Raw genomic sequence first — 115343 nt, 5'->3', positions numbered from 1 at the left:
GTGATCGACGACCCGTCGACCGGCCACCGATTCGACGGTCATGCCGGCGTCCGCGATTACATCGAGCGGTATTTCGTAGGCTATCACACGGTCACCCGCTTCCTCTCGATCGACGGCATCGGCGCCGGCCAAGCGCGCGTGCGGGTCAATTTCACCGGAGACTTTGGTCACGAGACCGGCCTTCTTGACATCTCGGTTAATGCCGCCGGGCTGATCGTTCGCATTGACGCCGATCTCGAATAACTAGACTAGCTTTACGAACCTGCCGTTCTCGTCTCTCTACAGTTCCAGCAGTCTGTCCAGCGCACGCAGCAGCTTTTGGGCGAAGCGCAACGCGTCGCGTACAACGTCCAGAACATCGACCAGGCGTAGCACATCACCCTACGGCAATGCCTCGATGTCCACCCGGACCAGCAGCTCGTCGCCGACGCACGCGAACCCTGGCAGAACAACGTCGGCGGGCATCGAGGGGAACGTCTCGGCATTTCAATTGGGCTGCGAAAGCGCGACGCAATTCAATCGTGAGTTCCGGCGTCTGTTTGGCGCTCCCCCTCTGCGCGACGTGAAGCGCCTGCGCCGGTTCGAACAGGCCGCGCAAGAACGTCGCTTCGACGCGACGACATCGACGTGCACTGAATGGAATCGACGAGAGATCAATTTGCGAGCCGCTCTATGACTAGGTCGAGCAAGGCTCGTAACCGTGCGAGCCGCCGTAAGTCCCGGTGGTAGCCCACATGGGTATCCCGGCCGGGTGGCGTTTCGCCGATGTCTATCGCTGCGAGCCCAGGCGTGCGGTCGCCCAGTGGCCTCGGCAAAACCGCAAGCCCGGCGCCCTGCGCACAAAGCTGCGCCTGGACCTCGCGATTGTTGCTGCGCAGGCAGACTTCAGCGTTAGGCAGCTTCTGCTTAAGCCACACTGCGTCGGGCATTTCTGCGTATGCCATATCCATGGTGATCAAACGCGCGCCCGCACCGTCTCCCAGCAACGGGGAGGCCATGCCTGCTGGTGCGTAGAGCGCATAGGGAATGTGCATCAGTCGACGCGAGATCACTTCCACATCGCTGAATGGGGTAATCCGAAACACCAGATCGGCCTCTCGCCGGGGAAGGCTGTAGAGGCGCGCGTCGGTGAGCAACTCCACGCATAGCTTCGGATGCCGGCGGCCAAACTCGGCTAGAACGGGAGCCAGCATGATGTGACCAAACCAATCCGACGACGAAACGCGCAAGTTGCCCTCGAGATGCGCCTCGGCGCCGGCAAGCCGCCGCTCGAAGGCGAGCGCCTCTTCCTCGATCTTTTCGGCATGGCCGAGCACCGCTTGACCTTCGTCGGTCAGAACAAAACCGTCGGAGTTGCGTTGGAAAAGCGTATGGCCGACAGCCTCTTCCAGCGCGCGCAATCGCCGACCCATTGTCGGCTGCGTCTGCCCAAGTCGGCGCGCTGCTGCGCCCAAAGTGCCCTCGCGGGAAATAGCCAGAAATATCTTTAGATCGCTCCATTCCATCCTTGATACTCAAACGTGCTCGCATGGATTCTCACGAAGATCGCCCATCTTCATGCGATTTCATATGCAGCAGATCGAGGCGGGGCGCCATGGGAGGCGCGATATATTCGAGCCGGGAATGCAAGCGCCGGCTCGAATCGTGGGATTCTTGAGCATCCACGCCGCCCGTCACGCAGATATGGGTGGGGCCAACCGAGCAAATTCCTCCCGCGTCGCGGGATTTCCGTCAATCGACTCGTAAACCGTCTTGCTTCGTTCGAGCATGCCCATCAGAGACTTCGGACCTTCGAACGGGCGTCCGCCAATGTGCCAGCCATCGGTGTGGAGTTCCTCGATCAAGACCCACACTACTTCGCGAAACGCCTCGGAACCTTCGAAGCGAACCATGACGTCTGTGAGGGCCTTAGCCATTTCATGCTTCTCCTCGGCGGAGAAGACGTTGTCGACCAACGTAACGCGAATATAAGGCATGATGTTTTCCTTTTAGGTTCTTGGGATCCGTGAACGGAGACGTCGTCTGGGAGGCTGTCACGGTCCCGGAACAGCCCGCTTCGACGTTCCGCATCAGACGTCTATGTCGACGACCAGCTTGCCCTGGGCATTGCCATCTTCGATGGCAGCGTAGGCGTCGCTCGCTGTTTCGAGTGTGAAGAGACGCGGATCGACGATTGGGACAAGCTTGCCAGCCTCGGCCAGCCGCGCGGCCTCCCGCATGATCTCGCCGTGGTGTTCACGGCCAATGCCTGTCAGCAGCGGAAGAAGCGTGAACACGCCCGAATAGGTCGCCGCCTTGAACGACAGTGGCGCCAGTGCGTGACTACCCCAACCGAGGGAACTGACGACATGGCCAAACCGCTTGACGGAGGCGAATGACGCGTCCAGCACCGTCCCGCCGCCGGTGTCGTAGACGACATCGAAGCCGCGACCGTCCGTGTATTCGGCGACATATTGCTCCACCGTCTTCTCGCGATAATCGATCGCGACCGCTCCCAGGCGCTCGATCAACGGCTTCTTCGCGGCTGCGTCAGTGGCGTACACCTCGGCGCCGAACGCCTTCGCGATCTGGATCGCAACATGACCGACGCCGCCCGCACCGCCCTGGACCAGGACCTTCTGACCTGCCGAAACCTTGGCACGATCGACAAGGCCCTCCCATGCGGTGATGAAGACCAGCGGCAGCGCTGCCGCCTCGCGCATGGACAGGTTCGTGGGCTTCGGTGCAAGCAGCCGCGCATCGACTGCTGCGAACTGGGCCAGCGAACCTTGGTTCCCGCCCACGCCTCCGGTCATGCCAAAGACCTCGTCCCCGCGTTTGAACGCGGTGACACTCGGACCAACCTGCTCGACGACGCCGGCAAGGTCGATGCCGAGAATCGCCGGAAGCGGATGTTTCGCATGTGCCGCAGCGCCTGCGCGGATCTTAGTGTCGAGAGGATTGACGCCGCTCGCTCTGACCCTGACGAGAACCTCGCCGTCGCCAGGAACGGGCCGCGAGACTTCCGAGAGCCTGAAGGGCTGTTTGAACTGACCCAAGATCAGCGCATGCATGGTGTGAGTGGATTGGGACATTGACGTACTCCGTTGTTTGTTGACGGACTTACGTTGCCCCATTTAAAGCCGCTTGGAGATTAACGATACTGCACGACATCCAAACATAAATGTTTGGCCCGAGCGTTGGAGCAACCGGCCTTGCGCACCAGCGTCAGCGCCACGACCTGGTCGACCAGCCTGGCCTCAAGCGGCGCGATGCCCGCAGGCCGGGTCTTGACGCGCAGCAGTCCTTCGACACCCTCGGCCATGAAGCGTTCCTTCCATCGCCACACGCAGGTTTTCGACTTGCCGGTCGCCGCCATAATCGCGAGCGTTCCAAGCCCCTGATCGGTCAGCAGAATGATCCGCGCCAGACATGCTTCTGCGGCGAACTCCGCCCCGCCACGATCGCTTCAAGCCGAGCCCTGTCCGAGGCCGTTACAGAAATGCTGATGCCAGTACGCATCCCCTAACGTCGCACGCTGCGGCGACAACAGAAATCCCAACAGGACTCTTTCGTCCCAATCAATCCACTAGAAGTGGCCGCAGATCGGAGTTGCCGGGCAAAGATGGAGAAAGCCAGCTTAGCGGAGTGAAAAACTCGACTAGAACGGTAATTGCGCGGCGATGAAACTGGCCGCCCAAACTACGATATTGCCGCCGTTTGTACCCCTCACTCCCACTCGATGGTGCCTGGCGGTTTGCTCGTCACGTCGTAGACGACGCGGTTGATGCCGCGTACCTCGTTGATGATGCGGGTGGCGGCTGCTCCCAGGAATGCCATGTCGTAATGGTAGAAGTCGGCCGTCATGCCGTCGACCGAGGTGACGGCTCGCAGCGCGCAGACGAATTCGTAGGTGCGGCCGTCGCCCATCACGCCGACGGTCTGCACCGGCAGCAGCACGGCGAAGGCCTGCCAGATGGCGTCGTAGAGGCCGGCCTTGCGGATCTCGTCGAGATAGATGGCGTCGGCCTCGCGCAGGATCTCCAGCTTTTCGCGGGTGATGCCGCCCGGACAGCGGATGGCGAGACCGGGACCGGGGAACGGATGCCGGCCAATGAAGCTGTCGGGCAGGCCGAGCTCCTTGCCGAGCGCCCTCACCTCGTCCTTGAACAATTCGCGCAGCGGCTCGACCAGCTGCATGTTCATGCGTTCGGGCAAGCCGCCGACATTGTGATGCGACTTGATGGTCACCGACGGGCCGCCGCTGAAAGAGACGCTTTCGATGACGTCGGGATAGAGGGTGCCTTGTGCCAGGAAATCGGCGCCGCCGAGCTTCTCGGCCTCCTCCTCGAACACTTCGATGAACAGCCGCCCGATGGTCTTGCGCTTCTTCTCGGGGTCCGACTCGCCCTCGAGCGCGCCGATGAAACGGTCCGAAGCGTCGACCAGGATCAACGGCAGATTGTAATGCTGGCGAAACATCTCCACCACGCCTGATGCCTCGTCCTTGCGCATCAGACCGTGGTCGACAAGGATGCAGGTGAGCTGGTCGCCGACCGCCTCATGGATCAGCAAGGCCGCGACCGAGGAATCGACGCCGCCCGACAGCGCGCAGATCACCTTGCCCTTGCCGACCTGTTTGCGGATCGTCTCGACCGCGTGCTCGCGGTAGGCGCGCATCGTCCAGTCGCCTTCGATGCCGGCGATGTTGTGGACGAAGTTGCGGAGCAGCCTGGCGCCGTCCGGCGTATGCACCACTTCGGGGTGGAACATGAGGCCGTACATTTTGCGCTCGACATTGCCGAAGATGGCGAAGGGCGAGCCCTCCGATTTTCCGAGCACCTCGAACCCCTTGGGCAGGGAGATGACGCGATCGCCATGGCTCATCCACACCTGGTGGCGCTGGCCGGGCGCCCACAGGCCCTCGAACAACGGGCTGTCCTTGGCGATCTCGACGAAGGCGCGGCCGAATTCGCGGTGGTCGGAGCTTTCGGCGACGCCGCCCATCTGCACGCACATCGCCATCTGGCCATAGCAGATGCCGAGCACCGGCACGCCGGCATCGAAGACGATCTGCGGCGCGCGCGGGCTGCCGATGTCGCCGGTCGAGGCCGGACCGCCGGACAGGATCACCGCCTTCGGATCGATGCGCTTGAACGCCGCCTCGGCCGACTGGAAGGGCACGATCTCGGAAAAGACGCCGGCCTCGCGGATGCGGCGGGCAATCAGCTGGGTGAACTGGCTGCCGAAATCGACAATCAGGACGGTGTCGGGATGATTGGCTGTTTTCATGGCGAGCGTTTAGAGAAAGAAACGAGTCGGCGCAATGGGTTGTGAGGTGGCGCTTTCACTTCGATTCCGGTGTGTTGTCCTGAACGCCAGAGGCTTTGTCCAATGCATCAGTTTGCGTTGTATCGAGTGACCGCAAGGCGCCCATCAGCGCCGCGAAACGCTCGTGACCAAGGCGGGCAACATAGCTCCGTTCGATCTGCAGCTTGATGCGGTCGCCATCGCGCAGGGCGTCCAGGCCCTTGCGGGTGTAGCGCACAAGCTTGCCGCGACCGTCTTGCGGATCGGGCAGACGGTGCAACACACCTTCCGTCTCCAGGCCATCGAGCAATTGCTGAATCGCCTGCTTTGAGATCGCCGAGCGCTCGATCAGCGCCGACTGGCGCATGCCGCCGCGCGGGATATGTCCAAGCAGGCCGGCACGCGCTTCGGTGAACCAGTGATGGCCGGCAGCGCGCATCGCAGCGGCGAACTCGGTCTGCCAGGCGCGGCTCGCCTGCCACAGCCGCCAACCTATGTGATCCGGCAGCGCTTCAGGTTTTTCGTCAAGGCCCTTGACCAAATTCTTCTCGCCCGATACATAGTCAAGCATCTTGACTACTAGTTCACTCTAAGTGGCGATGCCGGTCAAGGCAATCGGCGACTTCAATTCAGGAGGAAATCATGGCAGCACTTCAGAAGGAAGCCCTTGCAATGCTCATTCCGGGCATGACCCATGTGTTGGAACGAAACGGCAAGGAGGCTTACGTCTATTTTGAAAGCGAGGGTGCCGCGCACATGCTGCTCGACGATGGCGAGGCGCGAAGCGGGCGCTGGCGGATGCTCGATGACGGTTATGTCGCCGACTGGGACACCGGCGCGACCGGACGCTGGACCCTCGATCACGAGCCCGGGTCAGTCACTTACATCAATCGCGACAACGCCGTTCGCTTCAGGATGATCGGCGTGCTGTTCGGCAACGCTAAGAACCTGCCGCCCCAACAAGCTTGAAGTCGATCGCGCCTGAGGCGATCGCCTGTTCCAGCAGTTGCACCGCCGCGGCCAGCTTCTCGTCGATGACGTGCAGATATTCGGTCCAGTCGCCAACGTGTCTCAGATCGGCCGCGCCGTCGGAAATGCCGCGCAGGCCGATAAGCGGAACGTCGAACAGCTGGCAGGCGCGCAGGCAGGCGAAGGTCTCCATATCGACCATGTCGGCGGCAATCGCGTCGTAGGCGGCGCCGGAGACGATTGCCGCCCCGGTCGACAGCGTCGCCTGTCTGACGCCTGGTATCCTGAACGGCAGCGGCACGCTTACAGGCAGGTCGAGGAACGGGGTGGCGCCCTTCTCGAACCCCAGGGGCGAGGCGTCCATGTCGCGGTAGCCAACCGAAACGGCCTGGTAGATTTCCGTCTGCTCCAGCGTCCGGCTGCCCGCCGACCCGAGCGACACGACGAGATCGGGCAGCGCCATCCCGGCATGCAGCCGGGATAGTTCGGCGCCGAGCCCGATACCGGCCTCGACCGGTCCGACGCCGGTCATCAGCGGTGTGAACAGCCGCTGCAGGTGTGGACCGTATTCGGCCTCCGCCGCCATGACGAAGAGAACGGACTTGCCGGAGATCGGGGTGAGCTCACCAGGTGTCTTGCCGGCCATGATCGTCCATCCTCCCTACCCGCTCCTCAGCCCTCGATACCGTCGCGGCCGAGCACCGTCATCATCGTTCCGGTCATCGTGGCGATCAGCTTGGCCTCGCCGTCGACGGCGAATGCATAGGCCTGGCCATCGGCGACGATGATGGTGCGGCCAGGCTTGGTCACCGAGCCGCGAAACAGGAAACGCTCGCCCCTGCCGGGCGCCAGCAGATTGACCTTGAACTCGATGGTCAGCACGCCGGAATTTTCCGGCATCAGCGAGAATGCCGCATAGCCGCAGGCCGAGTCGAGAGCCGTCGAAATGACGCCGGCATGGAGAAAGCCGTGCTGCTGCGTCAGCGCCACAGAATAGGGCATTTCGATCTCGATGATGCCGGGCGTCACCAGCGTCAGCTCGGCGCCAATCGTCATCATCGCGTTCTGGCGCGCGAAGGACGTCCTGACGCGGTCCTCATAATCGGGAGCAGGAACGATCTTTGCTGCCATGGCCGTCGCCCTTTGTTTCTCGGCAAATCTTATTGCAAAGGCATTTATCGCAGAGGGGTGGGCGGCAGGCAATCGCAAATGCTGCACTGCAGCATTCGGCTTAGCCCTGTATCGATGGCAACGATTCAGCCGGCCCGCCGCAGCGCGCAGAAGTAAAAGCCGTCGGTGCCGCTCAGCAATGGCGACAGCGAAATGCCGCCCGCAGCGCCAATGCGCATTGCCGCTTCGTGGCCCGCAAAACGGCTGTCCCAAAGCTGGCGGTGATCGACCGGGACAAAATCGGGATGGCGGTCCCGGAACGCCGAAACCTGGTCGCCATTCTCCTCGTCGAACACCGAACAGGTGATGTAAACCAGCAGGCCGCCGGGTTTGACGAAGTCCCTGGCGGCATCGAGGATCGTCTCCTGCTCGCCCTTGCGGGCGTCGAGCTGTCTTTGCGTCAACCGCCATTTGGCGTCCGGCCGGCGCCGCCAGGTGCCGCTGCCGGTGCAGGGCGCATCGATCACGGCGATATCCATGTGCTTGCCGAGCGGCGCCAGTTCGGCCGGCTTGGTGACGATCTGCACATTGCGGTTTTCCGAACGGCGGATGCGGTCGAAGATCGGCGCCAGCCGTGCCTTCTCGGCATCGTGGGCGAATATCTGGCCGCGATTGTCCATCGCCGCGGACAGCGCCAGCGTCTTGCCGCCGGCGCCGGCGCAAAAATCGAGCACCTGCATTCCAGGTTCGGCGCCGGCCAGTTCGGCCGCAATCTGCGAACCCTCGTCCTGAACCTCGAACCAGCCTTTCTGGAAGGCCGGCTCGGCCTGCACGTTCGGGTGCCTGCCGTCGCCTTCGATCGGCGGGATGCGGATGCCGTGCGGCGCGATCCGCGCAGGCTTGGCGCCGGTCTCCGCCAGTTCCGCCAGCACCTTGCCGCGATCGGCCTTCAGCGTGTTGACCCTGAGGTCGAGCGGCGGGCGCGTCGCCAGCGCGGCACCCTCTTCCACCCAGGCCGTGCCGAACGCCCGTTCGAACAGCGGCATGCACCAGTCGGGGATGTCTGCCCTGACGGCCGGCCGCGCATCGGCAAGCCGGCGACCGCCGAGCGTTTTCAATTCGTCGGCGGTAAGCAGCGGCGGCGCGAACTTGTCGCCCTCGAGCGCCTCGTTCAGCGACTGCGCCGTCTGGCCCCATTCGAGCAGCAGCGCGCCGAAGCCGATGGCGCGCGGTGTGTCTTCGCCCAACAGCCAGCCGGCCGAGCGCTTGCGGCGCAGCGCGTCGTAGACGATGTTGCCGATCGCGGCGCGGTCGCCGCCGCCGGCGAAGCGGTGCGACAGGCCCCAGTCCTTCAGCGCATCGGCCACCGGCCGGTGGCGACGGCCAATTTCGTCAAGCACTTCAATGGCTGCCGCCAGCCGCCCGCCCAGTCTCATTGTCGTCTTCCATTACTCAGTAAATTAATTCCGGCCCTGCTCTTAGAGCTTTTCGTGCCCTGATTGAAACAGTTCTGTTTCGCCGACGGCGAGACGATCCATGCCGAGGGTGACGAATGTGGATTGATGCATCGCGAGCCGCGGCCACCAGGCGGGCGCCGGCATGCGGAACGAAACAATTCGATCAATATATTATAAGTCTCTAATGTGCTTGTCCGGCGCTCACAAGCATAGCGGCTTGCGAAACTGCTCTGCTTTGCAAGTTTTCCGGTTGCGAATACTCTTTGCGCGGTGATTCGCGTCGCAGAAAAAGCGGAGCCGCGGGTCGATACGAGGAGAGGGCAATGAAAACTTATCTGGCGGAAGTTCTAGGCACGTTTCTATTGGTGTTCATCGGCACGGCTTCGGTGGTGACGGGCGGCTTCGGCGGCGCGCTGCCGCTCGGCCAGGAAGGTATCGGTCTGGCGTTCGGCATCGGCCTGATAGCGGCCGCTTACGCGATCGGCCCGATTTCGGGCGCGCACCTCAATCCGGCGGTGACGCTCGGTGTGTTCCTCGCCGGGCGGATGCCGGCCAGGGACGTCATTCCCTATTGGATCGCGCAGGTCATCGGCGCCATCATCGCGTCGCTGGCGCTGTGGATCATCGTCTCCGGACAGGTCGGCGGCCACACCGGCGGCTTCGGCGCCAATGGCTGGGACGTGACGAAATGGGGCGTCAGCTCGGCCTTCCTGTGGGAGCTGATCGGCACCTTCACCTTCGTCACGGTGATCCTCGGCGTCACCAACGCCAAGCACACGACGGCCTTCGCCGGTCTGGTCATCGGCCTGACGCTGGCCGGACTGCACTTCGCCATCATTCCGGTGACCGGCACATCGCTCAACCCGGCCCGTTCGATCGGACCGGCGCTGTTTTCGGGAACTGCGGCGATCAGCCAGCTCTGGCTGTTCATCGTCGCGCCGCTGATCGGCGGCGCCATCGCCGGCGTGGTCGCCAAGGCCGGTATCTTCGAGAAGGACTGATTTTTCGAAGGCTTCATGGAAAGGCGCGGGTCAAGGCCCGCGCCTTTTTGTTGCGTCGAGAATTCGTATGCCCGGATCAGGCCGCGAGGTCGAAACGGTCGGCGTTCATCACCTTGGTCCAGGCGGCGACGAAATCCCTGACGAACTTCCGCCCGGCGTCGGCCGAGCCGTAGACCTCGGCCAGCGCCCGCAATTGCGCGTGCGAGCCGAAGATCAGGTCGGCGCGGGTGCCGGTCCACTTGACTGCCCTGGTCTTGCGGTCGCGCGCTTCGTAGACTTCATCGGAACCGGCGGCCGGATCCCAGACCGTGTTCATGGAGAGCAGGTTGACGAAGAAATCGTTGGTCAACGTGCCCGGCCTGTCGGTGAACACCCCGTGCTTCGACTGACCGGTGTTGGCGCCGAGCACCCGCAACCCGCCGACGAGCACCGTCATCTCCGGCGCCGTCAAGGTCAGCAGCTGCGCCCGGTCGACCAGCATCGCTTCGACCGACATCGGCGGCTTGCCCCTGACATAATTGCGGAAGCCATCGACTTTCGGCTCGAGCGCGGCGAATGACTGGACATCGGTCTGTTCCTGCGAGGCGTCCATGCGGCCTGGCGTGAACGGCACCCCCACGTCATGGCCGCCGTCTTTCGCCGCCTTCTCGATCGCCGCGACGCCGCCAAGAACGATCAGGTCGGCAAGCGAGACCTTCTTGCCGCCGGACTGCGAGTTATTGAAACCCTTCTGGATGCTTTCGAGTGTCTCGAGCACCTTGGCCAGCTGCGCCGGCTGGTTGACCTCCCAATCCTTCTGCGGCGCCAGGCGGATGCGGGCGCCGTTAGCGCCGCCGCGCTTGTCGGAGCCGCGGAAAGTCGAGGCCGAGGCCCAGGCGGTCGAGACCAGTTCTGAGACGGACAGGCCGGAGGCCAGGATCTTCGCCTTCAGCGAGGCGATGTCCTGCTCGCTGACCAGCTCGTGCTCGATTGCCGGTATCGGGTCCTGCCAGATCAGCTCTTCCTTCGGCACGAGCGGGCCGAGATAGCGGACGGCCGGACCCATGTCGCGATGCGTCAGCTTGAACCAGGCGCGGGCGAAGGCATCGGCGAACTGATCAGGATTCTGATGGAAGCGCCGCGAGATCTTCTCGTAGGCCGGGTCGACGCGCAGCGCGAGGTCGGTGGTCAGCATCGCCGGCGCGCGGCGCTTGGAGGGATCGTGCGCGTCCGGCACGGTGCCTGCACCGGCGCCGCCCTTCGGCGTCCACTGATGGGCGCCGGCCGGGCTCTTGGTCAGCTCCCATTCGTAGTTGAACAGATTGTCGAAGAAGTTGTTGCTCCATTTGGTCGGCGTCGTGGTCCAGGTCACCTCGAGGCCCGAGGTGATGGCGTCGCCGGCAATGCCGGTGGCATGCTTGCTCGACCAGCCGAGGCCCTGCGCCTCGATGCCGGCGCCTTCCGGCTCCGGGCCGACCAGCGATGCATCACCGGCGCCGTGGGTCTTGCCGAAGGTGTGGCCGCCGGCGATGAGCGCCACGGTTTCCTCGTCGTTCATGGCCATGCGGGCGAAGGTCTCGCGAATGTCGCGCGCCGCGGCCAATGGATCGGGCGTGCCGTTCGGCCCTTCCGGGTTGACGTAGATCAGCCCCATCTGCACGGCGCCGAGATGGCCGTGAAGTTCACGGTCGCCGGAATAGCGCTCGTCGGCGAGCCACTTGGTTTCCGATCCCCAGTCGACGTCCTGCTCGGGCTCCCAGACATCGGCGCGGCCGCCGGCGAAGCCGAAGGTCTTGAAGCCCATCGATTCCAGCGCGACGTTGCCGGTGAGGATCAACAGGTCGGCCCAGGAGATCTTCCTGCCGTATTTCTGCTTGACCGGCCACAGCAGCCGGCGCGCCTTGTCGAGATTGGCATTGTCCGGCCAGCTGTTGAGCGGCGCGAAACGCTGCTGGCCGGCGCCGGCGCCGCCACGGCCGTCGCCGATGCGATAGGTACCGGCGCTGTGCCAGGCCATGCGGATGAAGAGCGGGCCGTAATGGCCGAAATCGGCCGGCCACCAATCCTGCGAATCGGTCATCACCTGGTGCAGATCCCTGATCACCGCATCGAGATCGAGGCTCTTGAATTCCTTGGCGTAGTCGAAGTCCTCGTCCATCGGGTCCGAGAGGCTGGACTGCTGATGGAGGACGCCAAGGTCAAGCTGGTTCGGCCACCAGTCACGGTTGCTCCTCCTGGCCGATCCATGTGGGACCGGGCATTTGCCGGCGCTGTTGTCGTCGGTTTTCGCGTCCATCTTTGCCTCCGATTTGTTGATTTTTCGGGATTTTGTTGATTTTCCGGGCAGGGCCAGCGGCCGCGCCATCCTGGAATGGTTCCAGACTAGCCCGCCCAGCCGATAAAGACAAATTGCCTTTGCTGTTTATTCTGATAGGTTTTCCTTATGATCGGTTTGACCGTCCGGCAGATGCATTATTTCGAGGCGCTGGCGCAGACGCTGCATTTCGGCCGTGCCGCAAAACTCGCCGGCGTCAGCCAGCCGGCGCTGTCTTCGCAGATCGCCGAGATGGAGCTGCGGCTGAATTGCCGTCTGTTCGAGCGCGGCGGCAAGGTGGTGCGGATGACCGACGAGGCCGTGGCCCTGCTGCCGCGCATCGAGCGCATCCTTGCCGACGTCCGCGACGTCGAGGCGACGGCCCGGCGCGGCCGCCCGGCGCTGGAAGGCCGCTTCCGGCTCGGCATCATCCCGACGGTGGCGCCCTATCTCTTGCCGCATGCGCTGCCGGAGCTGAAACGGCATTTCCCGGCCTTGCAGCTGGAACTGCGCGAAGCGGTGACCGCCTCGCTGGTCGAGGACACCAGTTCGGGAAAGCTCGACGCCTTCGTCGCGGCGCTGCCTCTCGATTACCCAGGCCTGGTTACCGAGGAACTTTTCTCCGACCGGTTCTTCCTGGCCGTGCCGGCCGGCGATCCCGCCTTCGCCTCGCCGCCGGTGCCACCGGAGAGCCCGGCACTGGAGCGGCTGATGCTGCTGGAGGAAGGCCATTGCCTGCGCGAACAGGCGCTCGCCGTGTGCGGCAACGTGCGGCCGGTGGCGATGGCAAGCTACGGCGCGACCAGCCTGACGACGCTCTTACAGATGGTGGCGCACGGGCTCGGCGTCACGCTCATCCCGGAAATGGCGGCAGGGCCGGCCAGCACTATCCCCGATTTGAAGATCGTGCCGTTCCAGGAACCGATGCCGCAACGCACGATCTGCCTCGCCTGGCGGCGCAACAAGGTCCGGCACGACGAGTGCGTCGAACTGGCGAAGATCATTCGCGGGCTGGATGCGGCGGTGCTGGCGGCTTGAGCGGCGGGTCAAGGATCCGGTTTTAGCCCCGAAGCCAACCTGCAAGAAAACGGCTTCAATCCTTTTTCCAGGCTGCGAGCAACGGGCCGTTGCTTCCATAGACAGGGTCCTTGTGCGGACGGCCGACCCTGGGGATCGTGACGACTGCCTTGGCATGGTCGGCGGCGGTCGTACACAGGTCATAGGTGCCGGATGGAGGATAGGCGCCGACAACCAGAAAATCGTCGGATGCGGAAAGACGCTGGTGCCCGGTGCCGGCCGGAAGCACCGCGACGTCGCCGGCCTTCAGCGACAGCGTTCGCCCCTTGCTGCCGCCAAAGCGGACCTTGGCCGTGCCGCGCGCAACGCCCAGCACCTCGTGTATCCGCGAATGGTAGTGGACGTAACCGTAGATGCCATTGCGCCAGCTATCGCCCCAGCCATTTGCCTCGAAAAGCGCCTCGATGACAGCCGCCGGATCGAAGTCTTCGGGCAGCGTCACGGCACCGCGATAGACGACCAGCGGCCAGAACGGATGGTTGGGCACCAGGCCATCATCGCTGAAACGAAACTCGTTCGGTTTGCGCGGCCTCAGGAGGTCGGCGACCTCTCGCCGGCCCGGCCTGGCGATACCGGTGACCTGCTCGACGGCTTTCTTCGTGGTTTGCAGAATGCTCATGGTGCGGCCTTGGATTGGTGGTGGCTTCATGCCGATTAACCGGCTGCATGGCGGGTCGGTTCCGCTGAGGGCAGAGTTCCGCGATCTGTGCGGTCGGCATTTGACGTCCGGGCACATCGAAGCCGCCCAAGTTTCAAGACTTGAACACCGCAAGATCCAATCGGTCCCGCCGCTGTGTCGTCCCATGGCACGGATGAGACGATACACTGTTTTGCCACAGCGCTCGCGACAGCTCGCGAAACGGGCGACCCGCAGAGGCTTTTTTCGTGTTATGATGCACTTGCAACGCGCGTAATCTCGACCTCGGCAATATGGCAAAGGTCGAACGCAATTTTTGCCCTGGCGTCGCCCAGCATGGACTCAACTCCGGATGGCTGGGTGTGCTTATCCGGGGCGAGGAGGTTGTCCATGTCCACGAGTAATGTCGAACGCCCGCTGCAGCCGGGCGACCGGGCGCCGAATGTTATTCTCGATGCGATCTCCCGCGAAGGCAAGATCGCGCTCGATGATTTTCGAGGCCGTAGCCCGTTATTGATCGGTTTGTTCCGAGGCCTGCACTGTCCGTTCTGCCGGCGCCATGTCGCGGCGATGGCGCAACTTAAGCCGGCCCTGCGTGAGAAAGGCGTCGAATGCCTGGCGGTGGTCAATACGCCAGTCGAGCGGGCGCGGCTCTATTTCCGTTACCACCCGGCACCCGATCTTCTCGCCGCGTCCGACCCGGAGCGGGCCTCGCACCGTGCTTTCGGCTTGCGCGAGGTCGGGATGGACACGGTCATGGCGATCCGCATCGATCTCCCTGGCGAGTTACCCGAGCCTATGGACGTCATGGCAATGTACGAGTTTCTCAACAAGAAGGAAGGATATGAGATTACGGGAGCCGATCAGCAGGCGATGGCTTCCGGCCAGGGGCAGCTTGTCGGTCAATTCCTAATCGACCGGGCGGGCATCGTACGCTGGAACTTCACTGAAGTTCTGGAGGATGGCCTCAACACCTTCAAGGCGCCGAATCCGGAGGAATTGATGTCAGCGGCTTCCCAAGTTGCACATTGATGGGCTGCGGAAATAGGCGGCTGACAACTCGCTCGACGACCGCGCCCTTCCCGCTCACCACCGGGGAAAGGCCGTCCTGGGTCAAAACCTGAAGATACGTGGATGACCGCTTCGCGCCGCATTTCAGTCATTTCACCGATAACGTCCTTATCCCGAAAGAGGACATCCCTGATGTTGAGGCACTAGGTGAGTTTGCGCCCTAGCGGAATTTCGTGCCAGCGGGGAGTGGGCGTTAACCGAGCCACCTCAAGCCTTCATCTTGATGCCGGTAAGAGGTTGGGAACGTATGGTTTGGATCAAGCATGCGCTGGTGGATAATGGTTATCCCGCGCTTCCCGAACTTACTGGGGTAAGCGCACGGTATGAGATAGAACGGTTTCCCTTCAGACAGCACCACGTGATCGAGCGTCTCGCCGATCTCGGTCCAACTGCTATGAAGGAATGGCGCTCCTCCTAAAGACGAGACGGATGGCGCGAGTTGGCGCCGGACTGCTCGTCAGCCGTGCAACCACGTCCCGCGCGGCCGCGGAAACGGACAGGGCAATACCGCCTGTATTCGACAAACTCCCGAGCTCAATGCCCCACGCTCTCCGGCCGTCGTTCCCTTGCGAGCCCTTGTACCGGCAAGACGATGATGCTCTGCTGTCCGCTCGTGCCAAGGAGGGTGAAATGACCGACGGTGAAAAAGAGCAAATCAAAACGAGGGCGACTTTCGCCAACGGCATAGGACTCGCTATTGTGGCGGCCGGGGGACTTGCTCCGATGATTGCCGTCATGACCAAGCAACTTGACCAGTCCAGCGTCCTCAAAGGATTGTTGTTATTCGCGGGGGCTCTGATAGCAGGGACGCTGTTTCATGGTAGGGCTATTGCAATACTCGGTTCTCTTGACCACCCCAAGTCCACTCAGACTGAGCTGAATCAATCAATCGCTGTCCTTCTTGGCTTACTGGCGCTAGGCAGCGTGGTGCTTTATGCCATGATCAGATGACTCTTGAGAGACCCGAGATTGCCCTCACCTGAAGGCGGCGCTCTTTCTCGCTCTCGACGCTGAGCAGCGTGTATTCATCGACGGGCCTTCGTCTTCAGCCGTGCTGTTCACTGGCCGCTGCAGTATTTGCTGTCTCGGGGCGCGATACCATGCCCTCGAGATCGGCTTGTTCGATCAAATGGAAATGGCCTTGGCGTCTCTGGGCAGCGCCTCGCTGAACTGGATCTTGCTGTCCGGCGCGATCATGCTCGCCAGTCGCGACGGTCCTCCAGCGCCATGTCGCGGAGATGGTGGCCATTCAAGTGCAGCTACGAGATACTGTCATGCCGTCGCCAGCGCGAGAAATTGTGTACGCGTTCAATCAATAATACTCAGCAATTTCGCCGCCATGGTAGGATGTCCACTTCTTCCCTGCACCCCCCCTGTAGAGGCGCTGCTCTGCGTCACCTCCCCCAATTGGCACGCGGATTTCAACCATACCCTTTTTGTCATCATCCATGTTCACATAGGTTCCATCAGTTCCCCGGTCGACGTATGAGTTGGTTACACCGCTTCCATCGGCCTTCTGATCCCACATAGAATTATTTCTTATGAGACAGTAATCTTTCCCGCTTTCGTTACTTCTGAACTGCTTGATTAATGGTACGATCAAAGCATCCACCTCGTTGGCCTCGCGTTCAAAGGTAGCTTTTACAGCTGCAGGGTCCGGGTCAGTCACTTTCCAATGAGCGAACCAGTACGCGGCGTGGTCCGCATTGGTCGATCCTATTGAAGCGGCAATGTGCATAAAGTCGATGCGGACGAGGTAAGTGGCAAATGTGTCGTTTACTTCAAGAAGATCACCGATCTTGTTTCCGGAGGGAAAGTAAGGTTTTGTCACGTCGGCCGGTATTTGGGCTTCGGCGGCCTTAAGGTCGCTCTCACTTATCTGTCCGGCTTTGGCCAGTTTGTCGGCCACACCCTTCTGTCTGGCATAGACGACAGCCTCCTTAGCTCGATAAGCCTCAAACTGATAGAAACTTCTTGCTGGGCCCGGAGTTCCGCCGGGTTTCTTTGGATCCTGGATTCGAGTTAGAAGTCTTCTGCTTTCATGCCAAGCCAAGTGGATCAGAAAGCGTTTGACATTGTTGTTTGGTGATCCGTCAAGATCATTCACAGTTGCGCTAATAATCGGAAACAGCGCTCGTGCTCGTTTCCCTGGATCCGGCTCGTTAGGTATATCGACGAAACGTCGAACAGCTCGCGAGGCGGATGTCCGGGTGACGGCGGCAAGTGTCATGTACCAAGCACGAATTGCCGGCAGCGCATCGTCATTAGCAGCGATGAGCTGCTGACAAAGTACCATTTGCTGAAGTACTTGCTGCTGGAGTTCTATGACGTTAGGAGCCAGAAAAGTCGCTAACCCATCAGACGCCACATCCCCGACAGCCTTGGAACCCTTCCTCACATTCTTCTCGGAATGAGATTTTTTCGCCATCTGCCCTCTTCCAAAAATTGATCTGCCGTAGTCTGCAACTATAAGCCCCTAGATGGGTGACGTACCAGATTAATTTTAGGTTACGCTTAAATACAATCCGAGCCTTCCGACATGTCTCACCGTGGCGAAGCGAACTGGTGCAGAGTGGTTTCGCGTTCCGGGCCTTGGGCGAGCATGCCTCTACGGTCTTCGTCACGCTGATCGCACGGGCGGCCCAAACCGCGTTTCGGCACAGTGACGATAGCTTGGATATCAACCTGTCATGCTGGCTTGGCGCGCAAAAAAGAGCCGACGGCGGCATCACCGATGGAAGGCAATGATGTGCCAATTGGCCCAGGACGTATTTATCCGGATGGTGCGGCTCAAGTTTATGAGGTCTCCAGTACAATCGTTGAGACTCCAGAAACATCATGAGGCTTTCGCAGAACTTTTCGCGATGGAGTTGGGCGCCAAACTTGACGGTTTCATCCGAATCGCCAAGGCCAGAGCGGATTTTATTTAGCCGCAGCCGGCGTTTCTCGCGCTGCTGAAGGGCGCTGGGCTTACGGGCAGGGCCAGGCCCATGTCGGCGAGAAAAAGCTGAACGGAGCAGGCGAAAAGATCACGGACTTCTTGTTCGCCAATCAGCTGACAGACAATATGGCAGTGCTGGAAATCAAAACGCCCGGCACCGCGCTGCTCAGTCGGCAGGAATACCGGGGCGGCGTCTTCGGGCCGTCCTCTGAGTTGGTCTCTGCGATCACGCAGGTCCTCGATCAGGTCAACAAGCTGCAGAGACATTTACCGCCTCAAGGCAGACAATCCTCAGCATGGGTTGGAGTCTCGCGGAATAAGAGTCGTTCTGGTCGCAGGAATGATCCCCGATGCCGAGCGCAAGCGTTCCTTTGAGGTCTTTCGTAATGCCCTCGCTGGGGTGTCCGTCATAATGTTCGATGAGCTTATAGCTAAGCTGAAATCACTCCGTACCCTGCTTGGCGCAAAGCAGGCCTGATCCGAGCTGCTATCCGTCATGCTGCTTCAGGGTGGGTCGTGCGTACGGCACGACGCCCTGCCTCGCCACAATCATGCTACCGCCAGTCGGCGTCGGGATCTTCGAGACGGTGGAATCCGCCCGGAAATCGCGGTTCCTGCGCACGAACGGCAACAGCCATTCGGCATCCCGATTGTAAAAGACCATCGTCTCGGCGGCTTGGACCAAGCCTCGGTTTATCTCTCGTATTTCCTTTCCCTTGAGGCGCCGAAACTTCGCGCGGAACCCGGGGAAGGAAAAGTCGGGTTCTTTGCCCCGCTCGCGTAGCAGCGGATGGATACGCACTGCGACATCCGGGGCGAGCGGCACCGTCTTGCTCACGACGCTCGGGTCATAGGATGGGCCTAGCCCGATAGGAAAATCGCTGGTGAAGAACGCACCATCGGCGGGGTCGGCGAACATCACGTCCCAGAGCGCGTTCCCGAACACATGCACCCGTCCTTCGATCTGCGAGATACCGATCGCTTGAGGGTATTTCTCGTCGATCGTGATCTGCACCGAGCCGTCTCCGAGCAGGTCGCTCAGCCTCTTATTGCCCAGTTCGTCAGGAGCGGGCGGGATCAAGCCTTGCGCGTCGAGGATCTCTACCGCAGATTGTAAGGTCGCGGCGAGGTGCGGCTTGCCCATGCGCATCGCGGTTGGTGATGCCGACATGACATACGCGACGAAGCCGGCTATGACGTAGACTTGGTCGGTGTCGATCTCACGGCGGCGCACCGCGTCAATCGCAGCGTTGTAGTTGGGCTCGACGCGCGTGAGGAAGTCTTCAATCGCGCGAGGCTCTTGCAGGTAGTCGTTCGTGCTGCCGTCGGGCCTGCGGCAGATATTTTCCGACCACGGGTAAAACTTCTTGAGGTCGTCCTTTTTGACACCTACGAGGCATCCCCGCTCATCGTCGGAGTAGAAGTTGCGAAGGTGGACCTGCGATACAAAATGATCGAGTGGCATGTCGCCTCACAGAGGATTGACCGGCCCGATGCAATTTCCTTCCGTATTGTAGGTGTCCACCTCACGGCCGACGCGGTAGAATTTGCACGCCGTGGTCGAGGTTCTCGTGTAGCAGCTGCTTGGCACGACGGCCAGCAGCGTCTGTTGTTCCAACGCAGCGCTGAAAGCTGACAGTCAGAAGGCGGCCTTGACGCTAAGCGTCCGCCCACGGCGCAAAGGACACAAATCGGAGCGCCCGCCCTCAAGCCGTCTTTGTCGTCACCACCTCTCGACCATCGCACCATCGGGAACTTCTGCGGCTTGCCTACTTCGCAGCTCGATAGGGAAACGGATGACCGCTCGTTCGAGGACCGGTCGATAGTGGGTTTGCTACCTCGCCCCCCACCCCCTCACGGCACAAATATCAAAAACACATAAGTGCAAAACACCACCAGGTGCACCAAGCCGGTCAAGAACGTCGTCCTCTCCGTGCTGAAGCTCACATTGCAGATGAAAAGCGCCAGGACCAACAGCACCATGTCGGTTGCCGGCAGGCCTAGGGTCAGTCCTCTTCCGGTCAGCAGGCTGGCGGCGGCTATGCCGGGTATTGTCAAACCGATCGTCGCGCAGGCCGAACCCATGGCGACGTTCAGACCGCGCTGCAGCTCGTTGTTGAGCGCGGCGCGAACCGCCGAGATCGCCTCCGGCATCAGAACCAACCCGGCGATCATTGCGCCGACAATGGCGTCGGCCTGCGGCACCTGATAGGCGACGAGCGCGTCCTCGACGCTTGCAGCGACCTGCTCGGCCAGCATGACGATGCCGATCAGCCCGATCAGCAGGAGAACAGCGCCGGCGGCGACGCCTTCGTGAGCGTCGGCTCGCACCGTGGCGCCATGTGCCTGCCCGTCGATGAAATCGTCGCGGTGGCGGACAGTCTGCGCGAACAGAAAACCGGCATAAAGCAGCACCGAAAGCACGCTGACGAAGCCAAGTTGCGCCGCCGAGAACGTGCCGGGATCGGTGGTTCGCGTGTAGGTCGGCAGAATGAGCGTCATGACGCTCAGCGCGACCAGCACCGCCAGATAGGCGCTGGTCCCTTGGCGGACGATTGCCTGCTTGCGATGGCGCCAGCCGCCAAACGTCAGGCACATGCCGACGACGCCGGTGGAGGTGATCATCACCGTCGAGAACACGGATTCGCGCGCAAGCGTCGGGTTGTTGGCGCCGTGCAGCATGATGGAAACGATGATCGACACTTCGATTGCCGTCACGGCGATGGTCAGCACCAACGTGCCGTACGGCTCGCCCACCCGCCGGGCCACCGCCTCGGCGTGGTCGAGCACCACGAAAATGGTGGTGAACATGATCGCGCTCGACAGCGCGCCGATAAATATCCTGGTGCCCAGCGACCCTTCGTCGACCGACACCCCGCTGGCCCTGACCGCGACAGCCATCGCCAGCGCGGCCAACGGCATGCCGTAGGAAACCGCCGATCTTGCGAGACCACTCATTGTCACCTTCTTGCCTTCCCGCAAATCCCATGGAAGGGCGATTTGCAACCACTGTTGCGCACCGCGACCATCCAGAGAAATCGCATATGACAGGTCATGACGCCATCGCAGCGTACCCCAGCCCTAGCCCCTCCCCACAAGGGCAGCGCAATCGCGTACGCATTCTTGCGAAGAGGACCCGCACCCTAACACTCCCCACAAGGGGGAGGGAAAGCTGCCGCGCGCCCTTGCTTTCCCTTCGGCGCCGAAAGGCAGGCAATTTGCCGAGGTCGGCGCCACCGAAAGTCCCCCTCCCCCTTGTGGGGAGGGGTTAGGGGTGGGGGTCCTCTTCGCAAGAATCCGCCGCGATTGCGCTGCCTCCTGCCCCCGCACACCTCGAAACATCATGTCACCCGCAGGAAGCTCGCGCGCTAGCCGGGCGTGTTGGCCTTGACGACCTTCTTGCATTCGGGCGTCAGCTCGCTCATGTGACCGGCCAGGCATTTTACGACGCGGCCACCGCCCGGCAACACGCCCTTGCACAATCTCTGGTAATCTGCTTGGCAGGCCTCACGCTCGGCCGCCGTCTGCGCCAGCACCGCGGTGGCTGCCAGCTGAGTTGCCAGGAAAAGCACGCCTAACCCAATCCGCATGGAACACCCCTCAAATATGTTGCCCAAACAACGCCTCCGTCACGCGTAGGCACAAACGGAAGCCTTTTCACGCCGTCTTCTGCGTCACCAATCCCAGCTCGTCGACCATCGCCTGGCGCATCAGGAATTTCTGCGGCTTGCCGGTCACCGTCATCGGCAATTCGGTGCGGAAGCGGATGTAGCGCGGGATCTTGAAATGGGCGATCTGGCCGGCGCAGAAGGCCTTGATCTCCTGCTCCGTGGTGATCTGGCCGGGCTTCAGCACGATCCAGGCGCACAGCTCCTCGCCATATTTCGGGTCGGGAATGCCGAACACCTGCACCTCCTTGACCTTGGGGTGGCGATAGAGAAACTCCTCGACCTCGCGCGGATAGACGTTCTCGCCGCCGCGGATGACCATGTCCTTGACCCGGCCGACGATGTTGCAATAGCCCTCGGCATCGATGGTGGCGAGGTCGCCGGTGTGCATCCAGCCGTCGGCGTCGATGGCCTCGCGGGTCTTCTGCTCGTCGTCCCAATAGCCCTTCATCACGGAATAGCCGCGCGTGCAGAGCTCGCCCGGCGCGCCGACCGCGACGGTGGCACCTTCGGCGTCGATGGCCTTGACCTCGACATGCGGATGGACGCGGCCGACGGTCGAGACGCGCTTTTCCAGGGGATCGTCGACGCTGCTCTGGAACGACACCGGGCTGGTCTCGGTCATGCCGTAGGCGATGGTCACCTCAGCCATATGCATCAGCGACACCACCTTCTTCATCACCTCGATCGGGCATGGCGAGCCGGCCATGATGCCGGTGCGCAGGCTGGTGAGATCGAAGGAGGCGAAATCCGGATGGTCGAGCAGGCCGACGAACATGGTCGGCACGCCGTAGAGCGCGGTGCAGCGTTCCGTCGCCACCGCCTTCAGCGTGGCGCCGGCATCGAACCCCTCGCTGGGGAAAACCATGGTCGTGCCCTTGGTGACGCAGCCCATCGTGCCCATCGACATGCCGAAGCAATGGTAGAGCGGCACCGGGATGCACAGCAGGTCGTCGACGGTGAGCCGGATCGCCGACGTGACGAAATTGCCGTTGTTGACGATGTTGTTGTGGGTCAGCGTGGCGCCCTTGGGCGCACCTGTCGTGCCGCTGGTGAACTGGATGTTGATGGCGTCGTCCGGTTTCAGCCCCGCTGAAATCCGGTCGAGCTTGTCATGCTCGTCGCGGCCGGCCATCGCCAGCACGTCGGCGAAATTGAACATGCCCGCAGAATTCTCCTCGTCCATGCGGATGACGGTCTTCAGCGCCGGCAGTCTGTTGGCGTCGAGCTTGCCCGGCGCAGCGTTGGCGATCTCCGGCGCCAGCGTCTCGATCATGCCGAGATAGTCGGAACTCTTGAATGTGGCGGCGGTGACCAGCGCCTTGCAGCCGACCTTGTTCAAGGCATATTCCAGCTCGACCAGCCGATAGGCCGGGTTGATGTTGACCAGGACCAGGCCGATGCGGGCGGTGGCGAATTGCGTCACCAGCCATTCCCAGCGGTTCGGCGACCAGATGCCGACGCGGTCGCCTTTCTCGAGGCCGAGCGCCAGGAAACCGGCGGCGAGCGCATCGACCGTCTCCGACAGTTCGTCCCAGGTAAAGCGCTTGTCCTGCTCGACGAAGACGGCGGCATCGAGCGTGCCGTATTTGCCGACCGTATCGGCAAACAACGCCGGGATGGTCAGGTTGAGCAACGGCACGCTGCGCTCGCCCGCCACATGCGCCGTGCCGTCGACCGGCGCAATGAACGAGCCGCCATCGCGCTTGGAGCGCAGGCTGGTGGCATTCTTCAACTCGTCGAGATTGATCGGCATCGCCGTGTCCTCCGCAGACAGGCCGAGCCTATCAGCCCGGCGGGGTGGTGGAAATCCCGTCCATGGTGGGGCTGGGTGGGAACTCGCCTGTAAGGGCCGAAAATAAAAAACCCGCCTCGGCGGGCGGGTCTTCGGGGCCAATTGGCACCATAGCGAGTTTAGTAGCATAGCTGCCGGCACAAAGCAAGAACAAAATTGCTGTACGTCAAGAAAATCGCGTCAGGTCGGTGCCAGCGGCCAAGCTGTCAATCTCCCTCCTTGAGGGGGAGATGGCCGGCAGGCCTGAGGGGGTCGTCTCGCGTGGAGCACCAGCCTGTTCTGTCCGTTAGGAGAGTCGCGTCAAGACGTACCGACCCCCTCTGTCGCCTTCGGCGACATCTCCCCCTCAAGGGGGGAGATCGGCAGCGTCAGCCTGCGTTCACCGACGCCATCCTGCCCGCAATATCGCGCAACACGGCCTCGTCCGTCGCCGAACGCATCTTCCTCGACGCCACGAGACAGGCCTGCGAGCGCAGGATGAGGCCGTCGGCCAGCACCTTGAGATGGTTGGCGCGCAGCGTCGCGCCTGACGTGGTGATGTCGACGACGATATCGGCCAATCCGGCCGCCGGCGCGCCTTCGGTGGCGCCAAGGCTTTCGACGATGCGGTAGACCTGGATGCCGTGCTTTTGCGAAAAGAACTGCTGGGTCAGGCGCCAGTATTTGGTGGCGATCCTGAGCCGGCGGCCGTGGCGCTGGCGGAAGTCGGCGGCGACGTCGTCGAGGTCGGCCATGGTGTCGACATCGAGCCAGATGTCGGGCACGGCGACGACGACATCGGCATTGCCGAAACCGAGGCGGGCGATGATTTCGGCGCGCATCTCGCAATCGGCGAGGTTTTCGCGCAAAAGGTCCTCGCCGGTGATGCCGAGATCGACCGACCCCTGGCCGATTTCGCCTGATATCTCCGAGGCAGACAGGAACGCTATCTCGACGCCGTCAAGGCCGTCGATGCGGGCGCGATATTTGCGCTCGTCGCCGGGCAGGCTGACGGCAAGCCCGGCCTTGGCCAGCACCTCCAGCGCCTGCTCCTTGAGCCGGCCTTTCGACGGGATCGCCAGCGTGATCATGGCGCCGTCTCCCGCAGCGCCTCGATGCGGTCGAGCCAGACGGAAAAACCGACGCCGGGGATCGGCGTTTTGGCGCCGAGCAGCGTCAGCAGCCGGTCGTAGCGGCCACCACCGGCGAGCGGCCGGTCGCCATCCTGCGCCGCGATCTCGAAGACCAGGCCGGTGTAGTAATCGAGCGGCCGGCCGAAGGCGGCGTCGTAGCTGATTTCAGACGTCGGCAGGCCGAGGCTTGCGATGGCCGCGGCGCGGGCTGCGAAATTCTCCAGCGCAGCCCCCAGTGAAAGCCCGGCATCGGCTGCAAAACGTTCGAGCGCTCCGGCGGCGCTGTCGAGCGGCACGTCGATTGCCAGGAAGCTCTTCAGCGCCGCAAACGCCTCGTTCGACAGCCGCACGCTGCGCAGTTCGGCTTTCTCGATCAGGCGCCGCGCAATCTCGGACGGCGAACGCCCGGCCGTTGCCGACAGCCCGGCCCCTTCCATGCCGCCGGCGACATGCGCCGAAAGACCGTCGAGATCGCCGTCGAGGACAAGGGCGGCGACCGGGCCGGCAAGCTGGCTGTTGCGCGGTGGATTGGCCAGGTCGGCAAGTGCTGCCTCCAGCATCGGCGCCGAGCCGAAGGCACGGGCCAGCCGCATGCGCCAGCCGCGCGGCAGGCCAAGTGCTGCCAGCACCGCCTCGAAGATGGTCTGGTCGCCGAGCGTCACCGCCAGCTCCCGGCCGGGCAGCACCAGCGACAGCAGCGCATGCGCATCGGCCAGCGAACGGGCGTCGGCGGCCGCCGTGTCGCGGTCGCCGAGATCCTCGATGCCGGCCTGGAAGAACTCGTTGCCGCCCTCGCGGCGCTGGCGAAACACCTCGCCGAGATAGGAATAGCGGCGCGGCGTGCCGGCCTGGCTGGCGATGTGGTCGAGGCAGACCGGAATGGTGAATTCCGGCCGCAGGCAAAGCGTCTGCCCGGTCTCGCTTTCGGTGAGAAAGATGCGGCGCCGCAAATCCTCGCCGGCCATGTCGAGGAACGGATCGGCCGGCTGCAGCACAGCGACTTCGACCGCATGCGTATTTCGCGCGGCGAAGAGGCTGGTGATGTCGGATGCGATGGCGGGGCGCGAGGTCATGGGAATGTGGAGCGCGAGGCACCCCCCTCTGGCCTACCGGCCATCTCCCCCTCAAGGGGGGAGATCGGCAGCTTCGGCCTCGGTGTCTCTTCTCCAACGCTTGAGATTGGCGAAAGCAGGCGCGATATCCAATCTCCCCCCCTGAGGGGGAGATGGCCGGCAGGCCAGAGGGGGGTGCTCACGCGCCACCCTTCGCTCGGTCGGCCGCCTGCGCCGCCAGTATCTTCTTCACCTCGGCGACCAGATCGCCTTGCGACACGGTCACCTGCGCCGGTCGCGCGGCGCGCCATTCGGCGTTGTCGGCGATCTCGGCCGACATTTTCGCGCCTTCGATCAGGTCCTTGATCTGCACCTCGCCCTTGGCGCGCTCGTCGCCGCCCTGGATGACGGCGACCGGGCTGCCGCGGCGGTCGGCATATTTCAGCTGCGCCTTCATGCCGGCGCCGCCGAGATACATTTCCGAGCGGATGCCGGCGGCGCGCAGCTCGGCCACCATCTTCTGGTAGCGGCCGAGGCTTTCCGTATCCTTGTCCATGGTCAGCACGACGACCGGCGCGATGACATCGGAAGTATCGAGCTTGCCGAGGTTCTTCAGCGCCGTCATCAGGCGCGAGACGCCGATGGAAAAACCGGTCGCCGGCACCGGCTCGCCACGAAAGCGCGAGACGAGGCCGTCATAACGTCCGCCGCCGCCAACCGAGCCGAAGCGCACGATCTGGCCGTCCTCGTTGGGGATTTCGGCCAGCAGCTCGGCCTCGTAGACCGGGCCGGTGTAATATTCGAGGCCACGCACAACGGAGGGATCGATGCGAATGCGATCCTCACCGTAGCCGCTTTGCGCGACCATGGTTCTTATCTGCTCCAACTCTGCAAGACCCTCGACAAACGAGGCGTTCGTGATGCCGAGATGTTCGAGTTTTCTTTCCTCGACAAGATTGCTGAGCCCTGGGGTGATAGATCCCAGTGTCTGGACAATTTGTTCGGGATCATGCTGCGCCATGACCGTGAAATAGCTGATCACAACATCGCTTTGCGCGTTACCCAGTCCGGCACCTTTGGTAAAATCACCGCTCTCGTCCTTGCGCCCGGCGCCCAAAAGCAGACGAACCCCCTCGACGCCCAGCTTGTCCAGCTTGTCGATCGCCCGCAGCACTTGCAGCCGGCGGCCAGCGTTCTCGTCGCCGCCGAGGCCGATCGCCTCGAGCACGCCGTCGAGCACCTTGCGGTTGTTGACGCGGACGACGTAGTCGCCGCGCTTGATGCCGAGCGCCTCCATCACGTCGGCCATCATCATTGCCATCTCGGCATCGGCCGCGACACCCTGCGTGCCTACCGTGTCGGCGTCGAACTGCATGAACTGGCGGAAGCGGCCGGGGCCGGGCTTCTCGTTGCGGAACACCCAGCCGGAGCGATAGCTGCGATAGGGTTTCGGCAGGCGCTCGAAATTCTCGGCGACGAAGCGCGCCATCGGCGCGGTCAGGTCGTAGCGCAGCGACAGCCATTGATCGTCGTCGTCCTGGAACGAGAACACGCCCTCGTTCGGCCGGTCCTGGTCGGGCAAGAATTTGCCGAGCGCATCGGTGTATTCGATCAGCGGCTGGTCGACCGGCTCGAAACCGTAGAGTTCAAAGACCGAGCGGATCGTCGCCATCATCTTCTCGACGGTGCGCAGATCGTCGGCGCCGCGGTCGACAAAGCCGCGCGGAAGCCGCGCTTTCATCTTTTCGGATTTGTCGGCCATGGGATGGGTACTTTGCTAAGTAATCGGTGACTTATTTCGGGTCGGCGTGTCCTACCGATGCAGCCCGGAGAAGGCAAGGGTTTGCGGCTCTCCTTCTCCCCTTGTGGGAGAAGGTGGCCGAGCGAAGCTCGGTCGGATGAGGGGTGTTCCAGGGAACGCCGACGCCTCATTTCTTCCAACACCCCTCAACCGGCTCGGCGCTGCGCGCCGATCCACCTTCTCCCACAAGGGGAGAAGGAAAGGCGAAAAAGAAGCTGAAACAATTGCGCCATGCGCGCGGCATCGTGCCGACACAATCCGGGCCGATAAGCGCGCCGAAACAAGGGGTTCGGGGCCATGGCCACGCTACAGAAGTTCGACATCATCGATAGCGGCGCACGCGACGCCTCGGTCCGGCTGCGGCCGGCCGATGGTTATGCGCCGAATACCAAGCAAATCGCCGGACCGTTCGAGATCGCGGCGCAACAGCGCAGCGGACCGACCATGCGCGACGTGCTGATGACCGGACTGCTGGTGATCTATCCGGTGTTCGCCGCGCTGGCGGCCATCCTTGCCGGGTTTTTCCTCGCCGGCGCCGGCGGCGCCTGAGCCGCTATTTCGGCCGCTTGAACGCTTTCCGTTCCGCCTCGACCGGTTCGCGGCAGACGCAGCCCTCGAGATGGTCGTTGACCAGCCCCATCGCCTGCATGAAGGCGTAGACGGTGGTCGGGCCGACAAAGCTCCAGCCGCGCTTCTTCAGCTCTTTCGAAATGCGGACCGAGACGGCCGTCGTCGGATTGGCGCGCAAATGCGCGAGGTCGACGATCTCGGGCCGCTCGTGCGGGCCGGGCTCGAACTTCCAGAACCAGGCGGCCAGCGAGCCGGCCTCGTCGATGAGTTCGCGGGCGCGCTTGGCGTTGTTGATGGTCGAGACGATCTTGCCGCGATGGCGGATGATGCCGGCATTGCCGAGCAGGCGATCGACATCGGCGTCGGTGAAGGCGGCGATCTTGTCGACATCGAAGCCGGCAAACGCCTCGCGGAAATTGTCGCGCTTGCGCAATATGGTCAGCCAGGACAGGCCCGACTGAAAACCTTCGAGGCAGATCTTCTCAAACAGGCGGCGGTCGTCGGCGACCGGCCGGCCCCATTCGTGGTCGTGGTAGTGCAGATAATCCGGCAGGTTGCCGTGCCAGAAGCAGCGGGCGATGCCGTCGGGACCGGCAAGCAGACCTGTCTTTTCATCCATGGCGGAATTCCGTTCGTGTCTTGGCGTTAACGCGTTTTGACGCGGCCTTTACCGCGGCTTTACCAGATTCCTGAACCGGGCGGTAACCACACCAAAAGCTTTACTGACAGATCGGCATTTTACACATTCCGATTCATGTTTCGGTTGCCGCTTCGCGCCCAATGTCGGCGAAATCGGGGAGGCTTTGCACCCCGGCATGTTCGACGATCAAGGTGCGTTGCGATGAAGACATTCTTGTTCCCACTGTTCGGCGCCGCGGCCGTACTTGCTGCCGGCGCCGCCAATGCCAACGACCGCTATGCGGAGAGGCCGCCGGTGGTGGTCAGCCCGGATCTTTCGGCACCCTGGGTGCTGCAGCTCGGCCATGCCCCGGGCATCGTGCGGCAGAGCCGGCAAGAGGCGCAGCCGCAACGGCGCTACCGGCGGCTGGCCGAACCCGATCAGCTGCGCACCGCAGCGGTGCAGGCGCCGGCCAAGCGCATGGTGATGCGGCCGCAGATCGACCCGATCTATCTGCCGCAGGAAGTCGCCTATGACGGCCCGCAGAAGCCGGGCACGATCGTCATCGATACGCGAGAGAATTTCCTCTATCTGGTCGGGAAGAACGGTAAGGCGCGGCGTTATGGCGTCGGCACCGGCAAGCCGGGCTTCGAATGGTCCGGCACCCACAAGATCACCAACAAGCGCGTCTGGCCGGATTGGCGGCCGCCGGCGGTGATGATCGCCCGCGAAGCCGCCAAGGGCCGTTATCTGCCGACCTATCTCGCTGGCGGCATGGAAAACCCGCTCGGCGCACGCGCGCTCTATCTCGGCTCGACCGAGTACCGTATCCACGGCACCAATCAGCCCTGGACGATCGGCGGCGCGGTGTCGTCGGGCTGCATCCGCATGCGCAACGAGGACGTGGTCGACCTTTACGAGCGGGTCAATGTTGGCACGACGGTTGTAGTCATGTAATCTGCGGTTGACCTCACCGATGATTCTGCTCAGAAGCCTCGGGAACATTGAATAACGGGGGACGGGCCGTGTGGGGATGCGGCCAGTCACGAAAGGGCAGCGCGGCAAGCCGTGCTGCCCTTTTTGTTTCCGCCAGCAGGAATTGGCGGGAAGATTTTGCCGGCACGTCGCGCGACCGGCATGGCGGTTCGCTTTTCGCGCTGCCCTTTCGCGGTTGCTTTGCTATGTGGCGGCTAAAATCCAGATAAAGGCCCCATCCCGATGTCCCTTTCCGATGACAGCCGCTATCTCAGAGGCGGCCCGGTTGCCCAACGCATCATCGCCGGCGTGCGCGAGGAGGCGGCGATCGCCACCGCCGAAGGCTTTCCGCCGAAGCTGGTGTCGGTCACCGTCGGCGATACCGCCGCGGTCGACGTCTATGTCCGCAACCAGCGCGCCAAGGCCGGGTTGGCCGGCATCGGCTTCGAGGAAAGGCGCTTTCGCGCCGACATCACCGCCGGCGAGCTGGAAGCGGCAATCCACGGGCTTAACGCCGACCCGCGCGTCACCGGCATCATCATCCAGCGGCCGGTGGCGGTGCACATTCCGATCAAGACGCTGCAGGCGGCGGTGCATCCGCTCAAGGATGTCGAGGGCATGCATCCGGCCTCGATCGGCAACATCGTCTACAACCAGCTCGACCTGGCGCCCTGCACCGCCGCCGCTTCGGTCGAACTGCTCAGGGAAACCGGCCTCGACCTCAAGGGGCTCGAGGTGGTGGTCGTCGGCCATTCCGAGATCGTCGGCAAGCCGATCGCGTTCCTCTTGATGAGCGAAGGCGCGACGGTGACCGTCTGTCACCACATGACGCGTTCGGTGGCGGCACACGCACGCCGCGCCGACGCACTGTTCGTCGCGGTCGGCAAACCGCGGCTGATCAAGGCCGACATGGTCAAGCCGGGCGCCGCCGTCATCGATATCGGCATCAATTCGGAAATCGGGCCGGACGGCGAGAGCCGCATCGTCGGCGACGTCGATGCCGAGAGCGTCAGGCATGTCGCGTCGTGGATCACGCCGGTGCCGGGCGGCGTCGGCCCGATCACGGTGGCGATCCTGCTGCGCAACACGATGGTGGCCCTCAGCCGGCAGCGTGCCCGCTATCAGGCAACCTACGGCACGGCAGACCGGCTGGCGGCGGAGTAGGCGCCTTCGTCACGTGTATTGCGGCACATGGCAGGTGATCCGGGACTCGTCATCCCAGAAGACGTAGAGCACGCCGCCGCTGCCCCAGAAGAAACCGGCGAGTGAATCGAACTGAAGAAGAAATTTCATTTCCCGGTCCGTTCCGGGAACGACTGGAAACTGCGGTCCCTGAATCCATGACGGCAGCCCACCAAGCCGAAACAGGTTTTGCCTTGAATTGCTTATCCCGTACGACTGCCTGAGCCACCGTTCAGGGGTCGGTGCCAACCGAACAGTTCTTTTCTCGGCGGCTTTTGCAGGCCTCTCAATGTAGGGCGAATGCAGAGGCGCGATCGGCGTCGGCACACCGGCAGCGTCGTGGGAATAATAGGTCGGTTCGAGAGAATTCGCACAGGTCTCGATACGGAGTCTGGGAAGAGGCATCGTCAGCTCACTCCCAAGATCGTCCAGCATAATCAGATGTATCAGTCGCTCTCGACAGGTCGGGCACACTGCCGATCCTTCGCCGCCGACCGTAAGTGGCCGGCCAGTCGCCGGCAGATGCCAGGTAGGATGATTGCGATGCGTCGGAAAAGACATGTCGCTCGGAGCGCCTTCCTCAAAGCTGAAATGATGACATGCCGGCGGCGAACGAGGATCATCATGCGTCAGCCAGTCTGCGAAATCGGGAACGTCGCCCAAGGTACTGTCTGGAAACAATTCCGGCGCCTGCAAGGCGACGTGAGCCAGCAGATCCTCCACGTCTATTCCGCGTTTCACTTCCTCTTGCAGGAAAAATGCCAGACGAGCCAAATGCGCGTCGTCGAGAAACGAAACGGCGTCGATAATCAGATTGTCTTGCTGGACGTCGGCTTCTACCGCTGCCTTTATGAGCGTAAACAGGAATTCGGACCCATCCTTGAGATGACGAGCGATGATTGTCTGGCATTCGCCATAGCTGGCCTGGAGCGTCGCCGGCGATTTGTCCGACAGCAGCCGAACGACGGTTCCAATCTCTTCTGACTTTGGGTTGGGCATCTCGGCAGTCTCATCGGCGGGTGCGCAGCAATCAAACCAATTTTGGCGGCTCGCCGCCATAGGCCCAGTCCAGCAGCTTTATCGTATGCACCACCGGCAGCTTGGCGGCGGAAGCGATCTGGGTGATGCAGCCGATATTGCCGGTGGCGACGATTTCAGCACCGGTCGCCTCGATATTCCTGACTTTGCGGTCGCGCAGCGTTGCCGAAATCCCGGGCTGCAGGATGTTGTAGGTGCCGGCCGAACCGCAGCACAAATGCCCTTCGCGCGGCTCGCGCACGACGAAACCGGCACGGACCAGAAGCTCCTTCGGCTGGCGGGTGATCTTCTGGCCGTGCTGCATTGAGCAGGCTGAGTGATAGGCGACGATGGTGCCCGGCTTGCGGACCGGCTCGGGCAGGTCGAGGCTTGCCAGATATTCGGTGATGTCCCTGGCCAACGCCGAGACCCGCGCAGCCTTGTCGGCATAGGCCGGATCGAGGCGCAGCATGAAGCCGTAATCCTTGATGGTGGTGCCGCACCCGGATGCGGTGATGACGATGGCGTCGAGTCCACCCTGCTCGATGGCGCGCGTCCAGGCGTCGACGTTCCGTCGGGCCGACGCCAAGGCAGCGTCCTCGCGCCCCATATGATGCACCAGCGCGCCGCAGCAGCCCTCGCCCTCGGGCACCACGACCTCGACGCCAAGCCGGGTCAGCAGCGAAATCGTCGTGTCGTTGATGCCGGGATCGAGCACGGATTGCGCGCAGCCGGTGAGGATGGCGACGCGGCCATTTTTCTTCGCGCCCTGCCCGGCATGGACGCCCGGCGAGGCCATCGGCGAGACTTCCGGGACCGACGCCGGGGCCAGCTTCAACATCGCGCCCAAAGGCTTCAATACCTGGATTTTCTCAAACAGGCCGGCGAATGGGTGGCCGAGCTTCGCCAGCTTGAGCGCCGCGCGGAAACGCGAGGGATAGGGCAGCACGAAGGCCAGCATGGCGCGTGTCAGGCGATCGGCCAGCGGACGCTTGTAGGTCTCCTCGATATGGACGCGGGCGTGGTCGACCAGATGCATGTAGTTGACGCCCGACGGGCAGGTGGTCATGCAGGCGAGGCAGGACAGGCAGCGGTCGATATGGGTGACGATCTGCTTGTCGGCCGGCCGGCCGTTTTCCAGCATGTCCTTGATCAGATAAATCCGGCCGCGCGGCGAATCCAGTTCGTTGCCGAGCGTCACATAGGTCGGGCAGGTGGCGGTGCAGAAGCCGCAATGCACGCATTTGCGCAGGATCTTCTCCGATTCCGCGACATGCGGATCGGCGAGCTGGGCAGCTGAGAAATTGGTCTGCACGTAAACGAATCCTTACCGTTTGAGCATGATCTTTTCCCAAAACCGGTACCCACTTTTGGGGATCATGCTCATAATCCCAGAAACCAGCTTTCCGGGTTCTTGACCGCCTCGCCGCGCTGCAGCGCCTGCAGGCCAAGAACGCAGCGGGCGATGAACCAGACGGCGACCGCGACCATCAGCACGACACCGATGACCACGATCATCAACAGCGCCGAGATCAGTGCATAGAGCAGGCCGATCCAGAAGGTGCGGATCAGGAATGTGTAGTGGCTTTCGACGAAGCCGCCGGCCTTGCCGCGATTGATATAGGCCAGGACGATGCCGACAATACCGCTGACGCCGATGGCTAGGCCGGCGAGATAGAGGATGTAGATGACCAGCGCGTTGGTCGGGCCGGGCTCCAGCCAGCGGTCGGTCTGGCGTGACGTACCGTTTTGGCCTGGATCGCTCATTGTGCTCCTCCCTCGGTTGCCGGCGCGAGAGTAGCAGAGCTTGCGCCCGGCGCCATACGGCCGGGATTGAGGATATTCTTCGGGTCGAATTCGGTCTTCAGCCGCGCCGACAGTGCTGCCAGTTGCGGCGCTTGCGGTTCGAACACCGGCACGGCGGCGCGGTGCGAAGGGGTTGCGCGCACCAGCGTCGCATGGCCGCCGCCATGTCTTCTGATCAGGCCGCGCAACAGGCCAGCCTCGGGATCGTCCTGCTGCATGCGCAGCCAGATCAGCCCGCCCTGCCAATCGTAGAAGGCATCGACCGGGGCCTGCATGCGCAGCGCCAGCACCATCTGGTGGCCCCGCGACGGCGCCATCGAGACGCGCCACACCGGCCTTTCGCTGCCATCGGCGAACGGCGCGCAGTCGCGGACACCGCGCCAGACCGAGTACGAGACCGAACCGGAAATCTCCTGCAGCGGCCCGGCGTTTTTCAGCAGGTCTTTCAGAGCGGCAATGCGGTAAGCGACCGACGGGCCGAAGCCCTCGATGCGCAGCAGCGTCGCGGCATCGCTGCCGAGACTGCCGCCGGCGACCCTGGCTGCGACCCGTTCGGGAAGATGGGCAGCACTCGACACTTCGGCGCTGGAACCCAGCGCCAGCGCCATGGCGGCGGCGGCGTGATCGTCGAGCAGGCCGCGGATGGCGAGCGTGACTTCGGTCTCGGCAGCAGGCAGCACCTTGAAGGTGACGTCGGTGAGCACCGCCAGCGTGCCCCAGCTGTTGGCCATCAGCTTGGACAGATCATAGCCGGTGACGTTCTTGACGACGCGGCCGCCCGACTTGAAGGCCTCGCCGCGCCCGGAAACGGCCGCTATGCCAAGGATATGGTCGCGCGCAGCACCCACCTTCAGCCGGCGCGGGCCGGAAAGGTTCGCGGCGAGTGCGCCGCCGATCGTGCCTCGCGCTGGCTCACCGCCGAGCAGCGGGCCGTAATCCATCGGTTCGAAGGCAAGTTGCTGGCCGTTTTCGGCAAGCAGGCTTTCGATTTCGGCCAGCGGCGTGCCGGCTTTTGCCGACAGCACCAGTTCGGCCGGCTCGTAAAGCATGACGCCGGAGAGTTTGGAAAGGTCGAGCGTATGCTCGCTCTGCTGCGGCCGGCCGATACCGCGCTTGGAGCCGTGGCCGAGGATTTCGAGCGGCGAGTCTTCGGCGGCTGCCCAAGCGACGGTGGATAGGGTTTCCGCGGCTGTTGACGGGGTGAAGGTGGTCATGGGACGGACGCGGCATTTGCAAATGCGGGAACGTCGTGTTCCTTCGCGCCCCCCTCTGTCTTGCCGGACATCTCCCCCTCAAGGGGGGAGATCGGATGCTGCGTCGGGCTTCGCCAATCTCCAGTGTTAACGGGAGGGCGAGGCGCCGAAGCTGCCAATCTCCCCCCTTGAGGGGGAGAAGTCCGGCAGGACAGAGGGGGGTGTTCAAGCGCTAACATACGCGCTCAAAACCTCGGAATGTCCGGAAACGCCACTTTCCCGCGATGCACGTGCATCCGCCCGAGCTCGGCGCATCGCCTCAATTGCGGGAAGACCTTGCCGGGATTCAAAAGATGGTTGGGGTCGAAGGCGCATTTGACGCGCATCTGCTGGTCGAGGTCGATCTGGTTGAACATTTCCGGCATCAGGTCGCGCTTCTCGATGCCGACCCCGTGCTCTCCGGTCAGCACGCCACCGACCTTGACGCAGAGCCGCAATATGTCAGCGCCGAAACTCTCCGCCTTGTCGAGTTCGCCCGGCACGTTGGCGTCATAGAGGATGAGCGGGTGCAGATTGCCGTCGCCGGCGTGGAAGACATTGGCGACGCCGAGCCCGTATTTCTGCGACAGTTCGCGCATGCCGGCGAGCACGCGCGGCAGTTCCTTGCGCGGGATGGTGCCGTCCATGCAGTAGTAGTCGGGCGAGATGCGGCCGACCGCCGGGAACGCCGCCTTGCGGCCGGCCCAGAAGCTCAGCCGCTCCTGTTCCGACTGCGACGTGCGGCATGTGGTCGAGCCGTTCCTAAAAGCAATGGCTTCGACCAGGCCGATCAGATGGTCGACCTCGACACCCGGCCCGTCCAGCTCGACGATCAGCAGCGCCTCGACATCGAGCGGATAGCCGGCCTGGACGAAATCCTCGGCGGCGTGGATGGCCGGACGGTCCATCATCTCCATGCCGCCCGGAATGATGCCGGCGCCGATGATGTCGGCAACGCATTGGCCGGCCTGCTCGCTGGTCGGGAAACCGATCAGCAGGGCGCGCGCCGTCTCCGGCCTCTTCAGGATGCGTACGGTGACCTCGGTTACGACGCCGAGCAGTCCTTCGGAGCCGGTCATGACGCCGAGCAGGTCGTAGCCTTCCGCGTCGAGATGGCTGCCGCCGAGGCGCACCACCTCGCCATTCATCAGCACCATCTCGATGCCGAGCACATTGTTGGCGGTGAGACCGTATTTCAGGCAGTGCACGCCGCCGGAATTTTCCGCGACATTACCGCCGATCGAGCAGGCGATCTGGGAGGATGGATCGGGGGCGTAATAGAAGCCCTCCTGCTCGACGGCGGTGGTGATGCCGAGATTGGTGACGCCGGGCTGGGCGACGACGACGCGGTTCTGAAAATCGATCTCGAGGATGCGGTTGAAGCGGCTCATGACCAGCAGCACCGCGTCTTCGAGCGGCAGCGCACCGCCGGAGAGCGAGGTGCCGGAGCCGCGCGGCACGACGCGGATGTTGCGGTCGCTGCAATATTTCAGCACCCGCGACACCTGCGCCACGGTCTGCGGCAGCACCACGACCAGCGGCAATTGCCGGTAGGCGGTGAGCCCGTCGCTCTCGAAGGCGCGCATGGCATTGGCGGCGTCGACGACGCCCTCGCCCGGCACGATGATGCGCATATCGGCGACGATCTCGTCGCGCCGGCGCATCGTGGCGTCGTCTGGTTTCGGCATGGCAAGGCCGGACATCGACAGCCTCCTTCGATCGACTGGTAAAAATCTTTTACCAGCGACAGTGGTCGCTTGCAAATGCCGCGTTGGCCGGGATGAGAGGCCTATGGCCGAGACAGCCTTCTGCAGCGGCAATCTGCCGCTGCGCCCCACATTACTCGCCCGGCTGCTTGCCTGGTTCGGAGTGCATGCGGCGGACGCGGCGCACGCCCCACCAGACGAGCACGACCGCGAGCGGCACCGAGGCGGCGGTGACCATTTCCGGCGCGAAGGCATGGCCGAAGATCGAGGCGCCCTTGGCGACGTAGCCGATGAGGCCGACGACATAGTAGGAAACCGCGGCGACCGAGAGCCCCTCCACCGTCTGCTGCAGCCGCAATTGCAGGCGGGCGCGATTGTTCATCGATGCCAAAAGATCGCGGTTCTGCTTCTCGACCTCGACGTCGACCCAGGTGCGCAGCAGTGTGGTGGCACGGGTGAGCTTCGTCGACAGGTTGGCCTGACGCTCCTCGACCGAACGGCAGGTACGCATCGCCGGCGCCACGCGGCGCTGCAGAAAACCGCCCCAGGTGTCGTAGCCGGGCACCGCTTCTTCGTCGAGCGCCTCCAGCCGTTCGCGCACGATGCCGTCATAGGCGCGGCTGGCGCCGAAGCGGTAGAGGCTGGAGGCGGCATCGGCCTCCAGCTCGGCGGCCAGTTCGGTCAAGTCGGCAAGCAGCGTCTGGCTGTCGCGGGTCTCGGCGACCTTCATTTCCAACGTGGTCTGGGCCAGCCTGTCTTCGATGCGGCGGGCGCGACCGGACAGCGTCAGGGCCAGCGGCAGCCCAAGCATGGCCAGCGTGCGGTAGGTCTCGATGTCGATCAGCCGCTGCGACAGTGCCCCGGTGCGCGCCGGGGTCAGGCCGCGGTCGAGCACCAGCATGCGGGTCAAGCCGTCGCCATCCTGACGGAAATCGGTGACGATGGCCGCGTTGCCGCGCTCGACCAGCGAATAGCACAGGCTGGTCGGGTCGAAGCCGGCGATCAGTTTTTCGTTCGCCGGCGTCCATTTGCGGATCTCCAGCCTGATGCCGGAAATCACCGTGCCCGGCGGCGAAAACCCGTTGCCGAAGGGTGTGTCTTCTTGCCCCCTGCCGTTTTCGGCGAGCGGGCCTTCCCAGAGATAGGTCGAGAATTCCGTGTGGCGTTCCCAGCGCAGCGAGCCCTTGCCCCATTTCATCGCGTGGTGGCGGGCGTGAGGGTCGGGCGCGGCGATGCCGAGGCGTCGCGACAATTCGGAAAGCACGGCCTGATCGATCCCGGATCCAGCTTCGGTCATGAAGGAAAGCTGCACCAGCACGCGCGGCTTTTCGACCAGCGGCTGCGGCCGGGCGTGGACCTCGCCGAGCGCGCCCGGCCGACCTTCATGCGCCGGAAAGCCCATGACGGTGCCGCCCACGGCTTTGGCGCGCAGCTGGAATTCGAGGTTGGAAGGGTCGGCGTCTGGCACGGCTGGTCCCCCGGGCTTCTGTGAGCCCTTTGGCAATGATGTCCCTCTAGAGGCAATCGTCAGGGGACGCAAACGCCCAATTTAGCTGAAGATGATATGGCGCCGCGGCTGTGAAACGGACCCGGCCCCCGGCGAATTGGATAAATAATTTGACCAGTTGGCGACGCCGGCTTTATCTTGCGCGACATCGGTTCAACCCCCAGGCATCCCGTTTGAGCGACATTTTCTCCCGGATCGAGCATTCGCGCACCGCCGACGAGGTGGTGCAGCAGATCGAGAGCCTGATCCTCGAAGGCGTCCTGCGCACCGGCGACCGGCTGCCGGGCGAGCGCGAACTGGCGCGCCAGTTCGAGGTGTCGCGGCCGATCCTGCGCGATGCCTTGAAAGCCTTGGAAGGGCGCGGGCTGTTGACGACACGGCCAGGCGGCGGCACCCATGTCGCCGATGTCATCGGCCAGCTGTTCACCAAGCCGGTGACCGACCTGATCTCGATGCATCGCAAGGCGGTGACCGACTATCTGGAGTACCGCCGGGAGATCGAGGCGGTGGCGGCCGAATATGCGGCGCGGCGTGCCACATCGGACGATCTGGCGCTGCTCGACCGCATCATGGCACGTATGGACGAGGCGCACCGGACCGGCAATTTCGACGACGAGGCGGAAATCGACGTCGAGTTCCATCACGCGATCTGCGAATGCGCGCACAACATCATCCTGCTGCACACGCTGCGCTCCTGTTATCGGCTGCTGTCGGAAGGCGTGTTCCAGAACCGGCGGCTGGTGTTCAACGTGCCGGGCGCGCGCGAGGCGCTGCTTTCGCAGCACCGGGCGATCTACACCGCGGTCAAGGGCGGCGATCCGGCTGCGGCGCGGCAGGCGGCGATGGACCACATCTCCTACGTCGAACGATCGATGGCCGAGGCCGAGCGCAGCGGCGACTGGCAGCGCGTGTCGCGGCTGAGGCTCAGGCAGCGCTCCGAGCCCGGTGGCGGCGAGCCGGCAAGAAAACAGCCGTAGGCACCGCCCAGAAAATTCAACGACGAACCAGCGAAGAACCAGCGGAAAAAAGATCCATGAGCAGCATTCTCACCATCGCCGACCTCAAGGACCTGGCGCGCCGCCGCGTGCCGAAGATGTTCTTCGACTATGCCGATTCCGGCGCCTGGACCGAAAGCACCTACCGCGCCAACGAAGAGGATTTCCAGAAGATCAAGTTCCGCCAGCGCGTGCTTGTCGACATGGACAACCGCTCGCTGGAATCGACCATGATCGGCGAGAAGGTGACGATGCCCGTGGCGCTGGCGCCGACCGGCATGACCGGCATGCAGCATCCGGACGGCGAGATGCTGGCGGCCCAGGCGGCGGAAGAATTCGGTGTGCCGTTCACGCTGTCGACAATGAGCATCTGCTCGATCGAGGATGTCGCGTCGGTGACCAGGAAGCCGTTCTGGTTCCAGCTCTATGTGCTACGCGACAAGGACTTCGTCTTCGATTTGATCGATCGCGCAAAAGCGGCGAAATGTTCGGCGCTGGTGCTGACGCTCGACCTGCAGATCCTCGGTCAGCGCCACAAGGATATCCGCAACGGGCTTTCGGCACCGCCGCGGATGACGCCGAAGCACATCTGGCAGATGGCGACCAGGCCACGCTGGTGCGTCGGCATGGCCGGGACCAAGCGCCGGAGCTTCCGCAACATCGTCGGCCATGCCAAGGGCGTCGGCGACCTCGCCTCGCTGTCGTCGTGGACGAAGGAGCAGTTCGATCCACATCTGTCGTGGAAGGACGTCGCCTGGATCAAGGAGCGCTGGGGCGGCAAGCTGATCCTGAAAGGCATACTCGACAAGGAGGATGCGCTGATGGCGGCCAGGACAGGCGCCGACGCGATCATCGTTTCCAACCATGGCGGCCGCCAGCTCGACGGCGCCTCGTCGTCGATCATGGCGCTCGAAGAGATCGCCGACGCCGTCGGCGACGCGATCGAGGTGCATATGGACGGCGGCATCCGTTCCGGCCAGGACGTGCTCAAGGCACTGTGCCTCGGCGCCAAGGGCACCTATATCGGCCGGCCTTTCCTGTACGGCCTCGGCGCACTCGGCAAGGAAGGGGTTACCAAGGCGCTGGAAATCATCCGCAAGGAGATGGACATAACGCTGGCTCTGTGCGGAAAGCGCCTGGTCACCGACATGGGCAAGGATCAGCTTCGGCGCTAAAGTCCCGTGACGGCATGACCACGGAGGCGACGCAGGCATTGACGGAGCCCGGCATCAGTTTCTACGAGGCGCGCGGACCGCAAGGCATGCGCCTTTACGCGATCGGCGATGTGCACGGCCGGCTCGATTTGCTGACCGCCATGCACCGGCGGATCGAGGCGGAGCTCGGTCAAAGGCCGTCGGCCGATTGGCGCGTGATCCATCTCGGCGACTATGTCGATCGCGGCCCGGACTCCAGGGGCGTCATCGATTTCCTGATCGACGCGCAAAGACGCGATCCGCGTCACCTGATGCTCGCCGGAAATCATGATCTCGGCTTTCTCGATTTTCTCGATGTCCCCGATCCGGACGGGCTGTTCATGCGCTATGGCGGCATCCAGACGGCGCTATCCTATGGCGTGTCGCTCGGTGGGAGCAGCGCCTGGTTTGGCCGCGCCGATGCGGCACTGCGGCAAGGGCACGCCGCACTGGTCGAGGCGGTGCCGCAGAACCATGTCGAGTTCCTGCGCTCGCTGCCCTTCTCAGTGACGTTCGGCGACTTCTTCTTCTGCCATGCCGGCATCCGGCCCGGCGTTGCGCTGGAAAGCCAGAGCCGGCAGGACCTGATCTGGATCCGCGAGGTCTTCCACGGCCACACCGGCCTTCATCCGAAGATCGTGGTGCACGGTCATACGCCGGTGCCCAAGGCCGAAATCACCGGCAACCGCGTCAATGTCGACACCCTCGCCTGGCAGTCGGGAAACCTCACCGCGCTCGTGGTGGACGGCGCGGACAAGCATATCCTGACAGTGACGGGTGAGCGAGCGTAGGAAACGCGTGGGATTATGAGCAGAGAGGCTAGCGAAGCGCGGCGGTGACGCCGTAGCCGTCAACGGCATTGTGGTCGTTGGCCGCGTCGGCGGAATAAATGCCGAGGCCGCACAAGACGATAGCCGACAACATGACAAAGGACAAAAAGGCTGCTTTCACGGACGTCATCTCTTGTTGAGCTTCCTGCATCTATGCACGAGCGGGTTACCAATGCGTTGAAACGCAAAATACGTCGCAAATGTCGGACGGTTTCGCGCTTCTAGGCATGTTCTGTATCGGTGGTGTGTCGCGCGGGTCACAGGAAAAGTTCATCGCGGTTGCACACAAGATGCAGAGCGCGCGCCTTTTAGGCTGGCGGACAGACACAGGCCAAGGATGAAACGCGTTATCCCCGGCGGATTTGCCGCCGCGTGCCAAATATGCAACGTCGCCAAATACGTTGACTATATGGGCCGTCAGATCGTCGCCACCCAGGCGCGGGCGATGGCCAGGCCGGCGGCATCGGCTTGCGGTCCGTTGCGGGCCATTTCGTCGTCGAGCCGGACGGCCCAATCCGGATGGCGTTCGGCGATCAGCGGTGCGAAGGACGTGCTCCAGTCGCGAACCATCGGCCGGTCGGCCTCGAAATGGAACTGAAAGCCATAGACGGCGCGGCCGATGCGGAACGCCTGGTTCTCGGCGACGGCGTTGCCGGCCAGCCGCACGGCAGTCTCGGGCAAGACAAAGGTGTCGTCGTGCCATTCGAAGATCGGGAATTTTTCAGGCAAGGCGGCGAGCACCGGATCGGCCTGCGCCGCCGCGGTGAGCGCGACCTCGTGCCAGCCGAACTCCGACGCGCCGCCGATCTGGTTCTCGCCGCCAAAGGCGCGCGCGACCAACTGGCTGCCGAGGCAGATACCAAGCACCGCGCGATCCCTCTCGGCAAAGTCGCGCGTCAGGTCGAGCAGGCCCGGAAAATAAGGACAGAGCTCGTCGTCCAGCGCATTCTGGGCGCCGCCGAGCACCACCATGGCGTCATGCCCGCCGCTATCTTGCGGCAGCGCGTCGCCGCGGTAGGGACGGCGCAGGTCGATAGCGGCACCCGCCTCGACAAGGGCCGCGCCGATCTGGCCAAGGCCCTCATTGTCGAAGTTCTGGACAACCAAGACCCGCATCGAAACCTGCTGACATGAAATTGATGCAACGAGCGATATCATGGCGCCAGCATTGCAGCCAACAGGGAACGCCTATGCCACTGCAAAACCGGGTCGACCCGTTCGGCGCCATCCATGCCGTGCCGGAGCGCGGCCTGTTCATGGGCAATCGCGGCATCATTCACGACCCCGAGACGAGAACGCTGTTGAAGAAGCGCTGGGCGCTGCAAGCCTGGATCATCTGCGTCTGCGAATTCGGCAACGTGCGGCGCGAGCCGATGGGGCGCAACCGGGCTGGCGGCAAGGCCGGCTGGACCGAGCTGTTTTTCCTCGACGAGGTGACGGCACTTGCCGCCGGCCACCGTCCCTGCTTCTTCTGCCGGCGCGAGCGGGCCAGGGATTTTGTCCGGCGTTTCGGCGACGCCTGCGGCATGGCCGAGCCACGTGCGCCGCAGCTCGACAAGCGCCTGCACAAGGAGCGCCTGGCATCGGGCGGGCGGGCGACGAGACTGGAACCGGAAGCGCTTGCGGACTTGCCGGACGGCACGATGATCTCGTCAGGAAACAGGGCGTACGCCCTGTTTGACGGCGCCGCGCTGCCCTGGAGTTTCGGCGGTTATGGCGAACCGGTGGGATTCGGCGATTTTACCGACGGTCCAATCGGCCTGCTCACGCCGGCGACAACTGTTTCCGTGCTGAAGCGTGGCTACAGACCTGTCTGGCACGCCAGCGCGGAGGCTTGACGCCGGCGATGGCCTCGCCCATTCCTCGGCGATGCGCGCCAATTACAAGATGCAGCGGCTGTTCGTGCCGGACGGGCTTGGACCGGACATCGAGTTCGACGTCGGCCCGCAGCAGAGCCATTATCTCTCGCACGTGCTGCGGCTCGGCGAAGGCGCCGAAATTCTGGTCTTCAACGGCCGCGACGGCGAATGGTCGGCTGCGATCGCGGCAAAATCGAAGAAGGCGTTGCGCCTGAAGTTGCTGGCATTGCAGCGGCCGCAGCCGCCGTTGCCCGATCTCGTCTACTGTTTCGCGCCGCTGAAGCAAGGGCGGCTCGACTACCTCGTGCAAAAGGCGGTGGAGATGGGCGCCGGCATCCTGCAGCCGGTCATCACCCAGCATACGCAAGTGGCAAAACCCGGCATCGAGCGCCTGCGCGCCAATGTCGTCGAGGCGGCCGAGCAATGCGGCATATTGGCGGTGCCAGAGCTGCGCGAAGCGGAAAAATTCGAGCGCCTGCTGGCGGGCTGGGACCCCGAGCGGCGGCTGATCTTCTGCGACGAGGATGCATCGACCAACAGTCCCCTGCCGGCACTGCAGGTGGTGCGGGAGAACAAGCTCGGTCTGCTGGTCGGACCGGAGGGCGGCTTTTCCGACGAGGAACGCAAGATGCTGAGAGCGCTGCCTTTCGTTACCGCGATTCCGCTCGGGCCGCGCATCCTGCGAGCGGATACGGCGGCGGTGGCGGCACTGGCGCTGATCCAGGCGACAATCGGCGATTGGTGATCAATTCCAATTACCCGCTGGCTCAGGATTTTTCGCTTGATCGGCTACTGACATTTCGTCCATCTAGCGCCGGCAGCGGCCGCGTGTCCTTTCGGGCGCGTAAAGGACGCTGTAGCATTTGATTGGGCACCTGATCCCTTCTGAAAATCGAAGCCGATTTTCAGGGTCATGTGCGGAGGGCTCCTATGGCGCGCGATACAACCGACTTCCGGCCGATAGAAAGCGTCGACGAACTCGTCGAGCATCTGGCCGAAGGCAACAAGCCGCGCGACAAATGGCGGATCGGCACCGAGCACGAGAAATTCCCGTTCTATGTCGACGGCAATGCGCCGGTGCCGTATGGCGGCGAGCGCGGCATCCGCGCCATCCTCGAAGGCATGCAGGACAAACTCGGCTGGGACCCGATCATGGATGCCGGCCGCATCATCGGCCTGGTCGAGCCGACCGGCCAGGGCGCGATCTCGCTGGAGCCCGGCGGCCAGTTCGAGCTGTCCGGCGCGCCGCTGGAGACGATCCACCAGACCTGCCGCGAAGGCAATGCGCATCTGGCGCAGGTGCGCGAGATCGCCGAACCGATGGGCATTCGTTTTCTCGGCCTTGGCGGCAGCCCGAAATGGTCACTGGCCGAGACGCCGAAGATGCCGAAATCGCGCTACGAGATCATGACCCGCTACATGCCCAAGGTCGGCACCAAGGGCCTCGACATGATGTACCGGACCTGCACTATCCAGGTGAATCTCGACTTCGAAAGCGAAGCCGACATGCGCCGCAAGATGCAGGTGTCGCTGAAGCTGCAGCCGCTGTCGACGGCGCTGTTTGCCAACTCGCCCTTCACCGAAAGCCGGCCGAACGGCTTACAGAGCTGGCGCGGCGAGATCTGGCGCGACACCGACAATCAGCGCTCCGGCCTGCTCGAATTCTGCTTCTCGCCCGATTTCGGCTTTGCCGATTATGTCGAATGGGCGCTCGACGTACCGATGTATTTCGTCATCCGCGACGGCCAGTATCACGACATGACGCACATCACCTTCCGCCAGTTCATGGCGGGTGCTGCCCGTAACGACCTGCCGGACGGGCTGCCGACGATGGGCGACTGGGCGAACCATCTGTCAACGCTGTTCCCCGACGTGCGGCTGAAGCGCTTTCTCGAAATGCGCGGCGCCGATGGCGGGCCGTGGCGGCGCATCTGCGCGCTGCCGGCCTTCTGGGTCGGGCTGCTCTACGATGCGGCTGCGCTCGACGCGGCCGAGGCGCTGACCTCGAGCTGGAGCTACGACGAAGTGCTGGCAATGCGCAACGCGGTGCCGGAACAGGGCATTTCGGCGCCGTTCCGCAACACGACATTGCGCGAGATCGCCCGCGACGTGCTCGTCATCTCGCGCATGGGACTGAAGAACCGCGGCCGCAAGAACCGCGACGGCTATGACGAGACCTCGTTCCTCAACACGCTGGACGAGGTCGTCGCGCGCGGCACCACCAGCGCCGAAGAAATGCTCTCGGCCTACCACACGCGCTGGGGCGGCTCGATCGAGCCGGTGTTCATGGAATACGCGTATTAACGCTTCGCTATCCGCTTGGCCGATGGTCCGGCAAATTCGCTTCAATCAGTGATGGAAACGAATTAGGCTTCTCCAACGAGGATTTTCCCGGAGGAGAAAACAATGCCTTCCTTGTTCGATATTCTGGCACAGGCCCAGAACGGCAACGGCATGCAGGCGCTGGCCCAGCAGTTCGGGCTTTCGCAGCAGCAGACGCAGGCCGCGGTCGCGGCGCTGCTGCCGGCCTTTTCGCAGGGGCTGAAGCGCAACACGGCGGACCCTTATGGGCTCGGCTCCTTCATGACGGCGATGGCAAGCGGCCAGCACGCCAAATATTTCGAGGATGCAAGCCGGGCCTTCTCGCCGCAGGGCCTCGATGAAGGCAACGGCATTCTCGGCCATTTGTTTGGCTCGAAGGACCTGTCGCGGGCCGTCGCCAGCCAGGCCGCGCAGGCGAGCGGCGTCAGCCAGCAGGTGTTGCAGCAGATGCTGCCGGCAATCGCCTCGATGATGATGGGCGGGCTATTCAAGCAGACCACCAACCAGCTAGGCGGGCAGATGCATGCGGCAGGCGGTGGCGGCAATCCGCTTGGCGAGCTCATCGAGCAGATGATGCGGCAGGCTGGCGGCGGCAGCCAGGCACCGACCCCTCAGCCTGCAGGCCCCACGGATAACCCGCTCGGCAAGGTGCTGCAGGATATGTTCGGCGGGCAGCAGCCGCAACAGACGCAGAGCCCTTACGGCGACAATCCGCTGGGCAAGGTGTTGCAGGACATGTTCGGCGGCGGGCAGCAGCCACAAAGCCAGCCGCAGCAGACACAGAACCCTTATGGTGACAATCCGCTCGGCAAGGTGCTGCAGGATATGTTCGGCGGCGGTGCACCACAGCCACAGCAGCCGCAGAACCAACCCCAGCAGACACAGAACCCTTATGGTGACAATCCGCTCGGCAAGGTGCTGCAGGACATGTTCGGCGGTGGCGCACAACAGTCTCAGCCGCGTCAGGCGCCGCAGCAACCCCAGGCGCCGCAGCCGCAGGCCAATCCGAGCGGCAGGCCGAGAAATCCGTTTGACGACCTGTTCGGCAAGATGTTCGAGACAGGCGCCCAGCAGCGCGACGACTACCAGAAAGGCATGGAGTCGATCTTCGACCAGTTCAAGCAGGGCATGGGCCGGCGCTAGACCAGACACCGGCAACCAATCATCAGTGCCGCCCAAAAAAGAAAGCCCGGTCCTGGGAGGACCGGGCAGCGCGCAGGCTGGCCGGGGGGATCCGGCAGGGAGTGGGGAGCCTGCGTAACTTAGTGGCGTCGTGCCTCAAAAAGGTTCAACGCGCCCGAACGGCGAAACCACGCGATCACGCCACCTTGCGGGCAATATCCTCGATCGTTTCGGCGCGCTCGATCGCGATGACGCGAAGCCTTTCGGTCGGATCGCGGCCAAATGGTACACCGACAGCGACGTGCAGGTCGGCGCGGGTCAGGCCGATGTCGGCGAGCTCGGCATCCGACATCTCGCCGAGGCGATAAAAGGCGCGGCGGTTTTTCCAGGCGCGGTAAATATTGGCAGCCGCATTGGCCACGCGCGTCGCAACGGCCGGACGCGAGGTGATGCGCGAGGTCTCGGTGGCGAAATCAAACGTAGCCATGTCGGTCTCCTTCACATTCGAACGGGCGAAAACCGGTCGATCGGGCGCTGGCGACAGCGGCCGTTCCGGCTTCGATTCATCTAAGATGATGCATGTCGTTGGCCCGAAACCGGTGCCCACTTTTGGGCGACATGCATTCGCTTCATGTGGACAATGCGAATTTGCCATGGCCCGATTGATTAATCCAACGAATGTTTCTAATCTTTAGCATCAGCATCAATGATGGATTAGGCCAATGAAAGCGCCGCTCGATCTCGATCAGTTGCAGACCTTCATCTCGATTGTCGACACCGGCAGCTTTACCCGCGCGGCGGAAGCGGTTCATCGGACCCAGTCTGCGGTGTCGATGCAGATGCGGCGGCTGGAGGAACGGATCGGCAAGCCGCTGTTCGAAAAAGACGGCCGCACCAACAGGCTGACCGAGGAAGGCGACAGACTGCTCTCCTACGCAAGGCGGCTGCTCTATCTCAACAAGGAAACACTGGCCGCCTTCGACGACCGCCGGCTCGAAGGCACCATCCGCATCGGCACGCCGGACGATTATGCCGATCGCTTCTTGCCAGAGATCATGGCGCGGTTTGCCCGTTCCAACCCGCATGTCGAACTGACCGTTATCTGCGAACCGACGCCGGGACTGGTCGAACACATCAAGCGAGGCAATCTCGACCTGGCGCTGGTGACGCACAACGACGCGCGCGGCCAGTCGGAAGTGGTGCGGCGCGAACCGCTGCTGTGGGTTACCTCGGCCAACCATGCGACGCATGAGCAGCCGATCCTGCCGATGGCCTTCGGCCGGCCGAACTGCATCTGGCGGCGGGCCGCCGCCGACGTGCTCGATCAGCAGAGCCGCGACTATCGCATCCTGTTCACCAGCTTCTCTGCCACCGTCATCGCCGCCGCGGTGCTTTCCGGCCTGGCGATCTCGGTGCTGCCGGAATGCGCCCTGCGGCCCGGCATGCGGGTGCTGGGCGAGGCCGATGGTTTCGGCGCCCTGCCCGATTGCCGCATCGGCATCATGCGCGGTCAGACCTCGCGGCCGGAGATCGTCGACGCGCTTGCGCGCCACATTTCGGAGAGCCTCGACAATATTTCCGTGCCACTCGGCGAGGAGACCGGCACGTTCGACTTCGCCGCCCTCGCCTTCGCCAAGATGAAGCGGACCAAGCCGAACCAGATCCTGCCGGGCTGGTGATCGCGCGATTGGGGCGGACATCGAACACGGCCGCCTTGACGCCGGCCAGCAATCGTCCCCCAATCGGCCGATGAGCGACGCAGCATCCGAATCACGCACCAACGCTACCGAATATACGGTGAGCGAGATTTCCGGCGCGCTGAAGCGTACGGTCGAGGACCTCTTCGGCAATGTACGGGTGCGCGGCGAGATTTCCGGCTATCGCGGACCGCATTCCTCCGGCCATGCCTATTTCTGCCTGAAGGACGATCGCGCGCGGCTCGACGCCGTGGTGTGGAAGACCACAATGAGCCGGCTGAAATTCCGTCCGGAGGAAGGCATGGAGGTGATCGCCACCGGCCGGCTCACCACCTATCCCGGAAAGTCGAACTACCAGATCGTTATCGACAATCTCGAGCCGGCCGGTGCCGGTGCGCTGATGGCGCTGCTGGACGAGCGCAAGCGCCGGCTGCAGGCCGAAGGCCTGTTCGATGCGGCGCGCAAGCGCAGGCTGCCGTTCATGCCCTGCGTCATCGGCGTCGTCACCTCGCCGACAGGCGCCGTCATCCGCGACATCATCCACCGCATCAAGGATCGGTTTCCACTGCACGTGCTGGTCTGGCCGGTGCGGGTGCAGGGCGAGACGGCGGGTGCGGAAGTGACCGCTGCCGTCAACGGCTTCAACGCACTGCCATGGGACGGCGCCATCGCGCGGCCCGATCTGTTGATCGTGGCACGCGGCGGCGGCAGCCTGGAGGATCTGTGGGGCTTCAACGACGAAGCGCTCGCCCGGGCCGTCGCCGCTTCGGGTATTCCGGTGATTTCCGCGGTCGGCCACGAGACCGACTGGACATTGATCGATCTGGCTGCGGATGTGCGGGCGCCGACGCCGACAGGCGCCGCCGAGATCGCCGTGCCGGTCAAGGTCGACCTCGAAGCGACGCTTGCCGGCCTTGGCGCGCGGTTGAAGACCGCACTGTCGCGCAATTTCGAACGCAAGCGGCAGGCGGCACGCGCGGCCGCCCGGGCGCTGCCCTCGCCCGACCAGTTGCTGGCGCTGCCGCGGCGGCGCTTCGACGAGGCGACGAGCCGGCTCGGCCGGGCGCTGTCGGTCAGCGTCGAGCGCAAGCGAGCCAGGCTTCTGGGGCAGCGGCTGACGCCGGCGACCTTGTCGCGGCGCATGAACGAAGCCCGCACGCTGACCCGCCGCGACCTCGCCCGTGCGCAAGCGGCTTTCTTCGCCATCGTGCGCGAGCGTCGGGCGCGGCTTTCACGCACGGCGACCAGACTGTCACCGGCGCCCATCGCCAGACGGCAGAAACTGCAAGGCGATGCACTGCTGGCACTGACACGGCGGCAGGACCAGGCGATTTCAAGACGGCTGGACCGCCTGCGTGGAAAACTGACGCAGGCCGACCGGCTGCTGGCGACGCTCTCGCACAAGGCCGTGCTGGCGCGAGGCTTCGCGCTGGTCAAGGATGTGGACGGCGCCGTGGTCAAGCACGCGGCAGAAGTTGTGTCGGGGATGGCGCTTTCACTGGAGTTCGCCGACGGCACCGCCGATGCAGTCGCCATCAGTGGCACGATGCGGCCGAAGACGGTTGCGAAGCCCGCGGCCAAGCTCAAGGCGCCGGGCGGCCAAGGTTCGCTCTTCTGAGGGTGACCAAGACTTCTTTGAGGGTGAAATGACCGACCCGCACCTTGCGACGCCCTCGGGCAAACTGCGCGCCCGCGCCTTCGCGATCCCATTCGATGGAACGCCGGGCCGCTTCAACGCCATCACCGATGTGCCTGGCGTGACGGTGGGCTATACGACACTGATCTCAGGGGATGGGCCGCTCCTCGTCGGCAAGGGTCCGGTACGCACCGGCGTGACCGCGATCCTGCCACGGCCCAGAGGCGAGTTGGCCGTCCCGGCGTTCGCCGGGATGTTCAGCGCCAATGGCAATGGCGAACTGACCGGCTCGCATCTGATAGAGGAACTTGGAGCGTTCAATCTTCCCATCACCATCACCAACACGCATTCCTGCGGCGTCAGCCGCGACGCAACGTTGCGCTGGATGCAGGCGGTGCTGCCGCAATCGCTCGACAGCGCCTGGGCGCTGCCGGTGGCGGGCGAGACTTACGACGGCTTCCTGAACGATATCAACGGCCACCATGTGAGCTTCGAGCACGTGTTTTCCGCGCTCGAAACGGCTGAAAGCGGGCCGATCGAAGAGGGCAGCGTCGGCGGCGGCGCAGGCATGATCACCTTCGGCTTCAAGGCAGGGTCCGGCACATCCTCGCGCAGCGTCGACTGGAATGGAGAGCGTTTCACGATCGGCTGCTTCGTCCAGTCGAATTTCGGTGCACGGCGGAACCTCGTGATCCGTGGCATCAGAGCCGGAGCGGAACTCGCCGAACCGGCGACCCGGGACAACACGCCGCGAGCGGAAAAGAGCTCGATCATCGCGATCGTCGCCACCGACGCGCCATTCATGCCGCACCAGTTGAAACGGCTGGCGAAACGCCTGCCGCTCGGCGTCGCGCTGACCGGCGGCTATGGATACAATTCATCCGGCGATATTTTTCTGGCCTTCAGCACGGCCAATGCCGATGCGGCGCGCGGCGCGGCCGGCAAGCTGGTCAGCGCCGGCTATATACCGGATGCCGACATCAACCCGTTCTTCGACGCCGTCGTTCAGAGCGTGGAAGAGGCAATCCTCAATGCTCTGGTCGCCAATGAAGACATGACCGGGCGCGACGACAATTTCGTGCCAGCGTTGCCGGAAGCATGGCTCGAGGAGAGATTTGGCAAAGCTGCGCGGCGATAAGACCGCGCAACTGCATCAGACAGGCAATGTTCGCCCGGCAGGTTTTGCCGGGGGCGGTCCGTCAGCCGGCAGGCTTGTTGGAATTCCGCTCGTCCTGGTCGGCCTCGGCCGCCTCTTCGAGCCTCGAAGCAATGAGCTCCTGAATGTCGCCGACCTCTTCCTGGATATCCTCCAGGGGTATGCCGGCTTCGGCGGCCTTGGCCGCACATTCCCTGGCGAGGGTCTCGGCCTGCTTCTCGATCCTGGCTGGCGAGGGCTGGCAGTGGACTTTTTCGCCAATCCACCCGCGCAAGAACTCGATTGCGTGTTCACTCATACTGCTGTTTCCCTAGCGGCTATGCCGGTTGGTAATCATAAACGTCGGCATCTTCGAAAAGATGCGTGCTGCCATTCGAGCCGAGTCGGCTTCGCCCGGCAAGCCGAACTTGTCCGAGGTCCACAGAGCCGAAGGGAATGGAGGGTTCAAGGAGCACGTTCTAGTTCTTGAGGACTGATTCTCTCGAGGAAACTCGTTCGACCCGCGCTATTGTTTCTATTTGCTTTTTGTCGGTTTTCAAGCCGTTTTAGATCACAATAGATGTCGCAATGACTAGCACATTTACCGCGCTCTCGCCGGCACCATGTAAGAGGCGAGCCGTCAAAGCCGCCGCTATATAGTGATAACCATTTGCAATGTCGACTCTGCTTGCGGTCCTGCTTCTTTCCGCCGCGCTTGCTGGGAGATATGTGGTGTGACGGGCCTTGCCGTGCAAGCTGCCGAGCGCCTCATGCAAGGCATGCAATAGCGTCTTGTGGAAACCCTGAAGTGCTTGTCTCAGGGTGGCTCTCTACCGCTGGCGGTAAAGGATCATGCCGGCATGATAGAGGACGCCTTCGACGAACTCACCATCCGCGGTGAAGCCCGTATCGTCCCAGTATTCTATGTGGTTGCCGTGCACTTCATAGCGTCCCCGGTAGGCGCTTTCGCGGTCACCGCGCGCTTCGTCATAACGGCCGTTCGGCAGGAGTTCGTGCCTGATATGGCGATCCTCGGTGACCCACATTCCGACATAGGGATGATCTTGGTGCGTCATTGGTTCCTCCGCAAGGATTGGAGTTGCAGGAAGGGTCAGGCCGGTTGGAGCTAGAGCAACGGCAATACCCGTAAGCACTGCGGCCAAAGTGGATCGCATCAATGCGCCGCCTTCGTCGGACGCACGACTATCTCGTTGACGTCGACATCGTCGGGCTGTTCGATTGCATAGCGCACTGCCCTGGCGATGGCATCGGGTTGCAGGGCAATAGCACGCCAGGTTTTCATGGCGGCGGCAGCGGCTTCGTCGGAGATCGTGTTCGCCAGCTCGCTTTCCACCACGCCAGGATGAATGCAGGTTACGCGGATATCGTCACTCTCCTGGCGGAGCCCATCGGAAATCGCGCGGACAGCGTATTTCGTTGCGCAATAGACGGCAGCCGTGGGCGAGACGGCCAGTGCGCCAATGGAACCGATATTGATGATGTGACCGGAGCCGCGTGCCGTCATCTCGGGCAGAACCGCCGCGACGCCGTACAGAACACCCTTGATGTTGACGTCCACCATCAGCTCCCACTCGTCGACCTTCATGGCTGCCATGGCCGACAGCGGCATGACGCCCGCATTGTTGACGATGACATCGACCTGGCCCCATTCGGCCCGGGCTGCGTCGGCGAATGCTGCGACATCCGCCCTCCTGGTGACGTCGAGCGCTCGCACGCGAACCGTTCCACCAGCTGCCTCGATTTCGGCCGCAAGCGCTTCAAGGCGGTCGGTGCGGCGTGCGCCGAGCATCAGCTTCGCACCTGCCGCGCCAAGCTCGCGGGCAATGCCAGCGCCGATGCCGCTGGAGGCACCGGTGATCAGAACAACTCTGTTCATGGTCATCGAGATGATCCTTTTGGTCTGTGATTATTTTCACGATGTGAAGGGATTTGGTGCGGGTGAGCTCCCGCTGCGCGCCGGCCCTATTGGGGGGCTCACTGGGCGGTGTAGCCGCCATCGACCAGAAGCAAGGCCCCGGTGATGAAACTGGATGCCGGCGAGGCAAGAAAGGCGATGGCCTCGGCAACTTCTTGCGGCTGGCCGATCCGGCCGATTGGATGCGCGCCGCCGAAGCTGCGCAGCATCTCCCGGCCATTCTCCACCACGCCTTCCATGATGTCGGTTTCGATCACGCCAGGGGCAACGGCGTTGCAGCGAATGCCCATGCGCCCGTATTCGATCGCGATCACCTTGGTCAGCTGTGCGACAGCCGCCTTGGACGAGGCATAGGCCGCCTGCGTCTCGAAGGCCGCAACCGCCGAGATCGACGAGACATTGACGATCGCGCCGCCACCGCCGGCGGCCATCAGTTCCACAGCGGCACGGGCAGTGACGAAGCTGCCGCGCGCGTTGATCTGCAGAATGCGGTCATAGTCGTCGACCGAGGTCTCAGTCAGTCGTTTGTTGAGCGTGCGACCGGCATTGTTCACGACGATATCCAGTCGTCCGAAGCGCTTCGCGGCGAGTTCGACCGAGCGTCTGGCCAGGTGCTCGTCGGCGACATCGCCGACCAGCGTTGCCACATCCTCGGCTTCCAACTCGCGTACGCTGTCGCTGAGATCGCTTGCCACGATCCGGGCCCCGCGCGCACGCAGCAGCTCCGCCGTGCAGCGACCGATTCCGCGTGCCGCGCCGGTCACGAGAGCGACCTTTCCATCCAGGTTCCAGGAGGAAGGCAGTGATGTCATGGGGTATCTCCTTGGTCAACCGGCATCGACCTGGATCGGGGGATCAAGCCGTTCTTGCCGTTGCGACAGAGATAGAGCCATGGCATTGTCGCGATAACCCGCCCGCCGTTAACCTCTATGGTAAGTTTGGCTAACCAATGGACATCGATCTCAATGCAATTACCGTCTTCGTCACCGTGGCCGAGGAACGCAATTTTCGCGCTGCGGCAGACCGGTTGGGCGTGACGCGCTCAGCGGTCAGCCAGAGCATCCTCAGGCTTGAACAGAGCCTTGGCATCGCATTGCTGCAGCGCACGACACGCAGCGTCAACCTGACCGAAGCGGGCGAGCGCCTGCTGGCGAGCGTCGCACCGGCGATCGCCGACGTGAACGCGGCAATCGAAGCCACCACGGAGTTGCTGGATCGCCCGCGCGGCCGCCTGCGGATCGCGGTTTCGTCGATCGCCGAGGCCTTTCTGTCAGGACCGTTGCTGGCGTCCTTTGCAGAAAGATTTCCCGAGGTGCATCTGGATATTGTGGTCACTGACGAGGAATTCGACATCGTTGCCGAAGGCTATGATGCGGGAGTGAGGCTCGGCGAAGTGATCGAGCAGGACATGATTGCCGTGCCGGTATCGGGCGATCAGCGACAGATGGCCGTCTGCGCCCCGCGCTATCTCGACAAGTTCGGAGCACCCGCCCATCCGCGTGAGCTTGTGGCTCATCGCTGTATCGGCTGGCGGCCGGCGCCGGGAGTTTCGCCCTATCGCTGGGAGTTCGGCGAGGACGGGCGCGAGTTCGACGTGGCGGTTGCGCCCGAGATCACTGCCAACGACATGTGGCTGATGATCCGGCTGGCCGTTGCAGGCGCCGGGATCACGTTCGGCATGGCCGATACATTCCGCCCCTGGCTCGACCGCGGCGAGCTCGTGCCAATCCTCGACGGCTATTTTCCGCCGTTTGCGGGTTTCTATCTTTATTTCTCCAGCAGACGGAATATCGCGCCGAAGCTGAGGGCCCTCGTGGACCACCTGCGCGCCACGCGCCAGGCGCGGGATCGCAGGTAACCGCAACCGGGTCGTAGAGATCGCTTGCGCTATTGGTCAGAAGCCTGGCTGAAAGCTGAATGGTACCGTTGGCTGGGATCGAACCAGCGACCTCCGGATCCACAATCCGGCGCTCTAACCATCTGAGCTACAACGGCACGTTTGCCTGAGCGGGATCGAGATGAAACGTTCGGGACCCGCTCTGTCGTTCGGCGATGCGTCCATACGGGCTATCGGAGTTTAATTCAAGGCTTTTGGCAAGGCAAAAGCTCGCTCCGGCATCGAGTCATTTTCCGCCGGACAAAAGAAAAGGCCGGCGGGAGGAGGTGCCGGCCTTTTCCTGTTACGAGCCAGCGGGAGGAGGTGCTGGCTGGTCACCCCGGTGAGCAGAGGGAGGAGGTTCCACCCGCCGGGTATTCACTTGAACCACTATATCGCACATCTATTTGTCTGACGAAATGCGACCTTTTGATGCATCGTCAAACTGTGCGCAAATATTAGGCGATCTTGATTTCTTTCACGGCCTTCTCGAAGGCGGTCTTGATCGGCTTGGATACGTCCTCGGCCGCCTTGGCAGCAACCGCCTGGAAGTCCTTAGCCTGCTCGACGGTCATTTCGACGCGCTTGCGCAGGAAAGCGGTCTGCAACTCGACGACTTCCGACAGCGACTTGGCGCCGATCAGCGCTTCGAAATGCGAGAAGCCGGCTTCGGCATTGGCGCGCAGGGCGGCGATGGTCTTGAGCGACAGGTCGCTGGAAACGGACTTGGCGGTCTCGTAGGTCGACTCCAGAGCCTTCTGGGTCTCCTCGGCGCCGGTCTTCAGCTTGGCGTAGGCCTCTTTCGACTGCTCAACGCCCTTTTCGGCGAAGGCACGGATCTGGTCGGTGGCCTTCGAAGCGTCGAAGCTCGGGAATTCAACGTTTTCGATCGTTTCAGCGGTCTTGGTCCTGGACATTTTCCATCCTTTTCAGCGGCAGCGGCTTTGACAAAATGCCGTCTCGTTCATCTATCATGGCAATATAAAGGCAAATTTTGTGCATTGCAACATGTTTGTTGCATCGCACCATAAAATATTTGGTTCGCGGCGTTAACCACGCGCCTAGAGATTCCGCTGGTTGCACGCTATGACTTGTGGACCTTCGCGCCGTCGGCTTTTATTAACAAAGCGTTAACCGCAAATTGCCCGCTCTGTGAGGGTCGCCAAGCGCATGCCGGCTGAAAACTACTCCTTCCTTGACGTCGCCGTGCTCGACGCCGTCCGCCTGCGCTTCGCCGCAGGCGACGCGATCGCCATTCTGTCGGCAGATCTCGAGCAGGTGATCTGGGCCAACGGGCCCGGCGCGGCGGTATTCGGCTATCCGGACATCGGCGCTATCATCGGCGCCTCGGCAGGGTTGCCGCTGATCGCCCGGCGCCAGATCATGGCAACCAGCGGTTTTCCGCAGATCGGCCGCGACCGTGCCATCACGGTCCGGCTGGCGACCGGCCTGACCAGCCGCGCCGTCGGTTTCCTGGCCAGCGCGGTGACCATGCCCGATGGCGAGGAAGCAATCATGCTGGCGCTGCCGGCGGCGCAGACCGGCTCGCGCAGCGCCGCCGAGATCGCCGACCGCGCCATCGGTGGCTTTACGGAAGACGGCCACTACATCGCCTTTGTCGATGCCAAGGGCAATATCGACGCCGCATCGGACGGCTTTTCGGCGCTCGGCATCCGGCCTGAGACGCTGGCCGCGCTTGTCGCCGACGTGGCGAACGAGAGCGACCGCATCGTCAAGCGCCTGGTTCCGGGTGGGTCCAGCTCCTATCCCGCGGGCCTTGCCCGGCTGACGGAAGAGCGGCACCTGCTGGTGGTGATCGACGAGGACCGGCTTGACGGCGAGGCTCCCGATGGCGAACGCGCCGGCGGGGAAACCGAGGCGGCAGCGGCACCGAGCGGTGGCGATCTTCCCCAACCAACGGACCAGGACAACGAGCAGCCGATCGCCAGCAGCGGCGCGGCGGAGATCGACCTTGCAGCGATGGAAGGCACCTCGGCATCGGCGGAGCACGAACCTGCCGACGCGGCCGACGATCACCGCACGGTTGGCAACGCGCCGACGCAGCATGACCATTGGTACTTCAATGCCGGCGACGACGCGCAGGTCCCGCCCGGCGCAGCTGCGTCCAGCGAAGTCGAGACCAGCCCGGACGCTTCGCAGGCCAGCCCGGATACTTCGCCGGAAAGCGCCGCAAAAGCCACCAAAGCCGCCTCGCCGGCCGAACACCGCGCTTCGGCGATCGATCGCACCGCCGCGCCCATGCGTTTCGTCTGGCGTACCGACGCGGAGGGCCATTTCAGCGCCCTGTCGCCGGAATTTGCCGAACTCGTCGGCAAGCCTGCCGCCGACGTGATCGGCCGCCGCTTCGAGGATGTTTCGGCCGCCTATGGCCTCGATGCTTCTGGCGAGATCGCCGGCCTGCTCGAACGGCGCGACACCTGGTCCGGCCGCTCCGTGCTGTGGCCGGTCGCCGGCACCGATCTGAAGATACCCGTCGATCTGGCGGCGCTCCCGGTTTACAGCCGCAGCCGCGTTTTCGAAGGTTTTCGCGGTTTCGGCGTGGCCAGGACCGGCGATGCGGTGGTCGATCCGGATGCCGTCGGCATGGCCCTTGTCGCCGAGGAGAAACCTGCCGCGACCATCGGGCCGAAAGCCGTCGAACCTCTCCCCGAGATACCTAAACCCGCCGATCCGTTCAGGGGCGAAGTGCCGGCATTGACCATCGTGCCAAAACCCGAGCGGCGCTTTGCCGACAAGGTGATCCGGCTGGCCGAGCACCGGCAGCCGGCCAACGACAAGGGCCTGTCGACGCTGGAACGCAGCGCGTTTCGCGAGATTGGCGAGCGTCTCAAGAAGGACAGCACCCCGGCCGAAGAACAGCCCGGCGCCGGAAAGCAGAAGCCGGTTGAGAAAGTCGAGGCAGCCGGCAGGGCCGACGAGCCAAAGCTGAAAGAAGCCGGGCTGGCGGACAAGGGTGAGATGCCGGCACAAGGTCCGGAAAGCGAGGCGGCTGCCGCCGAACCGCCAGAGGCCGATGCCGAGGACCAGAAGGACCTTGCCCGGCTCGACGGCGAGCAGCCGGATGAGGCGGTAGCAGAGGCGCAAGCCGGCGAACCCGTCACACGCCCTGTTTCCGGATCGCTGCTCGACTATGCCGACCGCGAACCCAGCGACGAAGCGCAGGAAGGCATTGAGCCCAGCACGAACCGTCGAACGATCGTCGCCGAAGCGCCGCGGGATGGCGACGACGACAGCATGACGGCCGAAGACTTCCGTGACGCCGAGGACAGCGAGGATTGGTCCGAGGACAGCGCAGCCGCAGCCGACGCTGCCGGCCAGGTGCCGCCCGTCGAGCGGCCGCAGGCACCACCGCTCAAACTCGACGGCTTCGTGCCGTCGGCGTTTGCCGGAGAGGACAACACGGGGCCGGATACCTCGATCCTCGGCAAGCTGCCAGTGCCGGTGCTTATCCATTCCGGCGACCAGCTGCATTACGCGAACGACGAATTCCTCGGATTGACCGGCTATGCGACGCTCAATGCCCTGGACGAGGCCGGCGGGCTCGGCGCGCTGTTTGCCGACCCTTATGCCGACGACGGCAGTTCGGATGGCGGCGACCGCGCTCTGCGGCTGAAAACGCGCGAAGGTCAGGAGTTTCCGATCGATGCGATTTTACGCTCCGTGCCCTGGGGAAACGGCAAGGCGCTGATGCTGGTCGTACGTCGTTCCGGCGACGACGAGGCAGCAGCCATTCCACATGGCGCCGCCGAAGACCAAACGCAGCCGGATGTTTCCGAGCTCAAGGCACGTATTGCCGAAATGCGCACTATCATCGACACCGCCACCGACGGCGTCGTGCTGATCGGCCGTAACGGAACGATCCGTTCAATTAGCCGTCCGGCGGAAGCGCTGTTCGGCTTCGACAGCGACGAGGTGACCGGCAAACCGTTCGTCTCGCTGTTTGCGATCGAAAGCCAGCGCGCGGCGCGTGACTATCTCGAGGGGTTGTCGGAGCCCGGCGTTGCAAGCGTGATGAACGATGGCCGCGAGGTGATCGGGCGCGAGGCGCAGGGGCGTTTCATTCCGCTGTTCATGACCATCGGCAGGCTGCCCAACGACAGCGGCTTCTGTGCGGTGGTGCGCGATATCACCCAGTGGAAGCGGGCCGAAGAGGACTTGACCCAGGCGCGCGCGGTCGCCGAACGCGCCTCGTCGCAGAAGACCGATTTTCTGGCCCGCATCAGCCACGAGATCCGCACGCCGCTCAACGCCATAATCGGCTTTTCCGAGCTGATGGTCGACGAGAAATTCGGGCCGGTGGCCAATGACCGCTATCGCGACTATCTGCGCGACATCAACCGTTCGGGCAACCACGTGCTCGATCTGGTCAACGACCTGCTCGACATTTCGAAAATCGAGGCCGGCCAGCAGGAGATGGCCTATGAGGCGGTGTCGCTTAACGACACGCTGGCCGAAACCGTGGCGATGATGCAGCCGCAAGCCAACCGGGAACGCGTCATCATCCGTTCCAGCTTCGCCTCGCGGCTGCCGGAAGTGGTGGCCGATCTGCGCAGCGTGCGGCAGATCGCGCTCAACATCCTGTCGAACGCCGTCCGCTACACGCAGGCTGGCGGCCAGGTGATCGTGTCGACGGCTTACGAGATCTCCGGCGATGTCGTCATGCGCGTGCGCGATACCGGCATCGGCATGAGCCAGTCCGAGATCGAGCAGGCGCTGAAGCCGTTCAAGCAGATCAATGCGCTGAAGCGCGGCCGTGGCGACGGTACGGGGCTTGGGCTGCCGCTGACCAAGGCGATGGTCGAAGCGAACCGGGCCCGGTTCACCATCAACTCGACGCCCGGCGAGGGAACCCTGGTCGAAGTCGCCTTTCCCTCGACCCGCGTGCTCGCCGGTTAGCTATGGTTGCGCAAAGAAAAAAGGCGTCCAACAGGACGCCTTGAGAAATTGGAATTGCTGTCACAACGGGGCTTGAGCGAATCAGATCCTCTCGGGGCTAAGAGGAACGGGATTTCTCCCTCAAGTTACGCACGACTATTGATGCCGGGCCTTAACAAATCCTTACTGCACGCCGGAAAATTTACCAATGTGTACCACTCATGAAATCTAGGTAAATTCCGAAGAGATAATTTGTTAACGATACCTGGGACCTCAAAACGGCGCCACCTTGGATGCCGGGGTCAGTCGGCAAGCTGCGGCAGGCTGCGGAACAGCTCGAGCGCTTCGGGATTGGCGAGCGCTTCCTTGTTCTTGATGGCGCGGCCGTGCACCATGTCGCGTACCGCGAGCTCGGTGATCTTGCCCGATTTGGTTCGTGGAATATCGCTGACGGCGACGATCTTGGCCGGCACATGGCGCGGGCTCGCCCCGGTGCGGATTTTCGCGCGGATGCGTTTTTCCAGCTCGGCGTCGAGCTCAACGCCGGCCGCCAGCCGCACGAACAGCACGACACGCACGTCATTGTCGAAATCCTGGCCGATGCACAGCGCTTCGAGGATTTCCGGCATCTGCTCGACCTGATTGTAGATCTCCGCCGTGCCGATCCTGACACCGCCCGGATTGAGCGTGGCGTCGGAACGGCCATGGATGATCAGGCCGCCATGGGCGGTCCATTCGGCGAAATCGCCGTGGCACCAGACATTGTCGAAACGTTCGAAATAGGCGGCTTTGTATTTCCTGCCGTCAGGGTCGTTCCAGAAGCCGATCGGCATTGCCGGAAACGCCTTGGTGCAGACGAGCTCGCCCTTCTCCTGGCGGAGCGGGCGGCCGTCATCGTCCCAGACATCGACGGCAAGGCCGAGCCCGGGCCCTTGGATCTCGCCGGTCCATACCGGTTCGATCGGCACGCCGAGCACGAAGCAGGAGACGATATCGGTGCCGCCGGAAATCGAAGCCAGATGCACGTCCTTCTTGATGCCTTCATAGACGAAGCGGAAATCTTCCGGCGATAGCGGCGAGCCGGTCGATGAGATGGTGCGCACGCTGGAAAGATCATGCGTGCGGATCGGCTTCAGGCCGGCCTTGCGCACGGAATCGATGAATTTGGCCGAGGTGCCGAAATAGGTCATCTTTTCGGCATCGGCGAAGTCGAACAGCGCATTGCCGTCCGGGTAGAACGGCGAGCCGTCGTAGAGCAGCAAGGTGGCGCCCGATGCCAGGCCCGACACCAGCCAGTTCCACATCATCCAGCCGCAGGTGGTGAAGTAGAAGAAGCGGTCGCCGTCGAGCAGGCCGGCATGCAGCCGTTCTTCCTTGACGTGCTGGATCAGCGTTCCGCCGGCCGAATGGACAATGCATTTGGGAATGCCGGTCGTGCCCGATGAAAACAGGATGTACAGCGGATGCGAAAACGGCAGCCTTTCGTAGGCGACAGGCCTTGCGCCAAAGGGTGACAGCGCCTCTTCCAGCGCGGCCGCCTTGCCGATGGTCGCGGCGACGTCGAGCGAGGTGCCGAGATAGTCGACAATGAGGACCTTGCGGATGGTGGCGAGCTTGCCCGTCACGGCCGCGACCTTGTCGGCGACTTCGATCGCCTTGCCATTGTACCAGTAGCCGTCCGGCGCGATGAATATGACCGGCTCGATCTGGCCGAACCGATCGAGAACCCCCTGCTCGCCGAAATCTGGGGAGCAGGACGACCAGACCGCGCCGATCGAGGCGGCCGCCAGCATCGCAGCAACGGTCTCCGGCATGTTGGGGATCATCGCGGCGATGCGGTCGCCCTTCTTCACCTTGAGCGACAGCAAAAGCTGCTGCAGGCGCGAGGTCAGCGCATGCAGCTCGTTCCAGGACAGCCGCCGCTCGACCTTGTCCTCGCCGCGAAAGACGATTGCGTCGCCAAGCCCGGTTTTCTTGAGGAGATTCTCGGCGAAGTTCAGCTTTGCCTCAGGAAAGAAGGTCGCGCCGGGCATCTTGTCGCCATCGACCAGCACGCGTTCGCCCTTGTCGCCGACGATGCCACAAAAGTCCCAGACCAGGCTCCAGAAGGTCTCGCGATCATCGATCGACCAGCGATGCAGGTCGGCATAGGAGGAGAAAACCTTGCCGGCCATGTTCGCCGCGGCGTTCATGAAGGCGGTCATCGGCGCTGCGTCGATCTGCTCTTGCGTCGGGATCCAGAGCGGTGCGTCGTCAGCCATCATTGTTTCTCCTTAAAACACGTCACGTTTGAAGAGATTCACGCGACGCGCTTTAAACTTTTGTCTTTATGCATGTCGTTTATCCCAAAACCGCTGCGCACGTTTGGGCGACATGCATTGGCATCGCTTATGCATATCGCGATGCAGCAGAGCAAGATTTTGTTGGACCGCGCCGGTCAGGGTGTGCGCAAATGCCATCGGCGGGCCATAAAGACTTGAAATGCGTCAGCCGTCGGTTACACCCGTCGGGCGATTTTGTCGGAATGGAAGCATACGGGGCGATATGCCATCACCTTTGATCCGACGCGGAATATGGGCGATCGGCGCAGCCGTCATCGTCATCGCGCTGGTTGTCGCAGCCTTGCCGTTGATCGCCTCGACCCGCATCGTACGCGACCGTATCGCGTGGGAAATGAGCGCGTGGAGCGGTTTCCGGGTCACCATCGACGGCGCGCCGCGTATCGAGGTCTGGCCGAATTTCCGGGCGATCCTGAGCGACGTGACGCTGTCGCAATGGACAGAGACGGATGCGCCGCCCGTGGTCGAGGCCGAACGGGTCGAGGTCGACCTCTCAGCGATGGCGGCGCTGCGTGGCGATGTGGTGTTTTCGACGGCGCGGCTGGTAAGACCGACGATCCGGGTTCAGCGTACCGCTAGCGGGTTTTTCCTGCCTGCGATTCCCAGCGGTGGGCGCATTACGCGTTCGATCGATGCTGCCCGCGCGGTTATCAACACAAATCCCGCCAAGCCGGATCTCGGCAAGCTGCCGACAGATCCGTTCGGCACAGTCGAGTTCAGGGACGGCCGCGTAGTGGCTGCCATCGGTGGCAAGGAACAGGAGATATTGAGCAGCCTGAGCGGCCAGGCGAACTGGGCCGCGATGAACAGCAATGCGACGCTGTCGGCGACCGGGATATGGCGCGGCGAAAGCGTTGCCATCGACGCCGCATCGCCGAACCCGCTCGTGCTGTTTGGTGGCGGCACAGCACCGGCCACATTTTCCTTCAAGGCGGCACCGGCCAGTTTTTCGTTCGACGGCCGCGCCAGCATGTCGGAGAACGGCTATTTCGACGGCCAGGCGAAATTCGCCGCACCTTCGCTCCGACGCGTGCTCGAATGGTCGCAGGCCGGCATCGCGCCCGGTGCCGCAATCGGCTCGATCTCGGTTTCAAGCAAGATCACGGCAACGGCCGGGCGCGTCAAATTTGAAAACACGGCCCTGACCCTCGACAACAACCCGGGAATGGGTGCGCTGGACTTCACCTATGGTGAGGCACTGCCGGTGATCTCCGGCACACTTGCCTTCGATACGCTCGACCTCAGATCATTTCTCTCCGCCTTTACGCCGGTACCATCCGCCGGCGGCACCGGCCCGGGCGAGATCGACACAAGCTTCGCCGACCGGATCAATCTCGATCTCAGGCTGTCGGCGGCGCATGCCACCGCCGGCGCCATCCAGCTTGCCGACGTCGCTGCCACTGCCCAGGTCAAGAACGGCCTTGCCGTCTTCGACATCTCGGATGCATCCGCCTTTGGCGGCAACGTCCAGAGCAGCGTCCGTTTCGACCGCAAGCCCGCCGGCACGGAAGTCGAGATCCGGCTGCTTGCTTCCGATATCGACGGCGGCGCTTTCGGCACCGCGGCCGGGATGACGCGGCTGGTGCCGATCGGCACTGGAACCGTTTCGGTCATCCTCAAGGGGCCTGGCAGAACCTGGGACTCGATTTTCGAAAACGCCAATGGCTCGCTGTCCGCGACGTTCGGCGCGGGTGCGCTGAGCCGGCTTAACCTGCCGGCGTTCCTCAAGCACACCGAACAGGGCGGATTCTTCGCACTGGACGACGTCTCGGACGGAACGCTGCCGATCGACGGGGCCGAACTCAAGGCGAGCGTTTCGAACGGCGTGGCGCGCATCGACAAGGCCGAGGTGAATTCCGCGCAATACAAGATCTGGCTTTCCGGCATCGCATCCTATGCCGGACGCGGGTTGGCGCTGTCCGGCGGCATCGTCCAGCCGAGCCAGGCTGCCACGCAGACGAACGGCCAGGGACCCAATCAGTCGTCCTTCTTCGTCGGCGGCACCTGGAGCACGCCGTTCATCTCGCCGATAAGCCGCGGCGTTTCGGGAGAGTAAGCAGCAGCTTCAACCGCGCTGCGCGGCCTGCTCGTCGCGTTGGCGCTGCACCTCGCGGCGTTTGTTTGCGAGCGAAGCGATGATCACGCCAACTGCGACGACCGCGATCAAGATGGTGCAGGCTGCGTTGATTTCCGGCGTCACGCCAAGGCGGACCTGGCTGTAGATCTTCATCGGCAGCGTCGTGGCGCCGGGTCCCGAGGTGAAGCTGGCAATAACCAAATCATCGAGCGACAGCGTGAAGGCCAGCATCCAGCCGGAGACGATAGCCGGCATGATGACCGGCAGCGTGATCTGGAAGAAGGTCTTCACCGGTGGCGCACCGAGGTCCATCGCGGCCTCTTCCAGCGAACGATCGAAAGTGATCAGGCGCGACTGAACCACCACCGCGACGAAGCACATGGTCAGCGTGGTGTGGGCAAGCGTCACCGTCAGAAAGCCGCGGTCGAGGCCGACGGCGACGAAGAGCAGCAGCAGCGACAGGCCGGTGATGACTTCCGGCATGACCAGCGGCGCAAACACCATGCCGGAAAACAGCAGCCGGCCGCGAAAGCGCGTGTAGCGTGTCAAGGTGAGCGCCGCCAGCGTGCCGAGCACGGTCGCCACGCTTGCCGAGATGACGCCGACGCGGGCCGTCACCCAGGTGGCGTCCATCAGACCCCGGTTGTGGAACAGCGACACGTACCATTTCGTCGAGAAGCCACCCCAGACGGTGACCAGCTTCGATTCGTTGAAAGAGAACACGACGAGCAGGACGATCGGCAGGTAAAGAAAGGCAAAGCCGAGCACGATCGAAATGATGTTGAAGCGGCTCCAGGTCGCGTTCATTGGTCCTGCTCCTGGGCGCGCGCCTGGGCTCGCTGGAAGAGCATGATCGGCACGATCAGCAGCAGCAGCAAGATAACGGCGACGGCGGAGGACACCGGCCAGTCACGGTTGGCGAAGAACTCGTTCCACAGCGTTCTGCCGATCATCAGCGTCTGCGAGCCGCCGAGCAGGTCGGGAATGACGAACTCGCCGACGGCGGGAATGAACACCAGCAGGCAGCCAGCGATGACGCCGGGCAGCGACAGGGGGAAGGTGATCTTCCAAAAGGCGCTGGTCGGCGGACAGCCGAGATCCTTGGCGGCCTCGATCAGAGAATGGTCCATCTTCTCCAAGGACGAATAGAGCGGCAGCACCATGAACGGCAGATAGGAGTAGACGATGCCGATGAAGATCGCCGTATAGGTGTTGAGGATGATCAGCGGTTGGCTGATGATGCCGGTGGCGAGCAGCAGCTGGTTGAGCAGGCCCTCGGGCTTAAGGATGCCGATCCAGGCGTAGACACGGATCAGGAACGAGGTCCAGAACGGCAGGATCACCAGCATCAGCAAGGTCGGGCGAATCGTCGCTGGGGCGCGCGCCATGCCATAGGCTATGGGATAGCCGACCAGCAATGTCAGGACCGTCGAGATGGCGGCGACGATGACGCTCGTCACATAGGCATTGAAGTAAAGCGCATCCTGCGTCAGCCAGGTATAGTTGTCGAAATTGAGCGCGCCGAATTCCGAGATAAACCCGGAAATGCCGCTGCGGAAATCGAGCACCGGCGTGTAGGGCGGCATGGCGATCGCAGTCTGCGACAGCGAAATCTTGAAGACGATGATGAAAGGCACGAGAAAGAAGAACAGCAGCCAGAGGTAGGGGATGATGATGACGAGCTGGCTAACGAAGGCGACTCCCAGCCTGACCAAGGCGGATTTGCCGGCAGCGCTTGCCGGAGAGCTTGTTGCGGCGGTGACAGCGGACATGATCAGTCCCTACCGTGTCAGGACGACGCCGGCGTCGGGGCGGAAAGAAACCCAGGCGCGGTCGTTCCAGGTCAATGGGTCCTCGGTGAGGCGTGCCGCGTTCATGGTGCTCGCCCGCACCACCTGACCGTCGTCCAGCCTGACGTGATAGACGGTCATGTCGCCGAGATAGGCTATGTCGTAGACCTCGCCTTCGATGGCGTTGACGGCACCGGCCGGCTTCGTGGAGGACACCTTGATCTTCTCCGGCCTGATGGCGAAGGTGACGGATGTTCCGGCGGCGGCACTGCCGGCATTTTCGGTCCGGATGGTGATGCCGTTGCCGGCATCGATGCTCGCGCTGCCGGCCTCGCCAGCCGCGATCTTGCCGTCGAACATATTCACATTGCCGACGAAGCCGGCGACGAAGCGGGAACCCGGCGCTTCGTAGACCTCGGCCGGCGTCGCCACCTGCATCACCTCGCCCTTGTCGATGATGGCGATGCGGTCGGCCATCGTCATCGCCTCTTCCTGATCATGGGTGACGACGACGAAGGTGAGGCCGAGGTTCTGCTGCAGGTCCATCAGCTCGAACTGGGTCTCCTCGCGCAGCTTCTTGTCCAGCGCGCCAAGCGGCTCGTCGAGCAGCAGGACTTTCGGCCGCTTTGCCACCGAGCGCGCGAGTGCGACGCGCTGGCGCTGGCCGCCCGACAATTGGTGCGGTTTGCGCTTGGCGAACTGCTCGAGCTTGACCAGCTTCAGCATCTCGGCGACGCGCTTGTCGATGTCGGCCTTGGCCATGCCTTCCTGCTTGAGGCCGAAGGCGATATTGTTCTCGACCGTCATGTGCGGAAACAAGGCGTAGGACTGGAACATCATGTTGACCGGCCGCCGGTAGGGCGGAATGCCGCGCAGATCCTGGCCGTCGAGCAGGATGCGGCCGGCGGTCGGCTCCTCGAAGCCCGCAAGCATCCTGAGCAGTGTCGATTTCCCGCAGCCTGAGGCCCCCAGCAAGGCAAAGAATTCGCGTTCGAAAATGGTCAGCGACAGGTTGTTGACCGCTGTGAACTCACCGAATTTCTTGGTGACGTTGTCGAACTGGATGTATGGCTTGGCGTTCGGATCGTTCCATGGCGCAAAATCCCTGCGGATGCTGCCAAGCGATTTCATGTCCCACTCCGTCCTGCTGCTTGCCCCATGAGAAAGCGGCTCCGGCAACGGCTGCCGGAGCCTGGTCAGATTGCTATTGGCCGGTGACGATCTTGGTCCAGGTGCGGGTGATGATGCGCTGGGTCTTGGGATCGTAAGGCGATACGGTGTAGAGCTTCTGCAAGGTGGCTGCATCCGGATAGATCGCCGGATCTTCCAGGATCGCCTTGTCGATGAACTGCTGCGAAGCCTTGTTGCCGTTGGCATAGAGCACATAGTTCGACGATTTGGCGATCACTTCGGGCTTCATCATGTAGTTCAGGAACTCATGCGCTTCGGCGACATGCGCTGCACCGGCCGGGATCGCCATCTGGTCGAACCACATCTGGGCACCTTCCTTCGGCACCGAGTAGCCGATCTCGACACCCTGCTTGGCTTCGTCCGCGCGGTTGCGGGCCTGGAAGACGTCACCCGACCAGCCGACCGCCAGGCAGATGTCGCCATTGGCCAGGGCGTTGATGTATTCGGAGGAGTGGAACTTGCGGATATAGGGCCGGACCTTCAGCAAGGTTTCTTCGGCCTTGGCAATCTCATCGGGCGACGTGCTGTTCGGATCGAGGCCCAGATATTTCAGTGCCGCCGGTATGATGTCGGCCGGCGAATCCAGTACATAGACGCCGCAGTCCTTCAATTTGGCCAGGCTTTCGGGATTGAAGAACACGTCCCAGCTGTCGATCTTGTCGGTGCCGAGCGCTGCCTGCACCTTCTTGATGTTGTAGCCGATGCCGACCGTACCCCACATGTAGTTGATCGAATATTCGTTGCCGGGATCATATTTGGCGGTCCGTTCCATGACAGTGTCCCACATATTTGAAATGTTCGGCAGTTTCGACTTGTCGAGCTTCTGGAACACACCCGCCTGGATCTGGCGTGCAAGGAAATTGCCGCTGGGCACGACGACATCGTAGCCGCTGCCGCCGGCGAGCAGTTTCGTTTCCAGGATCTCGTTGGAATCGAAAGTGTCGTAGACGACCTTGATGCCGGTTTCCTTGGTGAAGTCGTCGATGATCGAACTGTCGATATAGTCCGACCAGTTGAAGACGTTGACGACGCGATCCTCGGCATGCGCGCCAAAGGTAAAAACTGCCAGAAACGCCGAAGTCGCCGAAAGCCAGAGCGCTTTGCGGGTCATGCTATTCTCCTTTGATGAGTGTTCCGTCGCCAGCTCGTCGCGGCGTCCGCGCGGCTGGGCATTTGCTTCAAGGTATTGGGCTTGCAGGCAGGCGACAAGCGCGAATTGCCGGCGCCATTATGGTTCGGCGGCGAGCCGACAGCGAAGACCTGGCGTGGCGTTGGTGGTGTTCCGACGCCGTCGGAAGCTTTCGCTACGGCGCGGGCAGGGAGACGACGATATTGTCCGGCCTCAATGCGGCCGGCATGGAGACTTGGCAAGATACGCCTGTCTTGTTGTTGCCGTGATCGCAGCCTGCCCGCGCGGCTGCGACGTTGTCAATGGTTCATCTCGCTTTGACGCGCGCACTGCATCAATTAGGTGACGGCACACCGATGACGCCCGCTCGCGCGGGCCGCGTCTGGCGCTTGAACTCGAGCCCGATATGGACGAGGAGCGCGGTGACGACGACGGCACCGCCGACGATGGTACGCGCCGACGGCACCTCGGAATGAATGAGCCAGACCCAGATCGGGCCAAGGATCGGTTCGAACGTGCCGAGCAGCGCCGCCACAGCGGCCGGAACAAGCCGGGCACCGGTGGCGAAGAAGGCGAGACCGAGTCCCAGATTGATCACGCCAAAGGCAAAGAGGAAGCCCATATCGTGGCTGGAGACGCCCAGCGCCGACGCCTGCGATGCCGCAAAGGCGGCCGCCAGCATCGTGCCGAGGCAGGTCGCCGGCGTCATGCGCACATGGGCAAAGCGGCGCGTGATGACGGTGGCGATCGAGAACATGACAGCGATGAGCAGCGCCAGCCCGTCGCCGATCGGCGACACCGCGCCATCGAGCGATTCCGACACCATGATGGCGACGCCGGCAATGACGGCGGCGATCGCCACCCAGGTCGCCACCGCCACCCGTTCGCGAAACAGCGCCCAGGCAAACAGCGCCGCCAGAAGCGGCACGCCGGCCTGCATCAACAGGATGTTGGCGACGGTGGTATAGGCAAGCGCCACGACGAAAGAGGTCGACGCCGTGGCGAAGCAGAACGCCACCGCAAGGCCGGCCAGGCCCATGCCGCGAAACAGCTTCAGCGTGCCACGCCAGCCATCGCGCCAGACCATGAAGCAGAGCAGGAAGGCGGCGGCCCAGACCGAGCGCCAGAACACCACCGTCCAGCTGTCGGCGTTGTCGATGAAGCGCGCAATGCTGCCGCCGAAGCTCCACATCAACGCCGACAGGAATACCAGCAGGAAGCCGACGCGTTCGCCTTGCGGCGACACGATCGGCGAAGCGGCAACCGGAGATGATGCGGTATCGGTCATGGGTATGACTGTCGGCGAATTCGGAGCAGCACGATGTGCAATGGACGACAGAGACGTGCCTCATTCGCGTAACGCAAAGCAGAAGGCCGGGCGTGATCCAGTTCGATGTTCCGTTTGGCGCACTGATGAGGGCGCCTCGCCCCTCGCCCGGCGATGATCCGAGGCGACTTGTCGATGATGCGTTACGAGGTGCTCTTGTTGCCGCGGATAAAACGCCAGAGACCGGCCAGCGGAACCAGCAGGAGCAGGCCAAACTTTTTCAGCGCGATCAGCGCCACGACCAGAAAACCTGCTTTCGCCGCCAGCTTGCCGGCAATCAGGCCACCGACGCCAATCGCCGCAACCGTATCGACGCCCGGCACGAAATCGGCGTATGTCTTGCCGGTATTGAAGTCCGCGAGGCCAAGCACCTCATCCAGGCTTTGCCTTATCTCCGGCAATTGTTCCACCGTCGCGATATAGCTCATCACGAAGACGCCCTCCCTGCCAAGGAAACGGACGTCGTAGTTGAGCGTATGGGCGACATCGTTGCCAAATTGCAGCTCCTTGGCCCAGTGCAGGCGCTTGTGGGCCGCGTCATAAACCGGCGGCGACGCCCAGCCGATCAGCGTAATGGGCGCATAGCCATCCTTTACCCTCTGATCGTTGCCGGACAGAGTGTCTGACTGCATGTTGCGCAGCAGTTCATTGTAATCGATGGACGCGGCGTCGCTGTCGTCGACGTAACCGATCTTTTCCCAGCGCAGCTCTATCCCCCAATTGTTGTCGGCAATGGGATCATGGGAGACTGGAAAGATCATGCCGAGGGCATCGGAACCAGAGTCGGGCGGATTGCCCCAGGCTTCGGTGAGGACGGAGAGCGTGTCCTTCTTGTCCAGAAAATAGAACTTGTCCTTGAGGTCGAGATGGATGCCTTCGGCAAGATTTATCGCGCCGGTCTTCGGATCGATCTTGTCCAGGAACGCCTTGCCGGCATCATTGTAGTGTTGATAGGAATTGAAGAAATCCGAGGACTTTTCAGCCAATGCGGGATCGGCCAAAAACGCGAGCGCCAAGCCAAGCCAAAAAACTGTCCTGCCCATGATTGATCCCCCGACCGTTGCGCAGTTCTTTTTTTTGATACCGTACCGTCAATGCTGAATCAATATTCGGCTGAATCAATATTTTGGCTGAACCAATATTTTGGCCGGCAACCGCGAACCAGCTTACTGGTTGCCGCCGCAGGAACAGATGAGGTCCTTTGGTCGAAGATTCAGCCGCAATATTGCTGGAGCCGAATCACTGGAAATCGAACGCCGACAGTCCCGTGACCATCTCGTCGAGGCCGAGCGGACGTGTAACGGGTGGCTCGGCGCGGGCGAGGCAGCCGATGCGTTCGCACAGCCGGCAGGCAGGGCCGACCGGCGTCGCCAGCGCAGCGGCGCTCTGTCCGGTCTTGCCGATGGCGGCCGGCCCCGGCAATGCCGCTCCATAGACGACCTCGTCGCGAAAACCGATGTCGCAGCCGAGCAACAGCGCCGTGCGCCGCGGGCGCTCGGCAAACGAGCCCTGCGGCCCCTCGAGCGTGCGGGCAATGCAGAGAAACGCTGCGCCATCTGGCATTTCCACTGCCTCGACCAGGATCTGGCCGGGCTGAGCGAAGGCGGCATGGACCGGCAGCTTCGGACAGCCGCCGCCGAAGCGGCTTTGCGGAAAGCCGTGGCTGCCCGCCTTGCGGAAGCGATTGCCGGCATTGTCGACCTCGAGCATGAAGAACGGCACAGCCAGCGCACCCGGCCGCTGCAGGGTGGTCAGCCGGTTGGCCGCCTGCTCGAACGAAACGCCGAAGCGCGACCGCAACATGTCGATGTCATAGCGGGCGCGGACCGCCGCCGCGTGAAAAGGCTGATAGGGCATCATCAGCGCGTGCGCGGCATAGCGGCCGAGCTCGAAACGCGCCAGCCGGCGGGCTTCGTCGGTGGTCAGCTTCAGCACCTGGATCTCGGCGGCGACAGCGACGCTCATGCGGATCAGGCAGGCCTCCATCGCCACCTCGCGCAGTTGATCGAATGGCGACAGCCGCTCGGACAGGAACAGGCGCTGCGAGTGACGGTCATAGCGACGCCGCCAGTTGGGCATGGTGGCGACCGGCAGTACCTTGACGACGATGCCGAATTCACGCCGCAGCCAGGCCTTCAACGCACTGAACAGATCGTCGCCGGGATCGAGCACCGACGTGAATGCCTCGGCTTCCTCTTCGAGCGCGGCAAAATGGTTCGGCCGGCGTTCGAAAATCTCATGCACCTCGTCGATCGGCAGCCTGGCACCGGAGAGGGCGGTGGCCTTGCCCTCACGCGCGAGCAGCTCGTTGATATCCGACAATCGCTCGGCCTGCTCGCGATAGGCGCGAAACAGCTTTATGACGGCGGCGGAAGCATTTGGCGCCGCCTCGGCAAGCTCGATGAGTTCCTGGTCGCCCGGCAGTTCGCCGGCCAGCAACGGATCTGAAAACACTTCCTTCAAATCGGCGACCGACCCCCTCGCCTCGCCCTGCAATTCATGTGGGTCGACCTTGTAGACGGTTGCCAGTCTCAGGATCAGTTGCACCGTCAGCGGCCGCTGGTTGCGCTCGATGAGATTGAGATAGGACGGCGAGATGCCGAGCCCTTCGGCCATCGCCGTCTGGGTCAGCCCCTTGGCGTTGCGGATGCGACGAATGCGCGGCCCGGCAAAGATTTTGTGGTCGGCCAATCGAGTTTCCTTGACAGAAATTTACATCCGCTGATGGCATGGCTGTCTTTACAATCATGACAGATTTACAGCTCTCATCAGTCAAACACAACACAGGTTTTCCCTTATTTTATGACTGATCAGGAGGTTTACCTCGCTTGCGTCGTGCCGACGTGTAAATGGTGTCACACATATGGCGCACATATTTTCCCTCTGCGACGCCTTCCTAAACCGGCATCAAAACCGCCTGGAGTGATCAATGACCGACTTTTACAACCTCGTCCCGTCGGCGCCGCAAGGCCGCTTTGATGGCATCGAAAGGCCCTATTCGCCGGACGACGTGAAGCGGCTGCGCGGCTCGGTGCAGATCCGGCAGAGCCTCGCCGAAATGGGGGCAAACCGGCTGTGGCAGCTCATCCATGAAGAGGATTTCGTCAACGCGCTCGGTGCCATGTCGGGCAACCAGGCGATGCAGCAGGTGCGGGCCGGGCTGAAAGCGATCTATCTGTCAGGATGGCAGGTCGCCGCCGATGCCAACACCGCTTCCGCCATGTACCCGGACCAGTCGCTCTATCCCGCCAATGCCGCGCCCGAGCTGGTCAAGCGCATAAACCGCACCTTACAGCGCGCCGACCAGATCGAGACTTCGGAAGGCAACGGGCTGTCGGTCGACACCTGGTTCGCCCCGATCGTCGCCGACGCGGAAGCCGGCTTCGGCGGGCCGCTCAACGCCTTCGAGATCATGAAGGCGTTCATCGAGGCGGGTGCGGCCGGCGTCCATTACGAGGACCAGCTGGCTTCGGAGAAGAAATGCGGCCATCTCGGCGGCAAGGTACTGATCCCGACCGCCGCACACATCCGCAACCTCAACGCCGCGCGGCTTGCCGCCGACGTCATGGGCACGCCGACGCTGGTCGTGGCGCGCACCGACGCTGAAGCGGCAAAGCTCTTGACCTCCGACATCGACGAACGCGACCGGCCCTTCGTCGATTATGGCGCCGGCCGCACGGCGGAGGGCTTCTACCATGTCAGCAACGGCATCGAGCCCTGCATCGCCCGCGCCGTCGCCTATGCGCCCTATGCGGACCTGATCTGGTGCGAGACTTCCAAGCCCGATCTGGCGCAGGCCAGGACGTTTGCCGAAGGTGTGCGCAAGCACCATCCGGGCAAGCTGCTTGCCTATAATTGCTCGCCGTCTTTCAACTGGAAGAAGAATCTCGACGACGCGACGATTGCGAAATTCCAGAAGGAACTCGGCGCCATGGGTTACAAGTTCCAGTTCATTACGCTGGCCGGTTTCCACCAGCTCAATTTCGGCATGTTCGAGCTCGCCCGCGGCTACAAGGAGCGGCAGATGGCAGCCTATTCGGAACTGCAGGAGGCGGAATTCGCCGCGGAAGCCAATGGCTACACCGCCACCAAGCACCAGCGCGAGGTCGGCACCGGCTATTTCGACGCCGTCTCGATGGCGATCACCGGTGGCCAGTCTTCGACCACGGCCATGCATGGATCGACCGAGCACGCCCAATTCAGGCCGGCGGCGGAATAGCGGAACAGCAGACAAACAGAGGGAACGCCCAAGCGGGCATGGCAACACAACAGGCATGGCAACACAGGGAGAAGACCAATGGCATCGATAAGCCGCGTCAAGGAACGGGCCGAAGAGCAGGCCACCAGCATGAATGTCGACCAGCAGGCGACCATCCGCATGCTGGCGAACGATCTGCACAGGCTCAATCAGTCGGTGATGAAGGCGGTCGAGGCCGGCGTCTCGGTCGAGCTGGTGCGCTCGGCACGGCACCATGGCGGCGACGGCAACTGGGGCGATCTGCTGATCCCGGTTATCGTCACACAGCGGAGCCACGACTAATGAATTCTACCGCACCGCGCCTTTTTTGAACGCGGGCTATCGCACCTCGCAGGCAGCGGCCCTGCCTAATCCGGCAGAGCCGCTAGTGCAACGATTTCAATGACAAGATCAGGCTGCGCAAGCGCTGCAACGCCAATAATTTCCGAGGGCGGCGGGTTGTTGTAGCTGCAGTGCTTCGGGCAGTGCACCGCAAAGAATTCGTCCAAGACGTCCAGGCGAAAATTGGGAGAGCTCAAAACGCCGCCATCGGGAAATGGTCCCTTAACGAAGAAGGTCAGCCTGATCAGATGCTCGAGCGCACTGCCAAGCTCCTCCAGGTCTGATTTGATATTGGTGAGAATTGTGCGCCACTGTGCCGCTGCACCGCCAATGGCGCCGCCGCCGCTTTTGCCGATCGGATCGTAGTCCTCGGCGGTCGCGGTGTTTCCGGAAAGGTAGACAAACCCCTTCGCGCCGGTAACGACCGTACCCTTTCCCCATGGCATCAACCGGCCATTTTTGAATTTCTTGTGAGTCACGAGTTCCATTGTCATCTCCCGTCGATCAAAGAGACGTGTGTAGCCAACGAGGAAGGGTAGTCCGGCGAGGCGATGCGACAAGCTCGCGACAGACTTGCCTCGACTTCATCCAACCTTTCGTCAATCTGGCTATAGCTGTTAGTTGACGCGTTCGCGCTGCACAGCCAAACTTAGCTGAGCCTGCCCGTTTGTGGTGGCGACTTCTCCTTTCGAGCGGCGGCAAAGAAAAGCATTTAATTTTAATTTTAATGTTTCTTGCGATATTCTCCTGATACGCCATTTGAGCTTGACATGAGCAGTGATCTCACGCCAATTACCTCTCGAGTTTCAACCCTGCATTGAAACATTGAACAACGGCCTGCCCCGCCATGTGCCCTGCGAATCGCGACATCGAGACTGCAAAACAGCTGCCTTTCGTTAGCCGGGACGTGGAGACGCGGATGCTCCCGGATTTCTCGCGGGTGCTGGTGGTCGGAAAATCACCGATCAACCGGGTCGTGGTTTCAAAGATCGTCGAGCGGTCCGGCCTCAAACCGATCTCGGAAACTCCCGAAACCGCGGCAAAGGCCTTGCATGCGCTGATTCCCGGCACTGTCGTTCTCGACGGCGGTGCGGAGAATGGGGACTGCGACGCCTTGCTGTCGGGTATCGATGCACTGCGAAGGGCGTCAGGCAGATCGCTTCCGTCGGTGATCCTGCTTTCCGTCAAGACCGGCACGCCGGAGAGCCTGGGCCTGTCCAGCGTCATCGATGCAGTGGTCGTCAAGCCGATCACCACCGAACGGCTGCAGCCGGTGATCGACCGGCTGGTCGGGGTCGGCCGCACCTGACGCCTACCGCGATGCCTCGGCTGCAGACCTGATCAATCAATCTCGCCAATATGCTCGATCAAGCCCGGCAGTTCACCGAGATTGGCTATCTGGCGAAAGCGCGGTGCCGAGACCGGCGGCTCGACATGTTCCAGCACCCAGGTGAGCTCATGCGGAACGTGGATGCCCCAACTGCCGGCTTCGATGGCCGGCACGACGTCCGACTTGAGCGAGTTGCCGACCATCATGCCCTTTTCCGGGCCGTCGCCGTGGCGGCTGAAGATGCGGGTATAGGTGGCCGCGCTCTTGTCGCTGACGATCTCGACGGCATCAAACAGCTCGCCAAGGCCGGATTGCGCGAGCTTGCGTTCCTGGTCGAACAGGTCACCCTTGGTGATCAGCACCAGGCGGTAAGCGCCGGCCAGCTTTTCCACGGTCTCGCGCGCATGGGGAAGCGGCTCGATCGGATGGCTGAGCATCTCGCGGCCCGCGGCGAGAATTTCAGCAATGGTTGAGGCAGGCACCTGGCCTTCGGTGACCTCGATCGCCGTCTCGATCATCGACAGCGTAAATCCCTTGATGCCGAAGCCGTAGACCGCGAGGTTGCGCTTCTCGGCCTCCAGCAATCTTGCCGAAATCCGATCCTCCTCGGCGTGGTCGGCGAGCAGCGCGGAGAGGCGCTGCTCGGTCATGCGGAAGAACTGTTCGTTCTGCCACAGCGTGTCGTCGGCATCGAAGCCGATCGTTGTCAGTTTGCGGCTGTGTTGCATTCGACGTCTTCAATTGCGGCGTTGCGGGACGCCGACCCTAGACCAGGATGTTTTTATCCGGAAGTCGTTGTGTTTCCCCGGCTAGTCGAGGCGGACGCCAGCCGGCTCCCCTTCCCTTTCGTCGCCGGCAACGGCTATACTCCACAATCTGCAACAAATCTGGTGATTGATGCCGCCTGCAAAAAAGGAAGTCCGTCCGTCGAGCCGCGGAGGACGCGCCCGCACGCCTGCCTTCGTGAAAAACCAACGTGGCGTCAAGAACTGGAAGGAAGTCAGCGCCTGGCTGGAATGGCGCGGCATCGAAGATATCGAATGCATCACACCCGACCAGGCCGGGGTTGCGCGCGGCAAGATGATGCCATCGAAGAAGTTCACCTCCAACACCTCGCTGGCGCTGCCTTCGGCGGTGTTCATGACAACGATTTCCGGCGGCTATCCGGAGGACGGCAACGGCTTCCACTATCCGGAGGACGACGGCGACCTCAAGCTGATGCCTGACCTCTCGACGCTGACGGTGGTGCCGTGGGAGGAGGACCCTACTGCGGCGGTTATCTGCGACCTCGTCCACCAGGACGGCCGCTCGGTCGAGTTCACGCCGCGCAACGTGCTGAAGCGCGTGCTTGCCGCCTATGACAAGCGTGGGCTGAGGCCGGTCGTGGCACCCGAGATCGAGTTCTACCTGGTGCGCAAGAACCCCGATCCGGACTATCCGCTGACCCCGCCAGTAGGTCGATCGGGACGGCCGATCGGCGGCGGCGCCGGCTATTCGATCGCCGGGGTTAACGAATTCGACGAATTGATCGACGACATCTACCATTTCTCCGAAAGCCAGGGCCTGGAGATCGACACGCTGATCCACGAGGAGGGCGCCGGCCAGCTCGAAATCAATCTGCGTCACGGCGATCCGATCGAGCTCGCCGACCAGGTGTTCATGTTCAAGCGAACCATCCGCGAGGCGGCGCTCAAGCACGAGATCTACGCCACGTTTATGGCCAAGCCGATCCAAGGGCAGCCCGGTTCGGCCATGCATATCCATCAGTCGATCATCGACAAGAAGACCGGCAAGAACGTCTTTTCGGCGGAGGACGGCTCGGAGACCGAGGCCTTCTTCCACTTCATCGGCGGCATGCAGAAACATGTGCCCAACGCGCTGGTGATGTTTGCGCCCTATGTCAATTCCTACCGGCGGCTGACGCAGTCGGCCTCGGCGCCGGTCAACAACAAATGGGGCTACGACAACCGCACCACGGCCTTCCGCGTGCCCCGCTCCGACCCGGCGGCGCGGCGCGTCGAAAACCGCATCCCCTCCTCCGACGCCAACCCCTATCTGGCGCTGGCGGCATCGCTTGCCTGCGGACTGATCGGCATGACCAACAAGATCAAGGCCGAGCCGCCGGTTCTGACGACCGCCAACGAGGACCAGATCGACCTGCCGCGCAGCCTGCTCGAAGCCGTCGACCTGTTCGAGGCAGACGAAGAACTCGGCGCGCTGCTCGGCAAGTCATTTGCCGCCACCTATGCGGCGATCAAGCGAGCGGAATTCGAAACCTTCATGGAAGTGATCAGCCCGTGGGAGAGGGAGTATTTGCTGCTGAATGTGTAGTAGGGGAGTAGGGGAGTAGGGCAATATGGCAGTAGGGCAGTAGGGCAGTAGGGCAAGGATGACGGACAAGATCGCATCTTACAGGGATCTGATCGTTTGGCAGCAAGCCATGGACCTAACAGTTGCAATCTACCAGGTGACAAGGACTTGGCCGAAAGACGAGATCTACGGGCTGACGGGTCAGGTGCGTCGGGCAGCAACGTCGGTGCCCGCCAACATCGCCGAGGGTTACGGCCGAGAAAGCCGAGCTTCCTACCAGCAGTTTCTCAGGATCGCCCAGGGATCACTCAAGGAACTGGAGACACACCTTTTAATCGCGCAAAGGGTTGGAATTACCTCTCGCGAGGCGGTCGAGTCACTGATGCCCCACAGCGAGAGCGTAGGAAAGCTCTTGCGGCTTCTGATCCGCAAGCTGTCGGCTGAATAGACACCTACTGCCCTACTGCCCTACTGCCCTACTGCCCTACTGCCCTACTGCCCTACTCCCCTAGCCGAGCATCATGACTTACCAATCCCCAATCTCCCCCGGCCGCTCCTGGTACGAAGACACGGCCGGGCCAAGGCCCGAATATCCGGCGCTCGACGGCGACCGGACATGCGATGTGGTGATTGTCGGCGGCGGCTTTACCGGCCTGTCGGCGGCGGCTCATCTCGCCACGACAGGCGCGGATGTCGTGCTTATCGAAACGCATCGTTTCGGTGACGGCGCATCGGGCCGCAATGGTGGCCAGCTCGGCACCGGACAACGGGCCTGGGCAGAGGAACTGGAAGCGGAATACGGCTTTTCCCGCGCCAAGGCGCTGTTCGACCTTGCCGAAGAGGCCAAGGCGCATCTGCTCGACTTTGCCGCGATGCACCAGATCGAGATCGACTATATGCCCGGCCAGATGTCGGTGGCGCACAAGAAGCGCTATGTCGACGACTACAAGGCGCATGCCGAGATCATGGCAAACCGGTTCGGTTATCCGCACATCTCATTTATGGATGCCGCGGAGACTGCCGAGCGGCTCGGCTCGACGCATTATTTCGGCGGCACCCGCGACACCGGCACCGGCCATGTCCATCCGCTGAAGCTGGTGATCGGCACCGCGAAAGTCGCGGCAGAGGCCGGCGCAAGGCTTTTCGAGCAGACGCCGTCGACCGGCATCACCTCCGGCGGCGGCAAGGTCAGGGTTGTGACGCCGAAGGGCACGATCACCGCCGCTAAATGCCTGATCGGGGTCAACGCCTATGGCGGCACGCTCGAACCGGTGAGTGCCGCGCATATTATGCCGATCGGCTCCTTCATCGGCGCGACTATACCGCTGGGAGCCGATTCCAAAGTGTTGCCGGGTGGCGAGGCGGTCGACGATTCGCGCTTTGTCGTGCGCTATTTCCGCAAATCGAAGGATGGGCGGCTGCTGTTTGGCGGGCGCGAGATCTATGCGGTCAACGATCCCAAGGACATCCACATCCACATCCGCCGGCAGATTGCCGAGATCTATCCGGCACTGAAGGACGTCGAGATCACTCATGGCTGGGGCGGCTACGTCGGCATCACCGTGCCGAGAAAGCCGTTCGTGCGCGAAGTGATGCCCAATGTGACCTCGATCGGCGGTTATTCCGGCCACGGCGTCATGCTGTCGAACTTTTTCGGCAAGCTTTATGCCGAGACGGTCGCCGGCAACCGCGACCGGCTGAAGCTGATCGAGGACCTGAAAATTCCACCCTTCCCCGGCGGCCGGCGTTTGCGCGCGCCACTGCTCTTCCTTGCGCTCAACTGGTACGCGTTGCGGGACAGGATCTAACCAGACGTTGCAGAATCCTTAACCGGGGCGCAGAATTCCCGCCAAGGGCGCAGTGATGCCACAATCGCGGGCGAAAGATGATGCTCGTGGGCAGCTGAACGGGGAATTTTTGCGGGCCTGCCCGCTTTTGGTTTGGGACCGATGCCGATCGAAATGCCGGCTCTCCGGCATGGGTCGTAAGAACATCGGCCCGCAAATGGAGGTGGCAAGTGTGAGAGAGCCCTTCAGTTTCGGCGCGCCGGAACGACGGCGCCTTGCGATGCAATTCGGTTACGATATGCGGCCGACGTTCTGGCACGGGGTCCGGTCGAACGCGCATCTGGTGATAGCCGCGCTTGGCACGGTCGCACTGCTCGGCGTTGCCGCGGTGGCACTGTGGCTGGCATTGCCGGCAAATGAGCGACAAGCGGCCGCAAGTCCTGAGCAGATCGTTCCGACCATCCCGGTCAAGACGACGAAGATCATGCCTGCCAAGGTTGCTGCGCCGCCGCGGACGACGGGCAAGGCAGATGCGGTTTCCCCAGCGGTGGCCGCAGCGGAAGCCGAGATACCAGCGCTGGCTCCCAACGATCCGCGCTGGACAGGGCCAAAGACGGCATCGGCCGCCGCCACGGCAGCATCCGACCAGCTGGCAAGCCAGACCGAGCAGGCGACCGATAAATCGTCTGCTTCGGTGGCATTCGCCGACCCGGCAGCAAAACCCGACGCTGCGGCATTGTTTGCCAAAGTCGCGGCTCCCGGCAGCTCAACGAAAAACAGCGGGCCCGATGGCGCGCAGACCGCCGCCATCCCCACGCCCAAGCCGCAACTGCCGACGCAGACCGCGAGCGAAGACGACAACAGCACCAAGGCAAATTCCGGAAGAGCCAATACTGCCGGTACCGGACGCATCCTGAGATCCGTCACCATGCGCACCGGCCCAAAAAAGAATGCGGCCGCGATTCTCACCGTGCCGGCCAAGACCTCGGTGCAAGTGATGAGCTGCAAGCAATGGTGCCAGATCGTCTACAACGGCAAGCGCGGCTGGATTTACAAGAGCTACGTCAAAACCGGGGCGTAGGGCCGGCAGAGCGATTGCGGGTCGCTCGCCGTCAGCCAGTCCTCCGCCGGAGGCCCCGGCCGTTCAAATACAACGTCCGCCGTCGACTTCCAGCGCCACGCCAGTGATGAAAGCCGCTTCGTCCGAAGCAAGCCAAAGCGCGGCATTGGCTATGTCGAGCGGCGTCGAAAGCCGGCCGAGCGGGATCGACGCGCGGAACTTCTCGCGGATCTCGGGTGTGTCGGCGCCCATGAATTTCGCGAGCATGCCGGTCTCGCCGGCAACTGGGCAAAGGCAGTTGACGCGGATGTTCTTCGGCGCGAGTTCCACCGCCATCGATTTGGTCGCGGTGATCGCCCAGCCCTTCGAGGCGTTGTACCAGGTGAGGCCGGGCCGCGGTCTGATACCGGCCGTGGAGGCCGTCGTCAGGATGACGCCACCGCCTTGCCGTTCCATGACCGGCACCACTGCAAGCGCTGCGTGGTAGATCGCCTTCATGTTGACTGATGTGATCAGGTCGAAGGTCGCTTCGTCGACTTCCAGCATGTCACCGTTGCGATGGGTGTAACCCGCGTTGTTGACCATGATGTCGATGCGGCCGAAGGCGCTCATTGCGGCATTGACCATGTCGTCGAATTCGGACCGCAGCGAGACGTCGGTCTGGGTCCAGATCGCCTTTTCGCCGATCTCGCCGGCAACGCGCTCTGCGCCCTTGGCGTTCAGATCGGCGACGACTACCCGCGCGCCCTCCTCGGCAAAGCGCCTGGCCATGCCCTCGCCAAAGCCCGAGGCAGCGCCAGTGATGATTGCGACCTTATTTTTGAGGCGCATGCTTTTCTCACTCATCGTTGAAAGCGATCGATGACGCGTTTGGCCAGGCCATCGAAAGATGTGCGTCCATCGACGATTTCTCCTTTGGCTTTCGCTGCCATCCGGCTCTATGCTGCAACTGCGAAGGCTCCGGAAGCATCGCTTGCCGACAAGCCTCCGGCCAGCGCCGGTGTCAAGAGCACACGCGGATGTGACGCAATGGCACTGGCAAGTTTAAATCGATTAGATTATATCAGCCGCGTTATCGCGACCGGCGTCACAGCGGACAGACCATGACCAGCCAGATCATTCCCGTCGACCCTTTCGACTTCATCATTTTCGGCGGCACCGGCGACCTCTCGGAACGTAAGCTTCTGCCGTCGCTGTACCACCGGCAGCGCGACCACCAGTTTTCCGAGCCGACGCGCATCATCGGCACATCGCGTTCGAAGATGACCGACGAGGAATTCCAGTCGTTCGCCAGGCAGGCGATTGCCGATCATGTGAAACCGGAGGATATCGACGCCACGGAACTGAAGACGTTCCTCGCGCGGCTCTCCTATATCCCGGCAGATGCAACCACAGGTGCCGGCTTCGACAGGCTGAAGAAGGCGATCGGCGACAGCGAACACATCCGCGCTTTCTATCTGGCTGTGGCGCCGGCGCTGTTCGGCGACATCTCGCACAAGCTGAAGGAGCACGGGCTGATCACGCCGAATTCGCGCATCGTGCTGGAAAAGCCGATCGGCCGCGATCTCGCTTCGGCGCGCGCGCTCAACGACCTGGTCGGCGACGACTTCCATGAAAGCCAGATTTTCCGCATCGACCACTATCTCGGCAAGGAGACGGTCCAGAATTTGATGGCGCTGCGTTTTGCCAACGCGCTCTACGAGCCGCTTTGGAATTCCGCCAATGTCGATCATGTGCAGATCACCGTGGCCGAGACTGTCGGCCTGGAAGACCGCGTCACCTATTACGACAAGGCCGGCGCATTGCGCGACATGGTGCAGAACCACATGCTGCAGCTGCTCTGCCTGGTCGCGATGGAGGCGCCGTCGTCGATGGACGCCGATGCCGTCCGTGACGAAAAGCTGAAGGTGCTGCGGGCGCTGAAGCGCATCAACGGCAACGAAGCGCCGAAGCACACGGTGCGCGGGCAGTATCGTGCCGGCGCCTCGGCCGGCGGGCCGGTGAAAGGCTATGTCGAGGAACTCGGCAAGAACAGCAACACCGAGACTTTCGTTGCGCTCAAGGCCGAGATCGGCAACTGGCGCTGGGCGGGCGTGCCGTTCTACCTCCGAACCGGCAAGCGGCTGGCGACGCGCGTTTCGGAGATCGTCATCGAATTCAAGCCGATCCCGCATTCGATCTTCGGCGAGAGCGCCGGGCCGATCTCCGCCAACCAGCTGGTCATCAGGCTGCAGCCCGACGAGGGCGTAAAGCAGTTCATCATGATCAAGGATCCGGGGCCGGGCGGCATGCGGCTGCGCCAGATTCCGCTCGACATGAGTTTTGCGCAATCCTTCGACGGCCGCGCCCCCGATGCCTATGAGCGGCTGATCATGGACGTCATCCGTGGCAACCAGACGCTGTTCATGCGCCGCGACGAGGTCGAGGCGGCGTGGAAATGGATCGACCCGATCCAGGACGCCTGGGAAAGCGGCAGGCAAGAGGCGCAAGGCTACACCGCCGGCACATGGGGCCCCTCGGCCTCGATTGCGCTGATCGAACGCGACGGGCGGACATGGCACGAGAGCAATTAGGCGGCGCCTACAACTGGCACGAATTTGCCGGACGCCAGGAGTTGGCCACAGCGCTTGCCGGCCACGTCGCCGGCCGTCTGTCAAAGGCGATCGCCGAGCGCGGCACGGCGCTGCTTGCGGTCTCGGGCGGCACGACGCCGGCGAAATTCTTCGCGGCGCTTTCGACCGTTCCGATCGCCTGGGAAAAGGTGACGATAACATTGGTCGACGAGCGCTTCGTGCCGCCCTCATCGCCGCGCTCCAATGCCGGCCTGGTTGCCGCCAACCTGCTGCAGAACGCGGCCGCCGCCGCGAATTTCGTGCCGCTCTACCACGCCGCGGCAAGTATCGAGGGTGCAGCGGTCTCCGACAGCGAGGCGCTGCAAGTGCTGCCCTGGCCACTCGACGTCGTTGTGCTCGGCATGGGAACTGATGGCCACACCGCCTCGTTCTTTCCGGATGCCGAGAACCTGGCAAGATTGCTCGATCCGTCGTCGCAAAGGGTCGTGCTTCCGGTTCATGCGGCAAGCGCCGGCGAGCCACGGCTGACGCTGTCACTGGCGCGGATCATCAAAGCCGCCTTCATCGCGCTGCATATCGAGGGCGCGGAAAAACGCAGCGCATTCGAGGCCGCGCTTGGAACTGGAACACGAAAGCCCATTCGCGCCGTGCTCGATGCCACTCAAAAGCCCGTAGAGGTTTTCTGGGCACCCTGATCTCAACTTGGCTGCAGGTCCCGGCAACAGCCGGAAGGTGTTTGCGGGACCTCGCCTGAAAGGACCGACCGCCATGACCGCAAGACGCGATATCGAAGCCATCACCCAGCGCATCCGTGAGCGCTCCAAGCCCGGTCGCGAGGCCTATCTCGGCCGCATCGCCGAAGCCTCGAACCGCACCGCCAACCGGGCCGTGCTGTCCTGCGGCAACCTGGCCCATGGCTTTGCCGTCTGCAGCCCTTCCGAAAAGGTGGCGCTTGGCGGCGACCGGGTGCCGAATCTCGGCATTATCACCTCCTATAACGACATGCTGTCGGCGCATCAGCCTTTCGAGACGTTTCCGAGGCTGATCAAGGATGCGGCGCGCGAGGCCGGCGGCATCGCCCAGGTGGCCGGCGGCGTGCCGGCGATGTGCGACGGCGTCACCCAGGGCCAGCCCGGAATGGAGCTGTCGCTGTTCTCGCGCGACGTGATCGCCATGGCCGCGGCAATCGGCCTGTCGCACAACATGTTCGATGCCGCCGTCTATCTCGGCGTCTGCGACAAGATCGTGCCTGGACTGGTGATCGCGGCGCTGACCTTCGGCCATCTGCCGGCGGTCTTCATCCCGGCCGGGCCGATGACGACCGGCATTCCGAACGACGAAAAAGCCAAGATCCGCCAGCTCTATGCCGAGGGCAAGGCGGGACGGGCCGAACTGCTCGAAGCGGAATCAAAATCCTATCACGGGCCGGGAACCTGCACTTTCTACGGTACCGCCAATTCCAACCAGATGCTGATGGAGATCATGGGCCTGCACACGCCTGGCGCTTCCTTCGTCAATCCCGGCACGCCGTTGCGCGACGCACTGACCAGGGAGGCGACGAAGCGGGCGCTGGCGATCACCGCGCTCGGCAACGCCTACACGCCGGTCGGGCGGATGATCGACGAGCGCTCGATCGTCAACGGTATCGTCGGCCTGCACGCCACCGGCGGTTCGACCAACCACACCATCCACCTGATCGCCATGGCAGCGGCGGCCGGCATCGCCATTACCTGGCAGGATATTTCCGACATCTCGGAAGCCGTGCCTCTGCTGGCGCGAGTCTATCCGAACGGCCTTGCCGATGTGAACCACTTCCATGCTGCCGGCGGGCTCGGCTTCCTGATCCGCGAACTGCTCGACGCGGGCATCCTGCATGAGGATGTGCAGACGGTGTGGGGCGAAGGGCTGCGCCCCTACGCGGTCGAGGCCAGGCTCGGCGCCGACGGCGGCGTCGTGCGCGAGGCTTCGCCGCGCGAGAGCGGGGACGAGAAGGTGCTGGCGCCGTTCAAGAAGGCGTTCCAGCCGAGCGGCGGTCTGAAAGTGCTTTCGGGCAATCTCGGCCACGCCGTCATCAAGACATCGGCGGTCAAGCCGGAGCGGCGCATCATCGAGGCGCCGGCCAAGGTGTTCGACAGCCAGCAAGGCCTGAACGAGGCGTTCACGGCGGGGTCGCTGACCGGCGACTTCATCGCCGTCATTCGGTTCCAGGGTCCGAAGGCCAACGGCATGCCGGAATTGCACAGGCTGACCACCGTGCTCGGCATCCTGCAGGACCGCGGCCAGCATGTGGCGCTGGTCACCGACGGCCGCATGTCGGGCGCTTCAGGCAAGGTGCCGGCGGCGATCCACGTGACGCCGGAAGCGGCGGAGGACGGGCCTATCGCCAGGATCCATGACGGCGATATCATCAGGCTCGACGCCGAGGCCGGGACGCTGGAGGTACTGGTGCCAGCCGGCGATTTCGCACTGCGCCGCCCCGCGGACAGCGACCTCATAGGCAATGAATTCGGCTTCGGCCGCGAGCTTTTCGCCGGGTTCCGGCAGTTGGTGGGACGCGCCGACCATGGCGCCAGCGCCTTCGGTACGGCATGATTTTTTCGGCAATAGGGAAGAGCGGCTAATGGCTGCTCTCCACTGGATCTATTGAACCGTCAGTTCGGCTCGCGCGCCGGCCCTGACCGTTACCGTGCCTTCCTTCGAGCTGTTGTCCGATTTCTCCGAAACCACCGCGTAGTCACCGGCCGACAGGGTGGCTTGATACTTCTGATCATAGGCGTAGCCGACCGACTTGCGGGTTCCGTCGATGGCCTTCCTGGCCTCGAATATCTCGATCTTCGAGGCTCCTGGCGCGGTTATCGTCAGCATGCCGGCGTTCATCGCGATCTTCAGATCCTGATGGTCGCCAACCTTGACGCTGAACGGCTGCTCGGCCACCGCAAGGTCGACCGTCGCGACCATTACATAATCGTCGGGCGGCAGATCGAACTTGCTGTCCGGACCGTAGGCATAAGTCACCTCCTGCCTGGTTCCGTCGACGTTCTTTTTCGCCTGGAGCACTTTGAAGCCGATGCCCGAACCCTCGGCCTTGTCGCCGCCGGCATCATAATAGGCGTTGGCGACGACACGCCCGACGCCGACGATGATGTCCTTGTCGATGACCCTGCCGGCGGCAAGCGGGATCGTCTCGATAACCATGCCCTGGCCGATCGTGACCGTCACCTTCTGGTCACCGGCCGGCAGCACGACTTTCGTGTCACCGTAATAGGTCGGCGGGGTGTCGACGCCGGGATAGCCGATTACGACAGCCGCGCCGTCATCAACGTCCGCTCCTTCGCTCGGCCTGGGGTGGATGACCAGCGTGCCGGCATTCAAGTTGAAGTGCGGTTTGGCGACCTGGCCAGGCTCTATTGTGATCTTCTGTTCGGCCCTGGCCTCGCCGGCACGCGCGACGACGATATAGTCGCCCGGCTCCAGATTGCCTCTGTAGGTGCCATATTCGGTGGTGACGGGATCGCCGCGCGTGCCGTCGGAATTCGCCTTGTAGATCTCCCAGGCATTGCCGTCGGTGACGGGATCGCCACCCTCGGCAAGCACGACGGTGGGCACGAAATTGGACTCCGCCGGCTGAGCGGGCGCCGGCTGGGGAGCAGGCTGCGGGGCGGGAGTCGGTTCAGGGGCGGGTGGCGGAGGCGCGACGGTCTCGACGAGGGCGTCCTGCAATGCCTTTTCATCCGACGCTTCGATATATTTGCCGCCGGTATTGTCGGCGAGGCAACCGATCTGCTTGCCTTCGGCCGCCGTCAGGCCGAAGCCGACGACATTGACGGTGAAGTCGACGCCAGCAGCCTCCAGTTCCTTGCCGAGTGCACAGGGATCGCCGTTGCATGTCTCGATGCCATCGGTGATGAGCACGACCGTCGCCTTGTCCTCGGTGTATTTCAATGCTTCCGCCGCTTGCTTGACCGCGGCGGTCAACGGCGTCTTGCCCTGAAATTTCAAGCTGTCGGCCGCGGCTGAGATCGCACTTGCCGAGCCTGCCTGCGGTGGCACGATGAGTTCGATGTCGTCGCAACTGGCCTTCTCGCGATGGCCATAGGCCATGAAGCCTATTTCCTCCTCGGCCGGGACCGATTGCAGCACGTTCCGCAGCGATTGACGGGCGATTTCGAGCTTGGGCTTGCCGTCGATCTGCGCCCACATCGAGCCGGAGGCATCGAGAATGACGATGACGCGATCGGCGGCGAAGCCGAACCCTGTCGTCCACAGCAACAGGGCCGCCGCAGCGACGCTCTGCACAAATCCCGTCATCAAAAATCCCCCCGTCAGCCGCCGCCGCTCGGCGCCGGAAAGCTATTTGACGCTGCGTCGCGACACAAGCCCGGGTGGAGTACGAAGCTGCGCCACCTCTGTGCAACCCTCAATAGGTCGTGCGGCGTTCCTCGGAAGGCGGCCGGCCGAATTGGAGCCGATAGCTCTGGGCAAAATAGGAATGCGAGGTGAAGCCGGTGGCGATCGCCACGTCGAGGATCGGCATGTTGGTCTGGCGCAGCAGTTCGCGCGCCCGCTCGAGTCTAAGCCGCATATAGTAGCGCCCGGGCGTCACACTGAGATGGCGCAGGAACAGGCGCTCGACCTGGCGCACCGACAGGCCCGCCGACTTGGCGAGCTGCACCGCCGACAGCGGCTCGTCGAGATGGTCGGCCATCAGCTCGACGATGCGGCGCAGCTTCTCCGACTTGCCGGTCAGGTCGCGTTCCGGGCCGACGCGCTGGCGGTCCCCGGCCGAGCGGATGCGCTCATGCTGGAACTGGTTGGCGACGCCATTGGCGAGGCTAGAGCCGAAGTCACCGCGCACGATCTCCAGCATCAGGTCGATCGATGTGGTGCCGCCGGCGCAGGTGTAGCGCCTGCGGTCGATCTCGAAGACGTTGCCGGTGCAGTTGATGTCCGGAAAGCGTTCGAGGAAGCCGGCGCGGTTTTCCCAATGGATGGTGCAGCGATAGCCATCGAGCTGGCCTGCTTCGGCAAGCAAATAGGAGCCGACCGAAAGCGCGCCGAGCGCATTGCCGCGCCGGCCCCAACTGCGCAGCGCTGCCAGCACCTTGCTCTTGCCGGGAAATTCCGTCGTCAGCCCGACCGAGACGAACAGGATATCGACCGGCGGCAGATCGGCAACCGCGTAGTCGATCTTGAGCGGCAGGCCGTTGGACGCCATGACGGCGTCGCCGTCGGCCGACACCGTAGTCCAGCCATAGAAATCGCGGCCGAGCAGCCGGTTCGCCGACCGGAACGTGTCGATTGCCGCGGCCAGCGAGAACATGGAGAACTTGTCGACCAACAGAAACCCGAACTGCCGCCCGCCCTGAACGGGATCATTGGTGACCGGCCGTTCTAAGGGAACAGTGAGGTTCGGCAAGGACGCTGCTTTCTGGTCAGAAGGAAGGCCGTTTCAATCCGGCTGCGAGATAGGCGGAAGCTAGCGTGTTGGCCATCAGCATGGCAATGGTCATCGGTCCGACGCCGCCAGGCACCGGCGTGATGGCGCCGGCCGTGTTCGCCGCCTCGGCATAGGCGACGTCGCCGACGAGACGCGTCTTGCCTTCGCCCTTTTCAGGTGCGGCGATGCGGTTGATGCCGACATCGACGACGGTGGCGCCAGGCTTGACCCAGTCGCCGCGGACCATTTCAGGCCGGCCGACGGCTGCAACCAGAATATCGGCGGTGCGGGCAAGCGCCGGCAGGTCCCTGGTCCGGCTGTGTGCGATGGTGACGGTGCAGTTGGCGGCAAGCAGAAGATTGGCCATCGGTTTGCCGACGATGTTCGAACGCCCGACGACGACCGCATTGAGACCGGACAGGTCCTTGCCGCGCACGCGTTCGATCAGCAGCATCGAGCCGGCCGGCGTGCAAGGCACGAAGGCGGTCTCGAGTTCGCCGGTGCCGAGCTTGCCGACATTGATGAAGTGGAAGCCGTCGACATCCTTCTCCGGCGCGATGGTCTGGATGATCTTGCCGGAATCGATATGGCCGGGAAGCGGAAGCTGCACGAGGATGCCGTTGATGGCCGGATCGGCGTTGAGCTGGCCGATGATCTTCAACAGGTCCGGCTCGGAGGTTTCGGCCGGCAGCGTGTGCTGAACCGAATGGAAGCCGCATTCCTTGGCGGTGCGGGATTTGGAGGCGACATAGACCTGGCTCGCCGGATCCTCACCGACGATGACCACGGCGAGACCGGGCTGCCGTCCGCCCTTTTCCGCCAGCTCGGCGGTCAGGGCCTTGACCCGCCGCACCACGTCTTCGGCGACGCTTTTTCCGTCAATCAACTCAGCCATGAACCACCCTCGACGCCGATCGCGTAAGCCTGCCGCGTTAAAACATCCATGCGGCGCGCTCCAGATATCTTTTATGCAGGCCGTTGCCCAGAACCATGCGCTGCGGGCGGACATGCAGCGCGGCATTTTCACGAAAATCGAGCCGGGCAATCCCGTCAATGCGCCGTCCCATGCCGTTAACTCGAAATCGGCATGTTTTATTCGACGCTCAGAAATAGCGGCGGCGCGCGCGGTTTTCGGTGAGCTCGCGAACGACCTCGCGGAATTCGCGCAGGCTGGCGCGGATTTCCTCGATCTGGCTTTGCTGATCGGCGGCTTCCGAGGCCTGATTTGCCTTCCTCGACCGGGCCTGAGTATAGGTCGGATGCGGCGGCGCGGGTTGCTGCGGATAAGGTGCCTGTCCGGCATAGAGCGGCTGTGGAGGGAAGGCGGGCGGCATGGCTGCGCCGGAATTTGTGGCGGCAGAAGTCTCGCCGGACGCCACCTCCTCCGGCGCGCTACCGGGCATGAGCCTGCGCAGCGCCGACAACACGGCACCGATCGGCCCTGGGCGCGCGACCTCGACCGGCGAAGCGGGAGGCGGCGCTGCCCGGTATGCTGCGTGATCGGCGGAACCGGCATCGGGGCCGCCAAGGGGGCCAGCGGGGTCGAAAAACCCATCGGCCGCTGCAGCCTCTTCCATCAGTATGGTGCCGGCCTTTGGCTCATCAGGATCGGGCTGGCTTATGCCGGCGGCTGCCAACAGGATCGGACTGGCACACGCTTCGCGGCGCGAGCGGGCAAGACGATGGCGTGTGGCGGCATCCTCGCGCCATGACGGGCCTTCGCGGTCCTCTAGCGAAACCAGCGATGCTTCGTCCTCGCCGCGCACCGCCTCGACGAGCGACAGCAAGGACTGCTGGTTCCTCCAGTGTTCACGATTTTTCCTATAAGCCATGGTTCTGGAGCCTTCCCCTCGGGCTGGGGCGTAGCGACCGCCACTGCTTAAGCGATGCTAAACAGGCATAGGAAATAAAAGGTTAATTTGGTCGCCGCGCGACTGCGCGACTACATGCGCATCCCAACCGCAAGGTCGGGGTTTCCGCCCGATCACGGTCCCAACAGGGCTTCCCCGCCCTGCCGCGAACGTCTATGGGGAAGCCATCTCTATGGGAGGCTTTCGATGACGATCAGGCTTGTTCTCGCCGGTTGCGGCAATATGGGCTACGCCATGCTCTCGGGCTGGCTGAAAGCCGGCAAGCTCGCTCCGACTGCGGTGTTCGTGGTCGAGCCCAATGCCGACTTGCGCAAGCGTGCCGAAGCACTGGGCTGCGGTGTTGGCGCCGATGCCGGCGCCATCCCGGCTGACGCCGTGCCGGCTCTCGTCGTCATTGCGGTGAAGCCGCAGGTGATCCGCGACGTGACGGCTGGTTACATCCGCTTCAACGATGGCCGGACCACCTTCCTCAGCATCGCCGCCGGGACACCGGTCGCCACGTTTGAAGGTATTCTCGGCGACCGCGCGCCGATCGTGCGCTGCATGCCCAACACGCCGGCGGCGATCGGCAAGGGCATGATGGTGGTGTTTTCCAACAGGCTGGTTTCCGACGACACCAAACGCTTCGTCGCCGACCTGCTTTCGGCAAGCGGGCAAGTGGCCGATATCGACGACGAGGCCCTGATGGATGCGGTGACGGCAGTCTCCGGGTCGGGGCCGGCCTATATCTTCCATTTCATCGAAGCGCTGACCGTGGCCGCCGAGAAAGCCGGCCTGCCGACCGGGACTGCCAAGCTCTTGGCCATGCAGACGGTCTACGGCGCCGCATCGCTGGCCGCCGAAAGCGGCGAGGAGCCGGGCGTGCTCAGGCAGCAGGTGACCAGCCCCAACGGCACCACGGCTGCGGCCCTTGCAGTACTGATGGGCGAGGACCGGCTGACGCGCCTGCTCACCGAGGCGGTGGAAGCGGCGCGGCTGCGGTCTATCGAGCTGGGGAAGTAGGGCTTCTGGGGGAGCCGGTCGGCGGTGATGGCCGACCGTTCCTGTCGGCAATAGCAACCGGTAGAAAAGCCGTTACGTGGCGTTCCTTCGCGCCCTCCACTGTCCTGCCGACATCAAAATCGCGATAGCCTAGAATGTCGACAGATATCAGCGATGCCCCCACAAGTCGTCGATCTCGTCCTTGTTCTCGGGCGGCCCGTCTTTGCCGGCTTTGGCTTTGAGATCATCGGCAATGGCCGTGAGCCGCTCTGCCAGAGAAGGGCGTCCATTTTCCCGCTTCAACTCGGATTTACGGACCTCAGCCATCACCAAGATTCCCATACAGCATCTCGTCCTGCAGCCGGCGCAAGGCGAACAGCCTGGTCGTCGGGTCGGGCGCGGCATTGTCGGCGGTGAGCAATTCGCCTTTCCTCACCGGTTTCAGCACCTTGCCGCCTTCGAGCAGACCAACCGGCACGGCGCGATGGGCGCGGGCCTGTTCGACGGTCATGGTCCAGGAGCGGTAGCAGGTCTCGCCGATCGCATCGAAAACCTCGCCTGCCGCCAGATCGCGCTTGGCCACGGCGCAGACCTCGGCCACCGGCCGCGGCAGCGGCACCATGTCGGGCTTGCCGTAAAGCGCGATGCGAGCCGCCGTCAGCGGCACTTCCAGCGAGGTCAGATGGTAGGGCCTGAAGAAGCTGTAATAGGGGCCGTGGCCGATATGCAGATCGTCCATGCGCTCGATGATGCGCGGATGCGTCGCCTCGACGATTACGAAGACGCCGGGCGCCACGCCCTTGCCGACGGTGTAGTCGACGACGCCCTTCTTCGACAGGATGCCGCCCTGCTCGCGCGGGATCAGCACCTTGACCAGCTCGTCGCGATCGGCCTTGGGGCCGTGCATGCCGGGAACGTCGGGCACCAGCCCGGTGGCGTTGGCAATGGCGCACATCTCGACCATGGTTTTCGAGCCGTCGACGAACTCGACCAGCATGCGCGGATTCATGTTGCGGCGCAGCGCCTCCTCGCGGTAGTCGTCGGGAACGGCGTCGTGGTTGAGAGGGTTGTTTTTGCCCTTGCCGGCGGAGACGATGGTGTAGCCGAGCGCCGAGGCGAACTCGATCAGCTCCATGCAGCTCGACGGCTCGTCGCCGGCGCCGACCGAATAGACGACGCCGAGCCGGTCGGCCTGCTGCTTTAGATAGCAGCCGATGGTAACGTCGGCCTCGACATTCATCATCACCAGGTGCTTGCCGTGCTGCATCGCCATCAGGTCAAAATCGGCGGCGACGCCGGGCTTGCCGGTGGCATCGATGACGACATCGATAAGCGGATTGGTGACCAGCATTTCGTTCGAGGTGACGGCGATCTTGCCGCTTTCGATCGCCTGGCTGACCTTCGAAGCGCTGTCCGCTTCGGCTGCCATCGCCTGATCGCCATAAGCAATGCGGATGGCGTCACGCGCCGTATGCGGGCGGCGCGTCGAGATCGCGCAAACCGAAATGCCCGGCATCAGCATGCCTTGCGTCACCAGGTCGGTGCCCATCTCGCCCGAACCGATAACGCCGATGCGCACCGGGCGGCCTTCCGCGGCGCGCTTGGCAAGATCGCGGGCAAGCCCGGTCAAGGCGACATTGGTCATACTGGAACGTCCACTGCTTTAAGTCTTTGTTTTTATGCATGTCGTTGTCCCAAAACCGCGGCACACTTTTGGGCGACATGCATTATGAAGCGGGAATAGCAGGGAACGGCAACCCATTGCCAATCGAAACCGGCCGCGGCCACCTTTTCCTGTGCGCTATTGCAATTCGGCCAGCAAGGCTTTTGCCTCGGCAAGGTTCTTGGCGGAGCCGGCGGCAAGGTCGTCCATCTTGCGCTCACTGAAGATGACGAGCGCATGCTCGCAGGCGCCTATCGCTTCCTCGACCATTGCCTTCTGCTTGCGGGCAGCACCCAGATCGGTAAGCACATCGCATAGGCTGTCCTCGGTGAAGGCGACGCCCGGCACCGAACCGATCTTCTTCTGCACAGCGATGGCCTCGCGCAGGATCGGCACTGCCTCCTCGAATTTGGCGACGTTGTTTTCGGCGCGGCCGGCGAGCGTCAGCTGATAGCCGATCTCGTTTTGCAGGCTCGCCCAGCGGTCGGGGTCGCGGTCGCGGCCGACCTCGTCTGCGAGCGCCCGGTTGACGGCGACCGCTTCGGCGAACAAAGCCGGCGAAGGCTCTTTCGCGCCGATCATGCCAAGCACATTGGCCAGGCTTGCCTGCGTGCTGGCCCAGGGTTCGGAGGCGCGGTCGCGCGTGCGCACGCTCTGGATCGAGCGATAGATGCCGGCCGAGCGCTTCAGCAGGGCGACGTCACCGCGCCAGTAGCCCAGCGTCGACAGCGCGCTGGCCAGGTTTGCCTGGTTGCGCAGCCATTCGTCGGCATCCCTGTCGCGGCTCATCACCGTCAGTGCCGCCTCATAGGCCTGGACAGACTTGGCCATGGCGTCCGGATCGGAGCTGGCGTTTGCCTGCATCATGCGGGCATTGCCGAGGTCGCCTTCGACCGAGGCCCAGAGCGAGCGGTCGGGCAACGTGGCATAGACGGCCAGTGCCTTTTCATGCGCGGCCGCCGCCCTCTGGTAGAGCGATGGGTCATTGGCGCTGCCGGCAAGGTAGTAATAGGCAGTGCCGAGTTCGTTCTGCAGCTGGGCGTGATCTTCCGGCACCGTGGCGAGGTCGTAGAAGGGCAGCGCCGCTTCTAGCGCCGTCGCCGACTGGCGGAACGGTTCGCCGTCCTGCGTGCGGTCGCCCAACACCAGGAGCACGTGGCCCAGGCCCCATTGCGTTGCCGCCCAGGCGTCAGGATCGCTGTCACGGCTCTGCACCTCGAGCGCCGCACGATAGGCCGCCGCCGAGCGCTGGAGCGCCTCGTCCGGACCGCCATTGGCCTTGCCGAGCATGGAAAGTGCTGCACCCAGCCGGTACTGCGTCTTCGCCCAGTCCTTCGGGGCGCTGTCCTTGCTTCGCACGGTGAGCGCTGCACCATAGGCGGCGACCGCTTGTTCCAGCACCGCTTTGTCGCTGGCGCGGTCGCCCCAGGTCGCCAAAGCGTTGCCGAGACTGTGCTCGATCGAAGCAAACTCGATTGGAGCAGCGCCGGCGGTATAGATCTGCGAGGCCTCGCGATAGGCGGACGCCGACTCCCGGAGATAGTCGATGCCAGTGTCCCGATCGCCAAGCGTCGCATAGACCGAGCCTAGATTCTGCTTCAACGAAGCCCAGTCGAGCGGCAGCTTTTCGCGCGGATATTCAGAAAGTGCGGCCTCATAGGCAGCGATCGCCTCAAGCAGCGCGTCGTTGCCTTCCTGCCTGGCGCCAAGGCGCTGCAAGGCATTGCCAAGCGTCAACTGGCCGTTCGCCCAGCTCGCCGGCGCATGCTCGCGCGTCCAGACCGTCAGTGCGGCCTCTGCGGCCTCCCGAGCATGCTGAAGCGTGGCGATGTCGCCATTGATCTGGCCGATCGATTCCAGCGCCGAGCTCAAATTATTCTGGATCGTCGCCCATTGCGCCGGGGCGCGCTCGCGCGTCATCTCCTCGGTCGCAGCCTGATACGCGGCCACTGCCTGCTCAAGCGTCGGCACGTCTTTTTCACGCTCGCCAAGGCGAAACAAGGCCGCGCCGAGATTGACCTGGCTCAACGCCCAGTCGAGCGGGACGCGCTCCCTGCGGTATTCGGTCAGCGCGGCGCGATGCGCTTCGATCGAAGCGCGGAAACTGTCGGTCGTGGCCTGGCGCTCGCCGATCTCGGACAGCACGATGCCGAGATTATTCTCAGTCGCCGCCCATTCGAGCGGCATTTTTTTCGCCGCTTGCACCGCGAGCGCCGCGCGGAAGGAGGCGACGGCCTCGTCGAGCAGTGCGATACCATTCTCGCGCTGGCCGAGCCGCCAGTAGACGGTGCCGAGATTGCCAAGCGTCGAGGCCCAGTCGTCCGGATCGGCGTCGCGTGTGTAGACGGTCAGCGCCTGGTCGAAGGCGGCAGCCGCCTTGTCGAGGTTTTCGCGACCGGCCTCGCGTTCGCCCAGCGTCGACAGTGTGGTGGCGAGATTGTTTTGCGTGGCAGCCCATTGCCGCGGGCTGTTTTCGCGCGACACATAGGTCAGCGCTATTTCATAGGCAGCGACCGCCTGCACCAGAAAGGCATTGTCGCCAGAGAAAGAACCGTGCGCGGAGAGCGCCTGGGCCTCGGCTGCCTTGTAGAACCAGGCTTGATGGTCGTCCCATTTCTCGACCTGCTCATAGGCCTTGGCATAGTCCTGCGCTGCCGCCTGATAACTGAACGAAATTTCGTAGGTTTTGGCGCTGTCGCCGAAAACCTCGGCAAACTCGAACCGACGCGCCTTGAGGTCGGCTTCGGCCTGGTCGACGGTCTTCGACAGTTCGCCAACGCGGGCCTTGGCCTGTTCATGGATTTTCTGCGCTGTTTCGAGTGCGCCTTCTTGCACCGCCTGCTCGGCCAGTCTTGAAAGCCGCACGATTTCCGGATCCTCGCTCTTCAGCATCGCCTGCTCGTCTAGTACCTGTTTCAGCCGCTCGGTCTGGCCGCGCAGCAATTCATCGAGCTCGGCCGCATCCCTGGGTTTCTCGGTGCCCAGCGTCTTCAGCATGGCATAGAGCGCATCCATCGGTACGCCGCCGTCGCGGGCGATCGTCTCGATCTGGCGGCGTTGCGGGTCGGGCAACGTCGAGATCGTCACCAGCAGCCGGCGACGCTCGCTGAGTATCTCGCCCTCCTCGCCTTTCGGCACCTCGGCGGGCGTACCGAAATAAAGCAGCCGGCGCAGGCTTTCATTGACCCACGGCCGCTGCCGGCCGCCGGTCTTGAGATAGACCTCCTCGCCGATCATGCGCAGCACGGTGCCGAATTCCTCGCCGCCCATCGTGTCGAAGTGACGCAAAATGGCTGCCGCATAGGGGCTGTTGCCATCTGCGGGACCGTCGAGGGCCACCTTGCCGGGCTCGGCGGCAAAACCGATGACCTGGCCCAGGCTGTCATCGGCCGAAACCTTGGCCGGCGCGCTGCCGTTCAGCGCCACGACGCTGCGGGTTTCGCCGAGGCCGCCGGCGCCGATCGGCTCGCCCGCTTCGCCCGGCGTGATTTTGAGCAGCGTGCCCGGTGGAAACGGATCGTTGCGGCAGGCATCGAGCAGCACGATGGTGACCGGCACCTTGGCCTTCAGCTCGGCCACGATCGACGACAGCGGCACCAGCTTCTCGCCGGCATCGTCGAGCGCTGTAATGTCGGTATCGACCGGCACCAGGAAATTCTCGCCGCCGGCTTCGATGCCGTGGCCGGAATAGTAGATAATGGCGACGTCGGCACCCTCGGCATCGTCGACGAAGCCTTCGAGGTCGCGCCGCAATTTGCGCGCGTCGCGATTGATCGCGACATCGGTTTCGAAGCCGAGCCTGTCGAACATCTCCTCGATGGCGCGGGCGTCGTTTTCCGGATTGGGCAGCTTGCCGACATGCTCATAATCGGACTGCCCGATGACGAGCGCGACGCCCTTAAGCGCCTTCGGCCCTTCAGCCCGCGCAGAAACCAGCGCGCATAAAAGGGCAAGCAGCGCGGCAAACGCCACGCCTATGCGCCCTGTTGCCCCTGGAAACAGCATCGTCGTCCCACCCCAAACCCAGCGCGCCATCTTCCGCAACGGCATGGCATCATGATGGCCGGCGCGTGGCAAGTGTTCGGGCAAGAGGTGTTCTTGTCGTGGGGAAGGGAGGCAGGAATGTCATGCTGCTCCGCGCCCCCTCCTGTCCCGCCGGCCTCTCGCCCCTCGCCCAGCGCTGCGCGGCCGCTACTTGTTTGTTGACAGGCATGCGAGGCCTACATGTGGAATTTGGCAGCAGAGGGCTGGAGGCTCCTCAAGCAGAGCGTCATCGGCTTCATCGACGACAATGCGCTGAGCCATGGGGCGGCGATAGCGTTTTATGCCACGACCTCGCTTGCGCCGATCCTGCTCATCGTTGTCGCTATTGCCGGCATGGCCTTCGGGCACGAGGCGGCGCAACTCGCCCTTTCGGCACAGATCGCTGGCCTGATGGGGCCGCAAAGTGCCGAGCTGCTGCAGGCGACGATCGAGAACGCCTCGCAGAAGGAAGCGGGAACCCTTGCCAGCATTCTGGGGCTGGTCACGCTGTTCGTCGCCGCATCCGGCGTGTTCGGCGAAATGCAGCTGGCGCTGAACGAAATCTGGAAAGTCAAACCGAGCGGGGCAACGATTTCACGAATGGTGCGGGCACGCATTGCAAGCCTGGGCCTGGTCGCCGCGCTTGGTTTCCTGCTGCTGGTGTCGCTGGTCGTAAGCGCTGCAATTTCGGCGCTCGGAGAGGTCATCAACGCCGACCTGCCGTTCGGCACCATCATCCTGAGCGCCATCAACGGGATCGTCTCGTTTGCCCTGATCACACTGCTGTTTGCCGCAATCTACAAGGTGCTGCCGGACCGCAGCCTGCAATGGCGCGATGTCGGCATCGGCGCCGCGGTCACCGGGTTTCTGTTCACCATCGGCAAGTCGCTGATTGGCTGGTATATCGGAACCAGCGCCATCTCATCATCATACGGCGCGGCCGGCGCCCTGCTCGTCGTGCTGTTATGGGTCTATTATTCAGCGGAGATATTTCTGCTGGGCGCCGAATTCACGCGAGCCTATTCGGTTCGACATGGCAGCCGGTCCGATTTGAAGAACAAGGTGGAATTGCATGGCAAATGAGTTCACGCCGAAATTCGACCTAGCCGACGAGGTGGTGGTGGTCACCGGCGCCTCGCGCGGCATCGGCCGCGCCAGGACAACCGCACTGGGTCAAACCTAGTGTCCGGCTTCCTCATTCATTGCCGGCAAGCCAACGGACCATATTCGCCATCAGTCTTCCGTAGAACGGCCACGCGAGGAAATCCTGCGAGAGCCAATGCGGGCCGATATCGGTTGCCCAGGCAATCGTGCGGCCGCGGCCATGGCTATCGACGGCAAGGAGCGGCCAGTCGGTGCCGCGATGGTGGCAGGTCGCCAGAAGCCGGGACGAACCGTCGCGCCTGAATTCCAGCTTGTTCATGCCGAGAATCGGCGGCAAAGGCCCCTCCACCCCGGAAAAAATCGGATGTGACGACTGCAGGATGGAGGCCTGCAGGCCTTGCGGCACCTCCATGCCGTCGCAGTAGGGTAGGCAACGGACCGGCAGAACGTCCTCGACCGGGGTGTCGTGGAAACGCGCCGTCCCGAACATGCCCTGAAAGCCCATGTAACCGCCGGCCAGCATCAGCCCGCCGCCACCTTCGACATAGGCCTTGAGCACATCGAGGCGGTTGACGCCGACACGCCCGGTGCGGGCATCCGGCGTCACCAGCAATGTCAGGGCGCCGACATCGGAGATCACCACCGCCTGATATTGGGCGAGCCCATCGAGGTCATAGGGAAACTCCGCGCTGCAACGCTCGCCGCCGATCTGCGTGACCGCGATGCCTTCAGTGGTCAGCGCGGCATTGAAGGCCGTCGCGCCATTTGTCGAGGTCGCACTTGTAAGCACGTCGCTGCCGATGGCAACCGAGGTCGTCGCTGCAAAGGTTTCGCCTGCAAGCAATATCTTCATTGCCGCCCCGCACTGTTTCATTCGAGAGGTTTTTAGGAAGGGCGCCGGATGGACCGGCGCCCCCTAGAACTCAAGCCCTACAGGATCAGAATTTGAATTCGGCCAGATTTTCGGGAGTTACGATCTTGGCCGGACCAAGGATCAGTTCGCCGCCGGCGCCAATCGTGTATTCGCCGAGCCTGCCTGCCGTGAACTTCTCACCCTCCTTGCCGGTGATCTTGCATTGCGCAAACGCCTGGGCCGTCTGATAGGTAAGATAGCCAAGATCGGTGACGTTCCACCAGATATCCTGAGCCGCTTCGTCCTTGATGTATTTCGAGATCAGAGTGGCCGGCGCGAGGCCGGTCAGCTTGACCTTGCCGATCATGCCCGCTTCCTCGAGTGCACGCGCGGCCGCCGGAAGGCCAATGCCTGCCGGGACGATGATCACCTTGAGATCGGGAAACGCCTGGACCAGCGCCAATGCCTGCTGCTGGTTGATCTGTTCGCTTTCTTCGCCATAGGCCACCTGCACCAGCTTCATTTTGGAGAACTTCGGCTCGGCCGCCATCTTCGCCTTCATGAAGTCGATCCAGGCATTCTGGTTGGTCGCCGTCGGCGTCGACGACAGGATCGCGAATTCGCCTTCACCGCCGCTGAGGGCGAATGCACTTTCGAGCATCATCTCGGCGAGGCTGTCGCCCTTCACCTGATTGACGAACACTGCACGCGCATCGGCGGCCACATCGGAGTCATACGAAATCACTCTGACGCCCTGCTGAACGGCGCGCTTCAGCGCAGGCGCGACGGCATTGGCGTCGTTGCCGGCAATTGCGATGACCCCGACCTTCTGCGACACGAGGCTGTTGATGAATTCGATCTGCGCCTCGGCGGTCGCCTGCGATGGGGCGACCTGGGTAGCGGTGCCGCCAATTTCCTTGGCTGCCTCTTGTGCGCCTCCGAAGGCCACTTTGAAGTAGGGATCCGTGTCGAGCTTGGGCAGGAAACCGACCGTTACGGGTTCCTTGGCGCACTCCTGGCTGAAGGCCAGCGAGCTTGGCGCAAGCAGAACCGCGGATGCGAGCAGGGCTAATCTAAACGCTTTCATTGTGACTCCTCCGTCAAAATTCGGGCTTGAAGGAAGGGGCCCGAGATCACCCCTTTGTCTCGCGCATTGCGCGGGATCTGCTGAGCATCTCCTGTGTGGAGCGCCAGTAATTGCCGACCAGCAGCGAGCCGATCAAAAGCAGGCCGATGATCATGCCCTGCGCGTCGCCACCGATCTGGTTCAGCGCCAGCACGTTGCGGATGATGGCGATCAGGACCAGTGCCAGCATGACGCCGGTCAGGCGGCCCTTGCCGCCAAAGACGCTGACGCCGCCGAGCAGCACGATGGTGATGACGTCGAGCTCCATGCCGAGCGCATTGTTGGCGCGGGCGTTGGAAAGGCGCGCGGTGTAGACGATGCCGGCTATCGCCGCGACGACGCCCGAGACGACGAACAGGTTCAGCACCATCCGGCGCGTGTTTATGCCGGAATAGCGCGCCACTTCGGGGCTGCCGCCGAGCGCGTAGATGCGCTTGCCGGTCGGCGTCTTCTGCAGCACGACCGCAAACACCGGCGCCAGCACCAGGAAGGGCACGATGGTCCACGGTATCTCGGTGCCAGGCAGGTTGTTGATGCCGAAATCGACGACCGCGGGCGGCAGGATGTTGACCGAGCCGGTGCCGAGCAGGATGTAGCCAATGCCTCGATAGAGCGCCATGGTGCCGAGCGTCACAACCAACGACTGCAGTCCAAGGCCCGAGACCAGATAGCCGTTGAAGGCGCCGAGCAGGCCGCCGATGACGAGCGTCAGCGGGATTGCGGCAAGTGTCGGCACACCGGCCTGGACCAGCAAGCCAAAGACGACGGACGTCAGCGCCAGCACCGAGGCGATCGACAGGTCGATCTCGCGGGTGATGATGAGCAGCGCCATCGGCAGGATCAGCAATGCCTTTTCCGAGGCGCTGGCGGCCAGTTGCGAGAGATTGAAGCCGGAAACGAAATTCGGCACGAAGATCGCCGCGTAGAGGAAGATGGCCACGCAAGAGGTCGCCAGCAGCAGATCCCAGAAGTCGATCGAACGGAGGAACTTTTTCACCGCGCCCTCGCCTGTCTTGCCTGCTCGGCCCGCCGCACGATGAAGGTGTCGATGCCGATGGCGACCAGGATCACGAGGCCGTAGACGCCCTGCAGCCACAGCGGGTCGACGCGCACCAGCGTCAGCCCGTTCTTGATGACGAGCAGCGTGAGCGCGCCGAGGATGATACCGAGCAGCGTGCCCGAACCACCGCGGATGGCGACGCCGCCGACCACCGCCGACGCGATCACGGTGAGTTCGAAGCCGAGCGCGACGCGTGCATCGATGGTCGCATAGCGCGATGCCCACAGCGCGCCGCACAGGCCGCCGAGCAGGCCGGCCATGCCAAAGGCCAACAGAATGCGGCGGTCGACGGGGATGCCGATAAGACGCGCGCCGTCGGGATTGGAGCCAGCGGCGAACAGTTCGCGCCCGATCGCCGTACGATAGAGCAGCACGTAGCCCAGGCACAGGATAACGATCGCGATGATGACGATCAGCGGCACGCCGGCGATCTTCAGGCCGGTCATGTCGAGCCAGGCTTGCGTGACTTCGTCGGCGCTGATCTGGTCACCGGCTGCCCAGATCGAGTTGAAGCCGCGGAAGGTCGACATCGAGGCCAGCGTGACGACGATCGCCGGGATCTTTCCCCTGGTGACGACGAGGCCGTTGATCAGGCCGGCGACGCCACCGACGGCGCATGCGGTTATCAGGCCAATGCCGATGTCGAGCCCTGGATAGGCCTGGACCATGCTGGCCGCCATGTAAGCCGACAGGCCGATCACCGCAGCGATCGAAAGGTCGATGTTGCGGGTGATCAGCACCAGCATCTGCGCGAGTGCCGCAACGACGAGCAGGGCGGCATCCATCGACACGGCGGTCAGGTTTGCAGCGCTCACCATGCGCGGGTTGATGATGGTGACCGGGATGGCGACCGCCAGCATCGCGGCGAGCAGACCGAACTCCCGCCGCTTCAGTATGTCGAGCGGTCCTTTTCTCTTCTCCTCGCCGGTGGCCTGTGCCGCATCGGCGCTTTCGCCGGCCTTGGTCGCTGCTTCCAGCACCTTTTCCTGAGTGGCTTCGCCCCTGGCAAATTCGGCCGTCCGATGGCCTTCGCGCAGGACGATGATGCGGTCGCACATGCCGATGAGCTCGGGCATTTCGGAGGAGATCAGGATGATTGCCATGCCCTGGGCGGCAAGGTCGGCGACCATCGCATGCACTTCCGCCTTGGTGCCGACGTCGATGCCTTGCGTCGGCTCGTCGAGGATGAGGACGCGCGGTTCGGTGCGCAGCCATTTGGCCAACACCACCTTCTGCTGGTTGCCGCCGGACAGTTCCTTTACCGGCTGCGCGTAGCCGGAAAAGCGAAGCTTCATGCGCTTCAGCCAGTCCGAAACCAGATTGATCGCGCGGTTCGTGCCGTAGAAACCGGAGCGGGCTGCCTTGTCGAGGACTGGCAGCACCGCGTTGTCGAGGATGGAAAAATCCATCACCAGGCTCTGGCCCATGCGGTCTTCAGAGACATAGGCGATACGCGCATCCATAGCGTCGCGTGCCGACGCGAAGCGCACTGCTTCGCCGTCGATCAGGATTTCGCCGGCATCGGGCTGGTCGATTCCGAACAGCACGCGCGCGATCTCGGTCCGCCCGCTGCCGACCAGGCCGCCGAGCCCGAGCACCTCGCCGGCATGGAGCTTGAGGTCGATATTGGAAAAGCCACCGGCGTGCGAAAGCCCCCTCGCCTCCAACACCAGTGCGCCGGTGGCGTGGCTTCGTTGCGGATAGAGGTCGGTGACCTCACGGCCGACCATCATGCCGATGGCAGCGGCGCGGCCAAGCTCGGCCTTCGGCTTGACGCCAATGAGACGCCCGTCGCGCAGCACCGCGATGCGGTCGGCGATGCGGAAGATCTCGTCCATGCGGTGGCCGACGAACATCATCGCCACGCCGTGCAGCCGCAGGTCGGCGACGACAGTGAACAGCCGCTCGACCTCGCGCTGCGACAGGGCGGCCGTCGGCTCGTCCATGATCAGCACCCGCGCGTCGAGCGACAGGGCGCGGGCGATCTCGACCAGTTGCTGTTCGGAGGTGCGCAACATTCCGAGCCGGGTTTCGGCCGGCACGTCGAGGCCGACTGTCGCCAGCACCCTGCGCGCGCCGGCAAGCATGGCGGCGTTGTCGATGCCGCCGAAGCGGTCGCGCGGCATATGGCCGAGATAGATGTTCTCCGCCACCGAAAGATCAGGGAAAAGACCGGGGTGCTGGTGCATGACCGAGATGCCGGCAGCCTGGGCGTCGTGCGGCGAATGGAAGACCACAGGCTTGCCATCGACTTCGACATGGCCGCCGGTCGGGAGATACACGCCGGCCAGCAGCTTCACGCAGGTGCTCTTGCCGGCGCCGTTTTCGCCAAGCAGAGCCAGCACCTCGCCTGAGCGCAATTCGAAGGACGCGTCCTTGAGGGCAATCGTGCCGCCGAAGGCTTTTGTCGCCTGAACCAGGGCAACGGGGACAGCCGCGTCGCTCTTCACCATGGCGTCGGCTTCGCCTAATGCGCCCAAGTGCAGCACCTTTCCTCCCTAGTCCTGTTTTTTCAATTTGCTATATTAAATGGCCGAATGCCGCAACTGGAAAATTGACTTCCATGGCCGCGAAGGGCACTGTCGCGTCGCGCACGGGTGCGATTGGAGTGCTCGACCCCGCGGCAGCCTCAAAGCTGCAAGCGGCTGGAGTGGCTCTGCGGGAATGAATGGGGAGGCGCCGGTTTTGTCCGGAAAAGGCAGCAATTCGGTCAAGGTTCGGCATTATAACGAGCGCTTCGTGCTTGATGCCATTCGCCGCCTGAAGGAGGCATCCAAGTCCGATCTGGCGCGCGCCGCAAATCTGACGCCGGCTGCGGTCGCCACCATTGTCGACGGGCTGGAATCGTCCGGATTCGTAAAGCAAGTGGGAAAAAGGTTCGGGCAACGCGGATCGCCATCCACTCTCTACCGACTTGCACCTGAGCGTATCTACAGCGTCGGCATCAAGATCGGCCGGCGCGCGCTGGAAGCCGTGCTCGTCGACTTTGCCGGCGAGGTCCGCTCGCGCGAGTCGCACGAATATCGCTTTCCGGATCCCGACATGGTGCTCAAGGCAGGCAACATGTCGCTGGCCAATTTCGACAAGCTGGTCGAGGGGCTTGGCGATGCCAACATCGTCGGCGTCGGCATCGCCTCGCCATATTTCCTCGGCGGCTGGAGCGAAGAGCTCGGCTTTCCCGACGATCTCGGCAGCCGCTGGGAAGCAATCGATCTGACGACGTTCTTCGCCACAAAGCCGAAGACCCCGGTCTTCGTGGAAAACGACGCATCATCGGCCGCACTCGCCGAACTCATCCAGGGGACCGGCGCGCGGTTCCGCGACTTCATGCATATCTCGATCGACACCTTTGTCGGCGGCGGACTGGTGCAAGGCGGCAAGGTCCATACCGGGCCGCACGGCAACAGCGCCGCGCTCGGTCCTTTGCCGGTCTCGCCTTCAAGCCTCGATTCGGTGGCGGCCAAGCCGGCGCGCTACCAGAGCCTGCTGCATCGCGCTTCGATCTATGTGCTGGTCAATCATCTCAAATCGCGCGGCATCGAGATCAACCGCGTGCGCGAACTCGACCCCTTGCCGCCAGGGGCGCGCGAACCGCTGTCCGAATGGATCGACGATTGCGCCAATGCGCTGGTCGAGGCGATCATCGCCATCACCTCCGTCATCGACATCGAGGCGATCGTTCTCGACAGCATCCTGCCGCGGCCGATCCATCTCGAGCTGCTGGCAAAGGTGCAGACCCAGTTCAACAGGATCAGCGCCATCGGCATCGTGGCGCCGGAAATCGTCTCGGGACAATTCGGCCCCGAGGCCTCGCCGATCGGCGCGGCGATGCTGCCGTTCTCGGCACTGTTGGCGCCCGACAGCGGCGTGCTCATGATCGGCAAGGACAGAACAATGCTGCCGGGCAGCCTTTCGAGGCTTGCCAGCCAAGGCCAACCAGCAAGAAGCTCAGCGCCTTCAACGGCATAAGACAGTGCCGCGAAAGAGCATCAAGCTCCAGGCATCATCAACATCAGCTCGCAGTCCGGCACGGGCACGACGGGCTTTTTGCGCCGGCACCGGAACTTTTAGCGGCTGCTAATCTTCATTCGTCACCAACATTGAAATGCCGATCGGTCCGCGCTCCGCTTCAGTGCGGGCCCAGGAAGCAAGGAGGAACATATGAACTGGGATCAAATCAAGGGAAAATGGACGCAGTTCAAAGGCAAGGCGAAGGAGCAGTGGGGTGACCTCACCGACGACGATCTTGATCGGATCGAGGGCAACCGGGACCAGCTCTTGGGGCGTATCCAGGAGCGATATGGCATCGCCAAGGAAGAGGCAGAGCGCCAGGTTGATAACTGGTCCAGAAGCATCAGCTGAGCCTTGGACGCAACGCCGTCTTCTGCCCCCACCGGGGTGAAACGCTGCGTCGCCCGCCGTGCCGACTGGTGCGGTGGGCTCTTTCGACAGCGAGGCCCCACGAGGAACCTTTAGCCGTATCTAATATTCTACTTGCGTGGCGGGCTTCGCCCCGGCGTGCGCCCCGCCCGGAGGCGAAGGAGTGCAATGATGAACAACATTATCTGGCTGGTCGGCGCGATCGTGATCGTAATCGCCATTTTGAGCTTTTTGGGTCTGCGATAGCATCCTGAACCCTCTCTTCGAGCCGGCGACCGTCCCCGCTCGGTATGGCCTCAGCGCGCCCAAGCTGGTCAGACTTAGGTCCCAAGCAAGATACTCCAGGATTGGACCGAAGCCCCGGCTGAGGAACGTAGCCGGCTGGTTCACGTTGTGGTGAGCTTTGGCGCGACGAAGATGCGTCCGGGCGGAAGAGTTCAAAGCCAGGGAGGAGAGGCCCGACGCTCCGAACGGGCGTCGGGCCTGGGCGTAATGCAAACAATCAGCAGACTGTTCAATTCCCATGCCCAGGCAGCACGTGCCGTGGCCAAGCTTCAGGCTGCCGGGATTCGTCGCCGGCAAATCAGCGTGGTCGGATCTTACAACGACAATGATGAACCGATCAGCGTTGCTGGATATTACGACGATGAGATGAGCGCTCTCTGGCGGGGTGCGATTGCTGGTGCCGCACTTGGCGCGACGGCTGGTCTGTTGGCCGGCTTCAGCGCTTTTGGAGCTCAAGACGTTGATCCTGCGGGGATGACCGGCATGGCCCTGGTCGGTGCGGCTTGGGGCGGCTTTGCCGGCGTGCTTCTCGGAACTTTTGCCAATTTTGCCCAGAAGCTGCGCAAGCCGAAGATCGCAGAAGGTGTCGTACTGGTGATGGCCCGCGTCGATGAAAGGCAGGTCGGCGCCGCGTACACGGTGCTCCGGAGTTTCGCGGAGATGCCTTCCGGGCAGATGAAGAGGAGCGCTTTGCCAAATTCAAGCCGGCTCCGCGTCCGATCTGGTGCCCGATGAAGTTTGTTTCGCGAAACGGGAATTCAAACCGGAGGCGCCCGACGAAAGCTTGGCAAACCAACACTTTGGAAGCATGCGGGCTACTTGCCGTCGTGTTGTCCTTTATTCTTACCGTTCTGTTGGTTGGTCTCATCCTTGGCTGAACCCATGCCCTTGCCACCGGCGACACTATGCCCGGCAATTGGCGAAGGTTGTGGCCAGTTCGAAGGATTAAACCATTCGTGCTAAGCGTTAATAGCTTGTAGCCATAGGAGAGGACGCCAACGTGGACAAACGGGCTGAAGGAGACGCGGAGAGATTGGCTCGAGGCGAGTTCGAGCTCAAAGCCGAACGATATGGTGTGAACGCCTTTCTTCTCGTTGTCGAACTCGTAAATCTGCTGGAAAAGCGTGGAACGATCAGCAGCGACGACGTCGCGAAAATAGCCGAAGCCGCCGCATTTGCCGTTGCCGCATCCAGCGAACCCGACGTGAACAGCATCAATCTGTTGCAGGCCATCGCTGCCGCACGCCGGCCCAAATAGGCTTATATCAAATCCGCCAGCAATCGGCGCCCACCGATAAACGCTATATTGAACTGATCTCGATCGAGCGTGCGGAGCCATTCCATGTGCAATGACTACGAGCAGCACATCGCTTGGGCCGAATACTGCCGGATGATGGAATCGCTGGCGCTCAAAATCCCCAGCCATCAAACCGAACTGGATCTGCCGCAGGCGGATGACATCCGCATCAACGACCCCGCACCTGTAATGCGCGCCGCCGGCGACGCAATCGAACTGGCGTCGATGACATTCGGCTTTCCTCCGGCCGGGCCAAAAGGCGGACCTGTATTCAACTTTCGCTCGGAGGGCCGGCAGTTCAGCAACAGCAAGCGCTGTCTCGTTCCGGCGTCGGCATTCTTCGAATTCACGGGAACGAAATATCCAAAAACCAAGCACAGGTTCACGCTGAATGGCCATTCGTTCATGGCGATTGCCGGGCTGTGGCGCGAGGGTGTCGGCAACAAGCCGCCGACGTTCACGATGCTGACGAGCGAGCCAGGGCCGGACGTGGCGCCATATCACAACCGGCAAGTGGTTGTGCTGCGGCCATCGGACTGGGCGGCCTGGATCCATCTCACGAGGTCCGAGGCTGAACTCCTGCGGCCGTTGCCGGTAGGGTCGCTCAGAGTGGAGACAGCTCGGGCAGGTTCGGAGTAGGAACCATCGGAAAATTGCGCGCTGAGCTGCGGCCGCGCCTCACGGCGACGCGCGCCATGCTCAGAACGAATGCCCGCGCGATATAAGCGCTTCAGCCCCGCTTGACGTAGCCGGCGGTGACCTCGTCCTTGTGGGCGGCGAAAGCTTCCAGGACTTCGGTTTTCTCAGGCTTCGGAATCTTGAAATGATCCAAGGTCCGCCCGAGTTCGGCTGCGACCTCATCGAATTCCGCGGGGGAAATCCGCAGGTCGCGATGCGCCTCCTCGAGGCCGAGCGGCGTCGTGCCGGGCTTGGTGGCGACGAACTTGAAGGGCCCGCCAGAAACGTCGCAGACCCACAGCGTGCGCATGAACTTGAGGCCGGGCAACCTTTCAAGGTTCTTGGTGTGCCATTTGCGCAGCTGCGGATTCTTGGACTTTTGGCCTACGATCGGGTTCCTCACGACGGCGTCGCTGAAGTGATCGATCACCGCTGCGATGGCAAACACGCCGCCCAGCCGCTCATACAGACTTTTCTCGGATGTGGTTTTCTTCGTCTGCGCGAGCGCCTTGTCGGCAGGCAATACCGACGTCGATGCGGCGGCCAGCGCCAGCGCGGCGACAACACTTCGTCTTGTGAGAGAAGTCGAAATTTTCATCCCTGGTTCCCTTCGAGGTTAGGCCAGAGCGAGCCGCAGCCTGTCTGGCGGGCTTCATGAAATGACATTCGGACGCTTTGCCATATTTTAGCATCGCCTAAAGAACTAACGAGCCCTTCGCCCGAATTATTCCGATTGACCGCATTGCCGTGGTCAACTTGCGTAAAGGTCGCGCGGATGAGGAAGGCTTAAGCACGCGTCGCCGCACGCAGCAGAGGTCGCGAAGCCACTTCGGCCGCATCGGCGGCCCGATCGATGTTGCGGGCACCGTAGTCTTCCTGACCTCGCTGGCGGCGGTCGCCTGCGGCCAATAGCCTGTGCTTTTCGAAGATCGCGAGCTTCTGCGGATACGTCATCCGCACCTTGGCGTTGCACCCGTCGCATCTGAAGTGCGCGATTGTTCTTAGTGCAGAGCCCTTTCTTACCGCCGGATGCAAGCAATCCGGACATTCGAATGTGAGCGCGACATCCGATAAGTCTTCGGCTAAGCCCGTTTCCGTCCCCTTCGCAAACTCGGTGGCTACACTCTGGCGATTCTCAACGGGCAATTCAGATGCCAAACGGCTGTGCCAAAGCGGGACTAGGCCAATTCGCCTCGGAACGCCCGCCAAGCTAGTGCGCCTTCTCTGCCCCTTTTGAGCGACGAAGAGACCTAACTTCCTCCAGCAGTTCGCGCTCATTGGTAGTCACGTTTCGGAAGATTGCGACAATCATCACCGCCAAGGCTTCGGCATCCAGGCTTAGAGGGTCAATGTGCTCATCTGCGCAAACCTGATCAAACACGCGTTCACAAATAGCCAAATCGTGAGGGCTGAGGCGAGTGCGATTGAAACGCCGGCGCGACATTTGCGAGCCTTCGACGCCCGCCGCCCCGTTGCAAAAGAAGCGGGCCTTGGCAAGAAACGCGAGTCGTTGAACGATTGTTCCCGGCTGCAAGCTTTGTTAAGCCGCCTGCAGCAGGGGCAGACCAGAATGCATTCCCCACGCATCATGGCGCATGCGAGCGCCGTGAGGTGAGTGTGCAAGACCACAGCTTTTGACGAGCCTGTGCGCGTGGCACTCGGCAGGTCGCGGGGCGCCATATTTTTCGGCAACCTCGCCAACCGCGCACAATCACCATCGAGCAGGTCAAGGAGGCCTTGGAAGATGCGCCAGCGAAACAATCTGGTGCTGCGAGAGAGGATTGAACTCTGCCTTGGTATAATTAATTCAATAACAGGTCATTTGTAACATTGTGACGGACAGCGGAATGGACATAGTTTTAAGCGCCGTTGCATGCAGCCGAGCGATTTTCGGCGTTCAACACGTTCCCGGGACTCAACGTTGAGCCACAACCTTGTCAGTCTCGTTATCGAGGACGCCCGCGCCTTGTTGATCGAGACAATATCGAAGCTCGGGCTCCAACTCGCCTAAAAGCCTTGCGAGCCTGATTTGTGGCGAAAGGTGGCACGCCCGATAACTCCCGATGCTTATTGCGACAGGGCTTATGGAATAATGGCGAGATCAGCGTGGGGATGATTGGATGGATGGACATGTTTGGGCATGTCGCACGCCGATTCATGATTTCCTACGGCTCACTTTCCCATGCACTTGTCGATAAAGGCATTATAGTCCCTGCGGTTCTGGCTGGACGCCAAAAGACCTGCCTCGCCTTTACTGTTTTCTCTCCAAGGCATTCTAGATTAGACCTTCATTTGAATGCCTGGACCTTCGCCGCGCCGCCAAGCACCAGGAACCGAAATACGTTTACGACGATCCGTATGCGCCGTGATGATAGATCAGCGCCGGGCCGGGCTCTCCGCTCACCACATGCCGGACGCTGCCGAGGATCAGCGCGTGGCTGTGGCGAATAATAGTATCCTCAACCGTGCAGTCGACCGCGGCAAGCGCCTCGTCGAGTGCCAGTGCGCCGCTTGCAAGGCTGGACCAGCGAGCGCCCTCGTAGCGCGCCGACCCCTTCAGGCCACCGCGCCCGGCAAAGCGGTCGGCAATCGCGATCTGGTCGGCACGCAGCACATTCACGCAGAAATGCCGATGCCGGCTGATGGCTGCCCAGGTAGACGAGTTCAGATTGATGCTGACAACCATCACCTCTGGTTCGACCGATAGGGAATGGGCGGTGGTAACGGTTGCGCCCGTCCGTTCGTCGCCAACACCTGCGGTGACCACGGAGACAGCTCCGGCCAGGTGTCGCATCGCAAATTTCAGGGGAACCCGGCTTTCCACTAAGGTTTCCACTAGGGGAACGCGTTCGGTCAGTGTCATCTGGATAGCCTCATCGTGTTTGCAGCTTCACGACGCCTTGCGACGCAACGCCGTTTGGTATCCCAACCATTGGTGAATTTCGGCGGCGATGCGCTCGGCATGTGCGGTGACTTCGGGAATTCCCATCAGTTCGCCGACGCTGCCTCGCGCCAGTGGCCCGCTGACGAAAATGCTATCGGTCGGGCGCCCGGATGTGCCGACCGCACGGCCTTGGCTGTCGGTATCCAAACCAAGACCAATCGGATCGAGCCGGACCAATCCCATCCGCGCGAGCGCCGCAATCGCCGTGTTGGTCCGCAAGATATCGGCGTGCGCCGGTCCGGTCGTCACGATCACACTGTCGAAAGCATCGACAACGAGGCTGCGTTGGCCACGCAGTCGCTGCCTGACGCAAATGCGTCCGTCGACCTGTTCGGCGCCGACAATCGTTGCGGCGCGATAGGCAAGCTTGCCCTCGGCGACGCATCGATCGAGCACGTCCGCAACTTGCGGCGCGAGGCGGAAGCGATGCACGTCCCAGAGCGCACGAAGATGGCGTGCCACACGTCGCTGCTCGGCCAGCGGCAAGGCCTGCCAGATGGTTTGTCCCTGACGTCGGACAGCATCGAGCACCGGATGCCAGTCTTCGCCCCGGCGCTTGGCATCAAGGATCGTTACCCGGATGCGCCTGAATAGTGCCGTTGCGCTGCGTGAAGGCAGGGTCGTGAAATCGCCAATTGGATCGGCCAGCATCGCGGCTTGGCCGCGCGAGCGATAGCCGTGGCGTGACAGCGCGACGATGTGGCCACGATGCCCCTTGCGGTCGAGCGTTGCAATCACGTCCGCCGACGTCAGTCCGGTGCCCACGACCAGGACACGGTCGTCGCGGCCGATCGCTTCCAGCCTCTCGAGATCATAGGGATTGGCCACCAGCCCGGCTGTGCCAGCCACGGACTTCAGGGGCATCGGCAAGGCCGGCGGCGGATGCGTCGTCGCAATCACCACGGCGTCGGCAGCGAGCGCCCCGCCATCAGCGAGGATCAGACGGTAGCCCTCGCCGGTGCGCTCGACCGATGCGACGGCGGACCTGACATGGCGGATCGTTTTGCTGAGAAGGAAGGGCCGGAGATGAGATTCCACATAGCGCCCGAAAACGCGACGCTGCGGGTAGAGTGCTCCGTAGGCGGCAATAGCCTCGGCATCGTCTACAATGGCTCTGGTCTGCTCCAGCCAGTCGGCAAAGTGGCTGTCCTGGCCGGAGATCAGCGTCATTCTCGACGCCGGCACATTGATACGATGCGCCGGATCGGCCGTGGAGTAAGCCAGACCATAGCCGAGCCCCTCGCGGGGCTCGACGACCACGATATCGGATGCACCGGCCGGGAGCAGTCGCGCCAGATGAAACGCAGTCGCCGCACCTGAAAAGCCGCCGCCGACAATCGCTATGATCGGTGCGCTGGCGCTCAAGACTGGCTCGCGCGCAGCGCCGACGGGCGATGGTCGCCGGCCACGGTTTCGCCGAAGGGGCCCATGTTGACGGCCGTCTGCCGCGTTGAGATCTCGTGATCGAGTGGCAACTGCGGCAACACAAGTTCGCCGAAGCGATAGGCTTCCTCCAGATGCGGGTAACCGGACAGGATGAATGTATCGATGCCTATGCGCCGGTATTCATCGATCCGTGCCGCCACCGTAGCCGCATCGCCGACCAGAGCGGTGCCGGCGCCGCCACGCACCAGGCCGACACCGGCCCACAGATTCGGACTGATTTCGAGTTTGTCGCGACGGCCGCCATGCAGCCGGCTCATGCGCGACTGGCCGACGGAATCCATGCGCGCGAAAACCTTCTGCGCCTCGGCGATCGTCTTGTCGTCCAGGCGGCTGATCAGGCGGTCGGCATCGGCCCAGGCTTCGTCATTGGTTTCGCGAACGATGACATGCAGCCTGATGCCGAAACTCACCTGGCGTCCGGCCTTCTCGGCAAGGCCGCGCACATGGTCGACCTTTGCGGCGACGTCAGCCGGCGGTTCGCCCCAGGTCAGATATTTATCGATCTGCTCGGCGGCGACCGCATTGGCCGCCTCCGACGAGCCGCCGAAATATAGCGGCGGATGCGGCGTCTGCACAGGCGGGAACAGCAGCCTTCCGTCCTCGATGCGGAAATGTCTGCCTTCGTAGGCAACGGTCTCGCCGCGCAGCACGGCCTTGTAGATATCGAGGAATTCCCGCGTCACCTCATAGCGCTCGTCATGGCTGAGGAAGATGCCGTCGCCCTTGTTCTCGACCGGGTCGCCGCCGGTGACGACGTTGATGAGCAGGCGCCCGCCCGAAATGCGGTCGAGCGTCGAGGTCATCCGCGCCGCGAGCGTCGGCGACTGCAGCCCGGGACGGACGGCAACGAGGAAGCGGAGCCGCTGCGTCAACGGCGCCAGCGCCGACGCCACGACCCAGCTGTCCTCGCAACTTCGGCCGGTCGGCAGCAGCGCGCCGTAATAGCCGATGGCGTCGGCGGCCTTGGCGACCTGGGTCAGATAGGGCAGGTCGACCGCCCTGCCCCCCTCGGAGGTGCCGAGATAGCGGCTGTCGCCATGGGTCGGAAGAAACCACAGGACCTTGATCCTGTCGGGGATGGCAGTGCTCATGAACAGTCCTCTATGACTTTACGGCGTTCTCGCTCAGCTCCAGGCGTGTAGCGGCGGATTGACGTCGTTCAGGTAATAGTTGCCGAGGATCGCGTATTTCCAGCGCACCGGATCGTGCAGCGTGTGGGTTCGGGCGTTGCGCCAGTGCCGGTCGAGATTGTGCTCGGCCAGTGTGGATCGCGTGCCGGCGAGTTCGAACAGTTTGTTGGTGGCGTTGATGGCGATCTCGGTGGTGAGGATCTTGGATTCGGCAACCGCGATCTGCGCTTTCGCGACGGTCCTATCGTTCGGATCGGCCACGGCGCGGTCGACCGCAAGGCCGGCCTTGTCCAGAACCGCCTCGGCCGCATTGGCCCGCAGGCGGAGGTCGCCGACCGCCTGGATCGTGTAGGGATCCTGCCAGGCATGATCGACGCCGCTGTCGATCCACGCGCGCGACTTGGTGCGCACGAAGCTGACGGTTTCGTCGATCGCCGCGTTGGCGATGCCGAGATCGACAGCAGCCTGGATGATCTGGAAGATGGCGCCGTCGGCGGTCGGCCGGTCATAGCCCTTGTAGCCGGGGACGAGATGCGTCTTCGGCACTTTCACATTGTCCAGCAGAACTGTGCCGGACAGCGTCGTCTTCTGGCCGAAGCTCGACCAGTCGTCGATGACCGTCAGTCCGGGCGCGCCGCGATCGGCGATGGCATACCAGGCCCGGCCCTCGTCATCGAGCGCCACGATCGGCACCAGATGGGCGAGCAGCGCGCCGCTGGAATAGAATTTCTGGCCATTGACCACGACGTGGTCGCCAGCGTCGACGAATTTGGTCTCGAAGTCGGCCGCCCGCTTGGAGCCGAATTCCGAGAACGCGTTGCCGAACCGCGTGCCGGACAGAACTTCGGCGAAGAGCAACTGCTTCTGGGCCTCATCAGAGACGGTGCGGATGGCGGCGACGACGCCGAGATGGTTCTGCGGAATCTGGCCGAGCGACGGATCGGCCGCCGAGATGATGGTGATCACCTTCGACAGCGTCACATAGGAGAGTTCCGGTCCGCCATAGGCCTTCGGCACGTTGATCGACCACAGGCCGCTCTGCGAAAACGCATCGAGCTCTTCCTTCGGCCAGATGCGCTCGCGGTCCCGCCTGGAGGCGTCCTTGGCGAAGTCTGCGGCCAGTTTTTCCGCCACAGCGATCGCCTCGGCGTCGGTCTTGATGACATGCGCTCTGGCCGACGGACGCTCAACCGGGGGGACGGCGCTGCGGATATCGGACGGCTGCTTCGATTGGATGGTCATGCTGCGGTCTCCTGGGGAAAATGTTGCGATGGAAGCGGCGTGCCGCCGAGATAGTAGGTCTTAATGTCGTCGCGCTGGCGCAGGTCGGCGGCCGACCCTTCCAGCACGCTCTTTCCGTTTTCGAGCACGGTGGCGCGGTCGGCATATTTCAGCGCCACTGCCGAATTCTGCTCGGCGACAAGGATCGAAAGATCTTCGTCCCGATTGAGCCGCTTCAAAGCGCTGAAAATCTCGTCGACGATCAGCGGCGCCAGCCCCATCGAAGGCTCGTCCAGCACGAAGAGTTTCGGCCGCGACATCAGACCGCGGCCGATCGCCGTCATCTGCTGCTCGCCGCCGGAGGTGAGGCCGGACCGGGTTCGCCGCTTCTCGGTGAGCCTGGGGAAAAGCGCATAGACGCGGTCGAGGTCGGCCTTGACGCCGGTGCGGGAGGACGAACGCCCGAGCGCGCCGGTCAGAAGGTTCTCCTCGACCGTCAGCGAGCGGAAGCAGTGTCGGCCCTCGAGGACCTGGACCAGACCCTTGCGGACGAGGTGAGAGGGGCTTGCCCTGGAGACATCCTCGCCGTCGAAAGTGATCCGGCCAGCGGTAACAGTGCCGCGCTCGGCCGGGAGGAGATTGGATACGGCGCGTAGCAGCGTCGTCTTGCCGGCGCCGTTGGAGCCGAGCAGTGCGACGATCTCGCCTTTGCCGACCGACAGGTCGACACCGTGCAGGGCGGCGATGGCGCCGTTGTAGACGGCCTCCACGCGACTGACCGACAGGATCGGATTTTCCGGGCTGGACATCGATGACTCCGCAATAGGCAGGAAATCGCGGGCCGGCCCGGGGGGCGCCCGGCGGGTGTTGTGGGTAAGTTGGGGGCACCGGGGAGGGGGGGGGGGGCGGGGGGGGGGTTGTTGGGCGGTTGGTTGGGTAAAAATAGGGGCCCGATGAGGGAGGTGGGT

104 protein-coding genes, 1 tRNA gene and 2 pseudogenes (1 of these 107 running past the window's edge) are annotated in these 115343 nt (G+C 63.0%); 41 read left to right on the top strand and 66 right to left on the bottom strand.

What is annotated here, in order from left to right; genetic code table 11:
- Positions 1-243 carry the 3' portion of a nuclear transport factor 2 family protein gene (locus NKJ81_RS22720; RefSeq protein WP_352502118.1) on the top strand. 99 nt of this gene lie to the left of the window's left edge, so 243 of the gene's 342 nt are visible here — the last part of the coding sequence; its start codon lies beyond the left edge, outside the window; its stop codon occupies positions 241-243.
- A 7-nt stretch (positions 244-250) separates the two neighbouring features.
- Positions 251-462: pseudogene (locus NKJ81_RS32690) on the top strand (P-type conjugative transfer protein TrbJ); the annotation flags it as partial.
- Between the two features lie 191 nt (positions 463-653).
- Here NKJ81_RS32690 and NKJ81_RS22710 read toward each other — a convergent pair.
- From NKJ81_RS22710 to NKJ81_RS22685, 6 genes and pseudogenes are all read right to left on the bottom strand, one after another.
- Positions 654-1505, bottom strand: a complete 852-nt coding sequence (locus NKJ81_RS22710) for a LysR family transcriptional regulator (protein WP_352541805.1) — start codon at positions 1503-1505, stop codon at positions 654-656.
- A 168-nt stretch (positions 1506-1673) separates the two neighbouring features.
- A complete protein-coding gene (locus NKJ81_RS22705) occupies positions 1674-1976 on the bottom strand; it encodes a tautomerase family protein (protein WP_352502116.1) in 303 nt (100 codons plus the stop codon).
- A gap of 93 nt (positions 1977-2069) precedes the next feature.
- Positions 2070-3053, bottom strand: a complete 984-nt coding sequence (locus NKJ81_RS22700) for a zinc-dependent alcohol dehydrogenase family protein (protein WP_352541804.1) — start codon at positions 3051-3053, stop codon at positions 2070-2072.
- 149 nt (positions 3054-3202) lie between these two features.
- Positions 3203-3501: pseudogene (locus NKJ81_RS22695) on the bottom strand (helix-turn-helix domain-containing protein); the annotation flags it as partial.
- A 207-nt stretch (positions 3502-3708) separates the two neighbouring features.
- A complete protein-coding gene (gene guaA, locus NKJ81_RS22690; RefSeq protein ID WP_352473470.1) occupies positions 3709-5271 on the bottom strand; it encodes a glutamine-hydrolyzing GMP synthase in 1563 nt (520 codons plus the stop codon).
- A 55-nt stretch (positions 5272-5326) separates the two neighbouring features.
- The gene (locus NKJ81_RS22685) at positions 5327-5860 is read right to left on the bottom strand and encodes a MarR family winged helix-turn-helix transcriptional regulator (protein WP_352541803.1); all 534 of its coding nucleotides are present in this window, start codon (positions 5858-5860) and stop codon (positions 5327-5329) included.
- A 71-nt stretch (positions 5861-5931) separates the two neighbouring features.
- Between NKJ81_RS22685 and NKJ81_RS22680 the strand changes: the two genes are divergently transcribed.
- Positions 5932-6258 carry a hypothetical protein gene (locus tag NKJ81_RS22680; protein ID WP_352541802.1) on the top strand — a complete coding sequence of 109 codons (327 nt, stop codon included), beginning with the start codon at positions 5932-5934 and terminating at the stop codon, positions 6256-6258.
- On the opposite strand, the gene NKJ81_RS22675 is transcribed toward NKJ81_RS22680, so the two are convergent.
- From NKJ81_RS22675 to NKJ81_RS22665, 3 genes are all read right to left on the bottom strand, one after another.
- Positions 6230-6904 carry a 5'-methylthioadenosine/S-adenosylhomocysteine nucleosidase gene (locus tag NKJ81_RS22675; RefSeq protein WP_352541801.1) on the bottom strand — a complete coding sequence of 225 codons (675 nt, stop codon included), beginning with the start codon at positions 6902-6904 and terminating at the stop codon, positions 6230-6232. The two genes, NKJ81_RS22680 and NKJ81_RS22675, sit on opposite strands and share 29 nt — an antisense overlap.
- Before the next feature lie 26 nt (positions 6905-6930).
- The gene (locus tag NKJ81_RS22670; protein ID WP_352541800.1) at positions 6931-7389 is read right to left on the bottom strand and encodes a PaaI family thioesterase; all 459 of its coding nucleotides are present in this window, start codon (positions 7387-7389) and stop codon (positions 6931-6933) included.
- 125 nt (positions 7390-7514) lie between these two features.
- A complete protein-coding gene (locus tag NKJ81_RS22665; protein ID WP_352541798.1) occupies positions 7515-8804 on the bottom strand; it encodes an RsmB/NOP family class I SAM-dependent RNA methyltransferase in 1290 nt (429 codons plus the stop codon).
- A gap of 344 nt (positions 8805-9148) precedes the next feature.
- On the opposite strand from NKJ81_RS22665, the gene NKJ81_RS22660 reads away from it, so the two are divergent.
- Positions 9149-9826: an MIP/aquaporin family protein gene (locus tag NKJ81_RS22660; protein WP_352541796.1), complete on the top strand. Its 678-nt coding sequence runs from the start codon at positions 9149-9151 to the stop codon at positions 9824-9826.
- Between the two features lie 76 nt (positions 9827-9902).
- On the opposite strand, the gene katG is transcribed toward NKJ81_RS22660, so the two are convergent.
- Positions 9903-12101, bottom strand: a complete 2199-nt coding sequence (gene katG / locus NKJ81_RS22655) for a catalase/peroxidase HPI (protein WP_352541795.1) — start codon at positions 12099-12101, stop codon at positions 9903-9905.
- 147 nt (positions 12102-12248) lie between these two features.
- On the opposite strand from katG, the gene NKJ81_RS22650 reads away from it, so the two are divergent.
- Complete coding sequence (locus tag NKJ81_RS22650) at positions 12249-13157, top strand: hydrogen peroxide-inducible genes activator (RefSeq protein WP_352541794.1); 909 nt, start codon at positions 12249-12251, stop codon at positions 13155-13157.
- Positions 13158-13212: 55 nt separating this feature from the next.
- Here the strand turns inward: NKJ81_RS22650 and NKJ81_RS22645 are convergent, their stop codons facing one another.
- On the bottom strand, positions 13213-13815 hold the full coding sequence (locus NKJ81_RS22645; RefSeq protein WP_352541792.1) for a cupin domain-containing protein: 603 nt from the start codon (positions 13813-13815) through the stop codon (positions 13213-13215).
- 408 nt (positions 13816-14223) lie between these two features.
- On the opposite strand from NKJ81_RS22645, the gene NKJ81_RS22640 reads away from it, so the two are divergent.
- Complete coding sequence (locus NKJ81_RS22640; RefSeq protein ID WP_352541815.1) at positions 14224-14865, top strand: peroxiredoxin-like family protein; 642 nt, start codon at positions 14224-14226, stop codon at positions 14863-14865.
- Between the two features lie 669 nt (positions 14866-15534).
- Complete coding sequence (locus NKJ81_RS22635) at positions 15535-15855, top strand: hypothetical protein (RefSeq protein ID WP_352541791.1); 321 nt, start codon at positions 15535-15537, stop codon at positions 15853-15855.
- A 361-nt stretch (positions 15856-16216) separates the two neighbouring features.
- Here the strand turns inward: NKJ81_RS22635 and NKJ81_RS22630 are convergent, their stop codons facing one another.
- Positions 16217-17332, bottom strand: a complete 1116-nt coding sequence (locus NKJ81_RS22630) for a hypothetical protein (RefSeq protein WP_352541790.1) — start codon at positions 17330-17332, stop codon at positions 16217-16219.
- Positions 17333-17971: 639 nt separating this feature from the next.
- On the opposite strand from NKJ81_RS22630, the gene NKJ81_RS22625 reads away from it, so the two are divergent.
- A complete protein-coding gene (locus NKJ81_RS22625; protein WP_352541814.1) occupies positions 17972-18220 on the top strand; it encodes a Shedu immune nuclease family protein in 249 nt (82 codons plus the stop codon).
- Positions 18221-18332: 112 nt separating this feature from the next.
- Here NKJ81_RS22625 and NKJ81_RS22620 read toward each other — a convergent pair whose 3' ends face one another.
- The 7 genes from NKJ81_RS22620 to hisS all read right to left on the bottom strand — a co-directional run bounded on the left by NKJ81_RS22620 (position 18333) and on the right by hisS (position 27234).
- Positions 18333-19310 carry a DUF4238 domain-containing protein gene (locus NKJ81_RS22620; protein WP_352541789.1) on the bottom strand — a complete coding sequence of 326 codons (978 nt, stop codon included), beginning with the start codon at positions 19308-19310 and terminating at the stop codon, positions 18333-18335.
- 389 nt (positions 19311-19699) lie between these two features.
- Entirely contained in the window at positions 19700-20803 is a 1104-nt protein-coding gene (locus NKJ81_RS22615; RefSeq protein ID WP_352541788.1) for a calcium:cation antiporter, read from the bottom strand.
- Between the two features lie 410 nt (positions 20804-21213).
- A complete protein-coding gene (locus NKJ81_RS22610) occupies positions 21214-21435 on the bottom strand; it encodes a cysteine rich repeat-containing protein (protein WP_352450969.1) in 222 nt (73 codons plus the stop codon).
- Between the two features lie 67 nt (positions 21436-21502).
- Complete coding sequence (locus tag NKJ81_RS22605) at positions 21503-23269, bottom strand: AMP-binding protein (RefSeq protein WP_352541787.1); 1767 nt, start codon at positions 23267-23269, stop codon at positions 21503-21505.
- A 407-nt stretch (positions 23270-23676) separates the two neighbouring features.
- Complete coding sequence (hisG, locus tag NKJ81_RS22600; protein ID WP_352541786.1) at positions 23677-24378, bottom strand: ATP phosphoribosyltransferase; 702 nt, start codon at positions 24376-24378, stop codon at positions 23677-23679.
- Entirely contained in the window at positions 24375-25493 is a 1119-nt protein-coding gene (locus tag NKJ81_RS22595; RefSeq protein ID WP_352541785.1) for an ATP phosphoribosyltransferase regulatory subunit, read from the bottom strand. The genes hisG and NKJ81_RS22595 overlap by 4 nt, the downstream gene beginning before the upstream one ends.
- A 178-nt stretch (positions 25494-25671) precedes the next feature.
- Entirely contained in the window at positions 25672-27234 is a 1563-nt protein-coding gene (gene hisS / locus NKJ81_RS22590; protein WP_352541784.1) for a histidine--tRNA ligase, read from the bottom strand.
- A 336-nt stretch (positions 27235-27570) separates the two neighbouring features.
- On the opposite strand from hisS, the gene NKJ81_RS22585 reads away from it, so the two are divergent.
- Positions 27571-27822, top strand: a complete 252-nt coding sequence (locus NKJ81_RS22585; RefSeq protein WP_352502096.1) for a hypothetical protein — start codon at positions 27571-27573, stop codon at positions 27820-27822.
- A 4-nt stretch (positions 27823-27826) separates the two neighbouring features.
- On the opposite strand, the gene NKJ81_RS22580 is transcribed toward NKJ81_RS22585, so the two are convergent.
- On the bottom strand, positions 27827-28462 hold the full coding sequence (locus NKJ81_RS22580; protein WP_352472682.1) for a DNA-3-methyladenine glycosylase I: 636 nt from the start codon (positions 28460-28462) through the stop codon (positions 27827-27829).
- A gap of 222 nt (positions 28463-28684) precedes the next feature.
- On the opposite strand from NKJ81_RS22580, the gene NKJ81_RS22575 reads away from it, so the two are divergent.
- A complete protein-coding gene (locus NKJ81_RS22575) occupies positions 28685-29419 on the top strand; it encodes a L,D-transpeptidase (protein WP_352472683.1) in 735 nt (244 codons plus the stop codon).
- A gap of 261 nt (positions 29420-29680) precedes the next feature.
- Positions 29681-30601 (top strand): bifunctional 5,10-methylenetetrahydrofolate dehydrogenase/5,10-methenyltetrahydrofolate cyclohydrolase, encoded by a 921-nt coding sequence (locus tag NKJ81_RS22570; RefSeq protein ID WP_352502095.1) that lies wholly within the window; start codon positions 29681-29683, stop codon positions 30599-30601.
- Between the two features lie 9 nt (positions 30602-30610).
- On the opposite strand, the gene NKJ81_RS22565 is transcribed toward NKJ81_RS22570, so the two are convergent.
- From NKJ81_RS22565 to NKJ81_RS22540, 6 genes are all read right to left on the bottom strand, one after another.
- Positions 30611-31678, bottom strand: coding sequence for a hypothetical protein (locus tag NKJ81_RS22565; protein ID WP_352541783.1), 1068 nt, complete (start codon positions 31676-31678; stop codon positions 30611-30613).
- Complete coding sequence (glcF, locus tag NKJ81_RS22560) at positions 31650-32951, bottom strand: glycolate oxidase subunit GlcF (RefSeq protein ID WP_352541782.1); 1302 nt, start codon at positions 32949-32951, stop codon at positions 31650-31652. The genes NKJ81_RS22565 and glcF overlap by 29 nt, the downstream gene beginning before the upstream one ends.
- 68 nt (positions 32952-33019) lie before the next feature.
- Entirely contained in the window at positions 33020-33403 is a 384-nt protein-coding gene (locus NKJ81_RS22555) for a DUF4870 family protein (RefSeq protein ID WP_352450958.1), read from the bottom strand.
- Positions 33400-34656: an FAD-binding protein gene (locus NKJ81_RS22550; protein ID WP_352541781.1), complete on the bottom strand. Its 1257-nt coding sequence runs from the start codon at positions 34654-34656 to the stop codon at positions 33400-33402. The genes NKJ81_RS22555 and NKJ81_RS22550 overlap by 4 nt, the downstream gene beginning before the upstream one ends.
- 224 nt (positions 34657-34880) lie before the next feature.
- Positions 34881-36377, bottom strand: a complete 1497-nt coding sequence (locus NKJ81_RS22545; RefSeq protein WP_352541780.1) for an FAD-linked oxidase C-terminal domain-containing protein — start codon at positions 36375-36377, stop codon at positions 34881-34883.
- Between the two features lie 136 nt (positions 36378-36513).
- Positions 36514-37848, bottom strand: coding sequence for a DUF3422 family protein (locus tag NKJ81_RS22540; RefSeq protein ID WP_352472690.1), 1335 nt, complete (start codon positions 37846-37848; stop codon positions 36514-36516).
- 212 nt (positions 37849-38060) lie between these two features.
- Between NKJ81_RS22540 and NKJ81_RS22535 the strand changes: the two genes are divergently transcribed.
- The 3 genes from NKJ81_RS22535 to NKJ81_RS22525 are packed head-to-tail and all read left to right on the top strand — an operon-like array spanning position 38061 to position 40866.
- Positions 38061-38864, top strand: a complete 804-nt coding sequence (locus NKJ81_RS22535; RefSeq protein WP_352541779.1) for a FadR/GntR family transcriptional regulator — start codon at positions 38061-38063, stop codon at positions 38862-38864.
- 56 nt (positions 38865-38920) lie between these two features.
- Positions 38921-40057 (top strand): alpha-hydroxy acid oxidase, encoded by a 1137-nt coding sequence (locus NKJ81_RS22530; RefSeq protein WP_352541778.1) that lies wholly within the window; start codon positions 38921-38923, stop codon positions 40055-40057.
- A gap of 38 nt (positions 40058-40095) precedes the next feature.
- The gene (locus NKJ81_RS22525; protein ID WP_352541813.1) at positions 40096-40866 is read left to right on the top strand and encodes a metallophosphoesterase; all 771 of its coding nucleotides are present in this window, start codon (positions 40096-40098) and stop codon (positions 40864-40866) included.
- A gap of 28 nt (positions 40867-40894) precedes the next feature.
- Here the strand turns inward: NKJ81_RS22525 and NKJ81_RS22520 are convergent, their stop codons facing one another.
- Together NKJ81_RS22520 and NKJ81_RS22515 are read right to left on the bottom strand one after the other, a co-directional pair.
- Complete coding sequence (locus NKJ81_RS22520; RefSeq protein ID WP_292664785.1) at positions 40895-41035, bottom strand: hypothetical protein; 141 nt, start codon at positions 41033-41035, stop codon at positions 40895-40897.
- A 287-nt stretch (positions 41036-41322) separates the two neighbouring features.
- Positions 41323-42021: a type 1 glutamine amidotransferase gene (locus NKJ81_RS22515; RefSeq protein WP_352472693.1), complete on the bottom strand. Its 699-nt coding sequence runs from the start codon at positions 42019-42021 to the stop codon at positions 41323-41325.
- 74 nt (positions 42022-42095) lie between these two features.
- Here NKJ81_RS22515 and NKJ81_RS22510 point away from each other — a divergent pair, with 74 nt between their 5' ends.
- The 4 genes from NKJ81_RS22510 (at position 42096) to NKJ81_RS22495 (ending at position 46229) form a co-directional block, all read left to right on the top strand.
- Complete coding sequence (locus NKJ81_RS22510) at positions 42096-42743, top strand: hypothetical protein (RefSeq protein WP_352541777.1); 648 nt, start codon at positions 42096-42098, stop codon at positions 42741-42743.
- A gap of 31 nt (positions 42744-42774) precedes the next feature.
- Positions 42775-43509, top strand: a complete 735-nt coding sequence (locus tag NKJ81_RS22505; protein WP_352541812.1) for a 16S rRNA (uracil(1498)-N(3))-methyltransferase — start codon at positions 42775-42777, stop codon at positions 43507-43509.
- 185 nt (positions 43510-43694) lie between these two features.
- Positions 43695-45068, top strand: coding sequence for a glutamate--cysteine ligase (locus tag NKJ81_RS22500; protein WP_352541776.1), 1374 nt, complete (start codon positions 43695-43697; stop codon positions 45066-45068).
- A gap of 102 nt (positions 45069-45170) precedes the next feature.
- On the top strand, positions 45171-46229 hold the full coding sequence (locus NKJ81_RS22495; RefSeq protein ID WP_352541775.1) for a DUF937 domain-containing protein: 1059 nt from the start codon (positions 45171-45173) through the stop codon (positions 46227-46229).
- 175 nt (positions 46230-46404) lie between these two features.
- Here NKJ81_RS22495 and NKJ81_RS22490 read toward each other — a convergent pair whose 3' ends face one another.
- Positions 46405-46695 carry a DUF1127 domain-containing protein gene (locus NKJ81_RS22490; RefSeq protein ID WP_352541774.1) on the bottom strand — a complete coding sequence of 97 codons (291 nt, stop codon included), beginning with the start codon at positions 46693-46695 and terminating at the stop codon, positions 46405-46407.
- Between the two features lie 235 nt (positions 46696-46930).
- Here NKJ81_RS22490 and NKJ81_RS22485 point away from each other — a divergent pair, with 235 nt between their 5' ends.
- From NKJ81_RS22485 to NKJ81_RS22475, 3 genes are all read left to right on the top strand, one after another.
- The gene (locus NKJ81_RS22485; protein ID WP_023680469.1) at positions 46931-47887 is read left to right on the top strand and encodes a LysR substrate-binding domain-containing protein; all 957 of its coding nucleotides are present in this window, start codon (positions 46931-46933) and stop codon (positions 47885-47887) included.
- Positions 47888-47957: 70 nt separating this feature from the next.
- Positions 47958-49523, top strand: a complete 1566-nt coding sequence (xseA, locus tag NKJ81_RS22480) for an exodeoxyribonuclease VII large subunit (protein ID WP_352541773.1) — start codon at positions 47958-47960, stop codon at positions 49521-49523.
- 28 nt (positions 49524-49551) lie between these two features.
- Entirely contained in the window at positions 49552-50679 is a 1128-nt protein-coding gene (locus NKJ81_RS22475) for a DmpA family aminopeptidase (protein WP_352541772.1), read from the top strand.
- Positions 50680-50740: 61 nt separating this feature from the next.
- Here NKJ81_RS22475 and NKJ81_RS22470 read toward each other — a convergent pair whose 3' ends face one another.
- The 4 genes from NKJ81_RS22470 to NKJ81_RS22455 form a co-directional block, all read right to left on the bottom strand.
- Positions 50741-50995 carry a DUF768 domain-containing protein gene (locus NKJ81_RS22470; RefSeq protein ID WP_023677464.1) on the bottom strand — a complete coding sequence of 85 codons (255 nt, stop codon included), beginning with the start codon at positions 50993-50995 and terminating at the stop codon, positions 50741-50743.
- A 511-nt stretch (positions 50996-51506) separates the two neighbouring features.
- On the bottom strand, positions 51507-51752 hold the full coding sequence (locus NKJ81_RS22465) for an Atu4866 domain-containing protein (RefSeq protein WP_502904312.1): 246 nt from the start codon (positions 51750-51752) through the stop codon (positions 51507-51509).
- Positions 51753-51850: 98 nt separating this feature from the next.
- The gene (locus NKJ81_RS22460) at positions 51851-52579 is read right to left on the bottom strand and encodes an SDR family oxidoreductase (protein ID WP_352541770.1); all 729 of its coding nucleotides are present in this window, start codon (positions 52577-52579) and stop codon (positions 51851-51853) included.
- Between the two features lie 92 nt (positions 52580-52671).
- Positions 52672-53424 carry an SDR family NAD(P)-dependent oxidoreductase gene (locus NKJ81_RS22455; RefSeq protein ID WP_352541769.1) on the bottom strand — a complete coding sequence of 251 codons (753 nt, stop codon included), beginning with the start codon at positions 53422-53424 and terminating at the stop codon, positions 52672-52674.
- 137 nt (positions 53425-53561) lie between these two features.
- Here NKJ81_RS22455 and NKJ81_RS22450 point away from each other — a divergent pair, with 137 nt between their 5' ends.
- Positions 53562-54470, top strand: a complete 909-nt coding sequence (locus tag NKJ81_RS22450) for a LysR family transcriptional regulator (protein ID WP_352541768.1) — start codon at positions 53562-53564, stop codon at positions 54468-54470.
- Between the two features lie 60 nt (positions 54471-54530).
- On the opposite strand, the gene NKJ81_RS22445 is transcribed toward NKJ81_RS22450, so the two are convergent.
- Both NKJ81_RS22445 and NKJ81_RS22440 read right to left on the bottom strand, forming a co-directional pair.
- A tRNA-His gene (locus tag NKJ81_RS22445) sits at positions 54531-54607 on the bottom strand.
- A 339-nt stretch (positions 54608-54946) separates the two neighbouring features.
- On the bottom strand, positions 54947-55405 hold the full coding sequence (locus tag NKJ81_RS22440; RefSeq protein WP_254819298.1) for a phasin: 459 nt from the start codon (positions 55403-55405) through the stop codon (positions 54947-54949).
- 253 nt (positions 55406-55658) lie between these two features.
- Here NKJ81_RS22440 and NKJ81_RS22435 point away from each other — a divergent pair, with 253 nt between their 5' ends.
- A complete protein-coding gene (locus tag NKJ81_RS22435) occupies positions 55659-59405 on the top strand; it encodes a PAS domain S-box protein (protein ID WP_352541767.1) in 3747 nt (1248 codons plus the stop codon).
- A gap of 281 nt (positions 59406-59686) precedes the next feature.
- On the opposite strand, the gene NKJ81_RS22430 is transcribed toward NKJ81_RS22435, so the two are convergent.
- Positions 59687-61645 carry an acetoacetate--CoA ligase gene (locus NKJ81_RS22430; RefSeq protein WP_352541766.1) on the bottom strand — a complete coding sequence of 653 codons (1959 nt, stop codon included), beginning with the start codon at positions 61643-61645 and terminating at the stop codon, positions 59687-59689.
- 283 nt (positions 61646-61928) lie between these two features.
- Here NKJ81_RS22430 and NKJ81_RS22425 point away from each other — a divergent pair, with 283 nt between their 5' ends.
- Positions 61929-63779: an AsmA family protein gene (locus NKJ81_RS22425; protein ID WP_352541765.1), complete on the top strand. Its 1851-nt coding sequence runs from the start codon at positions 61929-61931 to the stop codon at positions 63777-63779.
- A 9-nt stretch (positions 63780-63788) separates the two neighbouring features.
- On the opposite strand, the gene NKJ81_RS22420 is transcribed toward NKJ81_RS22425, so the two are convergent.
- From NKJ81_RS22420 to NKJ81_RS22390, 7 genes are all read right to left on the bottom strand, one after another.
- Positions 63789-64607, bottom strand: a complete 819-nt coding sequence (locus NKJ81_RS22420; RefSeq protein WP_023677454.1) for an ABC transporter permease — start codon at positions 64605-64607, stop codon at positions 63789-63791.
- Positions 64604-65572 carry an ABC transporter permease subunit gene (locus tag NKJ81_RS22415; protein ID WP_352541764.1) on the bottom strand — a complete coding sequence of 323 codons (969 nt, stop codon included), beginning with the start codon at positions 65570-65572 and terminating at the stop codon, positions 64604-64606. Before NKJ81_RS22415 ends, NKJ81_RS22420 begins: the two co-directional genes overlap by 4 nt.
- 9 nt (positions 65573-65581) lie before the next feature.
- The gene (locus NKJ81_RS22410; RefSeq protein WP_023677452.1) at positions 65582-66721 is read right to left on the bottom strand and encodes an ABC transporter ATP-binding protein; all 1140 of its coding nucleotides are present in this window, start codon (positions 66719-66721) and stop codon (positions 65582-65584) included.
- Between the two features lie 73 nt (positions 66722-66794).
- Positions 66795-67892: a polyamine ABC transporter substrate-binding protein gene (locus tag NKJ81_RS22405; protein WP_352472707.1), complete on the bottom strand. Its 1098-nt coding sequence runs from the start codon at positions 67890-67892 to the stop codon at positions 66795-66797.
- Between the two features lie 352 nt (positions 67893-68244).
- Positions 68245-69198: a DMT family transporter gene (locus tag NKJ81_RS22400; protein WP_352541763.1), complete on the bottom strand. Its 954-nt coding sequence runs from the start codon at positions 69196-69198 to the stop codon at positions 68245-68247.
- Between the two features lie 182 nt (positions 69199-69380).
- Complete coding sequence (locus NKJ81_RS22395) at positions 69381-70280, bottom strand: DUF2167 domain-containing protein (protein ID WP_352541762.1); 900 nt, start codon at positions 70278-70280, stop codon at positions 69381-69383.
- Between the two features lie 196 nt (positions 70281-70476).
- Positions 70477-71928: a helix-turn-helix domain-containing protein gene (locus tag NKJ81_RS22390; protein ID WP_352472710.1), complete on the bottom strand. Its 1452-nt coding sequence runs from the start codon at positions 71926-71928 to the stop codon at positions 70477-70479.
- Between the two features lie 238 nt (positions 71929-72166).
- Here NKJ81_RS22390 and aceA point away from each other — a divergent pair, with 238 nt between their 5' ends.
- Positions 72167-73456, top strand: a complete 1290-nt coding sequence (gene aceA, locus NKJ81_RS22385) for an isocitrate lyase (protein WP_352541761.1) — start codon at positions 72167-72169, stop codon at positions 73454-73456.
- 78 nt (positions 73457-73534) lie between these two features.
- Positions 73535-73777: an SMc00767 family acetate metabolism repressor gene (locus tag NKJ81_RS22380; protein WP_023719402.1), complete on the top strand. Its 243-nt coding sequence runs from the start codon at positions 73535-73537 to the stop codon at positions 73775-73777.
- Between the two features lie 65 nt (positions 73778-73842).
- On the opposite strand, the gene NKJ81_RS22375 is transcribed toward NKJ81_RS22380, so the two are convergent.
- Complete coding sequence (locus tag NKJ81_RS22375) at positions 73843-74304, bottom strand: RidA family protein (protein ID WP_352541760.1); 462 nt, start codon at positions 74302-74304, stop codon at positions 73843-73845.
- 431 nt (positions 74305-74735) lie between these two features.
- Between NKJ81_RS22375 and NKJ81_RS22370 the strand changes: the two genes are divergently transcribed.
- Entirely contained in the window at positions 74736-75125 is a 390-nt protein-coding gene (locus NKJ81_RS22370) for an ANTAR domain-containing protein (protein ID WP_352502068.1), read from the top strand.
- Positions 75126-75157: 32 nt separating this feature from the next.
- On the opposite strand, the gene NKJ81_RS22365 is transcribed toward NKJ81_RS22370, so the two are convergent.
- Positions 75158-75874, bottom strand: coding sequence for an HAD family hydrolase (locus tag NKJ81_RS22365; protein ID WP_352541759.1), 717 nt, complete (start codon positions 75872-75874; stop codon positions 75158-75160).
- 169 nt (positions 75875-76043) lie between these two features.
- On the opposite strand from NKJ81_RS22365, the gene NKJ81_RS22360 reads away from it, so the two are divergent.
- From NKJ81_RS22360 to NKJ81_RS22345, 4 genes are all read left to right on the top strand, one after another.
- On the top strand, positions 76044-77477 hold the full coding sequence (locus tag NKJ81_RS22360; RefSeq protein ID WP_352457076.1) for a glutamine synthetase family protein: 1434 nt from the start codon (positions 76044-76046) through the stop codon (positions 77475-77477).
- 58 nt (positions 77478-77535) lie between these two features.
- Positions 77536-77904 carry a four helix bundle protein gene (locus tag NKJ81_RS22355; RefSeq protein ID WP_352502066.1) on the top strand — a complete coding sequence of 123 codons (369 nt, stop codon included), beginning with the start codon at positions 77536-77538 and terminating at the stop codon, positions 77902-77904.
- Between the two features lie 73 nt (positions 77905-77977).
- Positions 77978-79264: an NAD(P)/FAD-dependent oxidoreductase gene (locus tag NKJ81_RS22350; protein WP_352541758.1), complete on the top strand. Its 1287-nt coding sequence runs from the start codon at positions 77978-77980 to the stop codon at positions 79262-79264.
- A 259-nt stretch (positions 79265-79523) separates the two neighbouring features.
- Positions 79524-80324: an SH3 domain-containing protein gene (locus NKJ81_RS22345; RefSeq protein WP_352541757.1), complete on the top strand. Its 801-nt coding sequence runs from the start codon at positions 79524-79526 to the stop codon at positions 80322-80324.
- A 63-nt stretch (positions 80325-80387) separates the two neighbouring features.
- On the opposite strand, the gene NKJ81_RS22340 is transcribed toward NKJ81_RS22345, so the two are convergent.
- Complete coding sequence (locus NKJ81_RS22340; RefSeq protein ID WP_352541756.1) at positions 80388-81134, bottom strand: SDR family oxidoreductase; 747 nt, start codon at positions 81132-81134, stop codon at positions 80388-80390.
- Positions 81135-81406: 272 nt separating this feature from the next.
- On the opposite strand from NKJ81_RS22340, the gene zwf reads away from it, so the two are divergent.
- The 3 genes from zwf (at position 81407) to edd (ending at position 85468) form a co-directional block, all read left to right on the top strand.
- Positions 81407-82876, top strand: a complete 1470-nt coding sequence (zwf, locus tag NKJ81_RS22335) for a glucose-6-phosphate dehydrogenase (protein ID WP_352472717.1) — start codon at positions 81407-81409, stop codon at positions 82874-82876.
- A complete protein-coding gene (gene pgl, locus NKJ81_RS22330) occupies positions 82858-83571 on the top strand; it encodes a 6-phosphogluconolactonase (RefSeq protein ID WP_352541755.1) in 714 nt (237 codons plus the stop codon). The genes zwf and pgl overlap by 19 nt, the downstream gene beginning before the upstream one ends.
- A gap of 73 nt (positions 83572-83644) precedes the next feature.
- Positions 83645-85468, top strand: a complete 1824-nt coding sequence (gene edd / locus NKJ81_RS22325) for a phosphogluconate dehydratase (RefSeq protein WP_352541754.1) — start codon at positions 83645-83647, stop codon at positions 85466-85468.
- Between the two features lie 48 nt (positions 85469-85516).
- Here the strand turns inward: edd and NKJ81_RS22320 are convergent, their stop codons facing one another.
- The 5 genes from NKJ81_RS22320 to NKJ81_RS22300 all read right to left on the bottom strand — a co-directional run bounded on the left by NKJ81_RS22320 (position 85517) and on the right by NKJ81_RS22300 (position 90145).
- Positions 85517-87184 carry a vWA domain-containing protein gene (locus NKJ81_RS22320; RefSeq protein ID WP_352541753.1) on the bottom strand — a complete coding sequence of 556 codons (1668 nt, stop codon included), beginning with the start codon at positions 87182-87184 and terminating at the stop codon, positions 85517-85519.
- Between the two features lie 109 nt (positions 87185-87293).
- Complete coding sequence (locus NKJ81_RS22315; protein WP_352541752.1) at positions 87294-88292, bottom strand: GlxA family transcriptional regulator; 999 nt, start codon at positions 88290-88292, stop codon at positions 87294-87296.
- A 16-nt stretch (positions 88293-88308) separates the two neighbouring features.
- Positions 88309-89208 carry a bifunctional methylenetetrahydrofolate dehydrogenase/methenyltetrahydrofolate cyclohydrolase FolD gene (gene folD, locus NKJ81_RS22310; RefSeq protein WP_352541751.1) on the bottom strand — a complete coding sequence of 300 codons (900 nt, stop codon included), beginning with the start codon at positions 89206-89208 and terminating at the stop codon, positions 88309-88311.
- A 37-nt stretch (positions 89209-89245) separates the two neighbouring features.
- Positions 89246-89380 carry a hypothetical protein gene (locus NKJ81_RS22305; protein WP_023677431.1) on the bottom strand — a complete coding sequence of 45 codons (135 nt, stop codon included), beginning with the start codon at positions 89378-89380 and terminating at the stop codon, positions 89246-89248.
- A gap of 36 nt (positions 89381-89416) precedes the next feature.
- On the bottom strand, positions 89417-90145 hold the full coding sequence (locus NKJ81_RS22300) for a hypothetical protein (RefSeq protein ID WP_352541750.1): 729 nt from the start codon (positions 90143-90145) through the stop codon (positions 89417-89419).
- Between the two features lie 225 nt (positions 90146-90370).
- Here NKJ81_RS22300 and proC point away from each other — a divergent pair, with 225 nt between their 5' ends.
- On the top strand, positions 90371-91186 hold the full coding sequence (gene proC, locus NKJ81_RS22295; protein ID WP_352541749.1) for a pyrroline-5-carboxylate reductase: 816 nt from the start codon (positions 90371-90373) through the stop codon (positions 91184-91186).
- Positions 91187-91333: 147 nt separating this feature from the next.
- Here proC and NKJ81_RS22290 read toward each other — a convergent pair whose 3' ends face one another.
- The 3 genes from NKJ81_RS22290 to NKJ81_RS22280 form a co-directional block, all read right to left on the bottom strand.
- The gene (locus NKJ81_RS22290) at positions 91334-91492 is read right to left on the bottom strand and encodes a hypothetical protein (RefSeq protein WP_352541748.1); all 159 of its coding nucleotides are present in this window, start codon (positions 91490-91492) and stop codon (positions 91334-91336) included.
- Complete coding sequence (locus tag NKJ81_RS22285; RefSeq protein WP_352541747.1) at positions 91485-92810, bottom strand: NAD(P)H-dependent oxidoreductase; 1326 nt, start codon at positions 92808-92810, stop codon at positions 91485-91487. Before NKJ81_RS22285 ends, NKJ81_RS22290 begins: the two co-directional genes overlap by 8 nt.
- 156 nt (positions 92811-92966) lie before the next feature.
- Positions 92967-96917: a caspase family protein gene (locus NKJ81_RS22280; protein ID WP_352541746.1), complete on the bottom strand. Its 3951-nt coding sequence runs from the start codon at positions 96915-96917 to the stop codon at positions 92967-92969.
- A 135-nt stretch (positions 96918-97052) separates the two neighbouring features.
- Between NKJ81_RS22280 and NKJ81_RS22275 the strand changes: the two genes are divergently transcribed.
- On the top strand, positions 97053-97934 hold the full coding sequence (locus NKJ81_RS22275; protein ID WP_352503594.1) for a YihY/virulence factor BrkB family protein: 882 nt from the start codon (positions 97053-97055) through the stop codon (positions 97932-97934).
- Positions 97935-98046: 112 nt separating this feature from the next.
- On the opposite strand, the gene NKJ81_RS22270 is transcribed toward NKJ81_RS22275, so the two are convergent.
- The 4 genes from NKJ81_RS22270 to NKJ81_RS22255 form a co-directional block, all read right to left on the bottom strand.
- Positions 98047-98808: a glutamine amidotransferase gene (locus NKJ81_RS22270; protein WP_352541745.1), complete on the bottom strand. Its 762-nt coding sequence runs from the start codon at positions 98806-98808 to the stop codon at positions 98047-98049.
- Positions 98809-98893: 85 nt separating this feature from the next.
- Positions 98894-99895: a rhamnose ABC transporter substrate-binding protein gene (locus NKJ81_RS22265; protein WP_023677420.1), complete on the bottom strand. Its 1002-nt coding sequence runs from the start codon at positions 99893-99895 to the stop codon at positions 98894-98896.
- A 46-nt stretch (positions 99896-99941) separates the two neighbouring features.
- Positions 99942-100931 (bottom strand): ABC transporter permease, encoded by a 990-nt coding sequence (locus NKJ81_RS22260; protein WP_352457057.1) that lies wholly within the window; start codon positions 100929-100931, stop codon positions 99942-99944.
- Complete coding sequence (locus NKJ81_RS22255; RefSeq protein ID WP_352541744.1) at positions 100928-103483, bottom strand: ATP-binding cassette domain-containing protein; 2556 nt, start codon at positions 103481-103483, stop codon at positions 100928-100930. The genes NKJ81_RS22260 and NKJ81_RS22255 overlap by 4 nt, the downstream gene beginning before the upstream one ends.
- Before the next feature lie 196 nt (positions 103484-103679).
- Here NKJ81_RS22255 and NKJ81_RS22250 point away from each other — a divergent pair, with 196 nt between their 5' ends.
- From NKJ81_RS22250 to NKJ81_RS22230, 5 genes are all read left to right on the top strand, one after another.
- Positions 103680-104963, top strand: a complete 1284-nt coding sequence (locus tag NKJ81_RS22250) for an ROK family transcriptional regulator (protein ID WP_352541743.1) — start codon at positions 103680-103682, stop codon at positions 104961-104963.
- Positions 104964-105155: 192 nt separating this feature from the next.
- On the top strand, positions 105156-105356 hold the full coding sequence (locus NKJ81_RS22245) for a CsbD family protein (RefSeq protein ID WP_023719429.1): 201 nt from the start codon (positions 105156-105158) through the stop codon (positions 105354-105356).
- A 510-nt stretch (positions 105357-105866) separates the two neighbouring features.
- On the top strand, positions 105867-106394 hold the full coding sequence (locus tag NKJ81_RS22240; RefSeq protein ID WP_352541742.1) for a hypothetical protein: 528 nt from the start codon (positions 105867-105869) through the stop codon (positions 106392-106394).
- Between the two features lie 265 nt (positions 106395-106659).
- A complete protein-coding gene (locus tag NKJ81_RS22235; RefSeq protein ID WP_352541741.1) occupies positions 106660-106917 on the top strand; it encodes a hypothetical protein in 258 nt (85 codons plus the stop codon).
- Positions 106918-107001: 84 nt separating this feature from the next.
- Entirely contained in the window at positions 107002-107595 is a 594-nt protein-coding gene (locus NKJ81_RS22230; RefSeq protein ID WP_352541740.1) for an SOS response-associated peptidase, read from the top strand.
- 91 nt (positions 107596-107686) lie between these two features.
- On the opposite strand, the gene NKJ81_RS22225 is transcribed toward NKJ81_RS22230, so the two are convergent.
- From NKJ81_RS22225 to NKJ81_RS22190, 8 genes are all read right to left on the bottom strand, one after another.
- The gene (locus NKJ81_RS22225) at positions 107687-108157 is read right to left on the bottom strand and encodes a group I truncated hemoglobin (RefSeq protein WP_352541739.1); all 471 of its coding nucleotides are present in this window, start codon (positions 108155-108157) and stop codon (positions 107687-107689) included.
- Between the two features lie 263 nt (positions 108158-108420).
- Positions 108421-108588: a hypothetical protein gene (locus tag NKJ81_RS22220; RefSeq protein WP_352541738.1), complete on the bottom strand. Its 168-nt coding sequence runs from the start codon at positions 108586-108588 to the stop codon at positions 108421-108423.
- Between the two features lie 256 nt (positions 108589-108844).
- Positions 108845-109168: a hypothetical protein gene (locus NKJ81_RS22215; RefSeq protein WP_352475073.1), complete on the bottom strand. Its 324-nt coding sequence runs from the start codon at positions 109166-109168 to the stop codon at positions 108845-108847.
- Positions 109169-109978: 810 nt separating this feature from the next.
- Entirely contained in the window at positions 109979-110497 is a 519-nt protein-coding gene (locus NKJ81_RS22210) for a flavin reductase family protein (protein WP_352541737.1), read from the bottom strand.
- Between the two features lie 27 nt (positions 110498-110524).
- Entirely contained in the window at positions 110525-111943 is a 1419-nt protein-coding gene (locus NKJ81_RS22205; RefSeq protein WP_352541736.1) for an FAD/NAD(P)-binding protein, read from the bottom strand.
- On the bottom strand, positions 111940-113115 hold the full coding sequence (gene ssuD, locus NKJ81_RS22200) for an FMNH2-dependent alkanesulfonate monooxygenase (RefSeq protein ID WP_352503581.1): 1176 nt from the start codon (positions 113113-113115) through the stop codon (positions 111940-111942). The genes NKJ81_RS22205 and ssuD overlap by 4 nt, the downstream gene beginning before the upstream one ends.
- A 33-nt stretch (positions 113116-113148) precedes the next feature.
- Positions 113149-114396, bottom strand: coding sequence for an SfnB family sulfur acquisition oxidoreductase (locus NKJ81_RS22195; RefSeq protein WP_023722899.1), 1248 nt, complete (start codon positions 114394-114396; stop codon positions 113149-113151).
- The gene (locus NKJ81_RS22190) at positions 114393-115184 is read right to left on the bottom strand and encodes an ABC transporter ATP-binding protein (RefSeq protein WP_352475067.1); all 792 of its coding nucleotides are present in this window, start codon (positions 115182-115184) and stop codon (positions 114393-114395) included. Before NKJ81_RS22190 ends, NKJ81_RS22195 begins: the two co-directional genes overlap by 4 nt.
- Between the last annotated feature and the right edge of the window lie 159 nt (positions 115185-115343).

The sequence above is a fragment of the Mesorhizobium sp. M0018 genome (genome assembly GCF_040323955.1).
Lineage (GTDB): Bacteria > Pseudomonadota > Alphaproteobacteria > Rhizobiales > Rhizobiaceae > Mesorhizobium.
This window is presented reverse-complemented; position numbering and strand designations above follow the sequence as displayed.

Coding starts and splice junctions, on each gene's coding strand:
- NKJ81_RS22710 (WP_352541805.1), bottom strand. CDS start 1,505: ATGGAATGGAGCGATCTAAAGATATTTCTGGCTATTTCCCGCGAGGGC.
- NKJ81_RS22705 (WP_352502116.1), bottom strand. CDS start 1,976: ATGCCTTATATTCGCGTTACGTTGGTCGACAACGTCTTCTCCGCCGAG.
- NKJ81_RS22700 (WP_352541804.1), bottom strand. CDS start 3,053: ATGCATGCGCTGATCTTGGGTCAGTTCAAACAGCCCTTCAGGCTCTCG.
- guaA (WP_352473470.1), bottom strand. CDS start 5,271: ATGAAAACAGCCAATCATCCCGACACCGTCCTGATTGTCGATTTCGGC.
- NKJ81_RS22685 (WP_352541803.1), bottom strand. CDS start 5,860: ATGCTTGACTATGTATCGGGCGAGAAGAATTTGGTCAAGGGCCTTGAC.
- NKJ81_RS22680 (WP_352541802.1), top strand. CDS start 5,932: ATGGCAGCACTTCAGAAGGAAGCCCTTGCAATGCTCATTCCGGGCATG.
- NKJ81_RS22675 (WP_352541801.1), bottom strand. CDS start 6,904: ATGGCCGGCAAGACACCTGGTGAGCTCACCCCGATCTCCGGCAAGTCC.
- NKJ81_RS22670 (WP_352541800.1), bottom strand. CDS start 7,389: ATGGCAGCAAAGATCGTTCCTGCTCCCGATTATGAGGACCGCGTCAGG.
- NKJ81_RS22665 (WP_352541798.1), bottom strand. CDS start 8,804: ATGAGACTGGGCGGGCGGCTGGCGGCAGCCATTGAAGTGCTTGACGAA.
- NKJ81_RS22660 (WP_352541796.1), top strand. CDS start 9,149: ATGAAAACTTATCTGGCGGAAGTTCTAGGCACGTTTCTATTGGTGTTC.
- katG (WP_352541795.1), bottom strand. CDS start 12,101: ATGGACGCGAAAACCGACGACAACAGCGCCGGCAAATGCCCGGTCCCA.
- NKJ81_RS22650 (WP_352541794.1), top strand. CDS start 12,249: ATGATCGGTTTGACCGTCCGGCAGATGCATTATTTCGAGGCGCTGGCG.
- NKJ81_RS22645 (WP_352541792.1), bottom strand. CDS start 13,815: ATGAGCATTCTGCAAACCACGAAGAAAGCCGTCGAGCAGGTCACCGGT.
- NKJ81_RS22640 (WP_352541815.1), top strand. CDS start 14,224: ATGTCCACGAGTAATGTCGAACGCCCGCTGCAGCCGGGCGACCGGGCG.
- NKJ81_RS22635 (WP_352541791.1), top strand. CDS start 15,535: ATGACCGACGGTGAAAAAGAGCAAATCAAAACGAGGGCGACTTTCGCC.
- NKJ81_RS22630 (WP_352541790.1), bottom strand. CDS start 17,332: ATGGCGAAAAAATCTCATTCCGAGAAGAATGTGAGGAAGGGTTCCAAG.
- NKJ81_RS22625 (WP_352541814.1), top strand. CDS start 17,972: ATGGCAGTGCTGGAAATCAAAACGCCCGGCACCGCGCTGCTCAGTCGG.
- NKJ81_RS22620 (WP_352541789.1), bottom strand. CDS start 19,310: ATGCCACTCGATCATTTTGTATCGCAGGTCCACCTTCGCAACTTCTAC.
- NKJ81_RS22615 (WP_352541788.1), bottom strand. CDS start 20,803: ATGAGTGGTCTCGCAAGATCGGCGGTTTCCTACGGCATGCCGTTGGCC.
- NKJ81_RS22610 (WP_352450969.1), bottom strand. CDS start 21,435: ATGCGGATTGGGTTAGGCGTGCTTTTCCTGGCAACTCAGCTGGCAGCC.
- NKJ81_RS22605 (WP_352541787.1), bottom strand. CDS start 23,269: ATGCCGATCAATCTCGACGAGTTGAAGAATGCCACCAGCCTGCGCTCC.
- hisG (WP_352541786.1), bottom strand. CDS start 24,378: ATGATCACGCTGGCGATCCCGTCGAAAGGCCGGCTCAAGGAGCAGGCG.
- NKJ81_RS22595 (WP_352541785.1), bottom strand. CDS start 25,493: ATGACCTCGCGCCCCGCCATCGCATCCGACATCACCAGCCTCTTCGCC.
- hisS (WP_352541784.1), bottom strand. CDS start 27,234: ATGGCCGACAAATCCGAAAAGATGAAAGCGCGGCTTCCGCGCGGCTTT.
- NKJ81_RS22585 (WP_352502096.1), top strand. CDS start 27,571: ATGGCCACGCTACAGAAGTTCGACATCATCGATAGCGGCGCACGCGAC.
- NKJ81_RS22580 (WP_352472682.1), bottom strand. CDS start 28,462: ATGGATGAAAAGACAGGTCTGCTTGCCGGTCCCGACGGCATCGCCCGC.
- NKJ81_RS22575 (WP_352472683.1), top strand. CDS start 28,685: ATGAAGACATTCTTGTTCCCACTGTTCGGCGCCGCGGCCGTACTTGCT.
- NKJ81_RS22570 (WP_352502095.1), top strand. CDS start 29,681: ATGTCCCTTTCCGATGACAGCCGCTATCTCAGAGGCGGCCCGGTTGCC.
- NKJ81_RS22565 (WP_352541783.1), bottom strand. CDS start 31,678: ATGGCGGCGAGCCGCCAAAATTGGTTTGATTGCTGCGCACCCGCCGAT.
- NKJ81_RS22555 (WP_352450958.1), bottom strand. CDS start 33,403: ATGAGCGATCCAGGCCAAAACGGTACGTCACGCCAGACCGACCGCTGG.
- NKJ81_RS22550 (WP_352541781.1), bottom strand. CDS start 34,656: ATGACCACCTTCACCCCGTCAACAGCCGCGGAAACCCTATCCACCGTC.
- NKJ81_RS22545 (WP_352541780.1), bottom strand. CDS start 36,377: ATGTCCGGCCTTGCCATGCCGAAACCAGACGACGCCACGATGCGCCGG.
- NKJ81_RS22530 (WP_352541778.1), top strand. CDS start 38,921: ATGAGCAGCATTCTCACCATCGCCGACCTCAAGGACCTGGCGCGCCGC.
- NKJ81_RS22520 (WP_292664785.1), bottom strand. CDS start 41,035: ATGACGTCCGTGAAAGCAGCCTTTTTGTCCTTTGTCATGTTGTCGGCT.
- NKJ81_RS22515 (WP_352472693.1), bottom strand. CDS start 42,021: ATGCGGGTCTTGGTTGTCCAGAACTTCGACAATGAGGGCCTTGGCCAG.
- NKJ81_RS22510 (WP_352541777.1), top strand. CDS start 42,096: ATGCCACTGCAAAACCGGGTCGACCCGTTCGGCGCCATCCATGCCGTG.
- NKJ81_RS22505 (WP_352541812.1), top strand. CDS start 42,775: ATGCGCGCCAATTACAAGATGCAGCGGCTGTTCGTGCCGGACGGGCTT.
- NKJ81_RS22500 (WP_352541776.1), top strand. CDS start 43,695: ATGGCGCGCGATACAACCGACTTCCGGCCGATAGAAAGCGTCGACGAA.
- NKJ81_RS22495 (WP_352541775.1), top strand. CDS start 45,171: ATGCCTTCCTTGTTCGATATTCTGGCACAGGCCCAGAACGGCAACGGC.
- NKJ81_RS22490 (WP_352541774.1), bottom strand. CDS start 46,695: ATGGCTACGTTTGATTTCGCCACCGAGACCTCGCGCATCACCTCGCGT.
- NKJ81_RS22485 (WP_023680469.1), top strand. CDS start 46,931: ATGAAAGCGCCGCTCGATCTCGATCAGTTGCAGACCTTCATCTCGATT.
- xseA (WP_352541773.1), top strand. CDS start 47,958: ATGAGCGACGCAGCATCCGAATCACGCACCAACGCTACCGAATATACG.
- NKJ81_RS22475 (WP_352541772.1), top strand. CDS start 49,552: ATGACCGACCCGCACCTTGCGACGCCCTCGGGCAAACTGCGCGCCCGC.
- NKJ81_RS22470 (WP_023677464.1), bottom strand. CDS start 50,995: ATGAGTGAACACGCAATCGAGTTCTTGCGCGGGTGGATTGGCGAAAAA.
- NKJ81_RS22465 (WP_502904312.1), bottom strand. CDS start 51,752: ATGACGCACCAAGATCATCCCTATGTCGGAATGTGGGTCACCGAGGAT.
- NKJ81_RS22460 (WP_352541770.1), bottom strand. CDS start 52,579: ATGACCATGAACAGAGTTGTTCTGATCACCGGTGCCTCCAGCGGCATC.
- NKJ81_RS22455 (WP_352541769.1), bottom strand. CDS start 53,424: ATGACATCACTGCCTTCCTCCTGGAACCTGGATGGAAAGGTCGCTCTC.
- NKJ81_RS22450 (WP_352541768.1), top strand. CDS start 53,562: ATGGACATCGATCTCAATGCAATTACCGTCTTCGTCACCGTGGCCGAG.
- NKJ81_RS22440 (WP_254819298.1), bottom strand. CDS start 55,405: ATGTCCAGGACCAAGACCGCTGAAACGATCGAAAACGTTGAATTCCCG.
- NKJ81_RS22435 (WP_352541767.1), top strand. CDS start 55,659: ATGCCGGCTGAAAACTACTCCTTCCTTGACGTCGCCGTGCTCGACGCC.
- NKJ81_RS22430 (WP_352541766.1), bottom strand. CDS start 61,645: ATGGCTGACGACGCACCGCTCTGGATCCCGACGCAAGAGCAGATCGAC.
- NKJ81_RS22425 (WP_352541765.1), top strand. CDS start 61,929: ATGCCATCACCTTTGATCCGACGCGGAATATGGGCGATCGGCGCAGCC.
- NKJ81_RS22420 (WP_023677454.1), bottom strand. CDS start 64,607: ATGAACGCGACCTGGAGCCGCTTCAACATCATTTCGATCGTGCTCGGC.
- NKJ81_RS22415 (WP_352541764.1), bottom strand. CDS start 65,572: ATGTCCGCTGTCACCGCCGCAACAAGCTCTCCGGCAAGCGCTGCCGGC.
- NKJ81_RS22410 (WP_023677452.1), bottom strand. CDS start 66,721: ATGAAATCGCTTGGCAGCATCCGCAGGGATTTTGCGCCATGGAACGAT.
- NKJ81_RS22405 (WP_352472707.1), bottom strand. CDS start 67,892: ATGACCCGCAAAGCGCTCTGGCTTTCGGCGACTTCGGCGTTTCTGGCA.
- NKJ81_RS22400 (WP_352541763.1), bottom strand. CDS start 69,198: ATGACCGATACCGCATCATCTCCGGTTGCCGCTTCGCCGATCGTGTCG.
- NKJ81_RS22395 (WP_352541762.1), bottom strand. CDS start 70,280: ATGGGCAGGACAGTTTTTTGGCTTGGCTTGGCGCTCGCGTTTTTGGCC.
- aceA (WP_352541761.1), top strand. CDS start 72,167: ATGACCGACTTTTACAACCTCGTCCCGTCGGCGCCGCAAGGCCGCTTT.
- NKJ81_RS22380 (WP_023719402.1), top strand. CDS start 73,535: ATGGCATCGATAAGCCGCGTCAAGGAACGGGCCGAAGAGCAGGCCACC.
- NKJ81_RS22375 (WP_352541760.1), bottom strand. CDS start 74,304: ATGGAACTCGTGACTCACAAGAAATTCAAAAATGGCCGGTTGATGCCA.
- NKJ81_RS22370 (WP_352502068.1), top strand. CDS start 74,736: ATGCTCCCGGATTTCTCGCGGGTGCTGGTGGTCGGAAAATCACCGATC.
- NKJ81_RS22365 (WP_352541759.1), bottom strand. CDS start 75,874: ATGCAACACAGCCGCAAACTGACAACGATCGGCTTCGATGCCGACGAC.
- NKJ81_RS22360 (WP_352457076.1), top strand. CDS start 76,044: ATGCCGCCTGCAAAAAAGGAAGTCCGTCCGTCGAGCCGCGGAGGACGC.
- NKJ81_RS22355 (WP_352502066.1), top strand. CDS start 77,536: ATGACGGACAAGATCGCATCTTACAGGGATCTGATCGTTTGGCAGCAA.
- NKJ81_RS22350 (WP_352541758.1), top strand. CDS start 77,978: ATGACTTACCAATCCCCAATCTCCCCCGGCCGCTCCTGGTACGAAGAC.
- NKJ81_RS22345 (WP_352541757.1), top strand. CDS start 79,524: ATGCAATTCGGTTACGATATGCGGCCGACGTTCTGGCACGGGGTCCGG.
- NKJ81_RS22340 (WP_352541756.1), bottom strand. CDS start 81,134: ATGCGCCTCAAAAATAAGGTCGCAATCATCACTGGCGCTGCCTCGGGC.
- zwf (WP_352472717.1), top strand. CDS start 81,407: ATGACCAGCCAGATCATTCCCGTCGACCCTTTCGACTTCATCATTTTC.
- pgl (WP_352541755.1), top strand. CDS start 82,858: ATGGCACGAGAGCAATTAGGCGGCGCCTACAACTGGCACGAATTTGCC.
- edd (WP_352541754.1), top strand. CDS start 83,645: ATGACCGCAAGACGCGATATCGAAGCCATCACCCAGCGCATCCGTGAG.
- NKJ81_RS22320 (WP_352541753.1), bottom strand. CDS start 87,184: ATGACGGGATTTGTGCAGAGCGTCGCTGCGGCGGCCCTGTTGCTGTGG.
- folD (WP_352541751.1), bottom strand. CDS start 89,208: ATGGCTGAGTTGATTGACGGAAAAAGCGTCGCCGAAGACGTGGTGCGG.
- NKJ81_RS22305 (WP_023677431.1), bottom strand. CDS start 89,380: ATGGGACGGCGCATTGACGGGATTGCCCGGCTCGATTTTCGTGAAAAT.
- NKJ81_RS22300 (WP_352541750.1), bottom strand. CDS start 90,145: ATGGCTTATAGGAAAAATCGTGAACACTGGAGGAACCAGCAGTCCTTG.
- proC (WP_352541749.1), top strand. CDS start 90,371: ATGACGATCAGGCTTGTTCTCGCCGGTTGCGGCAATATGGGCTACGCC.
- NKJ81_RS22290 (WP_352541748.1), bottom strand. CDS start 91,492: ATGGCTGAGGTCCGTAAATCCGAGTTGAAGCGGGAAAATGGACGCCCT.
- NKJ81_RS22285 (WP_352541747.1), bottom strand. CDS start 92,810: ATGACCAATGTCGCCTTGACCGGGCTTGCCCGCGATCTTGCCAAGCGC.
- NKJ81_RS22275 (WP_352503594.1), top strand. CDS start 97,053: ATGTGGAATTTGGCAGCAGAGGGCTGGAGGCTCCTCAAGCAGAGCGTC.
- NKJ81_RS22270 (WP_352541745.1), bottom strand. CDS start 98,808: ATGAAGATATTGCTTGCAGGCGAAACCTTTGCAGCGACGACCTCGGTT.
- NKJ81_RS22265 (WP_023677420.1), bottom strand. CDS start 99,895: ATGAAAGCGTTTAGATTAGCCCTGCTCGCATCCGCGGTTCTGCTTGCG.
- NKJ81_RS22245 (WP_023719429.1), top strand. CDS start 105,156: ATGAACTGGGATCAAATCAAGGGAAAATGGACGCAGTTCAAAGGCAAG.
- NKJ81_RS22240 (WP_352541742.1), top strand. CDS start 105,867: ATGCAAACAATCAGCAGACTGTTCAATTCCCATGCCCAGGCAGCACGT.
- NKJ81_RS22230 (WP_352541740.1), top strand. CDS start 107,002: ATGTGCAATGACTACGAGCAGCACATCGCTTGGGCCGAATACTGCCGG.
- NKJ81_RS22220 (WP_352541738.1), bottom strand. CDS start 108,588: ATGACGTATCCGCAGAAGCTCGCGATCTTCGAAAAGCACAGGCTATTG.
- NKJ81_RS22210 (WP_352541737.1), bottom strand. CDS start 110,497: ATGACACTGACCGAACGCGTTCCCCTAGTGGAAACCTTAGTGGAAAGC.
- ssuD (WP_352503581.1), bottom strand. CDS start 113,115: ATGAGCACTGCCATCCCCGACAGGATCAAGGTCCTGTGGTTTCTTCCG.
- NKJ81_RS22195 (WP_023722899.1), bottom strand. CDS start 114,396: ATGACCATCCAATCGAAGCAGCCGTCCGATATCCGCAGCGCCGTCCCC.
- NKJ81_RS22190 (WP_352475067.1), bottom strand. CDS start 115,184: ATGTCCAGCCCGGAAAATCCGATCCTGTCGGTCAGTCGCGTGGAGGCC.